Source organism: Streptomyces parvus (assembly GCF_014648875.1).
GTDB classification, from domain to species: domain Bacteria; phylum Actinomycetota; class Actinomycetes; order Streptomycetales; family Streptomycetaceae; genus Streptomyces; species Streptomyces parvus.
Map to the genome: position 1 here is coordinate 1 of NZ_BMRY01000013.1, position 115,343 is coordinate 115,343.

The 115,343-nt window shown below is 72.1% G+C and carries 83 protein-coding genes and 5 pseudogenes (1 of these 88 running past the window's edge); 49 read left to right on the forward strand and 39 right to left on the reverse strand.

All coding sequences use genetic code 11. The annotated features are described in order from the left end of the window. Positions 1–2,050, reverse strand: a 2,050-nt coding sequence (locus IE140_RS30595) for a condensation domain-containing protein (RefSeq protein ID WP_308438427.1), incomplete at its 3' end; no start/stop codon positions are given. 314 nt (positions 2,051–2,364) lie between these two features. Between IE140_RS30595 and IE140_RS30600 the strand changes: the two genes are divergently transcribed. The 8 genes and pseudogenes from IE140_RS30600 (at position 2,365) to IE140_RS30630 (ending at position 7,827) form a co-directional block, all read left to right on the forward strand. Then, a complete protein-coding gene (locus tag IE140_RS30600) occupies positions 2,365–3,768 on the forward strand; it encodes a class I adenylate-forming enzyme family protein (RefSeq protein WP_150198179.1) in 1,404 nt (467 codons plus the stop codon). Then, a complete protein-coding gene (locus IE140_RS30605) occupies positions 3,765–4,001 on the forward strand; it encodes a hypothetical protein (RefSeq protein WP_093443310.1) in 237 nt (78 codons plus the stop codon). Before IE140_RS30600 ends, IE140_RS30605 begins: the two co-directional genes overlap by 4 nt. Before the next feature lie 63 nt (positions 4,002–4,064). Further along, on the forward strand, positions 4,065–4,265 hold the full coding sequence (locus IE140_RS30610; protein ID WP_150198177.1) for an MbtH family protein: 201 nt from the start codon (positions 4,065–4,067) through the stop codon (positions 4,263–4,265). Between the two features lie 9 nt (positions 4,266–4,274). Next, positions 4,275–4,838, forward strand: coding sequence for a hypothetical protein (locus IE140_RS30615; protein ID WP_150198175.1), 564 nt, complete (start codon positions 4,275–4,277; stop codon positions 4,836–4,838). Then, positions 4,835–5,467: a DUF6875 domain-containing protein gene (locus IE140_RS30620; RefSeq protein WP_093443316.1), complete on the forward strand. Its 633-nt coding sequence runs from the start codon at positions 4,835–4,837 to the stop codon at positions 5,465–5,467. The genes IE140_RS30615 and IE140_RS30620 overlap by 4 nt, the downstream gene beginning before the upstream one ends. 690 nt (positions 5,468–6,157) lie before the next feature. Then, a pseudogene (locus IE140_RS36280) lies at positions 6,158–6,370 on the forward strand (hypothetical protein); the annotation flags it as partial. Between the two features lie 431 nt (positions 6,371–6,801). Next, positions 6,802–7,101: a hypothetical protein gene (locus IE140_RS30625; protein ID WP_225681414.1), complete on the forward strand. Its 300-nt coding sequence runs from the start codon at positions 6,802–6,804 to the stop codon at positions 7,099–7,101. Positions 7,102–7,173: 72 nt separating this feature from the next. Then, entirely contained in the window at positions 7,174–7,827 is a 654-nt protein-coding gene (locus IE140_RS30630; RefSeq protein ID WP_150198711.1) for an HAD family hydrolase, read from the forward strand. A 467-nt stretch (positions 7,828–8,294) separates the two neighbouring features. Here IE140_RS30630 and IE140_RS30635 read toward each other — a convergent pair whose 3' ends face one another. Beyond that, positions 8,295–9,335 carry a mannose-binding protein gene (locus IE140_RS30635; protein WP_189460889.1) on the reverse strand — a complete coding sequence of 347 codons (1,041 nt, stop codon included), beginning with the start codon at positions 9,333–9,335 and terminating at the stop codon, positions 8,295–8,297. Positions 9,336–9,562: 227 nt separating this feature from the next. Here IE140_RS30635 and IE140_RS30640 point away from each other — a divergent pair, with 227 nt between their 5' ends. The 4 genes from IE140_RS30640 (at position 9,563) to IE140_RS30655 (ending at position 16,075) form a co-directional block, all read left to right on the forward strand. Further along, positions 9,563–10,210 carry a type VII secretion system-associated protein gene (locus IE140_RS30640; protein ID WP_373296206.1) on the forward strand — a complete coding sequence of 216 codons (648 nt, stop codon included), beginning with the start codon at positions 9,563–9,565 and terminating at the stop codon, positions 10,208–10,210. Beyond that, a complete protein-coding gene (locus IE140_RS30645; protein ID WP_150195121.1) occupies positions 10,207–11,391 on the forward strand; it encodes a ricin-type beta-trefoil lectin domain protein in 1,185 nt (394 codons plus the stop codon). The genes IE140_RS30640 and IE140_RS30645 overlap by 4 nt, the downstream gene beginning before the upstream one ends. Positions 11,392–11,498: 107 nt before the next feature. Continuing rightward, on the forward strand, positions 11,499–14,810 hold the full coding sequence (locus IE140_RS30650) for a right-handed parallel beta-helix repeat-containing protein (RefSeq protein ID WP_150195119.1): 3,312 nt from the start codon (positions 11,499–11,501) through the stop codon (positions 14,808–14,810). Next, entirely contained in the window at positions 14,807–16,075 is a 1,269-nt protein-coding gene (locus tag IE140_RS30655) for a S8 family serine peptidase (protein WP_150195117.1), read from the forward strand. Before IE140_RS30650 ends, IE140_RS30655 begins: the two co-directional genes overlap by 4 nt. A 43-nt stretch (positions 16,076–16,118) precedes the next feature. On the opposite strand, the gene eccCa is transcribed toward IE140_RS30655, so the two are convergent. Further along, the gene (gene eccCa / locus IE140_RS30660; RefSeq protein ID WP_195826270.1) at positions 16,119–20,126 is read right to left on the reverse strand and encodes a type VII secretion protein EccCa; all 4,008 of its coding nucleotides are present in this window, start codon (positions 20,124–20,126) and stop codon (positions 16,119–16,121) included. A 406-nt stretch (positions 20,127–20,532) separates the two neighbouring features. On the opposite strand from eccCa, the gene eccD reads away from it, so the two are divergent. From eccD to IE140_RS30715, 10 genes are all read left to right on the forward strand, one after another. Further along, complete coding sequence (gene eccD / locus IE140_RS30665) at positions 20,533–21,936, forward strand: type VII secretion integral membrane protein EccD (protein ID WP_150195114.1); 1,404 nt, start codon at positions 20,533–20,535, stop codon at positions 21,934–21,936. Between the two features lie 45 nt (positions 21,937–21,981). Then, positions 21,982–23,526 (forward strand): type VII secretion protein EccB, encoded by a 1,545-nt coding sequence (eccB, locus tag IE140_RS30670; RefSeq protein ID WP_150195112.1) that lies wholly within the window; start codon positions 21,982–21,984, stop codon positions 23,524–23,526. A gap of 443 nt (positions 23,527–23,969) precedes the next feature. Then, complete coding sequence (locus IE140_RS30675; RefSeq protein ID WP_010069962.1) at positions 23,970–24,305, forward strand: hypothetical protein; 336 nt, start codon at positions 23,970–23,972, stop codon at positions 24,303–24,305. Between the two features lie 91 nt (positions 24,306–24,396). After that, the gene (locus IE140_RS30680; protein WP_006122784.1) at positions 24,397–24,705 is read left to right on the forward strand and encodes a WXG100 family type VII secretion target; all 309 of its coding nucleotides are present in this window, start codon (positions 24,397–24,399) and stop codon (positions 24,703–24,705) included. Between the two features lie 111 nt (positions 24,706–24,816). After that, the gene (locus tag IE140_RS30685; protein ID WP_032769060.1) at positions 24,817–25,290 is read left to right on the forward strand and encodes a type VII secretion system-associated protein; all 474 of its coding nucleotides are present in this window, start codon (positions 24,817–24,819) and stop codon (positions 25,288–25,290) included. Between the two features lie 48 nt (positions 25,291–25,338). Next, complete coding sequence (locus IE140_RS36475) at positions 25,339–28,872, forward strand: AAWKG family protein (protein WP_150195110.1); 3,534 nt, start codon at positions 25,339–25,341, stop codon at positions 28,870–28,872. A gap of 112 nt (positions 28,873–28,984) precedes the next feature. Beyond that, positions 28,985–29,440 carry a YbaB/EbfC family nucleoid-associated protein gene (locus IE140_RS30695; protein ID WP_150195108.1) on the forward strand — a complete coding sequence of 152 codons (456 nt, stop codon included), beginning with the start codon at positions 28,985–28,987 and terminating at the stop codon, positions 29,438–29,440. A 4-nt stretch (positions 29,441–29,444) separates the two neighbouring features. Further along, positions 29,445–29,813 carry a hypothetical protein gene (locus tag IE140_RS30700; RefSeq protein ID WP_006122780.1) on the forward strand — a complete coding sequence of 123 codons (369 nt, stop codon included), beginning with the start codon at positions 29,445–29,447 and terminating at the stop codon, positions 29,811–29,813. Between the two features lie 114 nt (positions 29,814–29,927). Further along, positions 29,928–48,716: a DUF8616 domain-containing protein gene (locus tag IE140_RS30710; RefSeq protein ID WP_229826965.1), complete on the forward strand. Its 18,789-nt coding sequence runs from the start codon at positions 29,928–29,930 to the stop codon at positions 48,714–48,716. 76 nt (positions 48,717–48,792) lie between these two features. After that, the gene (locus tag IE140_RS30715; protein ID WP_093443676.1) at positions 48,793–49,212 is read left to right on the forward strand and encodes an FKBP-type peptidyl-prolyl cis-trans isomerase; all 420 of its coding nucleotides are present in this window, start codon (positions 48,793–48,795) and stop codon (positions 49,210–49,212) included. Here IE140_RS30715 and IE140_RS30720 read toward each other — a convergent pair. Then, positions 49,197–49,760 (reverse strand): annotated as a pseudogene (locus IE140_RS30720) (TetR/AcrR family transcriptional regulator). The gene IE140_RS30715 and the pseudogene IE140_RS30720 overlap by 16 nt on opposite strands. Positions 49,761–50,099: 339 nt before the next feature. Here IE140_RS30720 and IE140_RS30725 point away from each other — a divergent pair. Continuing rightward, positions 50,100–51,074 (forward strand): alpha/beta hydrolase, encoded by a 975-nt coding sequence (locus tag IE140_RS30725; RefSeq protein WP_032769053.1) that lies wholly within the window; start codon positions 50,100–50,102, stop codon positions 51,072–51,074. 47 nt (positions 51,075–51,121) lie between these two features. Here IE140_RS30725 and IE140_RS30730 read toward each other — a convergent pair whose 3' ends face one another. Next, positions 51,122–52,015 carry a bile acid:sodium symporter family protein gene (locus tag IE140_RS30730; RefSeq protein ID WP_093443674.1) on the reverse strand — a complete coding sequence of 298 codons (894 nt, stop codon included), beginning with the start codon at positions 52,013–52,015 and terminating at the stop codon, positions 51,122–51,124. Positions 52,016–52,345: 330 nt separating this feature from the next. Here IE140_RS30730 and IE140_RS30735 point away from each other — a divergent pair, with 330 nt between their 5' ends. Beyond that, complete coding sequence (locus IE140_RS30735; protein ID WP_150198328.1) at positions 52,346–53,179, forward strand: PIG-L family deacetylase; 834 nt, start codon at positions 52,346–52,348, stop codon at positions 53,177–53,179. A 45-nt stretch (positions 53,180–53,224) separates the two neighbouring features. On the opposite strand, the gene IE140_RS30740 is transcribed toward IE140_RS30735, so the two are convergent. The 4 genes from IE140_RS30740 to katG all read right to left on the reverse strand — a co-directional run bounded on the left by IE140_RS30740 (position 53,225) and on the right by katG (position 58,653). Beyond that, positions 53,225–54,121 carry an oxygenase MpaB family protein gene (locus tag IE140_RS30740; protein WP_189460890.1) on the reverse strand — a complete coding sequence of 299 codons (897 nt, stop codon included), beginning with the start codon at positions 54,119–54,121 and terminating at the stop codon, positions 53,225–53,227. Between the two features lie 62 nt (positions 54,122–54,183). Further along, the gene (locus IE140_RS30745; protein WP_150196796.1) at positions 54,184–54,687 is read right to left on the reverse strand and encodes a hypothetical protein; all 504 of its coding nucleotides are present in this window, start codon (positions 54,685–54,687) and stop codon (positions 54,184–54,186) included. A gap of 22 nt (positions 54,688–54,709) precedes the next feature. Continuing rightward, the gene (locus IE140_RS30750) at positions 54,710–56,221 is read right to left on the reverse strand and encodes a DUF4246 domain-containing protein (RefSeq protein WP_150196797.1); all 1,512 of its coding nucleotides are present in this window, start codon (positions 56,219–56,221) and stop codon (positions 54,710–54,712) included. 176 nt (positions 56,222–56,397) lie between these two features. Further along, the gene (gene katG, locus IE140_RS30755) at positions 56,398–58,653 is read right to left on the reverse strand and encodes a catalase/peroxidase HPI (RefSeq protein WP_150196798.1); all 2,256 of its coding nucleotides are present in this window, start codon (positions 58,651–58,653) and stop codon (positions 56,398–56,400) included. 389 nt (positions 58,654–59,042) lie between these two features. Between katG and IE140_RS30760 the strand changes: the two genes are divergently transcribed. After that, complete coding sequence (locus IE140_RS30760) at positions 59,043–59,453, forward strand: Fur family transcriptional regulator (protein ID WP_093443666.1); 411 nt, start codon at positions 59,043–59,045, stop codon at positions 59,451–59,453. A 25-nt stretch (positions 59,454–59,478) separates the two neighbouring features. Here the strand turns inward: IE140_RS30760 and IE140_RS30765 are convergent, their stop codons facing one another. From IE140_RS30765 to IE140_RS30815, 11 genes are all read right to left on the reverse strand, one after another. Then, complete coding sequence (locus IE140_RS30765) at positions 59,479–60,375, reverse strand: ferredoxin family protein (protein ID WP_150196799.1); 897 nt, start codon at positions 60,373–60,375, stop codon at positions 59,479–59,481. Further along, on the reverse strand, positions 60,372–61,634 hold the full coding sequence (locus IE140_RS30770) for a cupin domain-containing protein (protein ID WP_150196800.1): 1,263 nt from the start codon (positions 61,632–61,634) through the stop codon (positions 60,372–60,374). Before IE140_RS30770 ends, IE140_RS30765 begins: the two co-directional genes overlap by 4 nt. After that, entirely contained in the window at positions 61,631–61,960 is a 330-nt protein-coding gene (locus IE140_RS30775; protein WP_150196801.1) for a hypothetical protein, read from the reverse strand. Before IE140_RS30775 ends, IE140_RS30770 begins: the two co-directional genes overlap by 4 nt. Before the next feature lie 159 nt (positions 61,961–62,119). Further along, positions 62,120–63,058: an SAM-dependent methyltransferase gene (locus IE140_RS30780; protein ID WP_150196802.1), complete on the reverse strand. Its 939-nt coding sequence runs from the start codon at positions 63,056–63,058 to the stop codon at positions 62,120–62,122. A gap of 27 nt (positions 63,059–63,085) precedes the next feature. Beyond that, positions 63,086–64,174: an NAD(P)-dependent alcohol dehydrogenase gene (locus IE140_RS30785; RefSeq protein WP_150196803.1), complete on the reverse strand. Its 1,089-nt coding sequence runs from the start codon at positions 64,172–64,174 to the stop codon at positions 63,086–63,088. After that, a complete protein-coding gene (locus tag IE140_RS30790; RefSeq protein WP_189460892.1) occupies positions 64,171–65,580 on the reverse strand; it encodes an aldehyde dehydrogenase family protein in 1,410 nt (469 codons plus the stop codon). Before IE140_RS30790 ends, IE140_RS30785 begins: the two co-directional genes overlap by 4 nt. An 8-nt stretch (positions 65,581–65,588) precedes the next feature. Next, positions 65,589–66,341, reverse strand: a complete 753-nt coding sequence (locus tag IE140_RS30795; protein ID WP_032779919.1) for a (5-formylfuran-3-yl)methyl phosphate synthase — start codon at positions 66,339–66,341, stop codon at positions 65,589–65,591. A 177-nt stretch (positions 66,342–66,518) separates the two neighbouring features. Beyond that, positions 66,519–67,232 (reverse strand): L-ribulose-5-phosphate 4-epimerase AraD, encoded by a 714-nt coding sequence (gene araD, locus IE140_RS30800; RefSeq protein ID WP_150196804.1) that lies wholly within the window; start codon positions 67,230–67,232, stop codon positions 66,519–66,521. Between the two features lie 50 nt (positions 67,233–67,282). Beyond that, positions 67,283–68,797: an L-arabinose isomerase gene (araA, locus tag IE140_RS30805; protein WP_150196805.1), complete on the reverse strand. Its 1,515-nt coding sequence runs from the start codon at positions 68,795–68,797 to the stop codon at positions 67,283–67,285. A gap of 189 nt (positions 68,798–68,986) precedes the next feature. Beyond that, the gene (araB, locus tag IE140_RS30810; RefSeq protein ID WP_150196806.1) at positions 68,987–70,711 is read right to left on the reverse strand and encodes a ribulokinase; all 1,725 of its coding nucleotides are present in this window, start codon (positions 70,709–70,711) and stop codon (positions 68,987–68,989) included. A 227-nt stretch (positions 70,712–70,938) separates the two neighbouring features. After that, the gene (locus tag IE140_RS30815; RefSeq protein ID WP_150196807.1) at positions 70,939–71,985 is read right to left on the reverse strand and encodes a LacI family DNA-binding transcriptional regulator; all 1,047 of its coding nucleotides are present in this window, start codon (positions 71,983–71,985) and stop codon (positions 70,939–70,941) included. 275 nt (positions 71,986–72,260) lie between these two features. Here IE140_RS30815 and chvE point away from each other — a divergent pair, with 275 nt between their 5' ends. The 5 genes and pseudogenes from chvE to IE140_RS30835 all read left to right on the forward strand — a co-directional run. Beyond that, positions 72,261–73,370, forward strand: a complete 1,110-nt coding sequence (gene chvE / locus IE140_RS30820; RefSeq protein WP_032779930.1) for a multiple monosaccharide ABC transporter substrate-binding protein — start codon at positions 72,261–72,263, stop codon at positions 73,368–73,370. After that, positions 73,367–74,989 (forward strand): annotated as a pseudogene (mmsA, locus tag IE140_RS30825) (multiple monosaccharide ABC transporter ATP-binding protein); the annotation flags it as partial. The gene chvE and the pseudogene mmsA, both read left to right, overlap by 4 nt. Before the next feature lie 75 nt (positions 74,990–75,064). After that, positions 75,065–76,234 carry a multiple monosaccharide ABC transporter permease gene (mmsB, locus tag IE140_RS30830; RefSeq protein ID WP_150196247.1) on the forward strand — a complete coding sequence of 390 codons (1,170 nt, stop codon included), beginning with the start codon at positions 75,065–75,067 and terminating at the stop codon, positions 76,232–76,234. 69 nt (positions 76,235–76,303) lie between these two features. Continuing rightward, positions 76,304–76,672, forward strand: a pseudogene (locus IE140_RS36705) (acyl-CoA dehydrogenase family protein); the annotation flags it as partial. A 129-nt stretch (positions 76,673–76,801) separates the two neighbouring features. Then, a pseudogene (locus IE140_RS30835) lies at positions 76,802–78,271 on the forward strand (acyl-CoA dehydrogenase family protein); the annotation flags it as partial. Between the two features lie 57 nt (positions 78,272–78,328). On the opposite strand, the gene IE140_RS30840 reads toward IE140_RS30835, so the two are convergent. From IE140_RS30840 to IE140_RS30850, 3 genes are all read right to left on the reverse strand, one after another. After that, positions 78,329–78,481 carry an MFS transporter small subunit gene (locus IE140_RS30840; RefSeq protein ID WP_006122745.1) on the reverse strand — a complete coding sequence of 51 codons (153 nt, stop codon included), beginning with the start codon at positions 78,479–78,481 and terminating at the stop codon, positions 78,329–78,331. Further along, on the reverse strand, positions 78,450–79,799 hold the full coding sequence (locus IE140_RS30845; protein WP_150196249.1) for an OFA family MFS transporter: 1,350 nt from the start codon (positions 79,797–79,799) through the stop codon (positions 78,450–78,452). The genes IE140_RS30840 and IE140_RS30845 overlap by 32 nt, the downstream gene beginning before the upstream one ends. A gap of 112 nt (positions 79,800–79,911) precedes the next feature. Further along, positions 79,912–80,526 (reverse strand): TetR/AcrR family transcriptional regulator, encoded by a 615-nt coding sequence (locus IE140_RS30850; protein ID WP_093438802.1) that lies wholly within the window; start codon positions 80,524–80,526, stop codon positions 79,912–79,914. A 143-nt stretch (positions 80,527–80,669) separates the two neighbouring features. Between IE140_RS30850 and IE140_RS30855 the strand changes: the two genes are divergently transcribed. Further along, positions 80,670–81,641, forward strand: coding sequence for an oxygenase MpaB family protein (locus IE140_RS30855; RefSeq protein ID WP_109174539.1), 972 nt, complete (start codon positions 80,670–80,672; stop codon positions 81,639–81,641). A 171-nt stretch (positions 81,642–81,812) separates the two neighbouring features. Then, the gene (locus IE140_RS30860; protein ID WP_150196250.1) at positions 81,813–84,077 is read left to right on the forward strand and encodes a protein kinase domain-containing protein; all 2,265 of its coding nucleotides are present in this window, start codon (positions 81,813–81,815) and stop codon (positions 84,075–84,077) included. A 45-nt stretch (positions 84,078–84,122) separates the two neighbouring features. On the opposite strand, the gene IE140_RS30865 is transcribed toward IE140_RS30860, so the two are convergent. Then, positions 84,123–85,895 carry a siderophore-interacting protein gene (locus IE140_RS30865; protein WP_150196251.1) on the reverse strand — a complete coding sequence of 591 codons (1,773 nt, stop codon included), beginning with the start codon at positions 85,893–85,895 and terminating at the stop codon, positions 84,123–84,125. Then, the gene (locus IE140_RS30870) at positions 85,895–86,881 is read right to left on the reverse strand and encodes an ABC transporter substrate-binding protein (protein ID WP_150196252.1); all 987 of its coding nucleotides are present in this window, start codon (positions 86,879–86,881) and stop codon (positions 85,895–85,897) included. The genes IE140_RS30865 and IE140_RS30870 overlap by 1 nt, the downstream gene beginning before the upstream one ends. A gap of 137 nt (positions 86,882–87,018) precedes the next feature. Here IE140_RS30870 and IE140_RS30875 point away from each other — a divergent pair, with 137 nt between their 5' ends. The 3 genes from IE140_RS30875 to IE140_RS30885 all read left to right on the forward strand — a co-directional run bounded on the left by IE140_RS30875 (position 87,019) and on the right by IE140_RS30885 (position 89,951). Next, a complete protein-coding gene (locus IE140_RS30875; RefSeq protein ID WP_150196253.1) occupies positions 87,019–87,762 on the forward strand; it encodes a helix-turn-helix domain-containing protein in 744 nt (247 codons plus the stop codon). A gap of 99 nt (positions 87,763–87,861) precedes the next feature. Next, positions 87,862–88,920: an iron chelate uptake ABC transporter family permease subunit gene (locus IE140_RS30880; RefSeq protein ID WP_150196254.1), complete on the forward strand. Its 1,059-nt coding sequence runs from the start codon at positions 87,862–87,864 to the stop codon at positions 88,918–88,920. Further along, positions 88,917–89,951 carry a FecCD family ABC transporter permease gene (locus IE140_RS30885; protein WP_032779950.1) on the forward strand — a complete coding sequence of 345 codons (1,035 nt, stop codon included), beginning with the start codon at positions 88,917–88,919 and terminating at the stop codon, positions 89,949–89,951. Before IE140_RS30880 ends, IE140_RS30885 begins: the two co-directional genes overlap by 4 nt. A 41-nt stretch (positions 89,952–89,992) precedes the next feature. On the opposite strand, the gene IE140_RS30890 is transcribed toward IE140_RS30885, so the two are convergent. The 3 genes from IE140_RS30890 to IE140_RS30900 all read right to left on the reverse strand — a co-directional run bounded on the left by IE140_RS30890 (position 89,993) and on the right by IE140_RS30900 (position 93,026). Next, a complete protein-coding gene (locus IE140_RS30890) occupies positions 89,993–90,520 on the reverse strand; it encodes a GNAT family N-acetyltransferase (protein WP_032769020.1) in 528 nt (175 codons plus the stop codon). A gap of 114 nt (positions 90,521–90,634) precedes the next feature. Further along, entirely contained in the window at positions 90,635–92,152 is a 1,518-nt protein-coding gene (gene glpK, locus IE140_RS30895; protein ID WP_093438826.1) for a glycerol kinase GlpK, read from the reverse strand. Between the two features lie 28 nt (positions 92,153–92,180). Further along, entirely contained in the window at positions 92,181–93,026 is an 846-nt protein-coding gene (locus IE140_RS30900; protein ID WP_093438829.1) for an MIP/aquaporin family protein, read from the reverse strand. 600 nt (positions 93,027–93,626) lie between these two features. On the opposite strand from IE140_RS30900, the gene IE140_RS30905 reads away from it, so the two are divergent. Continuing rightward, positions 93,627–94,178: an SUKH-4 family immunity protein gene (locus IE140_RS30905; protein ID WP_229826959.1), complete on the forward strand. Its 552-nt coding sequence runs from the start codon at positions 93,627–93,629 to the stop codon at positions 94,176–94,178. Positions 94,179–94,495: 317 nt separating this feature from the next. Beyond that, the gene (locus tag IE140_RS30910; RefSeq protein WP_093438919.1) at positions 94,496–94,843 is read left to right on the forward strand and encodes a hypothetical protein; all 348 of its coding nucleotides are present in this window, start codon (positions 94,496–94,498) and stop codon (positions 94,841–94,843) included. Between the two features lie 628 nt (positions 94,844–95,471). Here IE140_RS30910 and IE140_RS30915 read toward each other — a convergent pair. The 4 genes from IE140_RS30915 to IE140_RS30930 all read right to left on the reverse strand — a co-directional run bounded on the left by IE140_RS30915 (position 95,472) and on the right by IE140_RS30930 (position 99,735). Then, a complete protein-coding gene (locus IE140_RS30915) occupies positions 95,472–95,828 on the reverse strand; it encodes a DoxX family protein (protein WP_100560993.1) in 357 nt (118 codons plus the stop codon). A gap of 123 nt (positions 95,829–95,951) precedes the next feature. Beyond that, complete coding sequence (locus tag IE140_RS30920; RefSeq protein WP_150196255.1) at positions 95,952–97,802, reverse strand: cytochrome c biogenesis protein DipZ; 1,851 nt, start codon at positions 97,800–97,802, stop codon at positions 95,952–95,954. A gap of 143 nt (positions 97,803–97,945) precedes the next feature. Beyond that, positions 97,946–99,046 (reverse strand): hypothetical protein, encoded by a 1,101-nt coding sequence (locus tag IE140_RS30925; protein ID WP_150196256.1) that lies wholly within the window; start codon positions 99,044–99,046, stop codon positions 97,946–97,948. A gap of 104 nt (positions 99,047–99,150) precedes the next feature. Next, the gene (locus IE140_RS30930) at positions 99,151–99,735 is read right to left on the reverse strand and encodes a TetR/AcrR family transcriptional regulator (protein WP_444545636.1); all 585 of its coding nucleotides are present in this window, start codon (positions 99,733–99,735) and stop codon (positions 99,151–99,153) included. 197 nt (positions 99,736–99,932) lie between these two features. Between IE140_RS30930 and IE140_RS30935 the strand changes: the two genes are divergently transcribed. From IE140_RS30935 to IE140_RS30950, 4 genes are read left to right on the forward strand one after another with little or no spacing between them, the layout of a single operon-like run. Further along, on the forward strand, positions 99,933–100,553 hold the full coding sequence (locus IE140_RS30935; RefSeq protein WP_032769009.1) for a (2Fe-2S)-binding protein: 621 nt from the start codon (positions 99,933–99,935) through the stop codon (positions 100,551–100,553). After that, positions 100,550–101,542 carry an FAD binding domain-containing protein gene (locus tag IE140_RS30940; protein WP_189460894.1) on the forward strand — a complete coding sequence of 331 codons (993 nt, stop codon included), beginning with the start codon at positions 100,550–100,552 and terminating at the stop codon, positions 101,540–101,542. Before IE140_RS30935 ends, IE140_RS30940 begins: the two co-directional genes overlap by 4 nt. Beyond that, entirely contained in the window at positions 101,539–103,692 is a 2,154-nt protein-coding gene (locus IE140_RS30945) for a xanthine dehydrogenase family protein molybdopterin-binding subunit (protein ID WP_150196275.1), read from the forward strand. The genes IE140_RS30940 and IE140_RS30945 overlap by 4 nt, the downstream gene beginning before the upstream one ends. Next, the gene (locus tag IE140_RS30950) at positions 103,685–104,830 is read left to right on the forward strand and encodes an XdhC family protein (RefSeq protein WP_150196276.1); all 1,146 of its coding nucleotides are present in this window, start codon (positions 103,685–103,687) and stop codon (positions 104,828–104,830) included. Before IE140_RS30945 ends, IE140_RS30950 begins: the two co-directional genes overlap by 8 nt. On the opposite strand, the gene IE140_RS30955 is transcribed toward IE140_RS30950, so the two are convergent. Beyond that, the gene (locus tag IE140_RS30955) at positions 104,817–105,512 is read right to left on the reverse strand and encodes a TetR/AcrR family transcriptional regulator (protein ID WP_150196277.1); all 696 of its coding nucleotides are present in this window, start codon (positions 105,510–105,512) and stop codon (positions 104,817–104,819) included. The two genes, IE140_RS30950 and IE140_RS30955, sit on opposite strands and share 14 nt — an antisense overlap. A 199-nt stretch (positions 105,513–105,711) precedes the next feature. On the opposite strand from IE140_RS30955, the gene IE140_RS36710 reads away from it, so the two are divergent. Together IE140_RS36710 and IE140_RS36715 are read left to right on the forward strand one after the other, a co-directional pair. Next, the gene (locus tag IE140_RS36710) at positions 105,712–106,383 is read left to right on the forward strand and encodes an MFS transporter (RefSeq protein ID WP_229826960.1); all 672 of its coding nucleotides are present in this window, start codon (positions 105,712–105,714) and stop codon (positions 106,381–106,383) included. Continuing rightward, a complete protein-coding gene (locus IE140_RS36715) occupies positions 106,383–107,192 on the forward strand; it encodes an MFS transporter (protein WP_229826961.1) in 810 nt (269 codons plus the stop codon). Before IE140_RS36710 ends, IE140_RS36715 begins: the two co-directional genes overlap by 1 nt. An 18-nt stretch (positions 107,193–107,210) precedes the next feature. Here IE140_RS36715 and IE140_RS30965 read toward each other — a convergent pair whose 3' ends face one another. Beyond that, entirely contained in the window at positions 107,211–107,897 is a 687-nt protein-coding gene (locus IE140_RS30965) for a DNA alkylation repair protein (protein WP_150196278.1), read from the reverse strand. A gap of 175 nt (positions 107,898–108,072) precedes the next feature. On the opposite strand from IE140_RS30965, the gene IE140_RS30970 reads away from it, so the two are divergent. From IE140_RS30970 to IE140_RS30985, 4 genes are read left to right on the forward strand one after another with little or no spacing between them, the layout of a single operon-like run. After that, entirely contained in the window at positions 108,073–108,297 is a 225-nt protein-coding gene (locus tag IE140_RS30970) for a hypothetical protein (protein WP_150196279.1), read from the forward strand. Positions 108,298–108,341: 44 nt separating this feature from the next. Further along, the gene (locus tag IE140_RS30975) at positions 108,342–109,061 is read left to right on the forward strand and encodes a HemK2/MTQ2 family protein methyltransferase (RefSeq protein ID WP_229826962.1); all 720 of its coding nucleotides are present in this window, start codon (positions 108,342–108,344) and stop codon (positions 109,059–109,061) included. A 13-nt stretch (positions 109,062–109,074) separates the two neighbouring features. Further along, on the forward strand, positions 109,075–109,332 hold the full coding sequence (locus tag IE140_RS30980; protein WP_093438860.1) for a CDGSH iron-sulfur domain-containing protein: 258 nt from the start codon (positions 109,075–109,077) through the stop codon (positions 109,330–109,332). Continuing rightward, complete coding sequence (locus IE140_RS30985) at positions 109,329–110,429, forward strand: iron-containing redox enzyme family protein (protein WP_229826963.1); 1,101 nt, start codon at positions 109,329–109,331, stop codon at positions 110,427–110,429. The genes IE140_RS30980 and IE140_RS30985 overlap by 4 nt, the downstream gene beginning before the upstream one ends. On the opposite strand, the gene IE140_RS30990 is transcribed toward IE140_RS30985, so the two are convergent. From IE140_RS30990 to IE140_RS31010, 5 genes are all read right to left on the reverse strand, one after another. Continuing rightward, positions 110,377–111,171, reverse strand: coding sequence for a SigB/SigF/SigG family RNA polymerase sigma factor (locus tag IE140_RS30990; protein WP_150196280.1), 795 nt, complete (start codon positions 111,169–111,171; stop codon positions 110,377–110,379). The genes IE140_RS30985 and IE140_RS30990 overlap by 53 nt on opposite strands. Before the next feature lie 169 nt (positions 111,172–111,340). Next, the gene (locus IE140_RS30995; protein WP_150196281.1) at positions 111,341–112,009 is read right to left on the reverse strand and encodes an HAD family hydrolase; all 669 of its coding nucleotides are present in this window, start codon (positions 112,007–112,009) and stop codon (positions 111,341–111,343) included. A gap of 42 nt (positions 112,010–112,051) precedes the next feature. Then, positions 112,052–112,528 (reverse strand): DUF5709 domain-containing protein, encoded by a 477-nt coding sequence (locus tag IE140_RS31000; protein ID WP_150196282.1) that lies wholly within the window; start codon positions 112,526–112,528, stop codon positions 112,052–112,054. Between the two features lie 52 nt (positions 112,529–112,580). Next, positions 112,581–112,907, reverse strand: coding sequence for a plasmid stabilization protein (locus tag IE140_RS31005; protein ID WP_150196283.1), 327 nt, complete (start codon positions 112,905–112,907; stop codon positions 112,581–112,583). A gap of 270 nt (positions 112,908–113,177) precedes the next feature. Next, on the reverse strand, positions 113,178–113,915 hold the full coding sequence (locus IE140_RS31010) for a GAF and ANTAR domain-containing protein (RefSeq protein WP_150196284.1): 738 nt from the start codon (positions 113,913–113,915) through the stop codon (positions 113,178–113,180). Between the two features lie 197 nt (positions 113,916–114,112). Between IE140_RS31010 and IE140_RS31015 the strand changes: the two genes are divergently transcribed. After that, positions 114,113–114,589 carry an STAS domain-containing protein gene (locus tag IE140_RS31015; protein WP_150196285.1) on the forward strand — a complete coding sequence of 159 codons (477 nt, stop codon included), beginning with the start codon at positions 114,113–114,115 and terminating at the stop codon, positions 114,587–114,589. Positions 114,590–115,139: 550 nt separating this feature from the next. Continuing rightward, a protein-coding gene (locus tag IE140_RS31020) for a GAF and ANTAR domain-containing protein (protein ID WP_373296203.1) crosses the window boundary here: on the forward strand, positions 115,140–115,343 show its 5' end (the start). It continues 525 nt past the right edge of the window; only the first 204 of its 729 coding nucleotides appear in the window; it begins with the start codon at positions 115,140–115,142; its stop codon lies off the right edge, out of view.

Sequence of the window (115,343 nt, forward strand, 5' to 3'; positions counted from 1 at the left end):
TGACGACGCCTTTGGGGTGTCCGGTGGATCCGGAGGTGTGGATGAGGTAGGCGGGGTGGTGGGGGGTGAGGGGGGTGGTGCGGTGGTGGTTGGTGGGGTTGTGGGTGGGTTGTTGGTTGAGGTGGTGGTGGGTGGTGGGGTGGTCGATGTGGAGGGTGGTGGTGTGGTGGGGGAGGTGGGTGTCGGTGGTGGTGAGGGTGAGGGTGGGTTGGGCGGTGGTGAGGGTGTGGGTGAGGCGGTGGGTGGGGTGTTGGGGGTCGAGGGGGAGGTAGGCGGCTCCGGTTTTGAGGGTGGCGATGATGGCGGTGATGAGGTCGGGGGTGCGGGGGAGGGCGATGGCGATCGTGTCTTCGGGGCCGATGTGGTGGGTGGTGATGAGGTGGTGGGCGAGTTGGTTGGCCTGGGTGTTGAGTTGGGCGTAGGTGAGGGTGGTGTTGTTGTGGGTGATGGCGGGGGCGTTGGGGGTGCGGGCTGCTTGTGCTTCGAAGAGCTCGGGCAGGGTGCTGCTGGTGGTGTCGGGCGTGGTGTGGGTGGTGGCGTGGTTGAGGAGGGTGGTGCGTTCCTCGTCGGTGAGGAGGTCGATCCGCCCCACCGACCGCCCCGCATCAGACCTGGCGACGGCCCGCACCGTGGAGAGCAGCCGCCGGTGCTGGGCGGCGAGCACCTCGTCCGGGCAGATTTCCGGATGCGCGTTGAGGTCGACCGTCAGTCCGGTGCCGTCACGCCGGTCCCACACCGCGATGGTGAAGTCCCCGACCAGACCGGAGGAGAGGTTGTGCGCGGTGGTGGGCAGTCCGGCGAATTCCAGCGCGTAGTCGAAGGACATGATGTTGATGACCGGGGCGTACCACGTGCCCAGGTTGCCCGGCAGACCGAGGTCCCGTTGCAGATCTTCGGCCCGGTACCGCTGGTGCCGGCCCAGTTCGATCACCCGCTCGGCGATCTGCCGGAGGAGTTCCCCGAGCGTCAGATCCGGCCGCAGGGACAGGCGTAACGGGAGGACGTTGGAGGCCATGCCCGGTGTCCGGCGCAGTCGCTGGTCCAAGCGCGCGGTCACGGGCAGGCCGACCACCACGCACGATGCGCCGGTCGTGCGGTGGAGGTGGACAGCCGTCGCCGCGATGACCAGGTGCGACCAGGGGGCGCGGACCCGGCGCCCGGTATCGCGCAGCTCGGCCAGCTCGGCCGGCCCGAGCCGGGCGGTCCGCCGGAGGTAGTGGCCGGGCACGGTCGTCGGCCGTTCCACGATCCCGGTCGGCTCCGGACGGTCGGCCAGGTGGGCCGTCCAGTAGGCGCGGTCCCGGGCGAAGTCTTCCGAGGCGCGGTAGGTCCGGTCGGATCGCACCAGGTCGTCCAGGGCTCCGAACGGGCTGGGCCCGGCCTGGCCGCCCTCGGACAAGGACGTGTAGACCTCGGCCACCCGACGGGTGATCAGCATGGCCCCGAAGGCGTCCATCACGATGTGGTGATAGCCCTGGTACCAGAAGAAGCGGTCGTCCCCCAGGCGCAGCAGGGCGTACTCGAAGAGCCGGTCCCCGGTGATGTCCATGGGGCGTGCCACCGCGGCGTCCAGCCATGCGCGGGCCCCATCCTCGGGATCCGCTCCGGTGCCGAAGTCGATCACGTCGAGGGGCCAGTCGGAGGGATCCGTGAGGGTCTGCTCGACCTCTCCGCCTTCCTCGGCGAATCGGACGTGCAGTGCTTCGGCCTCGGTCACGACCTGCCGCAGAGCCCGCTCGAACAGAACGGGGTCCAGGGCTCCATGGATCTCCAGATATTCCCCTACCCGGAATACACGCCCGCATTCCGGCAAGCGCTGCTCGGCGATCCATATTTCGTGCTGCGCGGCCGTGAGGGGAAATGCGACACCAGCTCTGAACGACAAGTCCCTACCTCCGGTGATTTCCCTCCGAATAGCCGGGTCGAAGAGGGAGAGGAAAGTGAAAGTGAAGTTTCGGAAGACTTCATGGAAGCTTCCGGGGGTCGGGGATCGGGCGACCGCCCGGCCATGGGGAAAGTGGGTCGCCCAGTCTGCCGATGTTCGGGGCAACTGCCCCAGTCAAAACCTTCGGCAACTTAACGCGGGTGCTCCCGGCGGTCAAGAAGTGCTTTCCTTCCTGTCCCGCCGCGGCGGTGCCCGTGTCCCGCCGCGCGGGACACGGGCCACTATCTACGCAGGTCGAAGCGTTGCTCTTCGTAACTCTTGCCTGCGCGGGAGATCTTTTTGCGCCCTCGCCCACGGCTTTTGGTCCGCGACGGGTACGCCTGTCCCGCCGTGCTTGCCCGCTCCTTCCCGGCGATGTTAGGTTCGCGGCCATCAAATGCCCGAGCTCTATGGGGCGGTTTTCTCATGAGGAAGTGGACATGGCAGAGAATTGGTGGGGAGAGCATCTGCTGGCGCGTGGATCGGACAGTGATACGTGGGCGATCTCCACGGAGCCGGTGAGCCGGGGAGAGCTCCGTAAGACAGTCGCCGACCTGAGTGAACTATTCGGTGATCACGGAATTTCCGATGGAAACTCGGTACTCTTACAGATGAAGCCGAGTTTCACGTATCTCCAGGTTCTGCTCGCCCTGTGGTCCCGGGGCGCCCAAGTGATTCTGGTCGACTTCCGACTGAAACCGGCCGAATACGACCCGCTGATCGCAAGGGTGCGTCCCCAGTACGCAGTTGTCGCGGAGGGTGCCGAGGGGCCGATGGCCGGATTCCGCCAGGAGTCCGGCTTCGCGGTGCGGCGCATGCCGGACGGACGACCGGCGGAGGGCGATATCCGTCTGGTGCAGTTCAGCTCGGGCTCGACGGGGCGACCCAAGGTGATCGGCCGGCCGGCCGGTTCCGTGCTGGCGGAGCTGGAGCGGCATGCCGCGCTTCCCGCAATTCCGGGGGAGGGGGACCGAGTCCTCCTGCTGAACTCGGTCATGCACAACATGGGCCTGGTCAGCGGCGTACTGCACGCGTTGGCCGCCGGGGCGACACTGGTCGTCCCCCCGACTCTCCGCCCGGCCGAAGTGGTGCGACTCATGGCCCGCACGCGGGCCACCGCCGTGTACGGGACGCCCGCCCATTACGCGCTTCTGGCCCGTGTCCGGGACGCGCCGCCGCTGCCCGACCTACGGCTCGCCGTCTCCGGAGGAGAACGGATGCCGCAGGAGACCTTCGACGACTTCCGGGTGGGCTTCGGCCTTCCGATCTGTCCGGTGTACGGCGTTACCGAGATCGGACTGATCGCCGGAGATCTTTCGGGCGCCTCCGTACCCCCTCAGGTCGGTCCGCCGGTTCCAGGCATCGACGTGGAGGTCACGGCCGGCGAACTGTACATACGGATGGACCGCTCACCGTATCTGTACGGCGACCAGGGCGACCGCTACGAGAGCGGGCGGCTGCGGACCTTCGACAGGTTCGACCAGGATCCCGCGACCGGAGTCCTGACCATGCGCGGCCGCGCCGACTCCCTCGTTGTCGTCGGCGGGCTGAAGGTCGACCTGGCCGAGGTGGAGGCCATGCTGCTGGACCACCCCCGGGTCACCGAAGCCGTGGTGGTCCACGCAGAGGCCATCGAGGCGTTCGTGGGCGCCGAAGGGGAACTCGCCGCCGACGAACTCACCGCGTGGTGCCGCACGCGGCTGAGCGCGGTCAAGATCCCCCGGCGCTTCACCGTCACCGACCGGCTGCCCCGCAGCTCCATGGGAAAGCTGGTCCGCGACCATGCCGTGCTGAGCGGACGGGGCACACCGGAAGCTCCGTCACGCAGACAGGGAGACACATGATCTCGAAGGACGACATCAGGGCGATCCTGGCCGCGAGCACGGGGATCGGTTCCGTCGAGGAGTTCCCAGACGACGCCGAACTGGTGGTCGACTCTTTCACCCTGCTCGTGCTCCAGCACGGACTGGAGGACAAGCACGGCGTGATCCTGGACCCGCAGTTCGAGGACATGGGTCTCCTCACCTCGATCGACGGCATCCATGCCTACGTGCTCGGGGTCCTCTCGTCCTCCTGACGACCCGCTTCGTCTACGCGCGTCCCTTCCCCATCCACTCCTTCCGATCCGCAGGGAGCCACCATGACCAATCCCTTCGAGGACCCCGACAGCAGTTACCTCGTACTCGTCAACGACGAGGGGCAGCACTCGCTGTGGCCCGCGTTCGCCGATGTGCCGGCCGGCTGGACGGTCGCGCTCGCCGAGACCGACCGCGCGACATGCCTCGCGTACATCGAGGAGAACTGGACCGACATCCGCCCGCTCAGTCTCGTACGCCGATAGGAGAACACGATGCGCGACCAGGCTTTCGAGCTGCTGCTGCTGAGAGAGGAGGACCTGGATGAGTCGTTCTTCGGCGAGGAACCGAGTGCCGCCTACGACCCCGCCTACGTCTCCGGTGATCCGTCGGGGCGGGTCATCGTCGATCTCACCAACATGCTGACGCACGGGACCCACCCCGAGACCCTCCGGCACGGCTCCGCGCTCTTCACCAACGTCGTGGGCTCGGTGGTCTTCCACCACGTGGCGCAGTTCGGGAGCGACGCCGCCCACAAGATCTACGAGGAACTCCACACCGCCGTACAGGACTGCGCGTCCTACCGGATGGAACTGAACGACGGGGTCCAGATCGACATCACGCGGGTCGCGTTGGAGACGGCGGAGATCGGCGACGACGGATTCCTGGTGCGCTGGCTCTCCACGGTCGATCATTTCCGCGTCGACACCTCCTGGGTGGTGGCCCGGAAGAGCGATGTCCTCACCTTCGTCAACACGCGTGTCCCCGATCAGGAGGAGGCGCTCAAGCTCGCCCGTGTGAGCGTCGCCCGTCTCGAGAATCCGGACGGCACTCCATGAGTTCGGCGCCGCCGGATCCCGGGATCGAGGCGTCTCTCGCGTCGGTCGACGCCTGGCTGACCGACTACATCGCCATGAACCATCCGGAGATCGGGAGAGTCGGCCCCATCTGCCCGTTCGTCACCCCGTCCCGCAAGAACGACTCCATGGAGATCCGGATCCGGCTGCTCGGGTTCTCACCCACCGCCGAACTCGTCGAGGAGGTGGCGCGGAGCGGTCTGCGCGAGTACGAGCTGACCACGTGGCAGGGGAGGAACCCCATGCTCCGTGCGATGGTGATCGTCCTTCCCGACCTGCGCAGCGAGGACACACCGCTGCTGGACCGGGCGCAGGAACAGGTCAAGGACGCCTTCGTCTCGCGAGGGCTCATGATCGGGCAGTTCCACCGGAACTGCGACGTCACGGCGGCGAGGAATCCGCGCTTCGTCGTGAGCAGGGCTCCGGTGCCCGTCCTCGCGATTCGTTCCATCGCGCTGCACGACATCTTCTTCCTGGCCGAACGGCGGCACTGGTTCGAGAAGTATCGTGAGAGGTTCGGCATGTACTTCGGGGCGCAGGTTGCGGCCATGGATCCGCTCCTCGTGGACTGCTACCGCAGCGCGGAGAAGGAGTTCGGCCACGCGTCGTAGGGCGGTGGACGTCTCGCCCGCTCACATTGCCTCCCCCGCGCCGCGAGAGGTCGGAGGTGCGCGACGTCCCCCCGGCATCAATTGCCTATGGAATGTGCCTGCATTCGCCTGCGGAATGCCGACTGACGGCAACGAGCCGGGCCGATCCATTTCGACCTCGGCAAAGGAGGCCACTTCGAGAAGTCGACCGACTGGTGGGTGTAGGACGGCAAACGATGCGCCGACCCACGGCGACGGCACTGCGCGGACGGTGCACGTGGTTGGCGCGGTGAGGGCACCTACCCGGTCGATTGGAAGCAGGTCCGCGACGACGGCCCCGGCGGCTACGACACCTCAGGGCCCGAGCGGGACCGGGATGCGCACATGGACCAGATCGCCTCAGCGGCATCGGCGCTATCCGGGATCTCGCCGGCCTGCTGCGTGGGCGGCTGGGCGAGCTCCTCGACGACGCTCCGCTTGCCGTGGTGAAGGCGGTCGGGGAGCTGGGAGCCATTGTCGCTCGCGCCGGCCCCGTTGCTGCATCGCTCGTCCGGAAGGCCGAGACACCGGTCGCGGATCGCTGAGCTGCGCGGCAGGAGGTCGAGAGCGCGAGCTGTGGGACTACGCGCTACTGGTAAATCCTCGACCGCTTCCCGGTCCCGGCCCCGCATCGGCCGCCTCTCGCGGCTATGGCGGGGACTTTGAGCGCCGCACTGGAAGACCGGACGGCTGGTGAACCACGCAGGCGGCCGTCCCTTCGCCCGGGTGGACGACGAGCAGGGCGAACTGGGTCAGAACCACGTGACCGCTCAGCACCGAGGACCCGGGCTCCTCCACCACGTCAACCCGCGGATGGGCCTGCGCGAGAACGACTTCCACACGCTCGCCGACTTCGCCCAGTCCCTGGACGCCTCGCGCACCACCGGCCGAGCACCTCGCCGGCTCGGCAGGCAGCGCCGCACTCGAAACCGAGATCTTTGCGGGACAGCCCTTGGCGTTGGGCTATTTCCTCGATCGTGTTCCGCGCTTGCTGAAAGGCGGTGCGCGCTCCGCCAAGGGCTTCCATCGTCGAAGTCGATAGGCGGGGGCTGTCCTCGGGTTGTCTTGGCGGAGTTTGGTGGACACGAACCGGGACAACCCCGACCGCCAGATGTGGTTGAGTTTTCCGGGACAGTTGATCCACACACCGTCCGCTGCGGGACACCGTCCCGCCGCTCAGTCCCGTTCGGACCATGAGCCTCACCGAAGGACCCCACCTGCACATGAGCACCCCCGACACTCGTCCCCCGCGTTGGCCTTTACCTCCCGCCCCGCCCTCCCATGACCCCGTCCTCTTCGCGCGGGCGATGCGGGACATGCGTCTGACGTGGCGTGCCCGCGGGATCCTGGCCGAACTCTCCGTCGGCTACGACCCCGGGCAGGACCCCACGATCAGCGAGCTGGTCGCGCTCAACCGCGACGAGCGTCTGGCTGCCGAGGGCCGCGAGGCCTTCCGTACAGCGGTCCGTGAGCTGCGCGGCCTCGGCTACCTCACTCCGGACGCCACCACGGCCTCCGGTGTCGGGGAGCGTCTGATCGTCGATCTCGCCCCGGCCGCGGAAGCCTGGCTGATCCCGCAGCACCCCGGTTTCGGGCTCTACGTGGACGGGAGCTGACCGTCCGGCTCTCTGCCGGGCCGGCCCGACGCCGTCCTCGTGTGACGGGGACGGCCCGCCTATCCTGCGGGTATGGCCCAGCCCGTTGAACTCGTCATATTCGACTGCGACGGCGTACTCGTCGACAGCGAACGCATCGCGGTGCGCGTGGACGCACTCGTCCTGGCCGAGCTGGGGTGGAATCTCACCGAAGCCGAGATCGTCGACCGGTTCATGGGCCTGTCGAGCCGGTCGATGACGCGGCAGATCGAGGACCACCTCGGGCGCCGTCTGCCGGCCGACTGGGAGGAAGAGTTCAAGCCCCTCTACGACGATGCGCTCGCCGCCGAACTCACGCCCGTCGAAGGCATCGTCGACGCCCTCGACGCGCTCGCGCATCTCCCCACCTGTGTGGCATCCAGCGGGAGCCACGACAAGATGCGTCTCACGCTGGGGATGACCGGTCTCCGCCCACGCTTCGAAGGCCGCATCTTCAGCGCCACCGAGGTCGAGCACGGCAAGCCGGCCCCGGATCTGTTCCTCCACGCCGCGCGGAAGATGGGGGTCGCGCCCGAGGCGTGCGCCGTGGTCGAGGACAGTCAGTACGGTCTTCAGGCAGCCCGGGCCGCGGGCATGCGGGCCTTCGCCTACGCCGGCGGACTGACTCCCGCGGACCGACTCGAAGGCCCCGGCACCGTCGTCTTCGACGACATGCGCAGCCTGCCCGGCCTCCTCGCGCATCACTGACCGCCGCCTGACCACTCCACGCCATCAGCCACTGCCGCCGCAGAGCCACGAAGGAGAGGCGGTCGGCCCATCGGGGGCCGACCGCCTCTCCCGTTCCCCCCGGGTCAGGTCAGCACGCGCCCGCCGGGCGGTCCCGCTTCACGACGTTCGTGCAGCCGGTCGTGCCGTCCAGCCACACGACGCGCTTGCCCTCGTCGGCGGAGGCGTAGACCTGGTCGCCGCGGTTGCACCGTCGTCGGTGAAGGCCGTCTGGCCGATGCCCTGCGCACCCTCGGCTCCGGCCGGCATCATCCGAGTGGTGCCGGTGGTGGTGTCCAGGACCCCGACGCCCAGTTGGTAGTCGCCGCCGGCGGCCCACATTGTGGCGTAGGCGATCTTCCGTCACGGATCGAGGGCATGGCTGTGACCCCGAGCGAGGCGATGGTCCCTCGCTCCACTGGGGCCTGCCTCAGGCGATCACGCCGAGCTCACGTCGACCAGACCACCTTGCCCTGGTGCACGATGACCACCTTGGCGTCGGGCCTCAGGACCATCTGGGCGCCGCCGAAGTCATGGGTCTTGGAAGCCCAGATGGGCCGGTCGTCGCCGTTGTGGATGACCAGGTTGCCGTCGGGCTGGAAGATCGCCCGATGGTTCGCGCCGAACGTCATGGCGGCCCAGATGGGCTTGTTCCGCTCGTTGTAGACGACGAGGTTGCCGTCCTGCTGCATCGTCATGCGGATGCGGTTGGTGGCCCAGGACTGGCCGACCCCGATGGAACTGGTCGCGGAGACCGTCTGGGTGCCCCAGTCCGGCTTCGGGGCCGCCTTGGGCTTCGGCTTCGGTGAGGCCTTCGGCTTCTCGGCGGGGGCGCTCGTCCGGGGCGCGGGCGAAGGGGCCACGGGCGCGGGAGCGGCCTTCGGCGGGGTGGTCTTCTTCTGTTCCGTCGGGGACGGCGTGGGCTTCACCGCCACGTAGTCGTCCAGGGCCGCCGGGGCCGACTCGGGGTTCAGGACCGTGTCGGCGCTCCCGGCCACCGGTGCCGTACCGCTGTTACGGGGCTCCTCGTCGTTCGCGCTGCCCATCAGCAGCACGGGTATCGCGACCAGGGCGGCGCCGACGAACGCCGCCCCCGCCAGGACCGGTGCGCGGGGGCGGCCCCGGTCGGCAGCGGTGAGGGTCTTGGTGTCCGGCTTCGTGGCGACGGCCGCTGCCAGGGCGATGGCCTCCGTGCTGCCTTCGGGCGCTTCTGTGGCTGTGGCCGGCACCTGGGTCTTTTCGGCACCGGTCGTTGCGGCGGGCTCGGTCGGGGGCTCCCCGGTACCGGCCGTCGCGGCGGCCTCGCTCCGGGGCTTCTGCGGCTCGGCCGGGGCGGCGGGCGGCGGGGAGGCGGGGCCGGACTCCTCCGTGGCGCGCGGTGGGGAAGCGGGGCCGGACTCCTCCGTGGCGCGCGGCGGGGAAGCGGTGCCGGACTTCTCCGTGGCTGCCGCCGCGGACTCGGTGCCGGGGGCGGGGGGCTCGGGGGGCATGCGCTGACTCCTCCTCGGGGGCGAGCCCAACGTAGCCCGTCGGACGAGCGGGAGAAGCCACTCGCCTCGATACGCCTCTGTCGCTTTGTCATCCCCCGCCGCGCATGTCCCGGAAAGTTCCTCACTCGGGCAGAGAACGGGCAGGTAAACGGCCTATACGGGCCCGCGGCCGGACCCCGTGAACGGGGCTCGTGTGACATCCTGTTGAGGCCGTTCGGCACTCACATATTCGTACGGAGCCAAGAGTTCAGGTGGATGCCTCCCTCGTGCCGGAAGCCGTGAAGGACGCCGCACGCCGTGCGCCCGGCCACTGGGTCGGCATCGTCGATCCTCAGTGGACGCAGGCGCGGACGCCCCCGGAGTGGGCCGTGCTGGGGGAGTGGCAGTCGGACGAGAGCGGGAGCGTGGGCGAGTACCGCGCCAACCCCGACTACCGTCCCTCCGCCCGGGTCCTCGGCTGGCCGGAGCCCACCGATCCGGTGGACGCGGCCGCCCAGCGGGCCGCCACGGGATACGGCACGGTTGACGAGGCGCTGGCCGCACTCGCGGAGGCGGACGTCACCGTCGTACGCGGGCCCGACGGCGGGCCACTCCTGGCCGCGGGGCGGGACGGGGCGCCGGTGGCGCTGCTGTTCACCTCGCCCACCCACGCGTTCATGTCCGCGGCACTTCACCATGACACCGTGGCCGCCCGGGAGCTGGCCGGGTCGCTGGCGGAGACCGGCGTCCTGTTGTCGGTCAACCCCGGTGCCGCGGCTCCGCTGCTCGTTCCCGCCGACAGCCTTGCCGGTGCCGTGAGTTCCGGCCCGGAGACCGCGGCCGACGGCCCCGCGCCGACCCAACCCTGGCCCCACACCACAGGGAGAACCCCGTGACGCGTTCGTCGTCCCAGCAGACCTCCGCTCCCGCTCCCGCACAGGCGAAGACCGAAGCCGCGCCGGCCGAGGCCGCCGAGGCGGAGAAGACCAAGGAGGCCGAGAAGGAGGAGAAGGCCGAGCGGGGCGAGCGCTCCGAGGCCCAGTCCTCCGAGCGCCAGTCCTCCCAGGCCGAGGCCCACGCCCCCGGCGCCCGGGCCGGAACGCCCGAGGCCGCCACCGCCTCCGACTCCGAGACCGATCCGGACCCCGGCGCCCCCGCCGCCCAGAGCCGGCTCCCCGCCCTCGTACGGACCATGACCGCCACCGCCATCGGGAAGCCGCAGCAGGAGGCGGGACCCGTGGGGCGGCCGGGCAAGGCCGCGCTCGCGGGGGCTGCGGTCGTGGGCGCGCTGCTCGTGTCGGTGCCCTTCCTCGTGCTCGCCGGGAACAACGACGACGGGCCCGAGCGGACGAAGGCCGCCGGTGCCGGGACCGTCCTCGACGGAAGCGGACCGGAGGCGCCGGGCGAGTTCGCCGTCACCGCCCCCGAGACCGGCGCGGCCGCCGAGGACGGGGAGAAGGAGGGGAAGGACGAGGCGAAGCCGGAGAAGGGCGGCAATCCCGTTCCCGCCATTCCTCCGGGGGGCGGCGGCAAAGCGGGGACGAAGGAGGACAACGCCCCGAACGACACGCCGAAGAAGGCCGATTCGTCCAAGGAGAAGTCCAAGGAGCAGTCCAAGGAGAAGCCCGAGACCGGCAGCGGCGGCGGCAGGAACCAGCCGGCCAAGGCCCAGCCCGCCGTCACGTTCAGCGGGCCCGTCTCCTTCCGCAGCCACCTCTCCGGCCGCTGCCTCGACGTCCCCGGTCACAACTTCAACGACGGCCAGCCGCTGTTCATGTGGGACTGCAACGGCGCCGACGCCCAGAAGTGGCGCTTCGGCTCGGACGGCACCATCCGGGCCAGGGACAAGTGCCTGGACGTGGCCAACGCGAACTTCGCCAACGGCTCCCGCATCCAGCTCGCCTGGTGCAACGGCTCCGCCGCCCAGAAGTTCACCCTGAACGGCGCCCACGACCTGGTCAACACCGTCGTCGGCAAGTGCGTCGACATCCCGAACCACAGCAAGGGCCGGGGCCCGGAGACCTACCTGATCCTGTGGGAGTGCACGGGACTCGACAACCAGAAGTGGAGCACCTGACCCGGGCGCGGGCAGCGAGACATGATGAGATCGCCGGAGCGCCGAACCCTGTCCCCGGCGAAGAGGGGCGTCCGGTCAGGACGCCGCCGTAGCAAGGAGGTTGGTGCGTGTCGCGCCAGGTACTGACGGTCGGCCCCGCGGACCGCTTTTCCACGATCGGTGAGGCGCTCGCCGCGGCCCGCACCGGTGCGCTCATCAGCGTCCGGCCCGGGACGTACGCGGAGAACCTGGTGATCCACACCCGGGTGACCCTCACCGCAGCCGAGGGGCGGGGCACGGTGGAGATCCGGCCGCGCTCGGGCAGCGTCGTCGCGCTGCGCGCCGACGCCGTCATGATCTCCGAACTCACCCTGCGCGGCGGGGACTCCGAGCTGCCCGCCGTTGACGTACGGCGCGGGCAGGCCGCGCTCGACGGGTGCGAGATCGTCGGCGCCGCCTGGACCGCGATGCTGGCCGGCGGCACCGGCTCCCTCGCGCTGCGGGACTGCCGGGTGAGCAACCCGCAGGGCGCGGGCATCGTGGTCACCTCCACCGCCCCCACCACCGTCGAGTCCTGCACGCTCGAACACCTCGGCACCAGCGGCATCGTCCTCGCCGAGCAGGGCGAGGCGCGGGTCCGCGACTGCACGGTGCGGGGCGCCCGGGGCAACGGGCTGCTCGCCAACGGCGAGACCCGGGGCACCGTCGAGGACTGCGACATCTCCTCCACCGACAAGCCCTCCATCGCCCTGGAAGGGGACTCCGCCGTCTCCGTCGTCCGGACCGTGGTGCACGACACCAGCACCGGCGTGCATCTGAGCAGCGCGGGCCGCACCACCCTGGAGGACGTCCGCGTCACCGGCGCGTCCGGGAACGGGATCGTCCTCGCCGTGGGCACCGACCCCGTCCTGCGCCGCTGCCGTGTCTCGCGCGCACGGGGGCACGGCCTGTTCGTCACCGACCGGGCGCGCGGCACCTTCGAGGACTGCTGGGTGGACGCGGCGCAGGGCGCCGCACTGCGGGTCGCCGGGGCCTCCTCGCCGGCGCTGACCGGACTGACCGTCCGCGACTGCGAAGGGGCCGGGCTGCTCCTGGAGGAGGACGCGGCGCCCGAGCTGGACCGCCTGGAGGTCATCGGCTCCTCGCCCGCAGTCGCCCTTCAGGGCGGCGCCAACCCGCTGCTGCGCCGGGCCCGGCTGGTCGAGCCCGCCGGTGACGGCATCGCGGCCACCAAGGACGCCCGGGGCCGCGTCGAGGACTGCGAGATCGTCCGCCCGAAGGGCGCCGGTGTCCGGGTGGCCTCCGGCTCCACCCTCTACCTGGCCGGTGGCGGGGTCTCCGACACCGCCACCAACGGCCTGGTCGTGGAGGACGGCGGCAACGTCACCGTCCGCGACTTCCGCGTCGAGGTATCGGGTGAGGAGGGTGTGGTCGTCGCCGCCGGTGGTGAACTGACCGCCAACCGCACCACCGTCCACGCCCCCAAGGGACACGGCTTCCTCCTCCGCGAGGGCGCTCTTGCTTCGCTCAGCGGCTGTGAGGCGGGCGGGGGCGCCCAGGACGGCTTCCGGGTCGAGTCCACCGCCCCCGTCTCGCTCGTCAACTGCACCGCCCGCGAGAACGAGGGCGGCGGCCTGGTGCAGACCGCGCCCGGCGAACGGCTCGCCGTGGACGGCCTGAACAGCGTCGGCAACGGCAAGCGCGACGCCTGGGGCAGCGGCAGTGCCGAGAACACCGACCCGGCCGGCTCCGGCGCCGCCGACGCGCCCCCGCCGGACCGCGCGGACGGCCCGCTCGGCGCCCTCAACGCGCTGATCGGCCTGGAGAACGTCAAGCAGCAGGTCCGTACCCTGGTCAACCTCACCCAGCTCGCCCAGCGCCGCGAGCAACTCGGCATGCCCGCACCGCCGATGAGCCGACACCTGATCTTCGCCGGACCGCCCGGCACCGGCAAGACCACCGTCGCCCGCCTCTACGGGGCGATCTTGGCCGAGCTGGGCTCGCTGCGCAGCGGACACCTCGTCGAGGTCTCCCGCGCCGACCTGGTCGCCCAAGTCGTCGGCGGCACGGCCATCAAGACCTCCGAGACCTTCCAACGAGCGCTGGGAGGGGTCCTGTTCATCGACGAGGCGTACACCCTCACCGCCGACAGCGGCAACGGCGGCGCCGACTTCGGCCGCGAGGCCGTGGACACCCTGCTCAAGCTCATGGAGGACCACCGCGACGACGTGGTCGTGGTCGCCGCCGGCTACTCCCGCGAGATGGAGTCCTTCCTCAGCTCCAACCCGGGCCTGGCGTCCCGCTTCTCGCGGACCGTCGAGTTCGAGAACTACTCCGTGGACGACCTGGTCGCGATCATGGAGAGCATGTGCACCCAGCACCAGTACGAGCTGGGGGAGGGTACGGCCCAGGCGCTCGGCGCCCACTTCGGGGCCATGGACCGGGACGCCGGATTCGGCAACGGCCGTGCCGCGCGCGGGGTGTTCGAGGAGATGGTGGACCGGCAGGCGATCCGGCTCTCCGCCCAGGCCCAGGTCAGCGAGAACGATCTGCGGCTCCTGCTCCCCGAGGACGTCTCCGCCACCGCCGCCGCCTCGGCCGCCGAGACCGCCGCACCGGCCGACGACCCGCTCACCCGCCTCGGCGACATGATCGGACTGGCCGAGGTGAAGCGCGAGGTCGCCGATCTGGTCAATCTCATCACCACCGCCCGCCACCGCGCCGCCGCCGGGCTGCCCGTCCCCACCCTCAGCAACCACCTGGTCTTCACCGGCCCGCCCGGCACCGGCAAGACCACCGTCGCCCGGCTCTACGGCGAGGTGCTCACCCAGCTCGGCGTGCTGGAGCGCGGCCAGCTGATCGAGGCCGCCCGCGCCGACCTCGTCGGCCGCTACATAGGCCACACCGCCCAGTTGACCCGCGAGGTCTTCGAAAAGGCCCGCGGCGGCGTGCTGTTCATCGACGAGGCCTACACCCTCACCCCGCGCGGCGGCGGCGCCGACTTCGGGCAGGAGGCGGTGGACACCCTGCTGAAACTGATGGAGGATCACCGCGACGAGGTCGTCGTCATCGTCGCCGGATACACCGACGAGATGGAACGCTTCCTCGCCTCCAACCCCGGCCTCTCCTCCCGTTTCCCGCGCCGGATCGCCTTCGCCGACTACTCCTCCGAGGAACTGGTCACCATCGTGCGCGCCCAGGCCGCCGCCATGGGGTACGAATGCGGCCCCGGCACCGGACCGCTGCTCAAGGAGCACTTCGACGCGGTACCCCGCGACCGGTCCTTCGGCAACGCCCGGCTGGCCCGCCAGGTCGTCGAGTCGATGGTCACCCGCCAGGCGGGCCGCATCAGTTCGCTGGCCGCACCCACCCTGGACGACCTGCGCATCCTCCTCCCGGCGGACGTCACGGCCGCGGCCCCGAAGGCGGTGCAGCAGTGAGGACGCCCGCGCGACGGGCCACCGGAAGGCCCCGAGCAGGCCGGCTGCTGTACGGGGTCTCGCTCGCCGCCGCTCTGGTGGTGCCCGTGGCCGTACCCGCCCAGGCGGCACCTGTCACCGTTGCACCGGCCGCCGACGGCGCCAAGGGCCAGGAGCTGCCCGGGATGCCCACCGCGCTCGATCCCCGGGCCGAGGCCGTCGCCTGCACCCCCGCATCCAAGGAGCAGGCGAAGAAGCAGGACTGGTCGCGCCAGCGCCTCGACCTGGACCGGCTGCACCGGCACACCACCGGGTCGGGGGTGACTGTCGCGCTGATCTCCACCGGCGTCGACCCCGGGGCCGAAGGGCTCGACGGCCGCGTCACCGCCCAGGGGCAGGCCGCCGACGACTGCGTCGGACAGGGGACGTTCCTGGCCGGGCTGATCGCCGGGACCGGCGGCCCCACCCCGCGCCTCGCCGGGGCTGCCCCGGGCGCGAAGGTCCTCGCCCTGCGCGGCACCGACCGGCGCGGGCAGCCGGACCCCGCACTCGTCACGGCGGCGGTACGGGCCGCCACCACGGCCGAGGCCGACGTCATCGCGGTCGCGGTGGCCCTTCCCCGTAAGGACACCGCGCTCACCCGGGCCGTCGCCGAGGCCCGCAAGGCGGGGGCGGTGGTGGTCGCGTCGGCCACCCCGGAGCCGCCGTCGCGCGGCTCGGCCGACGAGATCCCCTCGCGTACCTACTGGCCCGCCGGTGAGGCCGGCGTCCTCGCGGTCGCCGACATGCTGCCCGCCGGGGCCCGGCCGGACGCCGCCCTCCCCACCGAGGGCATCGATCTGGCCGCCCCGGGCGCCGGAGTGGTCTCCGGCGGGCCGCGCGGCAAGGGGCACTACCTCGGCGGCGGGGTCGCGGTGGCCACCGCGTACGCGGCCGGGGCCGCAGCCGCTGTCCGCGCCACCCACCCCGAGGCGTCGGCCGACGCGGTGACCCGTCGGCTGACCGCCACCGCGTACCCGGCCGACATTCCCCAGCTGGACGCCTACGCCGCCGTCACGACGGTCCTCGGCGACGCGGGCGCGCCGGTCGGCGGTGCGGAGCGGGCCGCCGAACCCGTGGTCGTACGCGACACCTCCGACACCGACCGCGCCACCGGCCGGGCCGTCCTCTTCGTCCTCCTCGGCTCGGCGGGCGTCCTCTCCCTCCTCTGGGCCGGTTTCGCCCTCACCCGGGCCCGCGCCCGGGGCTGGCGACCGGCGGGGGCGGGCACCCCGGACCGGGGCTGAACGCGAAAGGGCCTCCTCCGCGCGGAGGAGGCCCTTTCGCGTTCTATTCCACCAGGGCCGTCTGCACCAGCCGCGGCTTGCGGCGCTGGATGTGCAGGGCCCGGCCCGGCGGCAGGTTCAGCGGCTTCGCGTTGCCGAACAGGCGGCCCTCCGTGGGCGGGCAGGAGAGCAGGACCGCCGGGTTGTTGGCCTCGTCCAGGCGGCGGATCAGGCCGTCGCTCAGACCGCGCCCCGCGCCCATCGCGCTGCGGGCGACGACCAGATGCAGGCCCATCTCGTAGCCGAGGGTCAGATGCTCGAAGAGCGGCTCGAAGGGGCTCTGGAAGGAGTTGCTCGACACCATGTCGTAGTCGTCGACCAGGACGAACAGGCGCGGGCCCGTCCACCAGTCGCACCGGCGCATCCGGGCGGGCGAGATGTCGGCTCCGGGCACCCGGGTCTTCATCGCGCGGGCCGCGCCCTCGATGGTCTCGTTGAGGTTGTCGAGGGAGATGACATGCCCGATGCGGTACTCCTCGGGGATGGCGTCGACCAGGGTGCGGCGGTAGTCCACCGCGATGATCTTCGCCTCCTCGGGGGCGTACCGGGCGGTGATGCCCTGCGTGATCAGGCGCAGCAGGTTGGTCTTGCCGCTCTCGGTGTCGCCGACCGCGATCAGGTGCGGCGTCCGGCTGAAGTCGTGCCAGACCGGCTCCAGCGCGTCCTGGTCGAGACCGAGCGCGAGGCGCATGCCGCCACCCTCCGTGGCCTCGGGGGAGGGGAGTTCGGAGACCGGCAGCCGGTGCGGGAGCATGCGTACCTGCGGGGCGGCGGGACCGGACCAGTGCCGGGAGATCTCGCCGACCAGATGGGCCACGCCCTCGCCCAGGTCCTCCAGGGAGCCGCTGCCGTCCAGCCGGGGCAGGCCCGCGAGGAAGTGCATCTTGCTGTCGGCGGTGATGCCCCGGCCGCCGGTGCGCGGCACCGAACGGGCCTTGCGGGTGTCGATCTCGGAGTCCATCGGATCACCCATCCGCAGTTCGAGGCGGGTGGCGGCCTGGTCGCGGACCTGCGCGGACAGTTCCACCCAGCGGGTGGTGGTGATGAGCAGATGGATGCCGTAGTTGAGGCCCCGGGCGGCGAGTTCGTTGAACTTCGGGATCAGGTCGTCGTAGTCCTGGCGGACCGTGGACCAGCCGTCGACCACCATGAAGACATCGCCGAACGGCTCGTCGGGGAACTCCCCGGCGGCGCGGCGCCGCCGGTAGGACTGCATGGAGTCCAGGGTGTGGTCCACGAAGAACTGCTCACGGCGGGCCAGGAGCGTCATCACCTCGGCCACCGTCCGGTGCACCCGCTCCGGGTTGAGCCGCGCGGCGACCCCGCCGACGTGCGGGAGCGCGGCGAGCTGGGAGAGACCACCGCCGCCGAAGTCCAGGCAGTAGAACTGCACTTCGGCCGGGGTGTGGGTGAGCGCGAGGGCGGCGATGAGGGTCCGGGCGACCGTGGACTTGCCGCTCTGCGAACCGCCCGCGACGGCGACATGGCCGCCCGCCCCGGCCAGGTCCACGACCAGCGGGTCGCGCCGCTGCTCGAACGGCTTGTCCACCAGGCCGACCGGCACCCGCAGCTTCGCGGTGCCCGGCCAGCGCGAGGCGGTCAGGCCCCGCTCCTCGTCCGGCGCGATCCCCGGCAGCAGCGCGTCCAGCGGGGACGGCTCGTCCAGCGGCGGCAGCCACACCTGGTGGGCATCCGGCCCGGAGCCGCGCAGCCGGTCCAGCGCCACATCGAGCAGCGCCTCCTCGTCCTCGGCCTCCTCCGTCTCCGGCTCCGGATCGGGCGGGGTCTCCAGGGTGCGCGGCACCACCCACCCGCTCGTCCACGGGACCACCTGGCTCGCCACCCGGGCCTGCACCACCGCACCGGTCCTGCGCCGGTACGTCCCCGAGGAGTACGCGGCACGGAACCGGGTCAGGGCCTCCACCCCGGACTTCAGATAGCCGCTGCCGGGCGCCGCGGGCAGCTCGTAGGCGTCCGGTACGCCGAGCACCCCGCGGCTCTCCATCGCGGAGAAGGTCCGCAGCCCGATGCGGTACGAGAGATGGCTCTCCAGCTGGTGCATACGCCCCTCGTCCAGGCGCTGCGAGGCGAGCAGCAGATGGACGCCGAGCGACCGGCCGAGGCGGCCGATCATCACGAACAGCTCCATGAACTCCCGATGGGTGGACAGCAGTTCGCTGAACTCGTCGACCACCACGAAGAGGCTGGGAAGCGGCGCCAGGTCGGCGCCGGCGGCGCGGGCCCGCTCGTACTCCAGCGCCGAGGTGTAGTTGCCCGCCGCGCGCAGCAGCTCCTGGCGGCGGATGAGTTCACCGTGCAGCGCGTCCTGCATGCGTTCCACCAGGGCGACTTCGTCGGCCAGGTTGGTGATCACGGCGGAGGTGTGCGGGAGTTCCTCCAGGCCGAGGAAGGTGGCGCCGCCCTTGAAGTCGACCAGGACGAAGTTGAGGGTCTCGGAGGAGTTGGTCAGGGCGAGACCGAGGACGAGGGTGCGCAGCAGCTCGCTCTTGCCGGAGCCGGTGGCCCCGATCAGCATGCCGTGCGGGCCCATGCCGCCCTGCGCGGACTCCTTGATGTCGAGCTCGACCGGGCGGCCGTCCACGCCGACCGCGATCGGCACCCGCAGCCGGCCGGAGCCGGAGTGCCGGGCGAACAGGGTCTGCGGGTCGTGCCGGTGGAGATCGGGGATGCCGAGCAGGGTGGTCAGCTCGACGTCGGTGTCCAGCGGCTGCGCGATGTCGGTGCCGAGGCTCATCCGGCGCGGGGTGAGCAGCCGGGCCAGCGCCTCCGCGCCGAGCGGGCCGAGCCGGTCGGGGCGGCCGAGCGGCACCGTGCGCTCCTTGCGGCTGCGGTCGGTGCGCACCAGGTTCACCTGGCCGGGCCCCACGGTGAGGCGCAGCGTGTTGCGGCCGGGCCGCCAGCGCAGCGCCTCGGACACATCCAGGATCAGGGCGTTGCGGTAGCCGTGGCCCTCCCAGCGGTGGCCCTCCGGGACGCTGACGCCGTCCAGCACGACGACGGTGTACGGCTCGTCGCGGCCGGGCCGGGCGTCCGGGTCGAACCCGGGGCGCTCGGCGAACTCGGCGCCGAGCAGATCGTCCAGCTCGGTGAGGTCGGCGGTGATCCGGCGGGCCTGCCCCGCCCCGTCCTCCTCGTGCGGATCCAGCACGTGCGGCAGCCACTTGACCCACTCCCAGTCGGCCCGCCGCTCGTCGCTGACGCAGAACGCGATCCACAGCTCCTCGGGTGCGTGGAACACCGCCAGCTGCCCGAGCATCGCCCGCACCAGCGCCCGTACGTCATCGCTGCCGTCCGCACCGGCCGCCGCGCCCTCCTCGCCGGGCGTCTCCTCCGGGCGCAGCAGGATCCGGGCCGAGGAGCGCAGATAGAGTCCCAGCGGCTGCTCCGGGATGGTGGAGTAGGCCCGGATGAAGCGGCGCAGGGCGTGCGCGCAGAGGGGTTCGAGATCCTCGACCGGACGGGTGGAGACCGGGTTCAGCGTGAGCGCGAGCTGCTGTTCGCCCACCGCGAGACGGACCTCGCCGAAGTCCTCGTCGGCCGGGCGGCGTTCCCACAACCTGGAGGTGCGGGCCAGCGAGCGGAGCGAGGCCGGCTCCGGGTGACGCCAGGCGAGCGCCCGCTGCTGCTCCGCGATGGTGGTCCGCACCCGCTTGCGGGTCTGGGCCAAGTAGCGCAGATAGTCGCGCCGTTCACCCTTCAGTCGTTGCTTGCGCTCGCTGGAGCGCCGCATCAGCTGCCCCAGCAGCATCGCGCCGGCGGAGAGCGCCATGACGCCCATCGCCAGATACATGAAGACGCCGTTCCCGCCGCCGGGGCGCAGGAACATCAGCATCATCGACACCGACATCAACGCCATCGGCAGGTACGTCCACACCGCCGAGGTGTCGGGCACCGTCTCGGCGAGGACGGGCGGCTCCTGGAGGGTCAACTGCCCCTCGGGCATCTCCGGCCCGCGCCGGCGGGCCGGACGGCGAAACAGCACGACACTCAAGGAACAGAACCTCCGGTTCACTGGCTTTGCCGCCCGCCGAATACCGGTGCACCCGGCAGCGGGAAAGACCGCACCAGGCTGATTCATTCGGTCGCGGCACATGCTCCGATGAACGCCGGGTGAATGTATCGAGCGGATTGCGCGGAGCGGCCGACTTCCCGGAAGGCGCAACCGCATACCGGATTCGAAGCCCGGCCCGCAGCACGGCCGGTGGCCGCAGGCAGTAGTCTGCATTCACGGAACGCGCCCTGTCCACGCGGGAGGGGCCCGCACCCGGTGCGCGGGCACAATTTCCCTGCCGGGCCCCCGGCTTCACGGCCGCGCGGACTTTCCGTACTGTTCGCACATTCCCTCTCGCCGGGGAAGTCCTCTGTCAAAGCCTGCACGGAAGACGAGAGTTCTGCTGATGACCGACAGTGCGGTGGCCGAAACGTGCCGCCTGACCGTACGTGCGCCGAGCGTCACCATCGATCTGGCCGTGCCCGCCGACGTACCGGTCGCCGATCTGCTCCCCACCCTCCTGCGGTACGTCGGTGAGGAGGCCGAGGAGGCCGGGCTCGACCACGCCGGCTGGGTGCTCCAGCGGCTCGGCGACGCCCCGCTCGACGAGGAGACCACCCTGGCCCGGGCCGGTCTCGCCGACGGCGCGGTGCTCCACCTGCGCCCGCACACCGAGGCGCTGCCCGAGGCCCGGCTCGACGACCTGGTCGACGGGATGGCCGAGACGGTCGGCCGCCGGCTGCACACCTGGCACGCCGGAGCGGCCCGAGGACTGCTGGTCGGCGCCGCCGTGGCGACCGTGGCGACCGCTCTGGTGATGGTGTTCCAGCCCGGCGTGGCCGACTCCGCCACCCGGGCGGCCTGCGCGGCCGTGGCCGGAGTGCTGCTCCTCGCGGGCGCCGGCTCCGCCAGCCGCGCGGTCGGCGACCGCCTCTCCGCGACCGCTCTCGGCCTGCTGGTCGCCCCGTGCTTCGCCCTGGTCGGCTGGGTGCTGCCCGGCGGCGACCTGACCGGCCCCGACGCGGCGCGGGTCGTCGGCGCGCGGCTGCTGGCGGCCGGCGCCGCCGCGGCGGGCGGCGCGGTCCTCGCGCTCGCCGCGACCGCCGTCGGCGCCCCCGCCCTGCTGGCCACCGCCGTGGTCGCCGTGGCCGCCGCGGTCGCCGGGGCCCTGATGGGCTACACGAGCCTGGACGCGGCGGCCTCGGTCGCCCTGGTGGCGACGGTCGTCGTGCTCGCCGCCGGAGCCGTGGCGCCCTTCGCTTTCAAGTTGGCCGGAATGCGTATGCCCGCCCTGCCGTCCTCCGCCGGACAGCTCCAGGAGGGCATCGACCCGTACGCGGGCGACGAGGTCGCCGAACGCACCGAACTCGCCGGACGCTGGGTCACCGCGCTCTTCGCGGCCACCGGCACCACCACCGCCGCCGCACTCGCCGTCCTGGCCCACCACCCGGACCTCCCCGAGACGCTCACCGCGCTCGCTCTGGCACTGCTGCTGCTCCTGCACTCCCGGGGCCTGGTCCACATCGGCCAGCGGCTCACCCTCGCCGTGCCCGGGATCCTGGGGCTGCTGCTCCTCGCCCGCGCCTGGGCGGTGGACAGCGACGCCGACGGCCGCGTGATCGTCTTCGCGGTGCTGCTCGCCTCCGCCGCCGCCCTGGTGACCGCGTCCTGGATCGTGCCCGGCCGCCGGGTGCTGCCGTACTGGGGGCGGGCGGCGGAGCTGGCCCACACCGGCTTCGCGGTCGCGTTGCTGCCGTTCGCCCTGTGGGTGGCGGGCCTCTTCGGCTGGCTGCGCGGCCTGTTCGGCTGAGCACCCGCGTACGCCGGACGACCAGAAACGAGTTGAGGAGAGGCTGTGCAGTCCAAGCGCGACCAGGTCCAGGCCCACGGATTCATGATGGGCAGGCTCAGCTCGGGCCTGCTGATGGCCGACCCGGATGCCCCCGAGAGCCCGCTGGGCCGTACCACGCGCGGCGTCGTCTTCGGCCTGCTGGTGACCGTCCTGATCGGCGCGGGCGCCACCGTCTACGGGCTGCTGCGCCCCGGCGGCAACGACACCTGGCGCAAGGGCGAGCACCTGGTGGTCAACCGCGACACCGGCGCACGCTACCTGTGGACCGGAACCGACGGCGTCCTGCACCCGGTGCGCAACTACGCCTCGGCCCGGCTGATCGGCGGGTCCGACCTCAAGTCCGTGGACGTCTCCACCGCCTCGCTGCGGGACGTCCCCGTGGGAACCCCGGCGGGCATACCCGGCGCCCCGGACACCCTGCCCGACCCGGGACGGCTGGACGCGGGCGCCTGGCACATGTGCGTCACCGGGCCGGACGGCCCCCTGCCCAGCACCTCGGGCGGCGTCGCGGACGCCGGAGTGGACCGGCCGGGGGCCACCACCGTCGTCGCCGGGGCCCCGCTGGACTCCCAGGACGTCGGCGGCGACCGCGGGGTGCTCGTACGCGGCCCGGACCGCACCGAGTACCTGGTGTGGCGGGGCAGCCGGCTCGCGCTGGACCGCGTGTCCGACGCCCGCAACGCCCTCGGCTACGGCTCCGAACAGGCCATGCCGGTCTCTGCCGCCTTCCTCGACGCCCTCGCCCCCGGCCCCGTCCTGAAGCCGCCGGCGGTCCCGGGACGCGGGGGGAAGGGCCCGGTCATCGGCGGTGAACCGAGCACGGTCGGCCAGCTCTTCGAGGTGAGTGTGCCCGGCGGCGGCAGCTCCTACCACCTGCTGCTCAAGGACGGGCTCGTACCGCTCTCCGGTCTGCAGGCCGCCCTCGTGCTGGGCGACCCGGCCACCCAGAAGGACGCCTACCAGGGGCGCTCGCCCGAGGCCCGCGCGGTCGGCGCCGACGCGCTCCGGACCCACCGGGCCGAGGAGGCGGCCGCCGCCGGCTCCGCGGGCGCTGAGCTGCCCCGTACGCCGCCGGCCCCGCATTCCGCACCGCGCGGCACCGCGCTCTGTGCCCAGGTGGACGGCGGCGACGGCGGCGCGCGGATCCGGTCGGTGCTGGTCCCGCTGACCGCTCTCGCCCCCGTCGCGGTGTCGCAGGGAACCGCCCAGCCGCTGGCCGCGGCCTGCGTACGGACCGACGCCACCGTCGTACGCCCCGGGCGTGGCGCGCTGGTCCGGGCCCTGCACGCGAGCGGCGCCGCACACGCCGGAACCACGTATCTGGTCGCGGACAACGGCGTGAAGTACCGGTTCCCGGCCAAGGGCGCCCTGACGGCGCTCGGGTACGGCGAAGGGGACATCGGCTCGGTCCCCGCACCCCTGCTCGCCGCTCTGCCGACCGGAGCGGACCTCGACCCGGCCGCCGCCACCGGCGCCGCGGAACCCCGGGTCACCGCACCGAAGTGCGGGGCTTCCGCCAAGGACGGGGCAGGCGACTCCCGGCCATGATCCAGGAGAAATCCCCCATAGGGTGCCGAAGAAAGAGAAATGGGTGGGGAAGCGGGCCTTCACCCATGACTCGGCATCGACCGCGGCCTATTGGGGCTGGACCGCGTCCGAAGGGAAACCTCAGAAAAAGCTCAGAAATTGAGCGCCAGGCACTCTGCGGAAACCCGCGAAAGAGACGCACCGCACCGGAAACGGGCCGCCTCGATGACCGTTCGGATTCTCCGGCTGCCCGTTTCCCGTCCGGATGGACCGGTACGCCCGGACGGCGGCCGGTCCGCGTTCATTTCGTGGAAACCTTCGGACAACTCCGTTGGCATGCAAGGAATCCGACCCGAAGAACTATGCTCAAATCTTCCCTGCATGCGTTGCGGCGGACGGCGATTTCTCTTTAGCCTCGGCGGGCAACGGTGCGACGAGAAGTCACTCAACGAAGGGAGCGCGACATGGCGGACAGCGGCCAGAGGCGGGCGGACTATGCCAAGGGCCTGGGAGGTGTCTCCTCGCTGGAGTCGGCCCGGGCGGCGGTCGAGAAGATCCAGAACAACGTCGGTGAGATCGCGGCGCGTTCGGGTGTCGGCGGCGACGAGGGCCAGGCCCTGCTGAAGCTGTTCCGCAGCTGGAACGGCGAGGCGCAGAAGGTCGTCGTGCAGATCAGCAAGATGATCGACGCGCTCCAGGAGAACGTCACGTCGGCCGACCGGCTGGCGAAGGAGAACCAGGACCTCACCGAGGTGCTCAACAGCAAGACCAGCCAGGGCGTCTTCGAGGCGCTGCGCTGACCCGTCCCCGGCGGCGCCGGCCCCCTGTGCGGCGGCCGGAACCTGTGAGCATCCCCGGGCCCGCGGGCCCGGCCACCCGAGAGGAGATGTCATGGCCGACGGCATCATCGATGTGCAGTACTCCACGGTCCGCAACGCGATCGAGGAGCTGAAGCAGCAGACCCAGCAGATCATCACCACCCTCAACAACCTGGAGGACGAGCTCAAGCCGCTCGTCACCTCCTGGGAGGGTGACGACCAGGCGATGTACCGCGGCGTCCAGGCCGAGTGGGACCAGGCGACCAAGAACATGGCTCTGCTCCTCGGTGACAGCGGCGAGCTGGTCCAGAGCATCCACGACAACCACTCCCGCGACGAGCGCCGCAGCGCCGACAACTGGGGGAACGTGCGGGCCCGTTAGCCGCCCGGCCGGAGGTCGCCTTCCCGCCCGTACGCGGTGGAGGCGGCCCCCGGCCTCCCGCACTTCCGTCTCCGCGACCCCCGTCAGGACCCGACCGCAGGAGGACGTCCCATGGCCGGTGAGCAGGCCGACGTCAAGCATTTCGACCTCAAGCAGATGGAGAACTTCCGCGACAACGAGGTGCACCCGGTCTACACCAAAGCCAAGAAGCACAAGGAGGACGGCGAGGGTGAGGGCGACGGCCGCATCCGCCCCCTCGGCGAGCTGATCGGCGGCTACACCACGCCCGACAACCTCGACCAGCAGAAGCAGCTCCTGCGCCTCGGCCTGATGAACACGGAAGCGCTGGTCTCCGGTCCGAAGCTGGTCGAGAGCGTGACGACCGTCGCGACCTCCCTCGACAAGCTGCTCGGGGACCAGATGGAGCTCTTCAAGGAGCTCAAGGAAGCCCTCACCGACACCATCGAAGAGGCCAACAAGACCAAGAACAAGAACCTGGACGCGATCGACGCACAGACGCTGCTCCAGACCTTCGAAGAGGTCGACACGCTCACCAGCGGATCCTCGGACACGGAAGAGAACTAGCCGCCCCCGCGCACGGAGTGGACGGCGAGAGACGAGAAAGGGCGCGCGGTGGCTGACCGGTACGACGAATCATCCGTGGAGAACGTCGACAAGTACGAGGACACGGAAGCGGCCTCAGCCGACAACTGGGCCGACCTCGTCAAGCACATCACCGGGTACCCCGTGCCCGAGCGCGGCAAGGTCTTCGACACGCTCCGCTCCGACCATGGCGGCAAGCTCTTCCGGATGGACATCAAGGAGCGCAGCCTCAGCCTCCTCGTCAAGGACTCCGGCTTCCTGCAGAACAAGGGCCAGGACTACGACATCTGGTTCTTCGACAGCGGAAAGAAGCGCTCCATCATGCAGGCCCGGATCGTCTTCGAGGGCCGCGTGAAGTCCGGTGACGAGATCATCTTCGCCGGCACCGACTCCACCGACGTCAACAACGTGTCCGTCCGCGAGGGCAACGAGTTCACGGACTACAACAAGGACAAGTTCAGCACCATCCCGTTGGCCCAGTACATGAACGGGCCCCGCGCGGCGCTCATCGCCCTGCTGAACGGGAACAGCGGCGACGGCCGGTTCAGCGGTCTGGTCGCCAAGGAGTCCGACACCGTCGACCTGGACTCCTTCAACAACGCGGGTCACTCCTTCGACTACGCGGCCAAGTTCTTCAAGGACCACGCACCTCTCCTCAAGGACTGGGAGGACCGTTTCGGCCGCGACGACGCGAGCTGGAAGGGAGAGGCCGCAGAGGTCTTCCGCAGCCTCATCACGAAGATCCGCGAGAACTACGACAGCTACGTCGAGACCTTCAACAGCACGGCCGGCACCGGGGACCAGACCGGCACCGGCAACACCGTCTACTCCCGTGCCCTCTCCCTGGGCCGCCAGCATCTGGAACAGGCCGCCAGGGACCTGCTGGCCGCCTGGCTGAAGTGGGCCCAGTCCGACTACTACGACCCGCACCGGGTGCTGCGCTACGTCCTGGACGACCTGGCCCAGTGGGTCGACGCCAACAACGTGGCCAAGACGGAGATCACGTCCACGACCACCCGCTACACCACGACGGTCCGCCACAGCCCGCACGGCGACTTCTCGCAGACGCATCCGGAATACCTCGACCTCACCGACATCGCCAACTGGGCGAAGGTCGGCGACAAGGCGGTCGAGATCTGGAGCCGGGGCGTGGACGACTACCTCGTCAAGCCCGCCCGCGAGGTGCAGTCCCGCCTGAACAACCAGTTCCTCTCGCTCTCCGAGGACTTCTCCGAGAACGTACCCGAGCCGAAGTCGACCGGTACGGCCTCGGAGGCGTACGAGGAGAAGAAGGCGGAGGAGGAGCGGGAGAGGATCGAGAAGGAGAACGAGGAGAACCGCCGCTACCAGGACGAGCTGCGGGAGGAGCAGCGCCTCCAGCGCGAGGAGGACAAGCGGCTCCAGGAGGAGCTCCGCAAGGAGCAGGAGGAGCAGCGCGAGGAGGACCGGAAGTACCAGGACGAGCTGCGGGAGGAGCAGCGCCTCCAGCGCGAGGAGGACAAGAAGCTCCAGGACGAGCTGCGCGAGGAGCAGAACCAGCAGCGCGAAGAGGACAAGAGGTACCAGGAGGAGCTGCGCGAGGAGCAGCGGCGAGAGCAGGAGGAGGCCAAGCGGGAGGCCGAGGAACAGGCCAAGCAGATGGAGGAGAGCCTCGGCAACATCAACGGGCCGGGCGGCGGAGGCGAGAACCTCAACAACCTCGACGATCTGCTCAACCTCAAGCAGGACGTCCCGGTGACGGAGAGCCTCGGCGACCTCGGTGGCATCAACAACCCCGGTGGCCAGGGTGGTTCGAACAATCCGAGCCTCGACGACGTGAACAACGCGGTCTCCGAGAACCTCGGCAACCTCGGCGACGTGAACAACCCCGCCGGCGGCCCGGTGCCCGTGACCTCCAACCTCGGCAATCTCGGAGGGATCAACGGCGGCCCCGGATCCACGCGGAACACCGACGCCGCGGCCAACCAGGCGATCACCGAGAACCTGGGCAGCCTGGACGACCTCAACAACGGTACGGGCGGCTCCCTCGACACCCCGACCGGCGCCCGGACCCAGCTCGACGGCAACCAGCTCACCACCGCCTTCCCGGACGGCAGCGGCACCTCCTTCGACCCGGACAGCGGAGTGCTCACCACCACCCACCCGGACGGCAGCGTCACCACGCAGAACCTGGGCGACGGCGCCCGGGTCACCAACCCGGACGGCTCCGTCACCTCCCTCGGCGACGACGGCAAGCTGACGACGACGTTCCCGGACGGTACGAAGCAGGAGATCGATCCCGCGACCGGTCAGGCCGTCTCCACCGCCCCCGACGGCACCGTCACCACGGAGAACCTCGGCAACCTCGGGGGTCTGAACGGCCGGAACGACATCGGGGACCTCCGCGATCCGAACAACATCAACGCCGACCTGCCGACGGAGTCCCCCGGTGACCTCGGTGACCGGGAAACCATCAACGACCTGGGCGGCCTGGGGAACCTCAACACCGACGACGCGAGCCTGAAGTCCTCGACCGGCAGCCTCACCGGGCTGGAGAACGGCGACTTCGCCACCACGTTCCCGGACGGCGGCAAGACCGTCTTCGACCCCGACACGGGGCAGCTCACCAGCATCGCCCCGGACGGCTCCGAGGTCACCACCGACCTCACCCACGGGGCCGAGGTCACCAACCCGGACGGTTCCGTCTCCTCGCTGGACAACGGCCGGTTCCTCAACTCCTTCCCGGACGGTTCGAGCCACTCCATCGACCCGGACACCGGGATCGCCACCGTCACCGACCCGCAGGGCAGGACGGAGACGGTCACCCTCGACGAGCTCAACGCGCGCGGGAGCAACGACAGGCCGGACTTCCTCGACGACTTGAGGGACCTCGACCGGAACCGTGACCTCGGCAACCTCGGTGACCTCAACGGCAACCGGGACCTCGACGGCCTGAACGAGAACCGGGATCTCGATCTCGACGAGCTCAAGGACCTCGCCAACGGCAGCAGCGGCAGCGGAAGCGGCGGTGGTGGGGGAGGCGACGGGACCACCACCCGGGACGTCCCCCTCTCCGAACTGGGGCTGAGCGCCCAGGTGGGAGCGGGCGGTTCCGGCGGAGGCCTTCCCGACGCGAACCTCCCGTCGTCGGAGATCCCCGGCCAGGTCTCCCCGCTCTCCGACAGCGCCACGAACAACGCGACGACCCCCGGCACCGGGGGCGGCCCGGGAGCCCCCGGTGCCCCTGGCACGCCCGGCACCCCCGGCATGCCGATGGGCGGCGGCATGGGCGGCATGGGCGCGGGCGGGGAGAAGGGCAACGGCGAGCGCGTGCGCGCCGTCCTGGTCGACGCGGCGGAGGAGAGCGAACGCCGGAACCGCCGCAGGCGCAGCCCGTGGAACCGTCAGGAGGACAGCGACACCTTCCTCACCCCGGCCTCCCGGGTGGCCACCACCGGCGGCGAGTCCCCGGAGGAGGAACAGGAGCAGGGGCGCAGGCCCATGACGTCCGCCGACTACCTGGAGGAGGACGCGGACGTCTGGGGCACCGAGGAAGGTGGCACCCCGGCCGTGATCGGCAGGTGACGGACGGTCAGGTCAGGGGAGCGGGGCCGGATGTACCGGCCCGGCGAGGTGAACGTACGGTCGTGCGTACGGACAGCGGAACGAGCACCAGGACGGAACGAGGGGCACGCGCGTGACGGAACCACTGGAGAAGCGCCTGGAGAAGGCCATGGCCGAACTGCAGGCCGCCCAGGAGGCGGTGGCGCGAACAGAGCGTGAACTGCGGTCGGCTTCCTTCTCCGTGCTCTCCTCCGACCGGGCGGTTCGCGCCACCGCAGGCCCGCAGGGCGAGCTGACCGGGATCGAGTTCCTGGAGAACAAGTACCGCGACATGTCCCCTCAGGAGCTGGCCGCCAGCGTCCTGGAAGCGGCGAGCGCGGCCCGGCTGAAAATGAACCGGCATGTGATGAAGGCGATGGCCCCCTTCACCGAACCCAGCAGCAACGTGCCGGAGTTGAAGGGGTTCGAGCTCGACTGGGAGCGCGTCTTCGGCCCCGAGGTCCTGCGGGACGACGACGGGACCACCTCGCGCGGCGGCCCGGCTGCCCCCGCCTGGCGGGACGCGCTCGGCGACGAGGGAGAGGACTGACGGGATGGGACAGCGGTACTACGTCGACCCGGAGCGCATCGAGGCACTGGCACGCCAGTTGGAGGAGATCGGGACGCTCACCCGGACCATGACCGAGGAGTTCCTCGACGAGCTGGCGCCCACGGTCAGCTGGCCCGGCACCAACAGCGAGTTCTCGGAGAAGGCCAGGCCGCAGGAGCAGAAGGAGCGGCAGACCACCAAGGACACCATGCTCTCCATCAGGGACGCCCTGGTGGGCATCACCGACGCCACGATCGGCAACGTCCGGATGATGAAGGACACCCGCGACCGCAACATCGACGAGATCGAGCACGGCAACAGCCGCCTCGAAACCGATGGATTCGACGGCCCGGGCGGGCATGGCCGGCGCTGACCTCCGCACCGCAGGCCGCTCCCGTACGCGACCGGGATCGGCCGCTCCGTCCTGCCCGCACGGCCCCCGGGGCGGCCGTCGGTGAGCATCCAGGTATCGCCCGAGGTCAACGCCATGATCTTCATCCTCACCGGGGAGAAGCTCATGGACGCCGACGAGGACCTCGCCTTCGAGAGCCGTCGGCCCTACTCCGGCCTCGGGCGCAAACTGGACCGGCTGTCCTCCCTGATCGACAAGTCGATCCACGACATCGGCGAGTCCATGCCGGACGACCTCGCCTCGTCGTACGCCAAGGCGATGGGCATGCTCATCGACGACGACGGCAAGAACTACCTGCGCGAATTCTCCGACCAGCTCGACAAGATCGCCGAGGGGCGCCGCAAGACCTCCATGGACATCATGGAGTCCAAGTGGCAGGTCATCGCCGAGATCATCCGGCTGCTCATCGAGATCGCCATCTACCTGGCGATGTCCTTCTTCACCGGTGGCGCCTCCGCCAGCCAGATCATGATGGCCAAGCTGCGCAGCCGCTTCTTCATCCTCACCACGCTCAGCCACCTCCTCCAGCGGCTGCACCTGGCGCCCTCGCTCACCGAGGCGTTCGCCGAGGCGTTCACCACCTTCGCCGTCCGGCTCGCGATGATGAACTTCGCCCCGGACGGCCGCCGCCCCGACGGCATCGACTGGAGCGACATCGGCAAGGCCGCCGCGTTCGGTGCGGCGGCCGGGTTCTTCACCAGCGTCTTCGAGAAGTTCGCCAAGGACATCGTCCGCAGTTTCGACGGAAACTTCCTCAAGGGCGGCCCGGATCTCGACTTCAAGAACCCCAACTGGCGGGACACGCCGAACGTCGACATCAAGACCAACGGCCCAACCCCCCATCCCAACCCCAAGCCGGGCCCTGACCTTCCCGACCCTCCGAAGGACCGCCCCGACCCGGACCCGTACGGCAACGGTCCCAGCCCCACACCCACGCCCGGCCCGGTCCCCGTCACCTTCCGGGACGGCCCGCTCTCCTTCAGGAACAACCCCGAACTGTGGCGCAACAGCCAGATCCTGCGCCTCAACCTCGACCGGCCGGGCGCGCTGGCCGCACACTACGGCCTGAAGGGGACGGCGGACTTCATCGCCGCAGGTGCGGGCGAGGTCGTCGCGGAGATCCTGATCAAGGGGGCCTTCGAGGGCGACTGGTCCTCCAGCTGGACCACCTTCTTCGGCGCGGGCATCAGCAGCCGGGTCGAGTCCTCGCTGATGGGCGCCGCACTGAACAGCGGAGCCGAACTCCGCCACGCCATCGACAAGTTGCGCAACCAACCGCCGCCGACCGTCTCCGGCGGCCATGGCACGGGGACGGACGGCCCGGACCGCACTGAAGGCTACTCCCGCACGGACAGCACCGGCAGCGACGGCCCCGGGCCCGGCCTCTCCTCGCCGCCGCCGCCGGTCGTCCAGCAGACGACGGGTCAGAGCGATTTCACCGGCAGCCAGTCCCCGCCGCCGTACGTGTCGCAGGACGCGCCACCGCCCTACCTCTCGGCCGACCCGCCGCCGTACACGCCGGGGCCCCTGCCGGTGACGGCCGCCGAGAACGTGCTGTGGCAGCAGGTCCACCAGGGCCCGGCCGAGGTCCGGGAGCAGGCGCTGCGCGACCTCGCAGCCCTCCGGGGCTCCCAGCCGCCGGGCCCTGCCGAGATCGGCGTACGCGACGGGGTGCACGAGAGGCTGTCGCAGGCGCCCGAGGTACGGGTGGTGCCCGGCGGGAACAGCCCGGCCGGCCAGGTGGACACCGACGAGGTGCGCCGGGCCCTGGAGGGCTTCGGCACGCCGGTGACGGTGGATGCGCCGATCGTAGGGGAGGGGCCGGGCGTGTCGCCGGTGGACGGTGCGCCCGGCGGGGCGGAGAACCCGGTGCGGCAGCCCGGGGCGGTTACGTCCGGCGAGGCGGGCGCTGTGGACTCGCGGGGTACGGAGACCTCCGCCGACCCCGAGGCGCGCGACGTGCGGGGCGACTCGCCGGACCCCGAGGCGCGCGATGTGCGGGGCGATGCCCCGGTCACCGTCGACGGCCCCGGCACCGGTACGCCGCCGCTCACCGTCGTCGTGTCCGAAGGCCCCCCGCCGCTCGCCGCATCGCCGGAGGCGGCCGAGCTGCTGGACGGCGCCGGGGTGGACCGGGCCGTGGTGCTCGGTCCGCCGACCGGGTCCGACGCGACGGGGCAGCCGGTGCGCGAGGCGGTCGAGCTCACCCGGGAGGGCCCCGGTGCGCCGGTGGAGGTCCGTCCGCTCAGCGGTCCCGAGTTCGCCGGGACGCCCGACGGCGGCGTGAACACGGCGTTCCCGGGCGCGAACGTGCTGCTGCCGCTCGCCGACGCCCTCGGGGTGCCGCCCGTGATGGCGGCGGTTCCGCCGCCCGCCGCATCGACCGTCCCGCCCGCCGCATCGGCCGGCCCTCCCAGCTCCTCGACGGTCTCGCCTCCGCGTTCCCTCGCGCCCGACGGCCCCGGCACAGCCGAGACCCCGCCGGGCGAGCAGACGCAGCAGACGACGGGCACACAGGAGTCGCCGGAGCCCTCCGCCGTCACCGAGTCCGGTCAGGCCGACCCCGTTGCCGCGCCTTCCCGCACCGAGTCCGAACACCTCGACATCGACCCGTCCTCGGTGAAGGTGGTGTCCGGCGAGCCGGCGCCCACCACCGGTGAAGAGGCCAAGCCGCCGGCGATCACCACCACCAGCTCCACGCCCGGCCCGGACGTCAAGGCTCCGCTCACCGGCACCGGCACCGGCACCGACACCGACGCCGCCACCGAGACCGCGCCTGACCTCAAGCCGACGGTCATCCCGACCTCCTCGGCCCCCACGACCACGCCCACCGACCCACCCGCCGCCTCCAAGCTCGCCGCCGACGCCCGCCCCTGGACCGAGACAGCCACCGATCTGCACCTGGAGTCGGGCCGTGGCGACGCGGACACCACCCCCATCCCCATCCCCCCGCCCGGGCAGATCACCGTCCGCCCCGCGGACCCGGCACAGGACCAACCACCGCAGACGCTCCGGGACTTCCTGCCGGAGGACCGGTGGTGGACCTTCTACATCGACCCCAAGAACCACCAGGCCGCCCTCGAAGCCTTCCCGGACGACCCCGGCTCCTACTACGACCACGACCGCTCACCGGGCTTCCAACAAGGCATGGTGTCGGCGTACACGCAGTTCCTCGGCGACCCCGCCACCGTCGCCACGCCCATGGACTCGACCTCGTACCGGACGATGCACGGGCTGGCCACCGGCCACCTCGGCCGGACGATCGGCTGGTCCGGCGGCGGCGCCACGCAGTTCCCGCTGCGGGGCGAGACGCTCGCCGACGACATCTTCGACGAGCGCATCGGCGAACAGTTGCTGGTCTACGACACGACCAGCCGCGACTGGTCCACGCCCCTGCCCAAGCCCCGGCCGGTCACCATCCTGACCCGGTTCATGCACAACAACCCCTCTCTGGCGACCAATTACGGCAAGAACGCCGCCCCCGGCCTCGTCGACACGCTGTTCCAGCAGCACTACGCCCGGGTGTCCGACCCCGACGCCGACGACACGGCCAAGCTCGCCTCCATCGTCCGCACCGTCCGGGCACTGCACGTCGTCCACCCGTTCCAGGACGGCAACCTCCGGTCCAACGTGCAGATCCTGCTGCCGAAACTCCTCCTGGAACAGGGCCTGCGCCCGGTCGTGCCGGACACCATGTACAGCCTGTTCCAGGGCGGCCACTCCGTACCGCAGATGGTCGACTCCCTGATCCGCAACGGTGCGCTGGACACCGGAAGGCCGCGCCCGCCGCAGGGCGAGCCCGCCGCCGACGTGAACCTGGAGTCACGGCTGGACGGCGCCACGGACACGGGCGACGCCCCGGCCACGCCGATCGCCACCAGCAGCTCGGGCGGCGACACCAGCATGCCGCCGCCCCCCACCGCCGGGCCCTCCGTCACCACGCTCGACCGGAAGACGGTGCCCTTCAGCGAGCTCCGGCGCTTCGTGCCGCAGACCACGACCGCTCCGCAACCCGGCGTGGCCGTGCGGACGGTGACCATCTCGCAGAGCCCGGCCGAGGACGGCACGGCACGCAGCGCGGGCCGTGAGGCGCTGCTCGGCCAGGACGACTTCCGCGGAGTGCGCACCACCTCGGCCGACCCCCCGCCGCCCGGGACCTCCGAGGCGCCGCCCGCACCCCGCACCGTTTTCACCGGCCCGCCGACCGCCCTCCCCGGCTCCGGGACCGAGCGCGGCGCCGACTACTTCGTCGGCCACGGCACACCCCGTACGGTCACCCTCGGCACGGACAACGCCGCGCACCCCACCGTCAAGGTCAGCGGTGTCCAGCTCGGCGAGGTCCTCAAGTCCTGGGCACAGGACGGGGACCAGGACCGGCCGCTGGTGTTGTTCTCCTGCGAGACCGGGCAGCAGCCGAAGATCGCGGGGCTGCCGGTCGCCCAGCACGTCGCCAACCGGACCGGACGCCCCGTGTACGCGCCGACCACCGAGGCGGGCACCGCGAAGGACCGGGACGGCAACGTCCGCGCGGTCCTCGGCGAAGGCCCCGAGGGGCCCGGCCGGTGGCGGCTGTTCACCCCGGAGCCCGCCGGGACCGCGCTGGACGACCTGGCTCGCGCCGCCGGACTGCACACGGGCCCGGACCCGGCCGACGCCTTCGCCCGCGCCCGTACCCTCCAGCAGATCCGCACCCTGCGCGAAGTCCTCGGCCCGGACGCCGAACAGCAGCCCGGAAACAGCGAGTTGCTGGCGTCCCTCGCCTACGTGGATGGCCTGCGCTGGCGTGACCCGGGCACCGCTGCCCGGTACGGCGACGGCCGGATGACCCCGGAGCTGCTCGACCGGATGGTCACCGACTGGCACACCGCCGACAACGGCACCACCGTCGACCCGGCCACCGGCCCCACCCCGGAGCAGTACACCGCGTTCCTGGAGGCCGCCGCCGGACTGCGGGCCGGCGCGACTCCCGAGACCACGCTCGACGCGCTGCTGCCGCCCCCGCCGCCCGAACTGCCCCCGGACACCCTGGTCTCGCAGCCGGACGTGCTCGGCCTCTCCTACGCACGTTCCGCGCAGATCACCTGGTCCCTGTCGAACGCCCCGCTGCCGTTGTCCGAACTGGGCCTCGGCCCCGCCGACACCGCCGAACTGGCCCGTCGCCTGCACCACCCGGAGCTCACGGCCGCGACCGCCCCGACCGCCCCGACCGGTCCGACCGGCCCGCAGGACACGTCGGGGCCCGAAGGAAGCCCGCCTCCGCCGACGCTTCCGGTCAACGCCCTCACCGTCAACGCCTACACCGCCCGGCACACGTACGGCATTCCGGAGAAGAACTTCGACAAGTTCCGCGACCTGGCGCGGGACCGGAACGTCGTGGTGGACGTGCGGCCGACGAATCCGTCGGCGCCGAAGTGGCTGGACGCGGGGGCGATGCCGAAGCCGCAGGACATCAAGGCGAAGACGGTCAACGAGGTCGACGTCCTGCTCGGCGCCGATGCGGACACGATCGGTCTGGTCGGCTACTTCCAACCGGTGCTGCCGGACCAGGGCTCCGTTCCGCACGGTGCCTGGGACCGGGTGGTCTCACGGTTCAACCAGCGGTCCACGGAGTTCCGCGAACTGGCCGGGAAGATGGCCCAGTACGAGGCCGAAGGCCGCTTCGTCGTCCAGAACGGCGTCGTCCTCGGCGTCGACGAAGCCGGTGACCGGCGCCCGATCACGGGTGACCACGATGTGTTCGACGTGTCGTCCCCCGACGGCTCACGGCTCTCGCATCCCGACCACGACGCGCTGATCGACGAGATGCGGGCCAAGGACATGGCCGTAGTGCACGGCGCGCACATGTTCTGGAATCCGCCGACCGCGTTCGACAAGTCGGTCTTCGACAAGATCGTCGGATCCCATCAGGGCCCCTCCGGCGAACCGCTGCTCCGCTTCACCCCCAACAGTGACCACGCCGTCCTCACCTGGACGCAGAAGCTCAAGCCCGGACAGGTCGACTCCTACACGGCCCGGCACTCGTACGGCATTCCGGAGAAGAACTTCACCAAGTTCCGTGATGTGGCGCGGGACCGGAACGTGGTCGTGGACGTGCGGCCGACGAATCCGTCGGCGCCGAAGTGGCTGGACGCGGGGGCGATGCCGAAGCCGCAGGACATCAAGGCGAAGACGGTCAACGAGGTCGACGTCCTGTTGGGGGCGGACCCCGGAACCATCGGACTGGTCGGCTACTTCCGGCCGGTGCTGCCGGATCGGGGCTCGGTTCCCGCGGACGCGTGGGACCGGGTGGTCTCACGGTTCAACCAGCGGTCCACGGAATTCCACGAACTGGCCGGGAAGATGGCCCAGTACGAGGCCGACGGCAAGTTCACCGTGCACCAGGGGATCGTGTTCGGTTTCGACGACGCGGGCGGCCGCCGTCCGATCACCGGCGACCACGACCTGTTCGACGTGTCCTCGCCGGACGGTTCCCGGATCTCGCCCGTGGCCCACGACGCGCTGATCGACGAGATGCGGGCCAAGGACATGGCGGTGGCGCACGGCGCGCACATGTTCTGGAATCCGCCGACGGCCTTCGACAAGTCGGTCTTCGACAAGATCGTCAGCTCCCACGAGGGCGCGTCCGGCGAACCGCTGCTCCGCTTCAGCCCCGGTAACGACCACGCCGTCCTCGTCCACCCCGAACCCCGCCCGGCCTCGCCGCCGCCCGCCCGCCCGGAGAGCATCGCCGAGGACATGCAGCTCTCCGGCAAGGGCACCGGGACGCCCGGCTTCACGGACACCGTCCACGCGGACGGCCGGGCCTTCCGCAGGATGCCCGCCCGGGGCGACGGGGACTGCCTCTTCCGGTCGCTCCTCGACACCGCGCGCAGCCACGCCGTCCCGCCCCCGTGGGCCGCCCGGAACGTCGCCGGACTCCGCGGCCTGCTCCGCGACCGGCTCACCGGATCCGAACTGCTCGCCCCGGATGTCGAGGCCACTCCCGACCCGGTGCTCGCCGTCGTCGACGACCTACGGATGACCGCCCTGGCCGGGGTGCGGGACGCGGAGGCGCGGGAGCGGATCGGGCAGCGCTGGGACCGGATCGAGCAGGCCGTCGTCACGAACGGCGACGGACGCCGCTGGCGGCAGATCCTGAAGGACAGCGGCTACCCGCACCTCGCCGATGTGGCGCCCACCCCCGCCGACGCACGGCGGCTCGGCACCGACGGGCTGATCCTCGCGGCGGCCGAACTCCCGGCTCTGTGGTCCTCACCCTTCGCCGACGCCCTGCCGCTCGCGCTGGCGCACACCCTCGACATCGAACTGCGGCTGGTCCGCCCCGACGCGTCGGGGCCGACGGGCACTTCCGTCACCCCGCTCAACCCGGGCGGCCGGAGCGGGACCCTGCACGTGGCCTACAACGGCGCCGACCACTACGACGCCCTGGTCCCGGCAACCGCCCTGCCCGCACCGACTACCGCTCCCGCCCCTGCCCCGGCCACCGAAACCCCGGCCGTCCCCGACGTCTTCGGGGAGTGGCTGCGGAGCATGGGCGGGGTCACGGATCTCAGCAGTCCCACCGAGGAGAGCCCGGACCGCGGCGACCCCGTACCGCTGGAGACCCAGCTGGAGCGGCACCGCCCGGCACGGCTGCTGACCGGCGAGGACGCCCGGCCGCCGGACCCCGCCCCACGCACGGTCACCTTCGACGACGGCAGCCGTCTGCCCACCGTCCTCATCAGCCCGGACGCCGATCCCGACGACGGCTCCACCGGCCCGGGCGCCCGGACCGCCGCCGGGCCGCCGCGGACGGGGCTCCTCAACGGCCCGGGCGTCCTCACCCTGCGCTCGCCCGAGCAGGTCGCGAAGGAGGTCTTCGACCAGCTGCCGAAGAAGCTCCGCGCCCAGTTCGACGAGGCGGAGCTGCTGCGGCTGCTGAAGGACCAGCCCGGCGCGTTCACCGCCCCGCGCGGCGCCCGCTTCGTGGGCCGGGAGAAGTCCGGGGTCGGCCACGAGATGATCGTCGAGGCCGTCCCGTACCACCGCTGGGAGCGTTTCGGCGAGGTCGGCGGCGCGACCGTACGGCTGGACACCATGCGGCGCGGCCAGGCCGGTACGGGAGGCGGGCGCAGCGTCGGCGTCGGCCGCCGGGTCGCCGCCGCCCTGGGCATGGGCCCGCCGCTCAACTGGATGCTCAAGATCGGTGTCTCGCTGGGCTGGACCCGGAAGACCGACTACACGCAGGGAACCCAGGCGTACCACCAGAGCGAGTACCGGGCCTGGGAGGGGTCCCACCTGCATCTGGACGACGTCCACTACCGGGTGCGCGTCGAGCGGATCACCGAGGCGCCGAAGCCCCCCGCGCCGACGGCCCACGGGCCGGGCGCCGCGCCTGCCGTCGCCCCCCGTTGGCAGCGCAGCCAGGTGCACTCCGCCGCCTTCGCCATGCGGGACGGGCTGAGCTGGCGGCTGCCGGACGACCTCACCGTGCCCTTCAAGGGGCCGAAGCGCGCTCCGGAGACGCTCACCTTCCCGGACGGGGCCGAACCGCGGATCGCCGACACGACCGCCCTCCACCTCACGGACCCGCCGGAGGACGTGGCGCTCGCCATCTCCGGTGCGCGCCCCGGAAGTTCCGCCCACCGCACGCTGATCTCGTACGTGCGTCCCGGGCGGCTCCTCGGCCTCTTCGGGCGGTTCACCGGACCGGTGAGCGGACCCGAACTGACCCGGGGCAGCGGGCAGCACCCGCTGGGCCATCTGATCGTCGAGCGGTCGATCCCGCACCGGGCCACCCTGGTCACGGAGTCGGTCAAGGCGGAGGTCCGCGACCTCACCCAGACCACGTACCAGAACCAGCGCGCCCACGTCCGCGACACCCGCCTCGGCGTCCAGGTCACCGCCGGGCCCAACTACACCCTCATCGGGCCCGAGACCGATGTACGCCTCCAGGGCGGCCCCCTCGTCCGCACCGATCTCAGCGCGGGCCGGGGCCACTACCTCGGCTCGGACGCCGCCCGCAAGGTGACCGGCCGCGTCCGCAACCACCCCATGGCGCTCTACCGGGTGGAGCGCACCCTGATGGTGCGCAAGGCCGGACAGCCGGCCTCCGCCGCCCGGCCGGTCCGGGTGGTCAGCCTCGACTGGTACTCCACCCAGGACGCGCGCCGCCTCGCGGGCTGGGACAGCCGTACGCCCGGAGCGACCGGCCCGAACCCGGACGCCGAGCCGCCGGTGCCCTGGTACCTCACCCGCCAGGACCCGGTGCACCTGGGCGGCCAGGTCCGCGCCGAGGGCTTCGTACCCGACCAGCGGCCCCCGGACCCGGCGACCGCCCCGGCCACCACGACGACGGCTCCCGCTCCGGTGGCGACCACGTCCGCCCCGGCGACCACGACCACGCCTGCCCCGGCTTCCGCCCCCACCCCTCCTGACCCCCTGAAGGCCTTCACCGACACCGTCCTGGACACGCTGCACCGCGCGTACCCCTCGCTTTTCGTACCGCCGCTGATGCTGCGCCACCCCCATCTGGCCAAGCTCTGGTACGGGGACGGGCGCATGCGGACCGCGCTGCACAACGAGCGCCAGGTGCGCGAGGCGCTGAACCGGCCCAGCCTCGCACAGAGCCTCGACGACCTCACGACCACCGGGGTGCCGGTCACGCTCACCGAGGACGGCAAGGTCCGCCGTGGCCACCACACGCTCATCCTGCGTGCCCGACTCACCGACCGGCGGTTCGAGACCACGCTGAGCGAACGCTCCCTGCGCAACGCCGTCATCGGCACCGAGATCTCCGGCCAGGGGCAGCAGGAGTCCACCACCCTCTCCGCCGGGGTCGAACTGGGCATCTCCCCGCGCGACCACGACAAGGACCCCGGCACCGGGCTGCCCCGCCAGGCGGGCAACGTCGCCCTCGGCGCCCGCTACGCGCAGACGCGCACCCGCGCCACCAAGAACACCGTCGCCGTCGCCCACGACCAGCTGACCTTCCAGAACGGCGCCGATCTCTACAGCTACCAGGTGGAGTTGGGCGCCACCTTCGAGGGCCATCGCCGCCCGCGCGGCTGGACCCGGCTCGTGTCGATGGGGCTGCTGGGCGCGGGCGTCTTCGTCAGCAAGGTCGGGGAGCGCCCGCTGTTCGCCCGGGGGACCGAGACCGTGGGCCGGGTGGAACTGGCCGTCCCCGCCGCCCACGGTTCCGACCGCCACGCCCCCGCCGACCCTCCTGCCACCGGCCCCGTGCCGGCGGCCCCGCCCACCCCCGCACCGCGCCCCCTCTCCTCCACCGAGGCGGACCAACTCCTCGACGGCACACGCCCCTTGCCCCGTACGTCCTCGTCCGACCGGCGGCTCGTCAGCAAGCTGCTCAGCGCCCCGCACGTGGTCCTCAGCACCGAGGGCGGAGAGCAGCGCCAGCAGCTCGTCCAGGACACCGCCGACCGCGCCACCGGCGCCTCCTGGCACGTCAGCGCCCCCGGCACCCCGATCCGCACCGCTCTGCGCCGGGCCATGGCCAACCTCGGCGTCGCCGGGCAACTCGGCCAGTACCTCGGCCCGTTCGGCTCCCGCATCACCGGGCTCACGGGCGCGGGACCGTTCTCGACGCACTACCTCAAGGGGGCGGTGCGGGGCGAGCTGGAGAACGTACGCGTCAAGAGCGACCCGAAGCCCGGCAGCCTCGAAGCCACGATCGGCAACGAGCACCGCGTCGCCGGAACCTCCGGCAGCGGCTCCCGGACCACCCTCGGACTCCAGGGTGCCGTGACACCGGTGCAGCAGGTCCCGGACCGACAAGCGCTGGTGGGGGCGTACTCGACCGCGCTCCAGTACGCCTGGGGCAAGGGCCGCAGCGTCTCCCGGACTCTCACCCGGGGCCGCAACACCACCCTCAGCTACGCCGGCCGGATGTACCTGGTCGTCGCCGACGCCGCCGAGACCGTGGCCGTACGCGACCGCTGGACGGCCGCGATGGGGGCGGTCGGCACCCGGGCCGGGGGCCGGGTCGGCTCCGCCGCCGGGCGGATCTCCGAACGGCTGGGGCGTGGCCTCTCGCCGCGCCGGGCCGCCGCCGCGCTCCAGCGCGTACGCGACGCGGTGATGTTCCACCTGCCGATGCAGGACGCGATCGAGGCCGGACTCGCGCCGGACGGCCTCGGAACCAGCACACCGGCCAACCTCGGCGGCGGCTACAAGCTGCCCCCCTTCCTCCGCCGCCGCCACTTCCCCTCCCACCCCAGCGGACAGCTCGACGCGAGCCGCGTGGCTCAGCAGCTGATGGGACAGCTGAAGAGGCTGGGCGTGCCCTCGCACGACCGGGAGCAGGTGCTCCAGCGCCTCTCGCCGGACTTCCTCCGCTCCCATGTGCACGAGCTGACCACCGACGGGATGGCTCTCCCGGTCCACTACCGCACCTGGTCCAGCCCGCACCACCTGCCGGTCGGCGGCAGCCCCGGGCAGCTGAAACTGACCCTGACACCGGTCACCACGACGGTGGAACGACTGCGTACCGGTTACGAGTTGGAGGACTACCGCACCACCGCCCGCGACGACGTCGAGGGCCGGTCCCAGGACCGTGGCGCCGATGTGACGCTCAGCGCGAGCGAACGCGCGGCGGGCAGCGGAGTGCTGGTCGCCAACCCGGCGCTCCAGGGCACTGCGGCCAAGCAGCGGTCGAGCAACGTGGCCGAGGCGGCCGGCAGTACCGCGATGCCCAACATCGCCACCACCCAGGCGCACGCCGAGATCGTCACCACGTACACCCTGACGGCCACCCTGGTCGACGCGTCCGGCAAGCCGCTCGGCCCCACCGCCACCGCCCCCGTCGGCAGCCTCAACGAGATCCTCCCGGCGAGCCTGCTCACCCCGACCGGTGACGGCACCGACGGCGCGCTCACCGAACAGGACCTGCCGGAACCCTCACGTGCGGTCCGCGTCCTCACTGCCGATGAGGCATTGCCGGAGTCCATCGCCCAGTGGCGGACAACGGACCGGGAGACCGGCGAGAGCGACCCGGACATCCTGCCCTTCGACGATGTGATCGGCTCCGGCATCCTCGCCGTGGACATCCTCGGCTCGGCCAACGTGCAGGACGCCCTGATCCTCGCCACCGCCCGCGCCGACGGATTCCCCGGCGACGCGGACCTCGGCGAGCGGCACACGGGCACGTCACTCACCGAACGCGTACGGATGGCCCGCCACACCCCGCTCACCGGGCTCGGCACCGCCCCGGCCCAGGCCCAGCAGGAGGCCACCTCCCAGGTCGGTCTGACCGCGGGCTTCCGCGAAGCGCTCGGGGCCGAAGGCTCACCGCTGCCCACCCAGTCCTCCGCACGCCTCCTCGGCCAGTCCCACACCGCCGACTCACGGCTTTACGCCAAGATGCACCGCAGCGGCGCCCGGCTGCTGGCCGTGGAGAACAAGCCGCGTATGGAGGCCATGCAGCGGCGCAAGACCGGCGACGCGCTGGACGCGGGCATCACCGACAACGTCGAGGGCGCGGTCAGTACGTCACCGCTGGCGGGCAACAGCAACGCGGGCGTGACCAACCCCGGCGCCACCGTCCCGATCGGCGGTACCAACGACGCGACCGCGCTCAGGAGCGCCACCGACACCACCCTCGGCACCCACGTCAAGGTCGTCACCGACCGCAGCATGCTCTTCGCGGTCCCCGTCAGCTGGCTCTCGGTGGCCGAGGTGGACCACCGGGTCACCGACAGCCGCCCGGTGCAGGCCCTCGGCAAGCCCAAGCGCGGTCCCCGGGCCGTCGAGGCCGAGACCACCGCCCTGGTCTGGCTCCGCGAGGACATCGCCCGCGACTACGGCCTCCTGGACGACACCACGTTCCCCGACGAGGCCCGCACCGCCTGGGACGACCAGGCCAGGGCGGCGGCCGACCTCGCCACCGCCGAGAAGAACTACTACGACGCCCGCGCGAAGACCCGGGATACCTGGCTCGACCTGAGCCCCGAGGAACAGGCCGCGCTCGGGGACGACACCGGGACCGCGACACCGCCCCCGGAGCTCGCCGCGTCCCCGGCCGTCACCGCCTGGCAGGCCGCCCGCGACGACGTACACCGTCGGCAACGGCACCTGGACGCCGCCGCGAAGGACCACCACCGCCTCCACCTCGCCGCCGCCCGCCTCACCGCCCACCACCAGGGTTCGGGCTCGGTGCCGGTGAAGGACGTACCGCAGGAGTACACCGCGCCGGACTGGCGGTCCGATGCGCCGGAGCCGTACACGGTCACCGACGCCACCGACTCCGCGCCGCGCACCCTCACCTCGCCCGACGGGCGCACGGTGCACCAGGTCCACGAAGTGCCGCACGACGGGGCCTCGTTCTTCCACGCACTGCTCGCGACGGCCCAGGACCGGGGCAGGCTGCCCTTCCTGCTCGACGGGGACCTCGCCGACCGGTTCGCGGCCACCCCCGGAGATCCGGCGGTCACCAGGGAGGCCGTCGACGCCGCGCGCAACCGGCTCGCGTGGGCGCTGGGCGACGAGAGTAACCAGGACCTCCTGGACGGCCTGGCCATGGATGCGGCGGACACCTTCACCCAGGCCGAACTGGACTACGCAGAAATAGATCTGACGGATGCCCAGCAGGCCGAGTTCGACGCCTTCGGCCGGCTCCCGCAGACCGTCTGGCCGAGCCCGGAGCAGCGGGTGGCGCTGGGCATGGCGGCCCTGTCGCGCCCGTTCACGGCCGAGCCCACGCCGGCGGACCCGCACGACGGAGACCCGCACCCGCCCGAGCGCCGGGCGGGCGACCACGGCGGCGCCGACGTACTGCCCGCCCTCGCGGCCCGGGTCCTGGGCACCCCGGTGACCGTCGTGACGGGGGAGGGACGGCAGCAGACGTTCCTGCCGCACGGCGCCGACCCGGCGACGGCCGACGCGGCCTCCGGCCCGATGCTCTTCGCCGCCGACGGCTTCTTCTCCGCCGCGCTCACCCCTGGCACCACGCCGCCGATGACCACCGCGCTGCCGACCTCTCCGACCACGGTTGCGCCCTCGGGCCGTACGGGAACCACCCTTGAGTCGCCTGCCCACCGCAGCCACGTCACCCCGCCCTGGCTGCCGCCCGCCGACGCCGACGGCCCGCGCTACCGGCTGGACCGGGACGGCCTCCTCACCGCGCCCGACGGCGCCACCTACACCCAGGGCGCTCCGGCGGGCCGGGGCAACGGCTTCTTCGCCGCACTCTCCACGGCCCTGCGCCACGCCGCCGAGCAGCCCGGCCGCGACGCGCGGGCGGCGGCCCGGCTCCGGACCCGCGCCGGGGCGTCGCCCGCCCAGCTGATGCGTCTGAACGGGCTTCCCGGCGAACGGGCGGAGCGCGACACACTGTTCTCGCCCCCGCCACCCATGAACCAGAAGGGCGTTCCCGCGCCGAGTCAGGACGCCCTCGACGGCCGGCTGCGCCGCCACCTGGCCAACGCCCCGTGGGGCCCGGAGGCCGACCGCGCGGTGGCCGAGTGGGCGGCGAAGGCGACCGGCGCCACGGTCACCCTGATCGAGGAGAACGGCACCGCCCACACCTACACGGGCCCCTCCGCCGACGCGCCGGTCCTCCGGCTCCGCCGCCGGGGCGGGGACTTCGTACCGCTGCTGCTCCGGACTCCGGCCCCGGCCCCGGCCCCGGCTCCGGCTCCGGCTCCGGCCCCGGTACCGAAGCCGGAGACGCCCACGGACGCCGGCGTCCCGGGGCTGCCCGGGGAGGAAGAGGCATACGAGCTCAGCACGCTGTCCGGCACGGAGCCCCAGCCCCACCCCCAACCGCAGCCCCAGCCCCAGCCCCACGGCGGCACCGACTCCGAAGCGGATTCCGACTCCGACGGCGAGGAGGACACCCCCATCTGGGCCGACCCCGAGTGGCTGACGGCAGTGTTCGGACCGCAGTGGAACAGGGCCCCGCGCGCCCGGCTCCAGGAGACCTCTGAGGCCCTCTACGCGCTTGTCGAAGAGGTGGCGGGCGGCCGTTCGACCCGCGCTGGACTGGCCGATCTCATCCGGCAGGTCCTGCACCTGCCCGACCGGGCCGGGGTGACCAACCAGGACGTCCTGGACCTGGGAGCGCTGGCTCTGGAGGCGTCGTCGGACGACCTGGCGACCGCCGAGGACCTCGCCGTGTACTTCGTGGACCGGCAGATCGAGACCCGGCGGGACGCCCTCGCCGAGGAGACCCTGCTCCGTACGGCGGAACAGACGTCGGCGGAACGAACCCCGGCGGGACTGACGTCGCCGGAACGGACTCCGGCGGGACGGGACTTCACCGGGGCGGACCGAGGTCTGCCGGCCCCGGACTCCTACCTCGCCGAGCGTTCCGGCCGGGTGGCCGGGCAGAGCGCGCCGTGGCGGAACCCGTACCTGTTCGTGGCCCGGGCGGCGGAGGGCGGCGGCGTTGAGATCGTCACGCCGTGGCGCACCTTCGTGGTCCGCGACGCCGAGGAGATGGCCCGGATCATCTCGTACGACTCCCGGCGGCCGGGCGGCGCGGACATCGTCCTCGCCCTTCCCCCGGCGTTCGCCGCGCAGGTGGCCGACCTGGTCGCCGGTACGACGGCCCGCCCGGTCTGGTACCCGCTGGGGCTGGCCGAAGTGGCCACCCACCCGACCACCGGGGCCGCCCACCTCGTGGTGCACCGCCGGGCCGGGGAGACCGGGCCGGACTGGAGCACGCCCCCGCCGCCGCGGGAGCCCGGCCTGCCCGGCGCCCGCGACCTCAGCAGCGACAGCGACAGCGACGACGGCCGGGGCGGCGACACCGACAGCGACAGCGGCTCCACCAGCGACGGCGACGCGGAGTTCGACCGGCTGGCCGACCAGCTCCAATGGGAACGTCATACCGACGCGTTGCGCGCCCGCCCCCTGATCACCCGCGACTACGAGGTCGTCGACGAGAGCGGCACCGGAGTGCTGTTCACCGAGCCCGGCCCCCGCACGGTCGGCGACGTCCGTGCGGCGGGGACGGAGGAAGGGCCCGCGCTGGTCCTGCCCCACCAGATTCCCGCAACCGTCCCCGCCGCCGACCGGCCGCCGCTGCACATCTCCGAGGACCGGACGGTCGCGCTGCTCTCGGCCGGGGACGACACCACCGGACGCGGTCGGCAGGTGTACGCCACCCGGGCGGCCATCGAGAGCTCATCGGCCCGCCTGGCCGCCGCCGGAGCCGGGGTGCGGCCGGCAGCCGATCCCTCGGTACGGGTGGTGCTCGCCCGGGAGGACGGCACGCCCGGCGAACCGCTGTTCCGGGTGGAGCCCCGGTTCCTCACCGCCTCCGGAGCATCCGAGTACGCCTTCACCCGCGACTTCGCCCGGATGGTCGCCGGAACGGATGCCCCACCGCTCTCCCACCTCGCCTTCCGCACCCCCGACGGTACGGTCGCCACGGCCCCGGTCAACGGACTGCACGGCCGGGAGGTCACCGGCACCCACCACCTGGCCCAGGGGCTGACCGAGGTGGCCGACGGCACCCGTAACGGCACCGACGTCACCCCGGACTGGGCGGCCCGGCAGGCCGGCCGGGACCCGCGCTTCACCGGCGGAGTGGTGGGCGCCCCCACCCCGGGCGAGGCGTACGGCCAGGCCCTCCGCCACACCCAGGACAACGCGCTGCGCGGGCCGTTGACCCGGGCCGCCGCCCGTGCCGGGGTCAACGAGTACGCCTGGGCGGAGGTCGGCGAGGGCTATCTGATCCAGTCGGTCAGCACAACCAACGACGGCGGCGCCCAGCTCTTCACCCACAACCACGCCAAGCCGGGCGACCCGGTCGGCCCGCACGCCCCGAACCACTTCGCGCAGGTGGTGCTGGCCAGCGAGGACGGCAGCCACCAGATCACCCTGGAGAACGAGACCCACTCCCGTACACCGATACCGGTGGAACAGCTCGACGCCGTCCTCGACGAGAACCTCGACCGCTACGACGAGGACCAACTGAACGCACTGGCGCAGGAGTCGGAAGGCCGCGCCGCCACCGCCCGGCGCGATGGCGCAGCCCCGGCGGAGATCGCCCGCCTCGAAGGCTTCGCCCGTGCGGCCCGGGCCCTGGCCGCCGTCCACGAGGCCGAGCACGTCCGCTGGTACTTCACCGAGGACCGCCCCGAACGCGCCCTGGCCCAGCGCGAAGTGGACCGGGCCCGCGCTCGCGCCCGGGACGCCGTACGGGCCGCGGCACCGGTCCTTGACGACAAGGACCAGTGGTTCTTCCGGGCCTACAGCAAGCGCCCCGGTGAGTCCGCCCACGCGGTCAACGCGGCCCTGCTGTCGGACCGTTCACCCGCCGTCTCCAATCCGCTGACCACGGTCGCCCTGCACGGCCACGCGCTCCGCCCGGACCGGCGGACCGTACGCTTCGCCGAGCAGCAGCACACCCCGTCGGCGGACGCGGACGAGAACCTGGACGCCCTGGCCCTGTCCCTGGCCCGCACCGGCCTCTGGAACCACGCCAACGGCCTGCCCCTGCCCACGGTCACCGTCACCGGACACGGCAACCGGTCCCGGGCCAGCGGCCGGAAGCGGGCCGAGGCGGTCGGCAAGGCACTGGGTGAGCGACTGGCCCGGCTGCTGAGGACCTTCCAGGACGGGGTCCCCGGCACGCACGTCCGGCTCTCCGACTTCACGCTCACCCTGGACGCGCAGCGGGTCCGTAGCGCCACCGACCCGGACCGGGGGCGGACGGTGACCGTGGACATCGACGACCACCGGCACGCCTCGCCGGCCGTCCCCGCCCGCCCCGCGCCCGGGCATCCCGCCCCCGCCGGTGAGCCGCCCCGCCCCGAACCGCTCGCGCGGCCCCGCCCGACCGCCGAGCCCGCCCCGGTGTCCACCACCCCGTCCACCCACCGCGACCCGTCCCGCCCGGGCCGCCGGTCCGCGACGCCCAGCCCCGACCGGGGCGCACCGGTGCCCGCCTGGGTCCAGGCCCGTATCCGGTACGCCGAGGAGTCCGTCGCCTTCGAGCGGCGGCTGGCGGAACACCTCGCCGAGAACGAGGCGGTGACGGAGGAGTTCCGCACGATGGCGCGCGCCGCGTGGGACCGGGCACGGCAGCAGTACCCGGGTGCCCTCGCCACCTTCGGCAGCGAGAACCCGAGCATGCCCGGCACGGTCGGAACCAGCAGGCCCGCCCTTCAGCAGGTGCTGCGCACCGGCCATCTGAGGGAGTTGGTGACCTTCCTGTTCCAGGGCATCTCCAGCGACCTGGTGCCCGAGATGCTGGGGGGCAGGGAGGACCCCGACCCGGAGATCGAGCAGGAACGACCCAGCCGCCGCCAGGCCGAGGGCCGCGCCGAACTGGAGCGGCTGGCGGCACAGTTGAACCTGGATGACACCCTCTCCGTAACGGAGAAGCAGGCGGCGCTCGCCCGTGCCACCCGCCTGCACACGGTCCAGCGGGACCCCGACGACGTACGCCCACCCCTGAGCCGGGCCGAGCGCCCCTTCGCCGTGAACGACCTCGGCCTCACCTGGATGCCCGCGTCCTCCGTCTACGACCTCGCCATGAGCACCGGCCTCCAGGAGGTGTCCGAGGACACGGGAGGCCTGGTCCTGACCGGCACCGCGGGGTCGACGTACCGCTTCCTCGTGCACGCCGCCCGGATGCGGGACCAGTGGGGGATCGACCTGGACCTCGGGCTGATCCGGGCCGGGATGATCGCCATGTCGCTGTCGGCGGGCCACCACTCGTTCCACGAGGTCATGCGCGGGGCCCAGTTGGCGCTGGACTCCGTTCCCGGCCACGATCCGGCGCTCGACTACCAGGACAACTGGGGCCGGTACTGGAACGTCTACCCGCTCACCGAACAGGAGCTGCGCGACCGCGTCGCCCGGGACGGCCTCTTCCCCGACGAGCACGCCCGGGCCCTGCTCGACGTAACGTGATCTTCTGCCGCATGGAAGGTCCATGTGCCCGGTCGGCCCCGTACGAGGGGTTCCGGGGGCGAGCGAGGAGACCGTGATGAGCGAACCGACGAAGCCGGTGGTCGAGGTTCCGGAGGGGGACGCGCCCGCCGAGCTGACGATCCGGGACCTTGTCGTGGGGGACGGGCCGGAGGCGCTGCCGGGCCGGGTCGTCCGGCTGCACTACGTCGGGGTGACGTTCGCGTCCGGGCGGGAGTTCGACTCGTCCTGGGAGGAGGGCCGGCCGTTCAAGTTCGCCGTGGGCGGCGGCCGGGTCATCAAGGGCTGGGACCGCGGGGTCAGGGGAATGAAGGCCGGCGGCCGGCGCGAGATCATCGTTCCCCCGCGCCTCGGCTACGGCAAGCAGTCACCCTCCGCACTGATCCCGCCGGGCTCGACACTGATCTTCGTGGTGGACCTGCTCACGGTGGTGGCTCCCGGCGGCGCCGGCGGAGACCGCGCTCAGACCGCCGGCTGAGCGGCCGCTGCCTCACCGGACATCGCCGGGGCGGCGTTGAACAGCGCGTGGACGGCGGAGGTGACCCGGGCGGTGACGATCTCCGGGGTGGAGAGTCGAGCTTGCCGTCGAGGTGCAGGAACGCGAGGCCGTGGACGAGGGCCCACACCGTGGTCGACAGGGCGTCCGCGTCCACACCGGGGAAGGTCGCGCCGACGACGGTGCGGACGTACTCCGAGATGGCCGCGGTCGCGGCGACTCGCTCGTCGCTGGTGGGGTCGCAGGGCTCCGCGGACATCGCCCGGAACAGGGCCGGGTGCTCCAGCGCGAACCGTACGCAGGCGACGGCGACCGCGGCGAGTTCACCGGGTGTCGAGGGTGCGGGGTGGGCTTGCGCCAGGTGGGTGACGAGCTCGCGGTACCCCTCGGCGGCCACCGCGGAGACCAGCGCCTCGCGGCCGGCGTAGTGGCGGTAGGGGGCCGTCGCCGACACCCCGGCCCGCCGGGCGACCTCGCGCAGCGAGAGCCCGGCGCTGCCGTCCTCCTCCAGGCTCGCGAGCGGCACGCATGCAGGCGGCGTGCTCCTCGTCGCCTCGGGCGGCGGCAGAACCCACTGTTCGTCGCGGCGGCGGCAGGTCGCCCGGCCGTCATCGGTCTCCGGAATGGCCTGGAGGGCTCGCTCGACCTCGCCCGACGGGCTCCCGCGCCGGTTGCGGGGGACGAACCGGGCGCGAAGGATGGAATCGCTCATTGCCGTCAGGGGTGTGCACAGCCCCGACGGCCGGTGCTTCAGCGCCGACGCGGCCGACGGAGCCGCGTGTACAGGGCGCATCCGTGTGCCGTGACCAGGCGGCCGTACGGATGTGCCGCCGACCGGGCGCACGGTGTGCCCGCGACAGGGAGTCGACATGACCGATCTGCCTCCTCCGATCACCCCCTACCTGGAACCCGCGGCGAAAGAGCTGTGCGAGGCCACGGATCCGCATCCGCGGATCTACGAGGTCCCCCCGGAGAAGGGCCGCGACATCCTGCTCGGCCTGCAGAGCGACGCGAGCGTGCCCCGCCCGGACGTCGACGAGGAGTGGGTCGACGTGGACGCGGGCCAGTGGGGCACGGTCCGCACCCGGATCATCCGGCCCAAGGGGGCCACCGGACCGCTGCCGGTGGTCTTCTACATCCACGGCGCCGGCTGGGTCTTCGGCGACGACAAGACCCACGACCGCCTCTTCCGCGAACTCGCCGTGGGGGCCGGCGCGGCCGGGGTCTTCCCCGTCTACGACCGGGCGCCCGAGGCGAAATACCCCACCCAGGTCGAGCAGAACTACGCCGTGGGCCAGTGGGTCCTGGAGCACGGGGCGGAGCACGGACTGGACACCTCGCGGATCGCGGTCACCGGCGAGTCCGTGGGCGGCTGCATGTCGGCGGTGTTCGCGCTGATGAACAAGGAGCGCGGAGGCATCGACCTCAAGGCCCAGGTCCTGCTGTACCCGGTCACCGACGCCGACTTCAACACCCCCTCCTACCTCCAGTTCGACGAGGGCTACTACCTCACCCGCGACGCCATGAAGTGGTTCTGGGACGCCTACATCGGCAACCCCGCCCACCGCACCGAGGTGTACGCCGCACCCCTCCACGCCTCCCTGGACCAGCTCCGGGGCCTGCCCACCACGCTGGTCATCACCGACGAGGCCGACGTCCTGCGCGACGAGGGCGAGAAGTACGCCAACCGGCTGCGCGAGGCCGGGGTGGACGTGACCTCCGTCCGCGTGGCGGGCATGGTCCACGACTTCCTCCTGCTGGACAGCCTGCGTGACACCCGCGCCGCGAACGTCGCCCGCACCCTCGCCGTCGACGCCCTCAAGAAGGCCCTGCACGACGGCTGAGACATCCTGTCGTCGGGACCGGGCCACCACTCGCCGTCGCTGCGGGGTCAGGCCGCCCGCACGGATTCCTCCGCGGGGAGCCGGGTGCCGACACGGGTCATCAACAGCCCGGCGAGCGCCGCGACCGGGTAGGCGAGTACGCCGTACACGGCCGCAGGCACGGCCAGGCTGACGCTGCCGAGCACGCTGATCGCCAGCGTCATGGCGACCGTGCTGTTGTGCACGCCGATCTCCATCGAGCAGGCGATCGCCTGCCGTTTGCCGACGCGTGCCATACGGGGCACGAAGTACCCCGTGGCCAGGCTCAGCACACAGAAGAGCAGCGCCACGGGTCCGGCGTCCGCGAGATAGCCGGCGATGTTGCTCCGCTCGGCCAGTACGGCGCCGACGATCACCGCGACGAGGACGACGACCGACAGGAGACGCACCGGGCGGTCCATACGGAGCGCGAACGCCTCCGAGCGCCGGCGCACGGCCAGGCCGATCACCACCGGTACGAGCACCAGGGCGAAGACCTGGAGCACCTTGTCGAACTGCAGCCCGAGGCCGTCCTGACCGATCCCCGGCTCGAAGTGGAGCAGCGCGAAGTTGGTGATGACCGGCAGGGTCGCGATGGCCACGACCGCGTTGATCGCCGTGAGCGTCACGTTCAACGCAACGTCACCGCCGAACAGATGGCTGAAGAGGTTGGCCGTCGTCCCGCCCGGAGAAGCGGCCAGCAGCATCATGCCGACGGCGAGTTCGGGGGAGAGGCCGAAGGCGATGACCAGGCCCAGACACGCCGCGGGCAGCAGCAGCGCCTGACAGGTCAGCGCCACGACGACCGCACGCGGATGCCGGCGTACCCGGCGGAAGTCGTCCGCGGTCAGGGACAGTCCCAGCCCCAGCATGATGACGGCGAGGGCGAGCGGCAGCATGACGGTGGCGATGGGAGAGTCCATGTGCGGCTTCGTCTCCTGAGCGAGGGAAGGGACGGCGGGGCTGCCGCATGAACGTAACGTCGCGATGTGTACGCCATCAACACTCCTGCGGACGGATTCCGGCCGCCGGTCGGGCCGGGCGGCGTGCCATCGTCGGCGGCGAAGCCGAAGGAGGCGAAGCCGATGGGAGGAGGCGAAGCCGAAGTAGTGGTCGAGCCCGGGAACAGCGGGCCCGGCGGGCACGGTTGCATGGACCGGGGGGCCGAGCCTCCGACGTGCGGTATGCCCGCCGCGGACTCGGACTCGGACTCGGACCCCGTCCCCGACCTGACCCTGTGGAAGGACTTCTTCATGACCGACCGGCCCCTGACCCTCATGGCCGTGCACGCCCACCCCGACGACGAGGCCACGGGAACCGGAGGAGTGCTCGCCCGGTATGCGGCGGAAGGCATCCGCACGGTCCTCGTGACCTGTACCGACGGCGGTTGCGGAGACGGACCGGGAGGCGTCAAGCCCGGCGACCCCGGGCACGATCCGGCGGCCGTCGCCGCGTTGCGCGGCCAGGAACTCAAGGCGAGCTGTGACGTTCTGCGGGTGAGCGATCTGGAGACGCTGGACTACGCGGACTCCGGGATGATCGGCTGGCCGAGCAACGACGCTCCCGGATCCTTCTGGCGGACCCCCGTGGAGGAGGGTGCCGCCCGGCTCGCGGAACTCATGCGGCACTACCGGCCCGATGTGGTCGTGACCTACGACGAGAACGGCTTCTACGGTCACCCCGACCACATCCAGGCCCACCGCATCACGATGGCGGCGCTGGAGATGACCGAGCTGACGCCGAAGGTCTACTGGACGACGATGCCGCACTCGGCGATGCGCCGGTTCGAGGAGATGATGCGCGAGTCCCAGGGGGACATGCCGGAGCCGGACCCGGCCGAGGTCGCCGAGATGGAGAAGATCGGTCTCCCCGACGAGGAGATCACCACGTGGGTGGACACCACCGCGTACAGCGGCCAGAAGTTCGACGCGCTGGCCGCCCACGCCAGTCAGGGCGAGAACATCTTCTTCCTCACGATGGGCAAGGAGAAGTTCGGCGAGCTGATGGGCATGGAGACCTTCGTCCGGGTCAAGGACGCCACCGGTGCGGCCGTCCCCGAGAAGGATCTCTTCGCCGGACTCCGCTGACCCGCCGCCCGCCGGGGCCCGCACGGCAAGGGGCGTGCGGGCTCGTCACCCCTGCCGGGCCCCCGCCAGCCGCCCCCGTGCCGCCGCCTGGATCTGCGAGGGGCCCAGCCCCCACTCCAGGGTGCGTCCGACGGCCGTCGCAAGGGGCCGGTCCCAGCAGACGCGCGCGGGGGCCGGGCGGCGGATGGAGAGTTCGGCGCGGGCCCAGTCGGGGAGGAGCCCGGTCGAGGCGTTGGTGAGCAGGCGGACGGCCAGCCGCTCCTGCGGCGTGCGCCCGAAGGCGCGGAGGAACCGCACCGAGTCCAGCGCGGCCGGGGTGGCACGGAGTCCGGGGCGCATACGGGTCAGATAGCCCTCCACATCGGACGCGGTACGCGGCACCTGCCGTGCCCCCAACTCCTCCGCCACCGGGGCGGCCTGGCGGTAGTAGGTGTCGCACTCGGCGCGGGTGAGCCGCTGCCCCCGGGGCGCGTACGCCTGGTGGCCGGCGAGGAAGCTGCGGACCTCGGCGGTGTGCACCCAGGTGAGCAGGTCGGGATCGTCCGCGCGGTACGGCCTTCCGTCGGGGGCCGTACCGCGCACCCGGGTGTGGATGCGCCGGACGAGACCGATCACCTCGCGGGCGGCGGGGGAGGAGCCGAAGGTGGTCGTGGTGATGAACCGTACGGTTCCGTTCAGCCGCCCGACGGGATCGGCGCGGAAGTCCGAGTGCTGGTCGACTCCGGCCATGGCCAGCGGATGCAGCGACTGGAGCATGAGGGCGGCGAACCCGCCGGTGAGCATCCCGGTGGCCTGCCCGTGCACCCGCCACAGCGGCTCCGCCGGGGTGATCCCGAACAGCCCCGGATCGCCGGGCGGAGCCGCGTACCGCTCCAGCTTCAGGTCCCCGCCGTGCAGCGCCGCGGTGAGCTCCGCCGCGATCCGCTCCCGCAGTCCCACCAACGCCTCCCGGCTCGCGACTCCGGCTCCGGCTCCGGTGTCCTTCGGCCGAGGGTACCGAGCCGCTACAGCTGCGGGCCCGGCTGTTCCAGCGCCACCACGACCATGACCGGAAGATCGGTGTCCTGCTGGATCACCCCGGCCGTCAGGATCCGGCCGTCGATGGTCCACTTCGCCACCTCGATGAACTCGTCCTCGTCGGCCGCCGTCCGCTCGGCCGTGACGAGGTTACCGGCGAGCGCTGACCCCTCGATCTCGGGCAGGAAGCCGGCCAACACCCGCTCTCCCTGCTCGTAGACGGCGTCCAGGTCGTCGAAGTAGCCCGACGCGTCGACGTCGCGGATCCAGACGGCGAACGACACGTGGACCGTCCCGTCGCCGAACGTCTGGATCCAGGCCGAGACGCCGTCCTTGTTCCACGACGTCTCCGCGCCGTTACGGGGTTTCCCCCCGGGCGCCCACCCGTGAGCCGAGAACCGCGCCGCCGCACCCCCGGCGGTCAGCGGGACGAGGTCCCCGAACCCCTCCAGCAGGGCGATCACCGCAGCCAGGGAACGAGCTCCGATCATCGGTTCACCGGTCGAGCCGGGTTCAGTGCTCACAGAGGGAGAACTCGCGTTCGTAGAGCTGCTCGTTGTGTTCGTCGACGAAGAACTTGCGTTCCCGCATGAGCTCTTCGCGATAGCCCTCGGCCTGCTCGCGCGTCATGGTCGAAGTGGCGAACCCCGGCTGCTGCGGCGGTACGTCGGAGGTCGAGACGATCTTCTTGCCCGGGTCGACCAGGAAGAACGCGAGAATCTTCCGATGCCCCGGACGGGTGGGGTCGGCCAGACGGAACGAGCCGACGCGGTGCTGAAGGACGTTCGGGAACGCCAGGCAGCGGCCCGCCGGGGTGGCCGCCGAACCCAGTGCCTGGTTCAGCGCCTCCTCGTCCTCCAGGCCGTAGACCTCCCGCAGGCCGTTGTCGTCGTTCTGCTCGTAGCGCGGGTAGTCGAGCGCCGTACGGAAGCTCAGCCGGCTCTCGGTGATGTTCTCGCTGTCCCAGTAATAGATACCGGTCGAGACGATCCGCTCGTTCAGCATGCCCTCGACATGCCAGGAACCGCCGGCGTACTCGGGCTTGTCGGGGGTCAGATGAATCGTGGCGAGCTTGACGATGACCTGGAGGCGGCGGCCGCGCAGGTCCACCCGGGCCGACGCGTCGGGCGCCGGGGGCGGGGTGAAGTCCGGGGCGTCCGGGATCACCGGGCGGCGGTTCTCCCACCATGCGTCGTGGTCCACCTCCCAGGCGCACAAGGCCTCCTCATAGGCCTCGTCATCGTCGTACGACGCCTCGTCCGGGTGCTCCGGCTCCGAGTCGTACCACCCGAAGGGATCGGCCTCGATCCGCAGGGGCCGCGGATGACGCAGATCCGTGAGCACGTTCTCCAGCAGAGGCCGCATGCGCGTGAACACGTCCGGCAGGACAGCGGCCAGTTCGCGATGGGTCTCGGGGTGGACGTTGTTGACGTACGAACGGAAGACCGTGTCACCGCCGGCGGTGACCTCGACGTCCGTGGGCAGCCACTGGAACTTCTCCGAGAACTCGTAGGCCGCCCAGCGGTTGTCACTCTCGTTCTTCCAGGCCCGCTCCGGTGCGTCGCTCACCCCTCTCACCAGGCAGAACAGCGAGGGATGCACCAGGTCCAGGACCTGCCCGCCGGATCCGGGGTGCCAGTCCCGCTCCGCCGCCGGGACCTCTTCCAGAACCCGCACCGCCTCGCGCAGCCGGGATCTGAGCGCGTCGTCGACCAGGGTGTCCGACTGCCACACACCGTCGACGGCGGACACCTCGATCCCGGTCCCGGCGTCCCGCAGCGCGGCGTAGTGCGTGAGCTCGGCGAGCACGTATCGGACCTGCGCCTCGGTGAGTCCCTGGGCGACCGCTTCCCGTGTCCACCTGGCGACGATGGCGGCATCGTTCATCTTGTCGGACCAGCCGGGCTTCGCCCTGATGTGCGCGCTGCACTGGATCATCTGGAGTTCCCGCAGCGTCCGGATCGGCGCGAGCGCTATGGAGCGGGAGGTGTGAAAGGGCAACGGGAAAGCAGACAGGCCGGACAACGCTCGTGATCCTCCGCGTCGGTGAGTGGTGGCCGGAAGACTACGTCAGCGCACTGACATCGCCTTGGTCGCTCCTGCCATCGCCTTCCGGAACCGGCGGTGGGGCCGGTGCGCGAACGCACCGGCCCCACCGATGGAGCTTTCCGGCCACGCCCGGAGCAGGCGTGGCCGGGCTGTCAGACCAGGTCGTAGCGGTCGAGGTCCATGACCTTGGCCCAGGCGGCGACGAAGTCCGTCACGAACTTCTGCCGCGCGTCGTCGCTCGCGTAGACCTCGGCGAGGGCACGGAGCTCGGAGTTGGAGCCGAAGACCAGGTCGGCGCGGGTGCCGGTCCACTTGACCTTGCCCGATGCGTCGCGGGCCTCGAACTCGTCCTGCGTCGACGACGTCGACTTCCAGGTGATGCCCAGGTCGAGCAGGTTCACGAAGAAGTCGTTGGTCAGCGTGCCCGGGCGGTCGGTGAGAACGCCGTGCTTCGAGCCGCCGGTGTTGGCGCCCAGCACCCGCAGACCGCCGACCAGGACGGTCGTCTCCGGGGCGCTCAGCGTCAGCAGGTTCGCCCGGTCCAGGAGCAGGTACTCGGCGGGCAGCCGGGCCGCCTTGCCGGTGTAGTTGCGGAAGCCGTCGTACGCGGGCTCCAGCGCGGCGAAGGACTCGACGTCCGTCTGCTCCTGCGTGGCGTCGACGCGGCCCGGGGTGAACGGCACCTCGACCTCGACACCGGCGTCCTTGGCCGCCTGCTCGACCGCCGCGCCGCCCGCGAGGACGATCAGGTCGGCCAGGGAGACCTGCTTGCCGCCCTTGGCGTTGAAGGACTCCTGGATGCCTTCGAGGGCGCGCAGGACCTGGGCCAGCTCGTCCGGGTTGTTCACTTCCCAGCCGCGCTGCGGCTCCAGACGGACCCGGGCGCCGTTGGCGCCGCCCCGCTTGTCGCTGCCGCGGAAGGATGCGGCCGAGGCCCAGGCGGCCGAGACCAGCTGCGCCACCGTCAGGTCCGTGCCCAGCACCTGCTCCTTGAGCGCGGCGATGTCCGCGGCGTCCAGCTTCTCACCGGTGCGCGCGGGCAGCGGGTCCTGCCACAGCAGCACCTCGGAGGGCACCTCGGAGCCCAGGTAGCGCTGGATCGGGCCCATGTCGCGGTGCGTCAGCTTGTACCAGGCGCGGGCGAAGGCGTCGGCGAACTCCTCCGGGTTCTCGTGGAAGCGCCGCGAGATCTGCTCGTACGCCGGGTCGAAGCGCAGCGACAGGTCGGTGGTGAGCATCTGCGGCTTGTGCTTCTTCGACGCGTCGTGCGCGTCCGGGATCGTCGCCTCCGCGTCCTTGGCGACCCACTGGTGGGCGCCGGCCGGGGACTTGGTCAGCTCGTACTCGTAGGCGAAGAGGTTGTGGAAGAACTCGTTGCCCCACTTCGTCGGCGTGCTGGTCCAGGTCACCTCCAGACCGCTGGTGATGGCGTCCCCGCCCTTGCCCGACTTGTACGAGCTGCGCCAGCCGAGGCCCTGCTCCTCCAGCGGGGCGCCCTCGGGGTCCGCGCCGACGCTCTCGGCCGGGCCCGCGCCGTGCGTCTTGCCGAAGGTGTGGCCACCGGCGATGAGGGCGACGGTCTCCTCGTCGTTCATCGCCATCCGGCGAAAGGTCTCGCGGATGTCGCGGGCGGCGGCGATCGGGTCCGGGTTGCCGTTGGGGCCCTCGGGGTTGACGTAGATCAGACCCATCTGGACCGCGCCGAGCGGGTTCTCCAGCTCACGGTCGCCGGTGTAGCGCTCGTCGTCGAGCCAGGTGGTCTCCGGGCCCCAGTAGACGTCCTCCTCCGATTCCCAGACGTCCTCGCGGCCGCCGGCGAAGCCGAAGGTCTTGAAGCCCATGGTCTCCAGGGCGACGTTGCCGGTGAGGATCAGCAGGTCGGCCCAGGACAGCGCCTGGCCGTACTTCTTCTTCACCGGCCACAGCAGCCGGCGGGCCTTGTCCAGGTTGCCGTTGTCCGGCCAGCTGTTCAGCGGGGCGAACCGCTGCTGCCCGGCGCCCGCGCCGCCGCGGCCGTCGCTGATGCGGTACGTGCCGGCGCTGTGCCAGGCCATCCGGATCATCAGCGGCCCGTAGTTGCCGAAGTCAGCCGGCCACCAGTCCTGCGAGGTGGTGAGCACCTCGGCGATGTCCCGTTTCACCGCGGGCAGGTCCAGCGACTCGAACACGGCCGCGTAGTCGAACTCCTCACCCAGCGGGTTCGCCACGGCGGGGTTCTTGGCCAGGATCTTCAGGTTGAGGCGGTCCGGCCACCACTGGCGGTTCCCGCCGCCCTGCGTGGGGTGCGGCGCGCGGCCGTGCGCCACGGGGCAGCCGCCGGCCTGCGCCTCGGGCTTCTCGGGTACGGCCGTCTCGGGCGAGTCCGGGACGACGGGGTCAAAGACGTGCGACTCGTTGTTCTCGGTCATGGGTGATCCTTCCGGACCCGGCGGGTCGTGGGGCGCTGAACGGGGGGAGGAGGATTCGGGCCGTACAGAAGGGGCACGCTGATGCCGGGGCCCGTCGCGGGTCGCCCGAGTGCCTCGCGGGCCACCGCACCCGGCGGTCCCGGGCGGTGCGACGACGACGGCGCTGGGCCGACGGGCGGCATTGCGCGGTCGACCTGTGGTGTCCCGTCGCGTGTCTCTGCTGCCGTACCGGAGTCTTCCTGTCTCTTGGATGTCGCCGGGATCGATCCTACGATGGACTTCGTCCAAGTCAAGAAGTGGGCTAAAAACATAATGACGGGGGCGTGGCGTCGGCGCATTCCTTGCGCGGGCCGCCCACCCCCTCCGGCGAGCAGAGCAGGTGAAACGAGATGAGCGACCTCCTTCGACGGCTGCGGGGCCGTGGCTGGCGCATGACCTCCCAGCGGCGTGTCGTCGCGGAGGTCCTCGACGGCGACCACGTCCACCTGACGGCCGACGAGGTGCACCAGCGGGCCGCGGCCCGCCTGCCCGAGATCTCCCGTGCGACCGTCTACAACACGCTGGGCGAGCTGGTCGCGCTCGGCGAGGTGCTGGAGGTCTCCACCGTCGGCCGCGCCAAGCGCTACGACCCCAACGCCCGCACCCTCCACCAGCATCTGGTCTGCTCCGGCTGCGGCATGGTCCGCGACGTCCATCCGGTCGGCGACGCCATCGGCGATCTGCCGGAGGAGGAGCGGTTCGGGTTCACGGTCGGCTCGGTGGAGATCACCTACCGGGGGGTGTGCCCGGGCTGCGCCTGACGTCGGCGACCGTGCCGCTGCCCGCTCAGCCATCGCGGACCGACGTCACGTCATAGACGACCGCGGAGCTGTTCGCCGGTCCGCGGCAGGTCAGCCGGCAGGCAGGCGTGCGCCGGGCCCGTACCTCGACGTCGAGCGGCCCCGCGTGCGGAGCCCGGCCGCTGACGCGGACGCGCCAGCCGTCGTCGTCGGCGACCGTCTCCGTGACCGCGTAGTCGTGCCTGCCCGCCGGGCCCAAGCGCCGGAGCACCGCGGCCACCGCCGCCTGCTGCGGCGGGCGGAGGGTGGTGTAACCCCGCAGGTGGTCGGCGCGGATGCGGTCGGCGAGGTGGTCCTCGATCACGGTGACCGCCGAGCGCGGGTCCAGATTGCCGTAGTAGACGCCGTCGGGTACGACGACGACGTTGGCGGCGAAGCGGTCACCGCCCACGTGCGTGCACTCCCACACCAGATCGGGCCAGCGGGCGCTGAGGGCCTCGCCCACGGGACGGCCGCGCACCGCGCAACAGGCGTCGTGCAGGCCGTGCGCGCAGACGAGGACGACGGGGGCGAGGCCCGGCTCCCCCGGGGAGTCCAGGGCGGCCACGATCTGCGCCAGGTCCCGGTCGCGGTGCCAGCTGCCCCACCGCTGGCGCAGCGCGCCGGAGCTGTCGTGGTGCAGCACCGCCCACCGGTCGCTCCCCTCGGTGCGGCGACGCCCGTGCCGCCTGACGAGGAGGATCCGGGCCCGGTTCGCCCGGGCCGCGGCGAACACGAGGGTCTTGGTCTCCGGGTCGAGGTCGAGGCCGTCGAAACCGTTGGCGGGCCAGGCGCGCCGGTACTCGATGAGGACCCAGACGGAGCCGAAGGGGGCCGTGCCGACGAACGCGTCGTCACGGCCCCTGGCCGCGTCGGCGCAGAAGAACCGGTCCGGCGGGGTCACCGGTCCGCGGGCACCAGCACGCCCGCCCGCAGCAGCCGCCCGGCGAGCGCGAGGCCGAGGTCGCCGGCGGTGCGCACCCGGCCGTCGAGCAGTCGGGCCACGGGTACGAGGTCGGATGCCGGGAAGTCCAGGTGCCCGACGCGGGTGTGCAGGCGTGTTCCCTCCAGCCGGGGCTCCAGTGCTTTCCGCAGCCGTACGGGTGACGTCGTCGTGAGGCCGCTCAACGCGGCGAGCTGGGCCACCGGCCCCAGCGGCGCCGGGCGGGCCTGGGAGCGGCGGGCGCGGTGGAAGAGCGGGGCGGGGTCGGCCTCGGCCACGGCGGCCAGCAGGCGCTCACGGACCAGGTCCAGGATGCCGTCCGTGCCGTCCGCGCCGTTCGGGCCGTTCGAACCACCTGGTTCGTTCGGGCCGTTCGTCGCCCGTTCCGCCAGGGGCAGTGACCGGCGCATGGCCGGATCGTCGCCCAGTGCCGCGAGGGCGGCCCGGGTCAGTTGCTCGGCCAGGGCGTAGCGGGTCCAGGCGTGGACGCCCAGCGTCAGATGGATCGAGACCTGCCCCTGGGCCTGCGCCGAGTGCAGCCAGCCGCGCGGCAGGTACAGCACGTCGCCGGGACGGAGCATCGTGTCCAGGTGGGGCGTGCCGTGCGCGGCCCGGTCGGCGACGGCCGCACGGTGATCGGTCCACGGCTGATCGCGCAGCGGATCCGGCAGTACGGGCTCGTGGATCACCCATCGCTTCGCCCCCTCGATCTGGAGGACGAACACGTCGTGCACGTCGTAGTGCGCGTCGAATCCGCGGTTCTGCGGCGGAGTGACGTAGGCGTTCGCCTGTACGGGGTGCCCCAGCTCCGCGCTCAGTCCGGAGACCAGGTCCGCCACCGGCTCCCAGGTGCGGTGCAGCGCCTGAAGGACGAGCGTGGCGCCGTCGGCGAACGCGCGCCACAGGGCCGTGTCGTCGAGCTGGTCGGCGACGGTCGCCCCCACTCCGGCGGGTGCGGTGAAGGACGACGACGGAAGCGTGGTGCCGTCCTTGGCGACCCGGAGGAACGGCGTACGAAGCCCCCGGCGGGAGATCAGCTCGTCCACGGCGGACGGGGAGAAGACGTCCGCGAAACCGCTCGCCCCGCGCGTCAGCGACGCTGTCCGGCCCCAGACGTCGCGGGCGAATTCCTCCCGGCCGAGCCCGGTCAGCCGGGACTCCAGGATTCCGGCGCCTTCACGCGCGCCGGAATCCTGGACCTCGGTGCTGGGCAGGCTCAAGAGCCGCTGTCGGCGCCACCGTCGGCTCCGCCGTCGTGGACGCCGGGCGTGCCGGCCGCGCCGCCGTCCGCAGGGCCTTCCGCGCCCCCGTCCGCGCCACCGTCGGCCCCGCCGTCGTGGACGCCGGGCGTACCGGCTGCACCGCCGTCGGCGGGTCCTTCGGCCCCGCCATCGGCTCCGCCGTCGTGGACGCCGGGGGTGCCGGCCGCGCCGCCGTCCGCAGGGCCTTCCGCGCCCCCGTCGGCCCCGCCGTCGTGGACGCCGGGCGTGCCCGCCGCTCCGCCGTCCGCAGGTCCCTCGGCTCCGCTCGCGTCGTGCTCGGTCATCATTCCTCCTGGGATCACACCATGGGGACGATGGTTTTCCGCTGTCCGGAAATCCGGTCGCCGGGACGTTGATCTGCGCCGAAATGGCCAGTAATCACCGTATCCCTGCGGCTGGAAAACATCGATTCGAGCGGTACGAAGTCGTCCGAATGCCGGAACTCACGCCCCGCGTGCGCCACCGGCGGAGCCAGGCTTCTCCGCGAACACCCACCGGTTGCCCGCCAGCGCGTCGTTCGGCTCGGGCAGGGGGCCGCGTCCGTGCAGGCGGGTGAAGTCGAAGGGGGTGTGGACCGAGGTGGACCAGCCCCGGTCCGTCAGACGGCCCGCCGAGTCGGGGCGGGGAGCCAGGTCGAACAGGTCCAGCAGGTCGATGCCGATCTGCTCCCTGGTGGCCGTGTACAGCGGGCTGTCGCGGTACTCCAGCAGGTCCTTCTCCAGCTTCACCTCGAAGGCCAGCGCGCTGCCCCCGGCGCTCAGCCCCTCCACCGTGTCGATGAGGTAGGTCTCGGCGGCCGGCGGCAGGTAGAACAGCAGCCCCTCGACCAGCCAGACGCTCGGCGCTGCCGGGTCGAAGCCGACGCGGGGAAGGGCGTCGGCCCAGTCGGCGCGGAGATCCATCGGAACCGGTACGCGCGCCGCCCTCGGGGTGGCCGAAAGACCGCCGAGCACCCGGTGCTTGAAGTCCAGCACCTCCTTCCGGTCGATCTCGAAGACCACGCAGCCGGGAGGCCAGTCGAGCCGGAACGCGCGTGCGTCCAACCCCGCCCCGACCAGGACCACTTGGCGGGCGCCCCCGACGCGTACCGACCGGAGGAGGAAGTCGTCGAGGACCCGCGTCCGCAGCCCGAAGTACCGCGCGAACCGTCCCCACAGCGGGTTCGTGTCCCCGTCCGGGACCTGACGCGGGTGGACCGGCCAGTCGGCGGAGGCCTCGGCCGCGCGCACGAAGTGCTCCGCGTACACGTCCCGGGCCAGGCTGTCGGAGCGGTGGGATTCGAGAGCCCGCGCCGCCGCGACCAGGAGAGCGGTCACACCGACCCCGCCCGCCACGCCCTCCACACCGGTGCCGTCGGTGTTCCGATGTGCTGTGTCGACCATGTGTACTCCCTCGGGAATTCGCGGGCTTTACGGAATCAGCACCGGCTTCACCACGCGCCCCGCCTCGCAGTCGGCCTCGGCCTCGTTGACGTCGGTGAGCGGGTACGTACGGATCAGCTGGTCGAAAGGGAACCGCCCGGCCTGCCACAGCCCGGTCAGCCGGGGGATCATCAGGGCCGGGACCGCGTCCCCCTCGCAGATGTGGGAGATCCTCCGGCCCTGGTCCAAGGTCCCCGTCTCCAGCGGGAGTTCGGCGTGCAGCCGGGCCACCAGGCCGAGGTGCCCCCTCGGGCGCAGCGACCGGAGCGCGTCGTTGATCAGCGGGGCGGAGCCCGTGGTGTCGAGGGCGTACCGCGCGGCGCCGTCGGTCAGCCGGCGGATGCGGCCGGGAAGGTCGCCCGATGCGGCGTGCAGCGCGGTCGCGCCGAACTTCTCGGCGAGGGCCAGCCGTTCGGGGTGCCGGTCGACCGCCACGGCGACGGCCCCCGCGGCGGTGGCCGCCATGACCGCCGCCAGGCCCACCGCTCCGGCGCCGAAGACCGCGACGGTGTCACCCGGGCCCGCGCCGAAGGAGTTGAGGACCGCCCCGGCGCCGGTGAGGAAGCCGCAGCCGAGCGGCCCGAGCAGTTCGAGCGGGAGCGAAGGATCGACCCGTACGGCGTTGCGGGCCGGGACCATCGCGTACGCGGCGAAGGAGGACTGGCCGAACCACCGGGGCGCAAGCCCGCCCCCGGCCGCGTCGGTGAACCGGGCCGCGTTCTCGGAGCGGCCGCCGAAGAGGTTGAGCGCCGCGAACTTGTCGCAGTAGGCGGGGGCCGCGCCGAGGCAGTTCCGGCAGTGTCCGCAGGAGTCGAAGCTCAGCACGACGTGGTCGCCGGGGATCGGCCCGGTGCCGGAGCCGCCCGCCTCGACCACCACACCGGCCCCCTCGTGGCCGAGCACCGCGGGCAGCGGGGAGCGGCCCGCCGAGCGCCGGACGGCGAGATCGGTCCGGCACATGCCGCACCCCGCGATGCGGACCAGCACCTCGCCGTCCCCCGGACCCGCGTTCAGCATCACCTCCTCGACGGCGAACGGGTCCTCGTACGAGCGCAGTACCGCGGCGTCGAACCTCATTGCCGGCCCTCCTGGGGGCGGTGTACGACAAAGGGGCTGAGGTTGCCGTACAGCCCCCACGGCCCGCCCGCGACGCCGACGCCGCTCTCCTTGACCCCGGCGAAGGGCTGGGCGAGGGAGAGTTCGGCGTGGTGGTTGATCCACGCCGTCCCGCACTCCAGCCGGCCGGCCACCGCCTCGGCCCGGTCCAGGTCGGTGCCCCACACCGAGCCGCCCAGCCCGAAGAGGGTGGCGTTGGCCGCCTCGACGGCCTCGTCCACGGTTCCGTACGGCAGCACCGGCAGGACCGGACCGAACTGCTCCTCCGTCACCACCGGGCTGTCGGGCGGGACATCGGTCAGGACGGTCGGGGCGTGGAAGTAGCCCGGCCGGTCCAGCCGATGACCCCCGGCCGCCGCCCCGGCCCCGTCCGCCAGGGCCCTCGCCGTGTACCGCTCCACCCGGGCCAGCTGGGCGGCGTTGTTGAGCGGCCCCAGCTCCGTACCCTCGTCGAGGCCCGCCCCGACGACCACTGCCTTCGCCCGTTCCGCCAGGGCCTCGACCACCCGGCCGTGGAGCCGGGCCGGGGCGTAGACCCGTTTGACCGCCATGCAGACCTGCCCGCAGTTCCGGAACGCCGCCCAGAACAGCCGGTCCGCGATCCGCTCCACGTCCACGTCGTCCAGCAGGATCGCGGCGTCGTTGCCGCCCAGCTCCAGCGTGACCCGGGCCAGGCCGGACGCCGCGCCCGCCGCGACGGACCGCCCGGTGGGGACCGACCCCGTGAACGTCACATGCCGGATTCCCGGGTGGGACGCGAGGAGCGCGCCGAGGGGCTCGCGACCGGTGATCACCGTCAGCACGCCCTCGGGCAGGGTGGCGGACAGGACGGACCCCAGCAGCCGGGTGGCCAGCGGCGTGAAGGGGGAGGGCTTGAGAACCACCGTGTTGCCCGCGGCGAGCGCGGGCGCGAACTTCGCCGAGGCGAGCTGGAGCGGGAAGTTCCACGGGACGACGGCGGCGACGGGCCCGAGCGACCGCCAGCGGATCTCGCTGTGCACCGCCCGGCCGTCCGCGATGGTCCGGGTCTCGGGGGCCGACGCGGCGAACCACCGCAGGCGCGCCGCCGTGCGGGCGATCTCCGCGTACGACTCGGTCAGGGGTTTGCCCTGCTCCCGGGTGAGCAGGGGCGCGAGCTCAGGCCCGGCCGCCTCCACGGCGTCGGCCGAAGCGAGCAGGGCGGCGGCGCGGGCGGCGGGGTCGGTCCGCCAGCTCCGCCAGGCCTCGTGCGCCCGGTGGACCACCGCGTCCAGCTCCTGGGCCCGCTGGTCGGGAGCCTCGTCGAAGGCTTCGCCCGTCGCCGGGTCGAGCACGGTGAGGCGCTCACCGGGGGACGCCGGGTCCGGGGCGAGCTGATACGGCGCCACGCCGGCGGTCAGCTCGCGGCCGGGGTCGCCGCGTGTTCCCGGGCGTGCCGGTCCATCTCCGCCCGGAACTCGGCCACCAGCCGCGGCTGGATCCGCCCGGAATTGCGGTCGCCGCCCTCGCAGACCGCCCCGCGTACGCCGACGATGTCCGTCCCGATCCGGGTCAGCACGGCGAGATCCTCCCGCTTCACGCTGCCCGCGAGCGCGGCGAGCAGCCCGGCGTCGTGGGCCAGCCGGACGAACTCCCCGCAGGCTTCCGGCGGCACATGGTCGAACAGTCGGGTCCCGTCCTTGATCGCGGTGTCGAGCATTGCCGCGTCGGAGCCGGAGCGGCGGGCGATGTCGGGCAGCGCGAGCGGGCTCACACAGCCGATCCGGTGCGCGTCGGCATAGCCCGAGGCGACGACGAACGCGTCAGGCCGGAAGTCCTTGACGGCCCGGACCACTCCGCGCATCACCTCGATGGCCTGGTCGGGCGTCGTGCACCCGTAGAGGCCGACCTTGATGTAGGTGGCTCCGGAGACCGCCGCGCCGAGCGCCGCCTGCGCCACCGTGCCCGGCTTGTACGGGACGTCCCCGACCGTCGCCGACACCGGCTTGTCCGCCGGGACCGCCCCGCGGATCTCCCGGATGACCCAGGGGAAGTTCGCGCCGAGCGAGCCCTCGTCGGGCTTCTTCACATCGACGATGTCGAGATGGTCCGCCGCCTTCGCGCACGCGAGGGCTTCCTCGACACCGTCCGGGGAGATGAGCAGCAGCAACGTGGATTCCTTCCACCGCGGACACCCCCTGGAGGGTGTCTTGCCGATCAGGTCCGGCTCATCCTCGCCGCGCCGCTCAACCCCCCGGCAGGGCGCGAGGGATGGCGAACGGAGCACTGCTCCGACGCACTCACGCCCCCCGCGACGCGCCGTTCACCTCGGCCCACGCCCGCCGGGTCACACGGCCCCGGGGTTGCCGTAATAGGCTCCCGCCCCGTGTTTACGGGTGAAATGGCGGTCCAGCAGATGCTGAGGCGGCCGGGCCGCCCCCAGGGAGAGCGTGTGCAGCGCCATCTCCGCGACCGCCTCGCAGATCACCGCGTGCTCCAGCGAAGCGTCGGCGTCCGCACCCCAGGTGAAGGGACCGTGGTGCGCGACGAGGGCGGCGGGCACCGTCCGGGCCCGTTCGTCGTCGCCTCCGAGCAGCTCCACGATGACCTGCCCGGTGTTGAACTCGTAGTCCGTCGCGCACTGTTCGGCGCTGAGCGGCTCGGTGACCGGCACCGGGCCGTCGAAGGTGTCCGCGTGCGTGGTGCCGAGCACCGGGATCGGGCGGCGGGCCTGGGCGAAGGCCACGGCGTGCGGGGAGTGGGTGTGCGTGACCCCGCCGATCGACGGGAAGGCCCGGTAGAGGCTCCGGTGCGTCTCGGTGTCCGTCGAGGGCCGCAGCTCGCCCTCGACCACCCGGCCGTCGTCCAGGGCGACGACGACGAGATGCTCCGCGTGCAGCCGGTCGTACGGCACCCCCGACGGCTTGATGACGAACACCCCGGCCTCCCGGTCGACGCCGCTCACGTTGCCCCAGGTCAGCGTGGCCAGCCCCGCTGCGGGAATGCGCAGATTGGAGGCGAGGACCTCGTCGCGCAGCGACGCGAAGGCGGAGCGGGACATGGCGTGGCCTCCTGGCGGGGGTGGGGGAGCCGTCGCGCGGGCGGTGCCGCTCACAGGGCGTCGGCCAGTCGGTGGTAGGCCTGGTTCCAGCGGAGTTCCTGGGCGAACCGGCGTACGGTCGTGTCGGCGTCGATGAACGCGAGTTCCACGGCCAGCATGTCGGCCAGATCCTCGAACTCCTCGCGTCCCAGAGCCGTGGTGAGCACCGTGTGATGCGGGGCCCCGGCGGTCAGCCACGCCTCCGTCGAGGTGCGAAGGTCGGGCTCCGGGCGCCAGACCGCGCGGGCCACGGGCAGCAGGGGCAGCGGTTCGGGCGGCCCGACGACGTCGATCCGGTTGGCGACCAGCCGGAACCGGGAGCCCATGTCGGCCAGCCCCACGACGACTCCGGGGGCGGGGGCCGCGTCGAACACCAGGCGGACCGGGTCCTCACGCCCGCCGATGCTCAGCGGGTGGATCTCGCAGGAGGGCGTGGTGGCGGCGAGGGACGGGCACACCTCCAGCATGTGCGCCCCGAGGACGAGCCCGCTGTCCGGAGCGAGGTCGTAGGTGTAGTCCTCCATGAAGGACGTGCCGCCCGGCAGCCCGTACGCCATGGCCTTCGTGGCCCGCAGCAGCGCCGAGGTCTTCCAGTCGCCCTCGCCCCCGAAGCCGTAACCGTCGGCCATCAGCCGCTGCACCGCGAGACCGGGCAACTGCCGCAAGCCGCCCAGATCTTCGAAGTTGGTGGTGAAGGCGTTGAAGCCGCCGCCGGTGAGGAAGCCGCGCAGTCCGGCCTCGATCCGGGCCGCGTACCGCAGGGAGGCGTGGCGCTCCTTGCCGGGGAGCAGCTCCGGAGCCAGCGTGTAACGGTCGGCGTACTCCTCGGTGAGGGCCAGGACGGCGCTGTCGTCCACGGCGTCCACGGCCGCCACCAACTCGTTGACGCCGTAGGTGTTGACGGACGTGCCGAACCTGAACTGGGCCTCGACCTTGTCCCCTTCGGTGACCGCGACATCACGCATGTTGTCCCCGAAGCGGGCGAGGCGCAGGCGTGCGAACTCGGCCCGGCCGACGGCGGCACGGGTCCAGGCCGCGATGCGGTGGGCCACGTCGGGGGAGGAGACGTGCCCCGTCACGGTCTTGCGGGCGACGCCGATGCGGGACTGGATATGGCCGAACTCGCGGTCCCCGTGCGCCGCTTGGTTCAGATTCATGAAGTCCATGTCGATCGTGGACCAGGGGAGACGGCGGTTAGCCTGGGTGTGGAGGTGAAGGAGGGGCTTGCGCAGGGAAGCGAGGCCGGTGATCCACATCTTGGCGGGGGAGAAGGTGTGCATCCAGGCGATGAGGCCGATGCAGCGGTCGTCCGCCTCGGCGTCCAGACACAGTCGGCGGATCGCGTCCGCCTCCGTCAGAACGGGCTTCCACACGATGCGCACGGTCGGCCCGGCTCCGGCACCGGCGGCGATCGTCTCGCATATCTGCCGTGACTGGGAGGCCACTTGGGCGAGGGTGTCCTCGCCGTAGAGCGACTGACTGCCGGTCAGGAACCAGACTTCGCTGTCGGCGGGGGCGAGGGGCATGGCGATACTCCCTGGTCGGATTGGGCGGAGGGGGTCGATAGGCGGGTGCGGGGTGCTGCGGGTCGCGGGCGTGGATGCTCAGGGGCTCAGGGGCTCAGGGGCTCAGGGGCTCAGGGGCTCAGGGGCTCAGGGGCTCTGCGGCTCCGGGGCTCTGTGGCTGTGCGGTGCGCTCGGGGCGCGCGACGGGTGTCAGGACCCGGCCCGGCGGGCCCTGGCACGGTTGCGGAGCCTGCGCAGCCGGTGCAGCAGAAGGTCGCCGCCGGCGCCGAAGTGGTCGTGCAGCGCGCGGTATTCGGCGAAGAGTTCGTCGTAGACGTCGGCGTTGTCCGGGTCGGGGAGATACGCGTTCCGCTCGACGCCGCCCATATGGGCGGCGGCCGCCCGAACGCCCGGGTAGGCCCCGGCCGCCACCGCCGCGTGGATCGCCGAACCGAGCGCGGGGCCCTGGTCGGACGTGGCGAGCGACACGGGGCGGCGCAGGACGTCGGCGTAGATCCGCATGAGCAGCGGGTTCTTCTTGAGGCCGCCCGCCACGATGAACTCCGTGACAGGCACCCCGTGTTCCTCCAGGGTCTCGATGATGACGCGGGTGCCGAAGGCGGTCGCCTCCAGCAGGGCGCGGTAGACGTCCTCGGGGCGGGTGTCGAGCGTGAGGCCGACCAGGACTCCGGAGAGGTGGTGGTCGACGAGGGTGGAGCGGTTGCCGTTCATCCAGTCGAGCGCGACCAGGCCGTGCGCCCCGACCGGCTGCCGTCCGCCGATCCGGGACAGATGCTCGTGCAGATCCTCACCGGCGGCCTCCGCCGCGGCGCGGTAGTCGTCGGGCACGCCCTGCCGCAGCCACCAGGCGAAGATGTCGCCCACCCCGCTCTGCCCGGCCTCGTAGCCGTACGCGCCCGCCACGATGCCCCCGTCGACCACCCCGCAGACACCGGGTACGTCGGCCAACTCGTCGCTGTTGACGACATGGCAGGTGGAGGTGCCCATGATGGCGAGCAGGTGCCCGTTCTCCACCGCCCCGGCCGCCGGCGCCGTGACGTGGGCGTCCACGTTCCCCACCGCGACCGGGGTCCCCGGCCTGAGCCCGGTCAGGGCCGCCGCTTCGGCGGTCACGGTTCCGGCGCACGAGCCGAGCGGGAGCAGCGGGTGTTCCAGGCGGGTGGCGGGGAAGTCGGCGAAGTCCGGGTGGAGTCCGGCGAGATACGCGGGGGAGGGGTAGGAGCCGTCCTGGTGGATGCCCTTGTAGCCCGCGGTGCAGGAGTTGCGCGACTCGGCGCCGGTCAGCTGCCAGACGATCCAGTCGGCCGCCTCGATCCAGCGGGCGCAGGCGGCGTACACCGGCGGATCCTCTTCGAGCACCTGGAGCGCCTTCGCGTACTGCCATTCGGCGGAGATCCGGCCGCCGTACCGCCGGATCCAGGGCTCGCCCCGCTGGTGCGCCAGGGCGTTGATGCGGTCGGCCTGGTCCTGGGCGGCGTGGTGCTTCCAGAGTTTCGGCCAGGCGTGCGGTCGGTCCTCCCAGGCGGGCTGCTCGGCCAGCGGAACGCCGTCGGACGTGGTCGGCAGCACCGTGCAGGAGGTGAAGTCGGTGCCGATCCCGATGATGTGGGAGGGGTCGACGCCCGCCGCCGCGAGCGCTTCGGGTACGGCGGTACGGAGAGCCTCCCGCCAGTCGCGCGGGTCCTGGAGGGCCCAGTCCGGGGGCAGGGGGGTGTCCGAGCCCGGGAGGCTCCGGTCGATGACGCCGTTGCGGTAGGTGTGCACGGCGGAGCCGAGTTCCGCACCGTCGCGGACGCGGACCACGACGGCACGCGCCGAGAGCGTGCCGAAGTCGACGCCGACCGTGCAGGCGTCGGGCCGGCCGTCGAGAGGGCCGCCGGGAGGGATGCCGGGGGAATCGGGCTGAGGGGTCACGAGCGAGACTCTCTGCTGCGGGAGTGGGTGCGGGGAGCGTCACCGCCCCCTGATTGTTAGCGCTAACAATCACTGGAGGCAAGAGGCCCGGGCTTTCGGAGTGGCGTGAGCCGGGACTTCCGGGGGCATACCGTACGGATTCCGGGGTGGCGTGCGGACGGACTCCCGGGTTCGCGAGTCGTGCGGATCGATGCGCGAGTCGTACGGATCGAGGGGCGGCGCCCTGCTCAGGCGCCGTCCTGCGACCGGGTGCTCGCCCGGACGATGAGCTGCGGCTCCACCACGATGTGCTCCACGCCGGACGCGGTGCCCTCGATGTGCTCCAACAGCAGCTGGATGCTCCGGCGGCCGATGGCCGTGAAGTCCTGGCGCACGGTCGTCAGCGGGGGAGGGAAGAACCCCGCCTCCGGGATGTCGTCGAAACCCGCGACCGCCACCTGCCGCGGGGTACGGATCCCCGCCTCCCGCAGCGCGCGCAGAACCCCCAGCGCCATCTGGTCGTTGGCGACGAAGGCCGCCGTCACCGGGGCCGCGCCCCGCCCCGCCAGGGCCAGCCCCGCCAGCTCCTGCCCCGCGTGGTAGCCGGACAGCGGGCTCCAGTCGCCCCGCAGCACGCGCGGCGGTCGGATCCCGTGCTCCTCCAGCACGGCGCGCCAGCCCTCGGTGCGCGCGGCGCTCTCCAGCCAGTCCTCGGGCCCCGCCACGTGCCAGACCGTCTCGTGGCCGGTGGCCAGGAGGTGTTCGGTGACGAGACGGGCGCCGAGCTCCTGGTCCAGGGAGACGCCGGGGATGTCGAGCCCGTGGCTGCCCTCCACCGTGACGACGGGGAAGGGCGGGGCCAGCCGGGCCAGCGCCTGCACGCTGGAGCGCTGGGGGGTGATGGCGACAGCGCCCTCGACACCCCAGGCCGCCAGATGGTCGAGCGCGTCCTCCAGCGCGTGGCCGCCGCCGCTGCGCAGGGTCACGGTCGAGACCAGGTACCCCTCGTCGCGCGCTGCTTCCTGCAGGCCGGCCAGGGTGCTCGCGGGGCCGTAGAGCGTCGGGTCGACCGCGATGACGCCGATCGTCCGCGAACGCCGGGTGACCAGCGCCCGGGCCGCGGAGTTGCGGCGGTATCCGAGCCGTTCGATCGCGGCCGTCACCTGCTCGCGGGTGGTGGCCCGGACGTTGGGGTGGCCGCTGAGCACCCGGGAAACGGTCTGGTGGGAGACGCCCGCCTCCCGGGCGACGTCGGCCATCGTCGGTGGGCGGAGGGCCTCCGTGGGGCGGATCATGCCTTGCTTCCTCCGGACGACGGCCGCGGCCCGGCCCGGTCGCGGGGCGCCCCGCGAGGGCGACGGGCCCACCTCGAATTCGAGAAACAGCTTAACGCCTCTTGCCCCCACCGTGTGTGAGCGCTAACAATCCAGTGGCCGGTGGGCGGTTCCCCTGTCGGCGGGTGCCCGTAGCCCGCGACGACGGGGCCCGCCGGCTTCTCGACCCTGCCCGGAGCCGCCCCGACGGCCTGCCCCCAGAGCCGCCCCAACGACGGGAATGCCAGGTAACGACCATGACGAACCGACGAGCCGCCCTTCCGCTCCTCGCCACCGCGACCGCGTGCGCCCTGCTGCTGACCGCCTGCGGCCAGAACAGCGAGGGCGGAAGCCGCGAGAAGTCCGGCGACGACGCCCGGACCATCGGCATCGCGATGCCGACCAAGTCGTCCGAACGCTGGATAGCCGACGGCAGGAACATGACGGCCAGCCTGAAGAAGGCGGGCTTCCGGACCACCCTCCAGTACGGCGAGGACGACCCCGACCAGCAGGTCTCCCAGATCGAGAACATGATCACCCAGGGGGTGGACGCCCTGGTCATCGCCGCGATCAACGGCGAGGCCCTCTCCAACGTCCTCCAGCAGGCCGCCGACGCCGACATCCCCGTCATCTCCTACGACCGGCTGATCCTCGGCTCCGACCACGTCGACTACTACGCCTCCTTCGACAACGAGAAGGTCGGGGAGCTCCAGGCCGGCTACATCGTCGACAAGCTCGAACTGAAGGACCGGCCGGACGAGGGCCCCTTCAACATCGAGCTGTTCGCGGGGTCGAACGACGACAACAACACCAAGTACTTCTTCAACGGCGCCATGAAGGTGCTGAAGCCCTACATCGACGACAAGCGCCTCGTCGTCCGCTCCGGCCAGACCCGCCTCAACCAGGTCACCACCCTGCGCTGGGACGGCGGCACCGCCCAGAAGCGGATGGACGACCTGCTCACCTCCACGTACTCCAGCGCCCGGGTCGACGCCGTCCTCTCCCCGTACGACGGCATCTCCATCGGCATCCTCTCGGCTCTCAAGTCCGACGACTACGGCAGCTCCGCCAAGCCCCTGCCGGTCGTCACCGGCCAGGACGCGGAGGCCGCCTCCGTGAAGTCGATCATCGCGGGCGAGCAGACCCAGACCGTCTACAAGGACACCCGAGCCCTCGCCCAGGTGGCCTCCGACATGGTCGGAGCGGTCCTGGACGGCGAGAAGCCGGAGACCAACGACACCACGACGTACGACAACGGGAAGAAGGTCGTCCCCGCGCACCTGCTGCCGCCGGTCAGCGTGGACAAGTCCAACTACCGGTCCGTGCTCGTCGACTCGGGCTACCTGAAGGCCGAGGACCTGCGGTGACACCCAAGGCCCCGACCACCGGCCCGGGCCCGGAGCGGGACGCGGCCGGCGGCCTCGTGCTCGACATGCGGTCCATCAGCAAGACGTTCCCCGGCGTGAAGGCGCTGAGCGAGGTGAACCTGCGCGTGCGCCGAGGCGAGGTCCACGCGCTGTGCGGCGAGAACGGCGCGGGCAAGTCCACGCTGATGAAGGTCCTCTCCGGCGTCCACCCGCACGGCAGTTACGAGGGAGAGATCCGCTACGAGGGGGAGGAGTGCCGGTTCCGCGACATCCGCGCCAGCGAACGGTCCGGCATCGTGATCATCCATCAGGAGCTGGCCCTCGTCCCCCAGCTCTCGATCGCCGAGAACATCTTCCTCGGCCACGAGCCCGCCCGCCGCGGCGTCATCGCCTGGCCGGCGACCCTGCGCCGGGCCGCCGAACTCCTGCGCCGCGTGGGTCTCGACGAGCATCCGCAGACCCGGGTCGCCGACATCGGGGTGAGCAAACAGCAACTGGTCGAGATCGCCAAGGCGCTGGCCAAGGACGTCGGACTGCTGATCCTCGACGAGCCGACCGCCGCGCTGAACGACGAGGACAGCGCCCAACTGCTCCGGCTCATCGGCGAACTGAAGAACCAGGGCATCACCTCCATCATCATCTCGCACAAGCTGGGCGAGATCGCCCAGGTCGCCGACTCCGTCACCGTCCTCCGCGACGGCCGCACGGTGGAGACCCTCGACCTGAAGGACCCGGGGACCACGGAGGAGCGCATCATCCGCTCCATGGTGGGCCGGAGCCTCGACAGCCGCTTCCCCGACCGCACCCCCTGCGCCGCGCCGCCCGCCCCCGCCCCGGCCCTGGAGATCCGCGACTGGACCGTGGGCCACCCCGTCGACCATCAGCGCAAGGTCGTCGACGGGGTGTCGCTGCGGGTGGAGCGCGGCGAGATCGTCGGCATCGCCGGGCTGATGGGCGCCGGCCGCACCGAACTCGCCATGAGCGTATTCGGCCGCTCCTACGGGCGGTACCTCTCCGGGACGGTGCTCAGGGACGGGGCCGAGGCCCGGACCCGTACCGTGCCGGAGGCCGTGGACGCGGGCATCGCCTATGTGACGGAGGACCGCAAGCACTACGGACTCGACCTCCAGGACTCCGTCAGCCGGAACATCTCCCTCGCCTCGCTGTCCCGGCTGGCCCGGCGCGGGGTGGTCGACGCCCACCAGGAGCGCGTCGTCGCCGAGGAGTTCCGCCGCACCATGAACATCCGGGCCCGCACGGTCTTCGAGCAGGTGGGCCGGCTCTCCGGCGGCAACCAGCAGAAGGTCGTCCTCAGCAAGTGGATCCTCGCCGGGCCCGAGGTCCTCATCCTGGACGAACCGACCCGGGGCGTCGACGTCGGCGCCAAGTACGAGATCTACACGGTGATCGACCGGCTCGCCGCCGAGGGCAAGGCCGTCCTGATGATCTCGTCCGAGCTGCCCGAACTCCTCGGCATGTGCGACCGCGTCTACACGATGGCGGCCGGCCGGATCACCGGCGAGAGCTCCCGCGCCGAGGCCGACCAGGAGCTGCTGATGCGGTACATGACGCACGACCCCGCCGTCCCCGCGCCCCGGCACCCCACACCCCACGAAGGACTCACCGATGAGCCTGACCTCAGCCCCACCCCTCCGGCCGCCGCGGACCCGGGATCACGCGGGGCCGCCCCGGCAGTGGCGCGCCTGCTGGTGGAGAACGTCCGGCGCAACACCCGGCAGTACGGGATGCTGTTCGCGCTGGGACTCATCGTGCTGCTCTTCCAGGTCTGGACGGGCGGCGACCTGCTCCTGCCGCGCAACGTCTCCAACCTCGTCCTGCAGAACAGCTACATCCTGATCCTCGCCATCGGCATGATGATCGTCATCATCTCCGGCCACATCGACCTCTCCGTGGGCTCGCTGACGGCCCTGGTGGGCGCGGTCGCGGCGGTGCTGATGGTGGAGCACCGGCTCGCCTGGCCCGTCGCCGTGGTGGTGACCCTCCTCATCGGCGCGGCGGCGGGGGCGGTCCAGGGCTTCTTCATCGCGTACGTCGGCATCCCCTCGTTCATCGTCACGCTGGCCGGCATGCTGCTGTTTCGGGGGCTGACGGAGATCTTCCTCCAGGGACAGACCCTGGGCCCCTTCCCCGAGGGGCTGCAGAAGGTGGCGAACGGCTTCCTGCCGGAGGTCGGCCCCGTCACCAACTACCACAACCTGACCCTGCTGCTCGGGCTCGGAGTGATCGCCCTGGTGGTCGGCCAGGAGATCCGCAACCGCGCCCGGCAGACGGAGTTCGACCTGGCGCCCCTGCCGAAGAACCTGTTCGTCCTGAAGCTCGTCGCCCTGGTCGCCGCCATCACGGTGGCCACGCTCCTGCTCGCCAGCTACAAGGGCGCGCCGGTCGTCCTGATCGTCCTCGCGGTCCTGCTGGTCTGCTTCGGGTACGTGATGCGCAACGTGGTCGTCGGACGGCACGTGTACGCCATCGGCGGCAACCTGCCCGCGGCCAAGCTGTCGGGCGTCAAGGACCGCAAGGTGACCTTCGCGGTCTTCCTGAACATGGGGATGCTGGCGGCCCTGGCCGGGCTGGTGTTCGCGGCGCGGTTCAACGCGGCCTCGCCGAAGGCGGGCATCAACTTCGAGCTGGAGGCCATCGCCGCGGCCTTCATCGGAGGGGCCTCGATGAGCGGCGGTGTGGGCACCGTGCTGGGCGCCGTCATCGGCGGGCTGGTCCTCGGGGTCCTCAACAACGGGATGAACCTGGTGGGCATCGGCACCGACTGGCAGCAGGTGATCAAGGGCCTGGCGCTGCTGGCCGCGGTCGGCTTCGACGTCTGGAACAAGCGCCGGGCGGGCTCCTGACCAGGGCCGGGCAGGGCCGACCGGGGCAGTCGACTGCTTGATCGTGTCCGCGCGGGGTAGCGAATCGGTATGACCACTGACAGAACATCGCCCGCGACCGGCGGGTACGTACAGCCGGAGATCGACGTCCGGGTGCTGACCGAGGTGCTCGACGGCGAGTACGCCGAGGTCCGTGACCTGGTCCGGGCCAATCTGGTGACGCACGCCTCGGTGCTGGTCGAGGCCGACGAGCTCGGCATCGACGCGTTCCGCGAGCGGGTGCGCGACCTCGTGGTCGAGATGGCGGCGACGGGCCAGACCGGCATGGGCTTCCCGAAGCGGTACGGCGGTGGCGGCGACGTCGGGGCCTCGATCGCCGCGTTCGAGACGCTCGCCTTCGGCGATCTGTCGGTGCTGGTCAAGGTCGGTGTGCAGTTCGGGCTCTTCGGCGGCGCGATCCTGCATCTGGGCACCGAGCGCCACCACGACACCTATCTCCCCGCCCTGGTCACCGGGGAGCTGATGGGCTGCTTCGCGATGACGGAGACCGGGCACGGCTCCAACGTCCAGGCGCTCGGCACCGTCGCGCGCTACGACGCCGGCGCCCAGCAGTTCGTCATCACCACCGAGGGCGACCAGGCGCGCAAGGACTACATCGGCAACGCGGCCCGCCACGGCGAACTGGCGGTCGTCTTCGCACAGTTGGAGGTGGGTGGCGAGTCCCGTGGGGTGCACGCGTTCGTCGTGCCGATCCGGGCCGGCGGCGAGGCGGCACCCGGGGTCCACATCGAGGACGACGGCCGCAAGATGGGCCTCAACGGCGTCGACAACGGGCGCATCCGGTTCGACGGTGTGCGGGTGGACCGCGAGGCGCTGCTCAACCGCTTCGCCGACGTCACCCCCGAAGGCGTCTACGAGAGCACGATCGACAACCCCCACCGCCGCTTCTTCACCATGCTCGGCACCCTGGTGCAGGGCCGGGTCAGCGTCGGCGGCGCCGGGGTCAACGCCGCCAAGGTCGCCCTCACGATCGCCACGAAGTACGCCTTGCGGCGACGGCAGTTCGCGGCCGGCCCCGAGGGGGAGGAGCAGTTGCTCCTCGACTACGGGCTGCACCAGCGGCGTCTGCTGCCGCTCATCGCCCGTACGTACGCACTGCACTTCGCCCAGGACGTCGTCCGCACCCAGCTGCACGACGTCTTCTCCGATCTGGAGGACGACGCGCAGGCACGACGCCTGCTGGAGGCCAGGGCCGCCGGAACCAAGGCGCTCGCCACCTGGCACGCCACCCAGGCGATCCAGGAGTGCCGCGAGGCGTGCGGCGGCGCGGGCTATCTCGCCGTCAACCGGTTCGCCGCGCTCAAGGCCGACAGCGACATCTTCACCACCTTCGAGGGCGACAACCACGTCCTGCTCCAGCTCGTCGCCAAGGGCCTGCTCACCGACTACGCGAGCGAGTTCGAGGACCTGGACCAACTGGGCATGGTCCGCTACGTCACCAACCTCGCCGTCGAGACGGTCATCGAGAAGACATCGGCCCACAAGCTGCTCGAACGGGTCCGCGATCTGCTGCCGGGCGGCGACGAGTGGGACCAGGAAGCCGGTCTGCTCGACTCGGAGTACCAGCTCGCCATGGTCCGCTACCGGGAGGAGCACATGCTCGCCGGGGTGGCCCGCAGGCTCAAGAGCGGCATCGACCGCAAGCGCGATCCGGGGGCGGTCTTCTCCGAGGTGCAGGACCATGTCATCGCCGTCGCCCGCGCCCATATGGAGCGGCTGGTGCTGGAGGCGTTCGTCGAGAAGACGCGTACGCTGCCCGACGGCGGCAACAAGGTCGCCCTCGGCCTGCTGTGCGACCTGTACGCCCTGTCGACGATCGAGGCGGACCGCGCCTGGTTCATGGAGCACGGCCGGCTGACCGTCCAGCGCTCCAAGGCGATCACCCGCGAGGTGAACGACCTCTGCCGCAAGATCCGGCCCCTGGCCGGCGAACTCGTCGACGCCTGGGGGATTCCGGACGCCATGCTGCGCGCCCCGGACCTGGTGGGCGGGGCCTGAACCCCGGCGGTGGCCGCGACCCCGGGCCCGTCTGGTCCGGGGTCGGCCGGTAGTCCGTCAGCCGGTGAACAACTGGGTGGCCTTGCGGATCAGTTCGTACAGCCCGTAGGCGAGCGGGGCGCCCACCCACACCCAGGTGAAGGCGATCAGCGGCCGCCGGTCCTTCCCCGCGGAGACGTCAGGCGGACTCTGACTGCTGCTGTCGGACATCGGGCGCTCCCTTCTGCGCGGTGACGGCGGCGAGGTGGTGGGACGGGTGGACCGGGCGGACCAGTTCGTTGGCCACGAAGCCGACGACGAGCAGGGCCATCATGATGAGCAGGGACGTCCCGTACAGATCCGCGCCGTCCTTCCCGGCCTCCTCCTGCCGGTCGGCGATCCAGTTCACGATGAGCGGCCCGAGGACCCCGGCCGTGGACCAGGCGGTGAGCAGACGGCCGTGGATCGCGCCCACCTGGTACGTACCGAACAGGTCCTTCAGATAGGCGGGGATCGTCGCGAAGCCACCGCCGTAGAAGGAGAGGATGACCAGCGCGCACAGCACGAACAGCGGCTTGGACGAGTCCCCCACCAGGGCGATGAGCGCGTACATGAGTGTGCCCGCACCGAGATAGACACGGTAGATGTTCTTGCGCCCGATCAGGTCGGAGGTCGAGGACCAGCCGATCCGGCCGGCCATGTTGGCCGCGGACAGCAGGGCGACGAACCCGGCGGCCGCCGTCACCGACACGGGCGTCGAGGTGTCCGCGAAGAAGTCCGTGATCATCGGCGCGGCCTTCTCCAGGATGCCGATGCCGGCCGTCACGTTCATGCAGAGCACGACCCACAGCAGCCAGAACTGCGGAGTACGCAGCGCCTGACGCGCCGACACCTGCGGCCCGACGGCTGTGGCGGGGCCGCCGTCGGCCCGCTGCTCCTCCGTACGCGGGCGCGGCACCCGTACCAGCAGGACACCGAGCAGCATGAAGACGGAGTAGGACAGTCCGTGCACCAGGAAGGCCAGGGCGATGCCCTTGCTGTCGCTGCCGAAGGACTCCAGCATCTGCGCCGACCAGGGCGAGGCGATCAGCGCACCGCCGCCGAACCCCATGATGGCGATGCCCGTGGCCATGCCCGGGCGGTCGGGGAACCACTTGATGAGCGTCGACACGGGAGAGATGTAGCCGATGCCGAGACCGATGCCCCCGACGAAGCCGTACCCCAGGACGATCAGCCAGAACTGCTGGGTCGCCGCGCCGAGCGCGGAGATCAGGAAGCCGGAGGAGAAGCAGACGAGGGCGACGGTCATGGCCCATCGGGGCCCGCGCCGCTCGACGAGTGTGCCGCCGAAAGCGGCGGAGAGGCCGAGCATGACGATGCCGAGCTGGAAGGGCAGGGCGCTCTGCGTGCCGCTGAGGCCGAGCGCGTCCTCCAGCGGTGGCTTGAACACGGACCAGGCGTAGGCCTGGCCGATGGAGAGGTGGATCGAGAGGGCGGCGGGCGGTGCCAGCCAGCGACTCCAGCCCACGGGGGCGATGGGGGGACTCATGGGTCCCTCACCGTAGTGACGGGTGATCCTGTTGAGAAGACTGTTGGTTAAACTTTCACCTTGTTCGATTCGCGTGATGGCGGCGCGTGCCGGTGAAGCCTGGCGAGGGTGGCTACTTACCGGGCGCGGGCGCGGACGTCGTCGCCGTGAGCACCAGCTCCACGCAGTGCGCCTCCAGTCGCTCGCGCGGTACGTCGAGCGTGCCGTGCAGCCACCCCGCGAAGAGGTTCGCCAGGCCGCCGACGAGGGCGTGCGCGGCCAGACGGCGGTCGATGCCGTCCCCCGTACCGGCGAGCTGGCCGCCGACGAGGTCGGTGAACGCCGGCATGAGCAGGTGGCTGCGGGCCCCGAGCACCGGGTCGGCGAAGGGCTCCAGGAGTAGCAGGCGGCCCTTGTGCGGCGCGTCCAGGACCAGGGCGACGAAGGCGGAGACGGCGGCGCGGGCCCGGACCTCGCGCTGCGGGCCGCCGGTCGCCACCGCTCCCTCCAGCGCGCTCCGCGCCTCGTCGGCGACCCGCTCGAAGGCGGCGAGGAGCAGGTCGTCGCGGCCGGTGAAGCTCTCGTAGAAATAGCGGTCCGTCAGGCGCGCCTCACGGCAGACGGACCGGACCGTGACGGCCGCGCACCCCTCCTCGCCGGCCAGGCGCTCGGCGACGTCCAGCAGGGTCTGCCGGCGAGTGGCGCGACGATCGGCGAGCTTGGTGCCGCCCCAGCTCCGTTCCGTCAACTCCGGTTCCCCCGTGTTCTGTTCGCGTAGTCGAGTGCTGTCCGCGCAATTGACGACAGGTGTCCGCACATTTTAACCTGAGGACAGGTGTCATCAGATTGCTCTCCACGACCTCGCAACGGAGAACCCCAGCGGAGGTACACGTGACAGCGTCACCGCACGGACCGCACGGATCCCACCCGACCGGCCCGGGAACCCCCGAACCGCTCGGACCCGACTCCCTCACCTGGCGCTGGTTCGGCGACTGGAGGGGCCTCCTCCTCGCCCCCTGGGCCGGATCGATGCAGAACATGCACCCCGAGCTGGGCGCGGGCGTCGCCGAGCACTCGCGCTTCTTCGAGGAGCGCTGGGAGCGCCTGTTCCGCTCGCTCTACCCGATCGGGGGCGTGGTCTACGACGGCCCGCTCGCCGCCCGTACGGCCCGCGAGGTGCGCGGCTACCACGCCGCGATCAGCGGGACCGACGCGCACGGCCGCCCCTACCACGCGCTCAACCCGGGCACGTTCTACTGGGCGCACGCCACGTTCTTCATGCTGACCGTGCACGTCGCCGAGCGTTTCGGTGGCGGCCTCACCGAGGCGCAGCGGCACACGCTCTTCGACGAGCACGTCCGCTGGTACGCGCTGTACGGCCTCTCGATGAAACCGGTCCCCGGCAGCTGGGAGGAGTTCCAGCGGTACTGGGACCACATGTGCGCCGACGTCCTGGAGGACAACCGGCCGACCCGGGACGTCCTGAACATGCGCCGTATCGCCCGGCCGCCCCTCCTGCGGTGGCTGCCGTCGCCGCTGTGGGCCCTCGCCCGCGTCCCGCTCGTCCGGCTGACCCTGTGGATCACGGTCGGCCTGTATCCGCAGGCTGTCCGGGACCGCCTGGGGCTGCGCTGGACGCCCCACGACGAACGTCTGCTGTGTCTGCTGGGCCGGTCGGTGCACCACGCCTGGCGGTATGTCCCCGAGCGGCATCGCTACCACCCGCGCGCCCGGGCGGGCTGGGACCGCGAGCGCGGCAGGTCCGCGCCGTTCCCGGTGGAGACACCGGCCCGGAACCTGCCGCCAGGGGAACGGCGCGGGCTCCCGCAGCACTACGTGCCGAGGACCGGCCCCCGCGACTGACAGCACCGCGTGCCGAGCGCCGGCCCCCCGCGACTCACAGCACCGCGTCCCGCTCCCGTCGGTCACCCGCTTTGCTCCGCCCTACCGCCCTGCGGCTAGTTTGTGTGCAGCACAGATGAGCAGGCCCGTGGTGGTGGAGACGGACGCACGGGGGACGGGAGGTCGGGGAGAGTGTCGCTGCGCGGAGGTGATCCAGCCGAGATCGGCGGTTATCCGCTGGAGGAACGGCTCGGTTCGGGTGGCATGGGCACGGTCTTCCTGGCCCGGACGAGCTCCGGCCGGCCCGTCGCGATCAAGCTGATCCACCAGCAGTTCGCGGGTGACGACGAATTCCGTATCCGGTTCCGGCAGGAGGTGGCCGCCGCACGGCGGGTGAGCGGAGCGTTCACCGCCGCCGTGGTCGACGCCGCCCCCGAGGCCGACCAGCCCTGGATGGCGACGACCTACATCGAGGGGCCCACGCTCGCCCAGCGCATCACCGACGAGGGCCCCCTGAACGGGGCGGAGCTGCGGAGGCTCGCCATCGGCCTCGCGGAGGCGCTGCGCGACATCCACCGGGTGGGAGTCGTCCACCGCGATCTGAAGCCCTCGAACGTCGTCCTCTCGGCCGAGGGCCCCCGCGTCATCGACTTCGGCATCTCGCGCGCCGTGGACCAGCAGACGCTGACGATGACCGGGCGGGTCATCGGCACGCCGCCCTTCATGTCGCCCGAGCAGTTGCAGGCGCCGCGCGGCGTGGGGCCGCGCTCCGACGTCTTCTCGCTGGGGACGCTCCTGGTGTACGCGGCGACGGGCCACGGGCCCTTCGACGCGGACAGCCCCTACATCACGGCCTACCAAGTGGTGCACGAGGAGCCGTCGTTGGGCGCCGTGCCGGACGCCCTGCGGGCGGTCGTCGAGCCGTGCCTGGACAAGGATCCCGAGCGGCGTCCCTCGGTGGACGAACTCCTCGTGCTGCTGCGCGATCTGCCATCCGACCTGGGCGGCACCGCCACCGGCGGGCCGGGCGCGGGCCGGACCCGCGACATGCTCACCCAGCACCACCTCATGACACCGGACACCCCGCCGCCGACCACGCCCCCACCGGCTGCCCCTGCCCGCTCCGACTCGGGGAGCACCGGCACCGCGATCGGCGGCCGTCTGCGGCGCCGGTGGCGGCCCGTCCTCGCCGCGGCGGTCGCGGTGGCGGCGATCGGCGGGGGAGTCGCCGCGCTGACGACGAACGGCGCCGACGGGAACGGCGGCGGCACCGACGGCCGGGGCACGGACGCGGGCCGGAGCGCCGCCGCACCGGGCGGCACCCTCCCGGACGGCTTCGGGGCGTGGCGGACGACCGTGCCCGGCGGCCGCGAGGACATCCCCGACGAACTGCGCTGCGTCGCACGCGACGACGCGCTGTTCTGCGGGGGCGGCGGCGTCATCGCGACCCGGGTGAACCCCGCGGACGGATCGCGGGTGTGGACCGCGAAGAGCCCCGGCATCCCGGTCCAGGGCATGCACCTGGTGGGCGCCACCGACGACACCGTGATCGGCTACCGCATCGCCGACCAGGACGCCCCGCAGGGCCCTCCCCAGGAGGTCGTGGCCCTCGACGCGGACAGCGGCGAGGAACTGTGGTCCACGCCGTCCGGCGCCCAGTCGACGGCCGTCACCGGCCGGACCCGGGATGCCGTGGTGACCGGCTCCACCGTGGTGACCGTCGACGCCTCCAACTCCCGCTTCGAGGCCCGGGACGCCCACAGCGGCAAGCTCGCCTGGACGGCGCCGTTCCCCGCCGGCACCCAGTGCGCGCCCGTACCGGAGGGCCCGAGGCTCCTCGCGATGTGCGCGACCGACGCGGAGGTCGACGCCCTCGAACAGCGCAACCCCACCCTGCGGACGCTCGCCCTCGACTCCGGGGAGCTGGGCAGGCCCATCGGGGTCGAAGGACCCGCCGTGCCGGTCGGCGACGCCGACGGCTCCCTCGTACTCCTCTCCCCGTCCTACGAGGGCACCGCGCGCGCCGGGTACGACGGGGTGGCCCGCGTCGACCCCGCCTCGGGGAAGGTGACGTACTCCCGGTTCGACAAGGTGTACGACGGCACGCCCGGCATGGCGGACGGCACCGTGCACCTGAGCGGGCAGACCGGTCTCGTCACGGCGTTCGACCCCGCCACCGGCCGGAAGAAGTGGGAGCGGCAGACCGGTGTGGAAGGCGCGTCGGGGCCCGCCGCTGGTGACGGCGCGGTGTACTTCAGCTCGGCCAGCGGCCGGGTCGTCGCGCTGTCGCCGAACGACGGAAGGACATTGTGGTCGACGGACCCGCAGGCCGACGGGCTGACGGGGGAGCAGAACGCGAGCCCCCGCGTGACCGTCGCGGGCCGCGCACTGTTCGTGGCCGCCGACGACAACACCCTCTTCGCCTTCGACGCACGGAAGCCGCCGAGGTCGGGCTGACCCCGGCGGCTCCCCCCGCCCGCCCCACCCCCGTGGGAGCGGCTGTCAGTCCCGGCGCAGGACCGTGGCCTCCGCGCCCCAGCCGAGTGCGACGGTCCGCTCGACCCGCCAGCCCGACCGCTCCGCGAGAGCGGCGATGGCGGCGGAGTCGCGCAGCGGGCTGCCGGTCGCGGTGAACGCGTGCAGCGCTGCCTCGGCCGCGTGCGGGCTCAGCCCGTCCGGGCGCGAGGCCTCCACCAGGACCGCCGTGCCCGTCCATCCGGCCAGCCGCATGAGGAGCCGTACGGCCTCCTCGTCGGTGCGGTACGCCAGCGCCTTCGCGGCGACCGCGACGTCCGCGGGGCCGCCCGTCCAGTCGATCCGGTCCGGCGCCGGAACGTGTCCGCGCAGCACCTCGGCCGGTACGCCCTCCTCCGCGATCCGCAGCCGCGGCCGCCGTCCGGCGTCGTCGAGGGCGGCGGCCATCGAGGCGCTCCCCGGACCGGTCAGGAGGCAGGTCCCGACGCCCTCCCAGAGGGGATCGGCCGTCAGCCCGGTCAGCAGGAACACCAACTGCTCGCACTCCTCGACCAGTTCGCCGTAACGCTCCGCGTCATGGGCCACCGTGTCGTGCAGGGTGGCGCCCGAGGCGACCCGCCACGGTGACGTACCGCCCCGGAGCGCCGGAGCCAGGTGTGCGAGGGCGAGCAGCACGTCGGCCTCGTGGCCGGTGTACTCCTCGCGCTCGTGGTCGTCGAGAAGCTCCTCGCCCGCCGCGCCGAGACGCAGCTCGCTCCCGTCGGCGCCGACGACCACGTCGTACGCGGCGAGCAGCGGCAGCAGGACGGCGATCCCCGGACCGGGCACGCCCAGCCGGTGCGCGAGGGCGTCGGCGGAGATCCCCGGGGTGTCGGCCACCGCGTCCACCACGCCTAGCTGCAACGCGGCCCGGGCGGCCAGCCACGGCAGCGGCGACGGGATCCCGGCAGGGGCCGCCGGAGCAGCACTCGCCTCGGCCGAGGCCTCCGCCACCGGTGCGGCGGGCTCCTCGCGGTGCCAGTAACCCGTGATGTTCACCCGGTCCTTGGGGAGCTTCCGCTCCCGCTGGAGATACCGGCGTACCGGCAGCAGCGCCCGGCTCTCCGCCGCCGCCCAGACGTACCCCTCGCCCGGCGGCACCGGCAGCGCGCGGACGGCCGACTCCAGCGCCGCCGCGTCACCCGGCTCCGCGAGGACCCAGGTGACCGTGTCGCCGTCGCGCACGGCCAGGTCCTGGCGTGCCGCGTCGTCCGAGACCGTCACCAGGACGTGCGCCGGGACGTCGAGGGGGCGTTCGTCGAGGAAGCGGCCGATCGCGGGCAGCGCCGTCTCGTCGCCGACGAGCTGGATCCAGTCCAGCCGTTCGGGCAGCCGGAGCGACGACTTGGGGCCGACGAACCACAACTCGTCGCCCTCCCGGGCCGCGGCGGACCAGGACTCGGCGGGCCCGTCGCCGTGCACCACGAAGTCGAGGTGGAGCTCTCCCGCGTCGAGGTCCACCCGCCGGGGCGTGTAGTCGCGGGTCAGCCGGTGTTCGGCCGGGGTCCACTCGATACCGTGCGGCAACTGGGCGGGGAGCGCCGCCCGGACGTCCCCGTCGGCCGCCAGGATCAGCTTGACGTGGTCGTCGAACCCGGGTGCGGCGAAGCCCGGATGGCCGATCCCGTCGCGGGTGAACGCCGCGAGGTCCTCGCCGCCGAGGACGACGCGCCGCATCCGCGGGGTCACCTCCTCGACGCGGCGCACGGTGACCCGGCGCAGGACGAGGGGGTGCGTCGTGTACGCGCGCTGGGCGGCCATCAGGAGAACTGCTTCTCGATGATGTCGAGCAGGGCCATCGACTCGTCGTAGTCACCGCGCAGCACCCAGTGCGGCAGGTCGTAGGCGCGGTTCGCCTTGAAGGCGGGCAGCGCCTTGTAGACGGGGTTCTTCTTCAGCGTGGCGACGTCGGTCGTGTCGGCGTTGAAGCCCATCACGAACACGGACGGCTGGGTGATCGTCTGGCCGACCTTCTCGGTCGACAGCTCGAACATGTCACCGCCCTGCCCGTACACCTTGAAACCTCCGTCGGCGAAGACCGGGGCCGGCTCGATGCCGACCTTCTTCAGCTCGGTGGGCAGGCCCACGCTCTCCACCAGACCGTAGGCGGTGCCGTCACCGGTGATGGCGAGGAAGGAGACCGGACCGGCCGGCGGCTCGATGGCCTGCTTCACCTCGTCGATCCGCTTGTCGTAGGCGGCCACGTGCTCCTTGTAGACACCGGGCTTGCCGAACACGTCGTCGGCGAGGAAGGAGAACTGGGCCCGCCAGTCGCCGAGCTTCTTGCCGACGAGGACGGTGGGGGCGATGTCGGAGAGGTCGTCGTACACCTTCTCCGCCTGGAACAGCGGGAAGCCGATGCCGCCGCCGACGATGAGGTCGGGGTCGAGGGCGAGGATCGCCTCCAGGTCGAAGCCGTCGACGCTCCACGGCAGGAACGTCGTGCCGTCCTCCTCCGCCTCCTTCGCCCAGTTGGGGGAGAACTCGCCCTTGCCCTCCGCGTCCTCGGGAATCGTGGCCGTGACCGGCACGTCGAGGTCGTACAGGTATCCGGCCAGAGCGTGGTTCAGCACGACCACCCGCTTCGGCTCGGTCGGCACCTTCACCTTGCCGTAGTCGGTCGTGACGGTTCGGGTCTTCGCGGCGGACGTCTTGTCCCCGTCGCCCGACGGGTCGGAGGCCGAGCAGCCGGTGAGGGCCAGCGCGGCGACGGCCGCGACGGCGAGAAGACGGGCAGGAGCAAACATGGGACCTCATGAGACTGGGCAGGCTCGACCGTTCGAGCTGTTGGTAAGGTGAGGCTAACCTCGCTGGTTCCGCTGCGTCGATCCGAGTACGACATGGTCGGTGACGGACACGACGCATCGCACAACGGGAGGCACGCTTGCCGACGACATCCCTCGGCACGGTGGTCGCCGAGAACGCCATCCGCTTTCTGGGGCACGACACGCACCAGCACGACGAGCCCCATCTCGTCTACGTGGTGACGGGCCATGCCCGTCTGACCGCCGACGGCGAGGAGTGGCGGCTCGGGCGCCACGAGGCGCTCTGGCTGGCCCCGCGCGTGCCGCACGCCCTGCGGATCGAGCCGGGCGGCATGGCGCTCGGACCCCTCCTCGACCCCGCTGACCAGCCACGATGCCGGGTTCAGGTGCTCGGGGCGGTGCCCGCGCTCACCGAGGTCATGACGACCGCGCTCGGGGCCGCGCCGTCCACACCGGAGCAGGTCGAGCCGTTCCGGCAGGCGCTGGGGCGGGTGCTGAGAGGCATCTCCCGGCAGTACTTCCCGGTCGTCCTGCCCGTCCATCCCGCTGTCCGCGCCCTCGCCCGCGAGGCCCTGCGCACCCCCTCGGCGACGTTGGAGAGCCTCGCCGAACGGCACCGGATGAGCGCCCGTCAGGTGCAGCGCGTCTTCCTCGACGAGACGGGACTGCCCTTCACACGGTGGCGGAACCGGGCCAGGATGAACGCCGCCGTCGAACACCTCCGCGGCGGGGGCGAGCTGACGGCGGCGGCCAGGGCGGCCGGTTACGCCACCCGGGCCGGACTCCTGCGGGGGCTGAGCCGCGAGTCCGGAGTACCGGTGAGCGAGCTCACCTCGGACGCGGTGGGGGCCCTCGACGGCTGAACCGGGGGAGCGGGGCTGCTGCGGCCCCAGCAGGACATGTACGTCGATCACGCACGGCACTCCGGCCTGTCCGGGTGGCGGGTTGCTCAGGGAGAACAGATGGCACAGGCGCTCGCGACGAAGGACGCGCCACCACCGGCCGCACCGTCGAGGCCGTCGCGCCGCAGGACGCGCCGGCTCGTCGGCCTGGGCGTCGCCGTCGGCGCCCTGCTCGTGGCGGTGCTGCTCAGCGTCGCGATCGGCTCGGCACTGCTCCCGCTCGACGTGGTGTGGCAGGCGCTGACCGCTCCCGACGGCTCCGCCTCGCACGCCACGGTCAGCGGTGCCCGCGTGGACCGCACCCTGCTCGGCATCGTCGTCGGCATGTCCCTGGGCGTGGCGGGAGCGCTGATGCAGGCCCTCACCCGCAATCCGCTCGCCGACCCGGGCGTCCTCGGCGTCAACGCCGGGGCGGGCTTCGCCGTCACTCTGGGCGTGGCCGTCCTCGGCGTCACCCGCATCGAGCAGTACCTGCCCCTCGCCCTCGTCGGCGCCGTCGCCGGATCGGCGTTCGTCTACCTCGCCGCGAGCGGCGGACGGGGCGGGCCGACCCCGGTGCGCCTCACGCTCGTCGGGGTCGCCTTCACGGCGGTCCTGGTCGGCATCTCCCAGACCCTCGCCCTGATCGACACGGAGACCTTCGACCGGATGCGGTTCTGGGGGGCGGGCACCATCACCGACCGCCCGACGGGCATCGCCGGTGACATCCTCCCCTTCGTCCTGGCCGGTCTGCTGGTCGCCGCCCTCTGCGCCCGCCCGCTCAACGCGATCGCCCTCGGCGACGACGCGGGGCGGGCCGTCGGGCTGCGGGTCGGCGCGGTGCGGGCCGGTGTGGTGGTCGCCGTGGCCCTGCTGTGCGGTGCGGCGACGGCCGCGGCGGGCCCGCTGATGTTCGTCGGCCTCATGGTGCCGCACGCCGTGCGGTGGCTCACCGGCCCCGACTGGCGGTGGATCCTCGCCTTCTCCGCCGTCCTCGCCCCGGTGATCGTGCTGATCGCCGACGTCCTGGGCCGGCTGATCGTGATCCCCTCCGAACTGCAGGTCGGTGTCATGATGCCGTTCATCGGCGCTCCCGTCCTGATCCTCCTGGTGCGCGGAAGCCGGGTGAAGGAGCTGTGAGCGGGGCGTTCGTCATCAGAGCGGGTTCCCTGAGCCTGCGTGCGTCACGCCGTTCGGCGGTGGTCTGCGGACTGCTGGCGGCCGCGCTGATCGCCCTGGCGCTGTGGGCGTTCACCCTGGGCAGCTACACGCTGAGCCCCGGCGACCTGATGTCGGTCATGACCGGCACCGCCCGCGACAGCGTCCGCACCGTCGTCCTGGAGTGGCGGGCCCCGCGCATCGTCGCCGCCGTGGTGTTCGGGGCCGCCCTGGCGGTGGGCGGCGCGGTCTTCCAGTCCCTGACCCGCAACCCGCTCGGCAGCCCCGACGTCATCGGCTTCACCACCGGCTCCTACACCGGTGTCGTCCTCATGCTGCTGGCGGGCGCGAGCAGCTACTCGGCCCTCGCGGCGGGCGCGCTCGCCGGTGGGCTCATCACCGCGTTCGCCGTGTATCTGCTGGCGTTCCGGCGCGGTGTGCGGGGCTTCCGGCTCATCATCGTGGGGATCGCGGTCGGGGCGCTGCTGTCCTCGGTCAACACCTGGTTCTCGGTGAAGGCCGATGTGGACACCGCGCTGCGCGCCGCCGTCTGGGGCGCCGGTTCGCTGAGTGCCATCGGCTGGCCCGCCGTGCTGATGTCATCGGCCCTGGTGGCGGCGGTCGCACTGGTGGCCCCGGCGGCCCAACGCCGGATGCGCTGGCTCGAACTGGGCGACGACACGGCGGCGATGCTGGGCGTATCCGTCGAGCGTACGAAGCTGCTGCTGGTGGTCCTCGGCGTGGCCGCGACCGCCGCGGTGACCGCGGCGGCGGGCCCCATCGTCTTCGTGGCCCTGGCCGCGCCGCAGATCGCCCGCCGGCTCACCGGGCGCGGCTCCACCGTCGACCTCGCCGGTTCGGCGCTCGTCGGCGCGCTCCTGCTGCTCGGCGCGGACATCGCGGCGCAGCACGCGATCCCCGGCGTGGTGCTGCCGACCGGCGCGGTTACGGTCTGCGTCGGCGGGGCGTATCTGCTGGTGCTGCTGGTACGGGAGTCGCGCCGGGGATTCTAGGTCTGCCCGCCGGCTGCCCGGTCGCCCCGCCCGGGGCCCGCTCAGTCGCCGAGGATCCGCTCCCACAGCAGCCCGTCCCGCCAGCCCCCGTCGAGGAAGATCGCGGCGTGCGCGACGCCGTACGGGGTGAACCCGTTGCGGCGCAGCACGCGTTGGGAGGGCAGGTTCTCCAGGTTGGTGGACGCCTCGGCGCGGTGCAGGCCGAGTTCCTCCCGCATCACCCGGAGCGCGAGCCCGACGGCGTTCCCGGCGTGGCCCCGGTTCTGGGCGACGGAGGCGATCCAGTAGCCGACGGAGCCGCGGCGCAGATGAGGCTGCGGCAGGATGCCCCCGACGGTGATCTGCCCGATCACCTCGTCGCCGGCGAGCACCGCACCCGGCCAGACCGTACCGGCCCGGTATCCCGCCAACAGGCCCTCGATCCGCTCCGCCTGGCCCTCCGGAGTGAAGAAGTCGTCCGGCTGGGCCGGTTCCCACGGCCGGAACGCCTCGGCGTCCCGCACCCGGTGGGCGGCGATCGGGGCGGCGTCGGCGGGCTCTATGAGACGGATACGGGTGCTGCTGGGCATGGGCCGGTCCTCGTCAGAATGGCGGAAGGGACCGGCCCAACCTATGCGGGCGCGTCAGGACCTGTGCGAGCGCGTCAGGGCCCGTGCGGGCGCGTCAGGACCCGTGCGGGCGAGTCAGGGCACCTTCACCCAGTCGAGCGTGCGCTCCACCGCCCGCTTCCAGCCCGCGTAGCCCTCCGCGCGCTGCTCCTCGGACCACTGGGGCGACCAGCGCTTCGACTCGTGCCACTGGGCGCGCAGCTCGTCGGTGTTCTGCCAGAAGCCGGTCGCGAGCCCCGCCGCGTAGGCGGCGCCGAGAGCGGTCGTCTCGGCGACCACGGGACGGCTGACCTCGACGCCGAGGACGTCCGACTGGATCTGCATGCAGAGGTCGTTGGCGGTGACGCCGCCGTCGACCTTGAGCACGTCGAGATGGACCCCGGAGTCCTGCTCCATCGCCTCGACCACGTCGCGGCTCTGGTAGCAGATGGCCTCCAGCGTGGCCCGCGCCAGGTGGGCGTTGTCGTTGTACCGGGCCAGGCCGACGATCGCGCCCCGCGCGTCGGAACGCCAGTACGGCGCGAACAGGCCGGAGAACGCGGGCACGAAGTACATCCCGCCGTTGTCCTGGACGCTGCGGGCCAGTTCCTCGCTCTCCGGCGCCGACTTGATGATCTTCATCTGGTCGCGCAGCCACTGCACCGCGGATCCGGTGACGGCGATGGACCCCTCCAGGGCGTAGACCGCCGGTTCGTCGCCGAACTGGTACGCCACCGTCGTGAGCAGACCGTTCTCCGAACGGACCAGCTCGGCACCGGTGTTGAGCACCAGGAAGTTACCGGTCCCGTAGGTGTTCTTGGCCTCACCGGGGGAGAAGCAGACCTGGCCGACGGTGGCCGCCTGCTGGTCGCCGAGTACGCCGCCGATGGGGATGGCGGCGCTCAGCGGCCGGGAGGTGCGCGTGGAGCCGTAGGCCTCCGGGTGCGAGGAGGGGTTGATCTTCGGAAGCATCGACCGGGGGATGCCGAAGAAGCCCAGAAGCTCCTCGTCCCAGTCGAGGGTCTCCAGGTTCATCAGCATCGTGCGGCTCGCGTTGGTCACGTCGGTGGCGTGGATACCGCCGTTCGGGCCGCCGGTCAGATTCCACAGGACCCAGGCGTCCGTGTTGCCGAAGATCGCGTGACCGGCCTCGGCAGCCTCCCGTACGCCGTCGACGTTCTCCAGGATCCACTGGATCTTGCCGCCGGAGAAGTACGTCGCCGGCGGCAGCCCGGCCTTGCGGCGGATGACCTCGCCCTTCCCCGTACGCTCCAGGTTCGCGGCGATGGCGTCGGTACGGGTGTCCTGCCACACGATGGCGTTGTAGTACGGCCGCCCGTTGCGCGGGTCCCAGACCACCGTGGTCTCCCGCTGATTGGTGATCCCGATCGACACCAGGTCGGTCGGTGACAGTCCGCCGTGCCGCAGGGCGTTCTGGATCACCGAGTTGGTGCGCTCCCAGATCTCCACGGGATCGTGTTCCACCCAGCCGGAGCGGGGCAGGATCTGCTCGTGCTCCAGCTGGTGCTTGGCGACCTCGTTGCCGCCGTGATCGAAGATCATGAATCGGGTGCTGGTGGTCCCCTGGTCCACCGCGCCGATGAAGTCCGCCATGATGTGCTGCCTCTCCGGACGCTGTGGTTCAGTCCTGGGACGCCGGGACACGGCCCGGCGGTTCGGGTTCGGCGGAGGGCAGGAAGCGTCCGACGAGGAACTTGTAGAGCCCCGCGCCCAACAGACCGCCGAGCAGCGGGCCGATGATGGGCACCCAGAAGTAGAGATTCCCGTACTGGTCCCGCCACGCCCCGCCGTAACCGGTGAGGAAGCTCGCCAGCCGGGGGCCGAAGTCACGGGCCGGGTTGATCGCGTACCCGGCGTTCGTTCCCCAGGCCATACCGATCGCGACCACGACCAGGCCGATGATGAACGGGCCCATGTTCGAACCGGGCGGGGTGTTCAGCATGTCGGTGATGGCCAGGATCAGCAGCAGCAGGATGGCGGTGCCGATGATCTGGTCGCGGAACGCGCCCCATTCGTACACCGGCAGCGCCGGGTTGCCGTTGGCGGGCAGGGTGGAGAACACCCCCTGCGTCTTGATGGTGTGCCCGGGGTCGGCCTTCGCCAGCGCCTCGCTGTAGTTCCAGCGGACGATCAGCGCGGCCACGAACGCCCCGGCCGTCTGCGCCACCGCGTAGGGGGCCACCTTCTTCCACGGGAACCCCTTGAACGCGGCCAGCGCCAGGGTCACCGCGGGGTTGAGATGGGCCCCGCTCAGCCGCGCCGCGACATAGACGCCGAGCGTGACGCCCAGCCCCCACGCCCAGGCGATGCTGTCGTGGTCCCCGAGTCCGCCGGCCGGATCCGTCAGGGCTCCGCCCGCCACCACTTGGGCCACGACACCGCAGCCGAAGAGGATGAGGATCATCGTGCCCGCGAACTCGGCCGACAACTCGCCGACCAGTCCGGACTTCTTGCGTAGCTCAGCCATGGAAGCTCGCCCTCCGCCGACCGTGCCGGCTGTCGACTATCCGAGCAGTGTCAGCAGGCTAAGGCGAATCGCCAAAAGGGGCATTTCGGGGTGATGTCGGCGTGAGGGTCAAGCCTTCGCCGGCGAAGGTGGCTCGGCCGATCGGGTGAGGCGGGGGTGGTGCCGCCGGATGATGTGATGGGGCTCCATCAGGGGAGTACGCGTGCACGACCCGACCGGGAACAGCGACGATCTGCCCTTCGACTTCGGGCTCACCGGCCTGGGCGGCTCGTTCCGCGGTGACGGGTGCTCTTCGCGGCCGACCAGGGGTACCACATCGCCCAGTGGTACGGGCCGGCCGATACCGACGACCCTCTCGACACGGAGGACAGACCCGGCTCAACGGCGCCCTACTGAACAACGGCAAGGTGTGGATTACCCGCACCCCGAACGAGAAGGGTGAACTTCACGCCGGCTCAACGAATCCGGGCAGGACTCCCTCGCGGAAGCCCGGATTCGGCAGCAAGGGTGATTTGGTCCGGTCGACGCGGGCCGCCAGGGTCGCACGGGGCTGCATGCCGGAGTGAGAACAACGAATACCTAGCGCACCAAAGGATCTGCGTGAACTTCTCTGTCACCCCGAAGGAATTGGTACAGGCCTACGGCTTGGGCAACATTGTCTATTTCCCGCAAAGCGATACTGCCGGGTTCGATGCGCGTTCCGCGAGCTTCCTGAGCTTCGTGGGTCTTCCGCACTCCGAGGTTTTCACCCCCAGGGAGGACGTCGAGGACCCTTACCCGGCCGGCCTTGATGCGATCTCGCTCGGCAGCCGCTTCGACCACTACGGCATGCCGTGCCCGGCGGAGAGCCGGTCCTGGTGGATGCTCGGCTACCTCTTCACCTCACTCATCGCCCTCGACCCGGCCTCGGGAGAGGTCTACGCGTTCCCCGAGGGATCCTCCGGCTACGTTCTGCTCCACCGCGACGTCGAGTCTCTGGTGTACGCGCTCGTCGAGTTCCGGAAGCTTGAGGTCGACCACGACAACGACGTGGACCCGGAAGAGCTCTCTGCCCGCTTCAAGGAGACTGTCGGCGCCTTCGACTCCACTCCCTTCGCACATGAATCGCAGTGGAACCTCTCGCTGGAAGAGCTGGAGCACGGCATCTGGTAACACCGAAGCCCGGTAGAAGGCTGTGCGGAAACACGCTGAGCACAAGCCCCATCTCAAAATGATCACTTGATGAGTCGCAACCTCTTCCGTACCACGACCGGCGTCGTGCTCCGCACCGGGCTGCTCGCGACGGTGGCCCCCGGCACGTCACCGCGGCGAACGGCGTCGGACGGCCTCCTCCGGGTGCAACGGCACCCGCCATTCGAGGTAGCAGGCACGTTTCGTCACTGCCCGTAAGAGTGAAGCGAGGATGCGCTCCGAACTCGTCGGGAAGGAACAGCCACGGCAACGTTCCCCCCCAGCAGAAGGATCTCTCGATGCGTCTTCGTTCCGCCCTGGCCGCCGCGTTCGGCGCCGGCGTTCTCCTCATCACCACCCCCGTCTCGGCATCGGCCGCGACCGGGCAGTTCCGCTACGACTACGTGACCGTCGAGGGATACGAGGCCTCGGGCTTCCTCAACAGCCCGCCCAGCGGCCAGTGCGTCAACCTCCCGGGTGTCGGGGAGGACAACCCTCAGCCCGGCCACTCGCCGAAGAACCGCACGGACGCCTGGGCGACGGTCTTCACCGGAACGGATTGTGAAGGCGATTCCTTCCCCCTGCGACCTCACACAGGTGGTGCCTCGGAGCGGCTCAAGGTGCGGTCCGTCGTCTTCTTCAACTGACGTACCAATACACCCCCAGCTGCAAGTCTGGCGGCAGGGCCCGCACCGGCCGGGCTCTCGGGCGTCGGGCTCATGCCGCGTCCGTACGCCGCTCCCCGGCGGTCGGCCAAGCAGAAGGCGTCCGGGTCGTCACCGCCGGGCTGGCAGTCCTCAGCGTCGCCGGACCTCTCTCCGCCGCGCTCTTCGTCGGACTGCAACGCCTGCGCTCCCGGCACCGCGGACAACCGACAAGTCCGCGTCCACCGGCGATCCCCGGAGACGCCGGTGGACGCGGACTACGCCTGCGGCAAGGTTTGCGGTGCCCTGGACATCCCGTGGCGTTCGGACCCCATTTTGACGCCGCCGTCCGTGCAGGACCCCGTCCCCGATGACTGCCAGTCACCTGTCCAGATGCTAGTCCGGACACCGCGAGAGTACCGACCACGCCGGCCGGTCCCGGCCGGCGGCACCTCGCCGGTGTGCGGCGCGGGTCGGACCGGGCACAGCGATCCCCTCAGCCGAACACAGTCGGCTCCGCGGTCCAGCTGGGCGGAACCTCGGCAGTGTATGCGGCAGCACGTCCTCCGCGACGAGCCCGGAGTCCGCTCGGCGGTCTCGGCTCAACCGGTGGAACGATGGTGCAGGCGGGTCACCCGAGGCCGTGGTATGCCAGGTTCGCGGCCAGAGCGGCCGCGGGCAGACAGAAGAACACGGACCAGGGGCCCAGCGCATGGTCGCCGACTCGCAGATGAGCCCAGAGGGCGCCGATGAAGTACAGCACGAGGCCGGCAGCGGCGAGCGCCCCCAGTACCGGAACGACAAGCCCGGCCAGCAGCCCCAGTGCGCCGGCCCCCAGCAATGTCCCGAGCGGCCGCATCCAGGAGTGGGGCACGCCCATCTTGTCCGCCTGGCTCTTCGGGTAGTCATGTCCGATGAGGTTCGCGACGGCGGCCGCGCCGTTGACGGCAGAGGTGAGGAGGGTGACGACGAGGTAGGCGGCGAACACGTGATCTCCTTCATTCCGTGTGAGAAACGACAGCTGGGTGTTCACCACATGGACGAAACGGGCTCTCGGGAACGTGACATGCCAGTACCTCTGCGGGCTCGAACGCCGACTCCTCCCGCAGGCTCACCCGAAGGTGAAGGCGTAGGCCTGGAGGCCCTCGTCCACGCGCAGTTCGAGGCGTGCGGTACGGGCGTCCTCGTCGTCGGTGAGGCGGTACAGCGTCGGCGACCCGGTCACGTTGATGGTCCTGGTCACCTCGCCGTTCACGAGGACGGTGACCTTCCCGGTGCCCGCGAGAACGAGGTTGGCGTTCTTGGCGCGGTAGGTGAAGGCCAGCCGGGCATCCTTCCCCGCCGTGAACTGCTCGTACCCGGCCGTCCATGTCCCGTCCAGCGAGAACCTGTTGAGCGGGAGAGCGCCCTCGGGGAAGCGGTAGACGGCCGGCCGGTCGTCCACCAGGGGCGTGCCGACGTACCCGCGGACGCGCAGGTTGCTCAGATAGGTCTCGGGCGTCCGGTCGGAGGCCAGGTCGCCCATGGGAGGGTCCGTGGGTTCAGGGAGGGTGACCGTGGGGTCGGCCTGCCGGAGCAGTTCGCGGATCATCTTCTCGGTCTTGTCGTACTCGCCCTCGCCGAACTTGAAGTACCGGACGGTGCCCTCGGCGTCGATCAGATACTTGGCAGGCCAGAAGCGGTTGCGGTAGTTGTCCCAGGTGGTGAGTTCGTTGTCGAGGGCGACGGGCCAGGTGACGCCGAGCTTCTCGGCGCCGGAGACCACGTTGCTCCGCTTCTTCTCGAAGGCGAACTCGGGGGAGTGCACCCCGATGATGCGCAGTCCGGCGTCCCGGTAGGCGCGCTCCCAGTCCTGCAGATGCGGCACCGCACGCTGGCAGTTGATGCAGGAGTAGGTCCAGAAGTCGACCAGGGTGACCTTGCCGCGCAGGCTCTTCAGGTCCACGGGCCGGTCGCCGGGGGTGTTGAACCAGGAGTCGATGCCCTCCAGTGCCGGGGCCTGCCCGCAGGAGCGGAGTTCGTCGGCGCCGTCCTCGCAGCGGGAGAGCTCCTTGTTGGAGTTGTCGTACAGGCCGGACAACTGCTGCCGGGCGGCGTCGCTGTCCTCGATCTTCTTCTGGACGCCGGAGGTGTAGTCGGGCAGGGACCGCTGGATCGCCGCCGTGACGTCCAGTGCCAGGCCCACCGCGAGGACGATCATCAGGCAGCCCGCGGCGATCCGCAGCCCACGGGCGCGGCGGCGGAAAGCGGCGACCCGTTCGGCGACCCTGCGCCCGGCCAGGGCGAACAGGAGCAGCGGTACGGCGGTGCCCACGGCGAACGACAGGGTCAGCACCACGATGTCGGTGCTGATCTCGCCACGGGCGCCCGCGATGGTGATCGCCGCCAGGACGGGCCCGGCGCACGGCACGTACAGCAGACCGAGGCCGAGCCCGAGAGCGAAGGCGCCGCCCTCCTTGTTGACCTGGCGCTGCGGGAGACGGGCGAAGGGCTTCTCCAGCAGGCGTTCGACGGGCGGGAAGATCAGGCCCAGGCCGATGAGGACGAGCAGCCCCAGGCCCACGTAACGCAGGATGTCCTGCGGCAGGCCGAGGGCGGAGATGATCGTCACCCCGAGCAGGGTGAAGAACGCGAAGCTGACGACGAGCCCGGCGACGACGGCGTACGGACGCCGATTGCGCGGCGCGCGTGCGGGCGCGTCCGGGGGAGCGGTCGCCACGGCGCCGCCCGCTCCGTCCGCCGATCCGCCGCTCCCGCGGTCGTCCGCCGCCCCGCCGCTGCCGTCTGCCGCCCCACCCTCACCGTCGGCTCCGGCTGTGCGGGGTGACCGGGCCGGCTGTCCCGCGTCCTCGCCTCTCCCGGTGCCGCCCGCCAGGAACACCACCGGAAGGACGGGCAGGATGCAGGGTGAGACGGCGGTGATCAGTCCGCCCAGCAGACCGATCAGTATCAGGGTGACCATGGCGCACCGCCTCTCGCGGGAGAGAGCGGCAGTGTCCGCGGCCCTCACCACCTATTCGGCGCCGGGCGATCGCCGGATTGGTGGCGGGGCGGCCTGCGGACCGGCCAGGAGGCCGCGCAGGGCACTTCCTCAGGGACGGGCGCTCACGACCTCGTGGCGATGCCGCAGCCCTCGCCGTCGCCCTCCCGCATCCGCTCCTCGATCGGTGTGCTGCGGTCGTACGGGTCGACCGCCTGGCCGTCGCCGTCGGCACCGGTGGTGCGGTCGGCGAGGAAAGCGGGGATCAGATAGCCGGTGTACGTGTCGCAACCGCCGTTGGTCGTGTCCACCTTGTAGGAGACGAGGGAGAACGTCCCCGGTTCGATCACGATCTTCTCCGGGTCGTCCCAGCTCATCACCACCTCGCGGCGCACGATGGTGCGCGCGACCTCGTCGTCGCCCGAGGCGCGCACGACCGGGTAGACGTAGGTGACGTCGGTGGAGACCTCCACCGCGCCCTTCTCGCCTTCCCGGAACGTGACCCGGCCGCGCGTCTTGACCACGTCCCCGACCGGCCGCACATCGGCGGACCGGAAGCGGCTGAACAGCAGGAGGGGGTCGTTCTCGCGGTCGGGCGCGCGGAACGCCTTCTTCAAGTAGTCCTGCACGTCCGCCTGGTGGGGGTTGATGAGCGCCATGGCCTTCGTGGGCCGCTCGCCGCGCAGGACGGCGGGGTCGAGGCTGGAGGCGGTCAGGAAGTCCCGGGTGCGGTCCAGCGCCGTGCCGACCTCCGCCCTGCTCATCCAGCCGGTCGCCCGCGGCGCGGGCAGATGGATGCCCGCAGCGCCGTCGGCCCACCGTGCCGCCGGGGATCCGGCGAACGGCTCGTCCGGGGTGGGAAGCGGGCCGTCCGCCTCCTGGGCGGGCGGGCCGTCCGGGCGCGCCGACTCCCCGGCCAGGGGCAGGGTGTCCACCGCGTCCCCGCCGTCGAACCAGCCGACGATCCGGCCGGGGGCGACGGCCACGGCGACCAGCAGGACCACGACGACCACGAGGCCGACCGCGTACCAGCCCTTGCCGCGCCGGGGCCGGGGCGGCTGATGCGTCCGCCACCCCCGCGGCGGTTCGGGCTCCTCCTGGAGCCGCCGGGTCACCATCCGGGCCCGCGCCGACGGTTCCTCGGGCGCGCCCGGGCTGCCGGCCTCGGACTCCCTCAGGAACCGCTCCCACTCCTCGTCCGGTACGGACGCCCCACCCTTGCTCAACTCACCGCTCCCGTCCCTGTGTACGCGCCCGGGCCCTCCCCAGGTCCGGGCGCTGCACGGGGCATCATCACACGGACCGCCGACATCGGCGGCGGGCGGCCCGGTCACCCGCCGGGCGCCCCCACGCGCAGCCCGTCCATGACGAAATCGAGGAGCCGGCCGGCCCTCGGCTCCCAGTCCTCGTGCGGATCGATCTGCCAGAGACCGGCGATCGCGAGGAAGAAGTCGTCCGGCGTCACCCCGGGCCGGATGGCACCGGCGTCCTCGCAGGCGCGGAGCAGGGTTCCGGCCGCCTCCATGACCGGCGTGGGACCGGGCCTGGCGGGTCCGCCCGGTGCGCTGGTCACCAGCCGGATCGCGTCCGCGAGACCCGCCTTCGTCATCGCGAAGCGGGCGAGCCGGTCCATCCACTCGCGCAGGGCCCTCTCCGGCGGCCGGGTCTCCAGCAGCTCGCACGCCGCGTCGGCCACCTGCTGCATCTCGTAGCGGTAGACCTCCAGGACCAGCGCCTCCCGGTGGGGGAAGTTGCGGTAGAAGGTGCCCTGCCCGACCCCCGCCTTCTTGGCGATCGAGCTCAGCGGGGCGTCCGCGCACAGCGTCAGTTCGACCGTGGCCACCCGCAGGATGCGCTCGCGGTTGCGCTGAGCGTCCGAACGCAGGGCGGTGTCCTTCTTCGGCTGCTGGGACACGGATCCTCCTCGGGGGGTGTGGCCGGACTCGGGGTGCATGGCCGAAACCCGTCCTTGTTAACCGGACAGGTGTCCGTTACGTTTTCCGGGTAAGCGGACAGTGGTCCGGTTAGGGCTACCTTACTCCCGGCCGGGGCCCGCGGTCGCCGACCGAGGCCCGGGTTCTCCTCATCATCCGACATCAGAGAAGGCTGAACATGGCCCCAGCGCCCTCGTCGACGTCCAGTGCGATCACCCTGAACATCAACGGCGAGAAGCACCACCTGCCCATCGACCACCGCACCACTCTCCTCGACGCCCTGCGCGAGCGCCTCGACCTCACCGGTACCAAGAAGGGCTGCGACCAGGGGCAGTGCGGCGCCTGTACCGTCCTGGTCGACCAGCGGCGCGTCGTGTCCTGCCTCAGCCTCGCGGTCGCGGCCGAGGGCCGCGAGATCACCACCATCGAAGGCGTGGCCGAGGGCGACGAACTCCACCCCGTCCAGCAGGCCTTCCTCGACCTCGACGGCTACCAGTGCGGCTACTGCACGCCCGGCCAGATCTGCTCGGCCATCGCCGTCATCGAGGAACACGCGGCCGGCTGGCCGAGCGCCGTCACCGACGACCCGGGCCCCGACGCGGGGCCGCCACCGCTGACGCCCGAGGAGATCCGCGAGCGGATGAGCGGCAACCTGTGCCGCTGCGGCGCGTACGTGTCGATCGTCCAGGCAGTCGCCCGCGCGGCCGAGGAACGCTCCGCGGAGGAACGCCCCGCCGGGGAAGACGCCGCAGAGGGACACGCGGCCGGTAAACACACCGCCGAGGAGGCCGCCGCATGAGGGAATTCGGCTATCAGCGCGCCCACGACATCAACGGCGCGGTCTCCCTCCTCGCCGCCGACCCGGACGCGCGCTACCTCGGCGGCGGCACCAACCTCGTCGACCTGATGAAGACCGGCGTGGAACGCCCCGCCCTCCTCGTCGACGTCCGCGAACTCCCCCTGGACCGCGTCGAACCCACCGCGGACGGCGGCCTGCGCATCGGGGCCACCGTCACCAACAGCGACCTCGCCGTCCACCCCGAAGTCCGCCGCAACTACCCGGCGTTGACCCAGGCCCTGCTGGCCGGAGCCTCCGGGCAACTGCGCAACATGGCCACCGTCGGCGGCAACCTCCTCCAGCGCACCCGCTGCGGCTACTTCACCGACCTCTCCCAGCCCTGCAACAAGCGTGCCCCGGGCACCGGTTGCCCCGCCGTCACGGGCGAGCACCACAACCACGCGGTCCTCGGCGCCTCCGACCACTGCGTGGCCGTGCACCCCTCCGACATGGGGGTGGCCCTCACCGCCTTCGACGCCGTCGTCTCCTACGAGAGCGCCGAAGGACCCGGCGAAGTCCCGCTCAGCGACTTCTACCTCCCCGTCGGCGACACCCCGCACCGGGAGACCGCCCTGCCGGCCGGCGCGCTGATCACCCATGTGACCCTGCCCGCCGCCCCCGTCGCCGCCCGCTCCCGCTACCGCAAAGTGCGCGAGCGCGCCTCGTACGCCTTCGCCATCGGCTCCGTCGCCGCCGCGCTCACCGTCGAGGACGGCCGCGTACGCGAAGCGCGCCTCGCCCTCGGGGCCGTCGCCTCCCGCCCCTGGCGCGCCCGCGCGGCCGAAGCCGTCCTCGTCGGCGCACCGGCCGACGGCGCGACCTTCGCCGCCGCCGCGGACGCCGAGCTGGCCGCGGCACGGCCGCTGCCCCACAACGGATACAAGGTGACCCTCATGCGCAACCTCGTGGTCTCCGTCCTGACCGAACTCGCCGGGGAGGACGCCCGATGACGACCACCACCCCGGGCCCCTCGGCGCTCCGCGGAGCCGTCGGCACCGCCCGTACCCGTATCGAGGGCCGCGAGAAGGTCACCGGCGCGGCACGTTACGCGGGCGAGATCCCCTTCGCGGACCTGGCACACGGCTGGCTCGTGCTTTCCACCGTCACCCGAGGCCGGATCCTCGACGTGGAGACCGCCCCGGTCCTCGCCATGCCGGGCGTGCTCACGGTGCTCCACCACGGCAACGCCCCCCGCCTCAAGACCGATTACGTCGGCATGCTCGGCACCCCGCCGGACCCGACCTGCGCCGTCTTCCAGAACGACCGGGTGCCGTTCGCCGGCTGGCCGGTCGCCCTGGTCGTCGCCGAGACCCCGGAGGAGGCCAGGGAAGCGGCCGAGGCGCTCGTGGTGACGTACGACAGCGAACCGCACGACACCGCGCTCCACCCGGACCACCCCGGCGCCTACCCCGCCGCCGGCCATATGCCCGCCGAGACGGAGAAGGGCGACCTGGAGGCTCAACTGGCCGCCTCCGCCTTCGTGGTGGACGCGGAGTACACCACGCCCGAAGAGCAGCACAGCATGATGGAACCGCACGCGGCGACCGCCCGGTGGGAGGGCGGCCGGCTGGAGGTCGTCGACTCCAACCAGGGCGCCGGCTGGGTCCAGGGCGAACTGGCCACGATGTTCTCGCTCGACGCCTCCTCGGTGCGGGTGCGCTCCGAGCACATCGGCGGCGGCTTCGGCAGCAAGGGCCTGCGCGCCCACCAGGTGTCCGCCGTGATGGCCGCCACCGCCCTGCAGCGCCCGGTCCGGGTGGTGCTGACCCGGCGTCAGACATTTTCGCTGGGCGGCTACCGCAGCCCCACCACCCAGCGGGTCAGGCTCGGCGCGGCCCCCGACGGCCGGCTGCTGGCCCTGGAACACCGCTCGCTGAACCAGACGTCCACGGTGTACGAGTTCGTCGAGCCCAGCGCGGGCGTCGCCCGGGTGCTGTACGACGCCGACGCCCACCGCACCGCCAACCACGTCGTCCGGCTCGACGTGCCGTCCCCGACCTGGATGCGCGCACCGGGGGAGGCCCCGGGATCCTTCGCGATCGAGGCGGCCCTCGACGAACTCGCCGAACGCGGCGGCATCGACCCGATCGAACTGCGCCTGCGCAACGAGCCGGAGGTCGGCCCCGTCTCGGGACTCCCGTTCGCCGGCAACAACCTCGCCGCCTGCTTCCGCGAAGGAGCCCGCAGGTTCGGCTGGGCGGACCGCGACCCACGCCCCGGTATCCGCCGCGAGGGGCGCTGGCTGCTGGGCACCGGCACGGCGGCGGCCTCCTTCGGTGCGGGGGCCGCCCCCTCGACGGCCCTGGTCACGGCGGAGGCTGACGGCTCCTTCACCGTACGCATCACCGCCGCCGACATCGGCACGGGAGCCCGCACCGCGCTCACCCTGATCGCCGCCGACGCGCTGGAGACCGCACCCGAACAGGTCCGGGTCCGCATCGGCGACAGCGACTTCGGCCCCGCGATGATCGCCGGCGGATCCATGGGCACCCGCTCCTGGGCCTGGGCGGTCACGGCGGCCGCCGCCGAACTGCGCGAGCGCCTCGCGATGACCACCTCGATCCCGCCGGAAGGGATCACCGTACGGTCCGACACCACCGAGGCCCTCGGGGCGCTCGCACGGAAGGAACGCCACTCGTTCGGCGCGCAGTTCGCCGAGGTCGCCGTGGACACCGCCACCGGCGAGATCCGGGTGCGCCGCATGCTGGGCGTCTTCGCGGCGGGCCGGATCGTCAACCCGCTCACCGCCCGCAACCAGCTCGTCGGCGGAATGACCTGGGGTATCTCGATGGCCCTGCACGAGGAGGCGGTCCGCGACCGCAACACCGGCGGCCACTACGCCCCCGACCTCGCGGGCTACCACGTCGCCACACACGCCGACACCCCGGCCATCGAGGTGGACTGGGTGGACGACCACGACCCGGAGGACCCGGTCGGCATCAAGGGCGTCGGGGAGATCGGCATCGTGGGCGCGGCGGCGGCCGTCGCCAACGCGGTCTGGCACGCCACCGGCGTACGCCACCGGGATCTGCCGATCCGCCCCGACCGGGTCCTGGCCGCGACCGGGCCGGAGCCCGCCGGGGGAGCGGTGGATGCTTGACATCGCCGGTGAGCTGCGCCGATGGATGACGGAGGGCCGGGAGTTCGCGGTCGCCACCGTCGTGTCCGTCGGCGGCAGCGCGCCGCGCGGGCCGGGGGCCGCCCTCGCCGTCGACAGCGAGGGAACCGCGATCGGCTCGGTCTCCGGCGGCTGCGTGGAGGGCGCGGTCTACGAACTGTGCGCGCAGGCCCTCGCCACCGGCGAGAGTATGCGTGAGAGCTTCGGCTACAGCGACGAGGACGCCTTCGCCGTCGGTCTGACCTGCGGCGGCGTCCTGGACATCATGGTCACGCCGGTACGGTCCGACGCGCCGGAGCGTGAGGTGCTGCGGGCCGCGCTGACCGCCGCGGTGTCCGGTGGGGCGGCGGCCCTCGCCCGGGTGGTGGACGGCCCGGACGGATTCCTGGGGCGGGCGCTGCTCGTCCGCGCCGACGGCTCCCACGAGGGCGGGCTCGGCGGCCACCCGGAGCTGGACCGTACGGCGGCGGCCGAGGCCTCGGCCCTGCTCGACACCGGCCGCACCGGCACCGTCGCCCTCTCCGAGGACGGCTCGCACTGCCCCGGCGGCCTCACCCTGCTCGTCGAGACCAGCGTCCCGCCGTCCCGCATGATCGTCTTCGGCGCGGTCGACTTCGCCGCCGCGCTGGTCCGGGCCGGCAAGTTCCTGGGCCACCACGTGACGGTGTGCGACGCCCGGCCCGTCTTCGCCACGCCCGCCCGGTTCCCCGAGGCCGACGAGGTGGTCGTCGACTGGCCCCACCGCTATCTGCGACGCACCCGCACCGACGCCCGTACCGTCCTGTGCGTGCTCACGCACGAGGCCCGGTTCGACGTGCCGCTGCTCACGGAGGCGCTGCGGATGCCCGTCGCGTTCGTCGGCGCGATGGGGTCGCGCCGCACCCATGAGGACCGGACCCGGCGGCTGCGCGAGGCCGGCCTCGGCGACCGGGAGCTGGACCGCCTGCGGTCGCCCATCGGCCTGGACCTCGGTGCCCGTACGCCGGAGGAGACGGCGCTGTCCATCGCGGCGGAGATCGTCGCGGCCCGGCGCGGCGGCACGGGCCTGCCCCTGACCGGGGGAGCGGAGCCCATCCACCGGGAGCCCGGCCCGGAACGGCGGGTCGTCAGCCGGCTCTGAGGCCGCCCCGGATCCGGTCGACGACGGCCGAGACGAGCTCGTCGAACTGCTCGTCCGGGGTGGGCGGCGGCAGCGCGGCGGCTTCTCGGAGGGTGGGGATGTCCAGGTCGGCGTGGCCGGCCGGCCAGGCGTCGGGAACGAGCCCGGCCCGGCCCGGACTGTCGCCCGCGCGGTCCGCCGGTCCGTCGATCACGAGGACGAAGGACAGGACCAGCAGGGAGAGTTGGCGGTGCGCCGCGAGCGCCGCGGGCATGTCCAGGCCCACGTCCCGCAGCAGCCGCAGAAAGCGGTCCAGGTTGAGCAGGCGGTTGGGGTGGACCGAGGCCGGGGGCGTGTCCTCCTCCAGGGAGACCAGCAGGGCGCGGGGCCAGCGGCGGTACAGCGCCCGCAGGGAACCGGCGTAGTCCGCGACGGAGGTCTCCCAGGTCGAGGCGTGCAGCGGGGGCGGGTTCCACGAGGTCAGCAGGGTGTCGACGGCCAGGTGGACGACGTCCTGGCGATCCTCCACGTAGTTGTACAACGCCCTTACGGTCACGCCGAGTTCGGTGGCGAGGGCGCGCATCGTGAGGGAGGCGAATCCCTGGGCTCCGGCCATCTCCAGCGCCTTGGCGGCGATGCTCTCGCGGGTGAGGACCGGGCGGCCCTTGCGCGTGGCGGGGCGGCGGCGGGACGTGGCAGGCATGGCGCCAGGGTACGGCCCGCTTGAACTTCACACCTGTTGACTTTAGTGGCGGGTCCCTCCAGGCTGGCCACGTCACGGGTCGCCCGGTATCTCGTCCGGACCACCCGGGCCTGTCCGTGCTGCGCACACGTCGCTGCCCACACGTCCGCGAAGCCTGCGAACGCCTGTGCCCACTCCTGCCCCGGAGGACGGTTCCCGTATGTCCACCCGTCGGAAGTCCCGCCGTCTGCCGCCCCTGAGCGGGGTCCTGATGCTCGTGATGGCCTCCACGGGGCTGGTGGTGATCGACCTGACGATCGTGGCCATCGGACTGCCGCTGATCAGCGCCGACATCGGGGACGGAGCCTCCGCCGAGTCCGTGGTGGTGACGTACACGGTCGCCATGGGCGCCCTCACCCAGGTCGTCGGCAGCCTGTCGGACCGGTGGGGCCGGCGGCCCCTGTTCCTCGCCGGGATCGCCGTGTTCACCCTGTCCTCGCTGGCCGCGACCGTGGCGCCGGACCTGCTGTGGCTCGACGTCGCCCGCGTGGTCCAGGGCGCGGGAGCCGCCGCGATCATGGTGAACGGCATCCCGCTGCTCTCCGACCGCTACTCCGGTGAGGAGCGCGACCTCGCCATCGGCGCGTGGGGCTCGTTCGCGACCGCGGCGGGCCTGCTCGCCCCGGTCTTCGGCGGCGTCCTCGCCGAGACCTTCGGCTGGCGGGCGGTGTTCGCGGTCAACCTGCCGCTCGGCGTGGCCGCCTGGGTGCTGGCCGTACGGGTGCTGCCCCGCTCCCCGGGGGCGGCGGGCACGACGGAGGCGTCCGGTACCCCGGAGGCTCAGGCCCCCGGGCCGCAGCACGGACGGACTGGCTCGGCAGCCTGCTGCTGATGCTCGGTCTCGGCACGGCGACGCTGCTGATGCTCGGCTCCGGCGACACCCCCTGGTCCGGGCGGGACACCGCCGTGCTGCTCACCGCCTGCGCGGTGCTGACCGCCTTCCTGGCCGTCCAGCTCAAGGTGCCCACGCCGACGCTGGAGCTGCGGATGTTCGGCAGTCCCGCGTTCTCCGGCGCGATGCTGGCCGTGCTCCTCTCCCGCGTCCTGACCATCGGCGGCTCGGTCTACCTGGTGCTGTACTTCTCCGACGGCCTCGGCATGAGCCCCACGGGGGCGGGCCTGCTGATGACCCCGATCTTCCTGGCCCAGGTCGTCATGGGCATGGTCGGCTCCAAGCTCATCGGAGACCGGCCCCCCGGCCTGGTGATCGGCTCCGGTTACGCGCTCAAGGGCGTCGGCCTGGCCGCCCTGGCCCTGTTGATTACCCCCGACACCCCCTGGTGGGCACTTGTCGTGCCGCTGCTCGCCTGGGGTGCGGGCGGCGGGATCGCCGGCGCACCCGTCATGGCGGTCGCCGTGCGGGTCACGTCCCCCGAACGCGTCGGCATGGTCGCGGGAACGGTTTCCACGCTCGCCTCGCTCGGCGCCGGTGTCGGCACCGCGGCGCTCGGTTCCGTCTTCGCCCTTTCGGGAGGGGACGGCGCCGAGGCGGTCACCGACGGCGCCCGCACCGTACTGGCCGTGTCCGCGGCGCTCGCGGTCGTCGCCGTGATCACCACCGTCACGCTCGTCGGACCCCGCCGCGTCCCTGCCCGCGTTCCCGCACAGGAGGACGGTGATCCCGCCCCCGCCGGGACGTGAGGGCCACTGCGGCGCGTCCTAGCCGGCGTCCTGGCGGCGCACCATCTCGGCGATCCAGTCGGGTGCGTACGGGGAGGTGCACCCCGGAGAGGTCGGATAGTCCTTGAGCACCTCCAGCCGCTCTCCGATGCCGACGGCACGGGCCCGGAGACCCGGGTTGTCGATGCCGATCTGGGCCAGGCAGTGGTTCATCGCCCACTGCAGACGGTCCGGGGCGTCCTTCATCTCCGCCTCGATGACGTCCAGCAGCCCCGGGAGGTCGAGGCCCTCGGGCTTCTTCCCGACGCGCTCGGTGGTGAGCGCCCAGCCGGCGCTCGCGACCACGGGATCCGGATCGGCGGACCAGGCGACGCGCAGCTCCTCGGCGTGCGGGCTCTTCTTCGCCACGTAGTTCACGAGCCAGTCGTGCACCTTGGGTGCCCGGGCCTCGCGCAGCATGCGGTCCAGGTCGTCACGCCCGAAGGCCTTCGGGCGACAGATCAGGAGCGCCAGCAGCCTCGCCGCGGTGTCGGCCGTCTCCCACAGCCGGACCGCGAGCTCCTGCTGCGTCCTGAGCCGCTTCGCGACGGCCCGCAGCTTGCCGAGGTTCACGCCGTGGTCGTCGCCGTGCTTCTCGTTCACCGCGCGGGCCCGCGGGTCCTCCAGGGCGGCCAGCTCGGCCATGACGTCCGCCACCGTCGTGTCGACCGGGTTCTCCGCGGCCACCTCGGTCTCCTGTCAGTCGGTCGGAACGGGGGATTCAGCGTACGACGGTTCCACGAACGGCGGATCGCGGGTTTGGCGGCGCCGTACGGGGTCACTCCGGTACAGCGGAGCGAGCCACCGACTGCCGGACCGTCCGGTGACGGCCTCCCGGGCTTCGCCCCGCTGGCGAGGAGACATGAACCGCTCGACGGTGGAATTACTGCTGACCGCACAGGAGGACACGATGCGTGACGTACGCAGGATCTTGCGCGCCAAGGTCCTGAAGGCCCGCGGACTGGCCAAGGAGTCGGACGGCAAGGCGCTCGACGACCAGGGCCGCAGGAACGAGGGACGGCGTCGGCAGGCCGACGCGGACCGGCTGGGGCGGCGGGACCGGCCGGACGGGACGTCCGGCCGTTGAACGGCGGCCGAGGGGTTCGGCTTTCCGAGGGCGAGGACGACCCGGTGACGCCGGACGCCCTGCCGGGCGCTCCCGTCACGGCCCCGGCGGCGGGCGCGGCGGCCGCGCGTCCGGGCCGGGTCGTGCGCCTTCCGGGGGTGTACCGCCCGCAGACCGACACGCTGCTGCTGGCCCTCGCCATGCGCCGCGAGGGGATCGGCCCGGGTACGGATCTGCTGGACCTGTGCACCGGGAGCGGCGCGCTGGCCCTGCACGCCGCCCGGCTCGGCGCCCGCGTCACCGCGGTGGACATCAGCCGCCGGGCCGTTGCGTCCGCACGGTTGAACACCGCGCTCGCCCGCCTGCCCGTCACCGTACGGAGGGGGGACCTGCTCCGGGCCCTGCCGGGCCGCACGTTCGACGCCGTCGTCAGCAACCCCCCGTACGTCCCGGCCCCCGGCCTGACCCTGCCGCGCTACGGACCGGGACGCTCCTGGGACGCGGGCCCCGACGGCAGGGTGGTCCTCGACCGCATCTGCGACGACGCCTCCGCCGCCCTGCGCCCCGGCGGCCTGCTCCTGCTGGTCCAGTCGGGGCTGAGCCGCCCGGAAGAGACGGTCGGCCGGCTGTCCGCGGCCGGTCTCGACGTCCGTGTGACCGACCGGGTGACGATCCCGTTCGGACCGGTGACGCGCCGCCGGGCCGCCTGGCTGCGCGATCAGGGCCTGCTGCGGGACCGGCTGGGGCGGGAGGAACTGGTGGTGATCCGTGGCCGGAAGGAATGAGACACCACGCCGCGTGGTGGTGAACCGGGAAGGCCCGATCCTGGTGGAAGGGCCGGTCGAGGTCGTCGGCGACGACGGCACGACGACCCGGTCCGACCGGTTCGTCGTCGCGATCTGCACCTGCCGCCGCAGCCGCGCCTACCCCTGGTGCGACACCAGCCACCGCCGCCGCAAGCCCGCAGGGCCCGCGAAATGCCGCCCGGACGGCGGACAGCCCGAGGAAGCGGACGACCGACAGCCCGAGGACGGCGAGGAGGAGACCCGACCGTGACGACCCGGGCCACCACACCCCGCGACAGCCCTGCCGCGCCCCCCGCGCTGCCCTCGGCACGCGGCCCCCTGAGCGAGAGCGTCCTCGCCGTGTTGGCGGGCGGCGGCACCCGCCTGCCCGCCGCCGACGCGGTCCGCCGCTCCGACCCGTACGGGGACGACCTCCAGCTCCTCCTGTACGTCCTCTACGAGCTCCACTACCGGGGGTTCGCCGGGGTGGACGAGCGCCTGGAATGGGACCCCGACCTGCTCGGCGTGCGCGCGGCGGCCGAGGACGTCTTCCTGGACGCGCTGCGCCGCAACGCCGGCCCGGGCGGGCGGGACGTGGCCCGGGCGGTGGACGGGCTCCAGCTGGAACCCGTCGGGGACGACGGCCACAGCGTCAGCCACCACCTCCGGCGGGAGGGCGAGCTGTGGCAGCTGCGCGAGTACGCCGCCGTGCGCTCTCTGTACCACCTCAAGGAGGCCGATCCGCATCTGTGGGTGGTGCCCAGGCTCCGGGGCCGGGCGAAGGCGGGCATGGTGGCCGTTGAGTTCGACGAATTCGGGGCGGGACGGGCGGAGAACGTCCACGCCCAGCTCTTCGCCGACCTGATGACCGACCTCGGCCTCGACGCCCGGTACGGCCGTTATCTCGACGTCGCGCCCGCCCAGGCCCTGGCCGTCGTCAACATGATGTCCCTCTTCGGCCTGCACCGGCGGCTGCGCGGCGCCCTGGTCGGGCACTTCGCGACCGTGGAGATCACCTCGTCCCCCGGATCGAGGCGACTGGCCGAGGCTCTGCGCCGGGCCGGTGCGGGCCCCGCCGCCCAGCGGTTCTACGACGAGCACGTGGAGGCCGACGCGGTCCACGAACAGGTGGTGCGCCACGAGGTGATCGGCGGCCTGCTGGAAGACGAGCCCGGCCTGGCGGCCGACGTCGTGCTGGGCATCGAGGCGACCGGCCACGTGGAGGGCCTCCTCGGGGACCATCTGCTGGCGGCGTGGCGCGGGGGCCGATCGGCGCTGCGCACACCGCTGACGCCTGAGAGAAGGGCGTGGCCCGTCAGGCGACACCCTGGAGCACACCGTCGCGCACGCGCTCGCAGGACTGGCTGAGCAGGCGCGACACGTGCATCTGCGAGATGCCGAGGCGTTCGGCGATCCGCACCTGGGTCATGTCCTGGAAGTAGCGGAGGTACAGGATCGTCCGCTCCCGCTGCGGAAGCTCCCGCAGCCCCGGCTTGGCGGCCTCACGGTCGACGGCGGTGTCCAGGGCCGTGTCGCAGGACCCCAGCCGGTCGAGCAGGGGCGAACCGTCCTCCACGCCCGCGGGTTCGGCATCCAGAGAGAGGGCGCTGTAGCTCTCCAGGGCCTCCAGGCCCAGCAGCACGTCCTCCTCGCCGAGCCCGGTGGCCGAGGCGATCTCGGCACAGGTCGGGGACCCGCCCCCGCTGCTCTGCGCCAGCTCGTGGCGCGCCACCCGCACTCGGTTGCGGAGGTCCTGGACGCGGCGCGGCACATGGACGTCCCAGGTGTGGTCGCGGAAGTGCCGCTTCAGTTCCCCGGTGACGGTGGGTACGGCGTAGGTCTCGAAAGCCTTGCCCCGCTCCGGGTCGTAGCGGTCGACCGCCTTGACGAGCCCCATGGCGGCCACCTGCCGCAGATCGTCCATGGCTTCGCCGCGGTTGCGGAACCGGGTCGCGATCCGGTGGGCCATCGGGAGCCACGAGCAGATCGTCTCCTCGCGCAGCACGTCCCGCTCCGGCCCGGGAGGAAGCGCCCGCAGCCGCCGGAACGCCCGGTCGGGCGATGGGGTGTCGGTAGGGCGGTCGGGCTCGGGGGTGGCTGCTGTGCGCATGGGGTCACTCCTCGTCGACGATGCGTCAGGGGCGCCGCGGGAAGGTGACCGACCGGACAAAGGCCGCCCGGAATCCCACGAGCGCACCTCTTGTCCGAAGCACGAAATACCCCATACCCGGCGTAAGTGGTGCTAAACGTGAATGTCGCGAGGTTGCGGTCCGGGTGAGTCAGCCGGGGCCCGGGCCGAACGGGCTGTCGTCGAGGTGGTCGAGCAGATCCGCGACGTCCCGGTAGACCGCGTCCGCCCCCGCCCGCTCCAGGTCGGCGCGCGGGATACCGCCCGACAGGAGCGCCACCGCGCCCACCCCGGCCCGGGTCGCCGCCTCCATGTCCCACACCGTGTCGCCCACGAACACCGCCTGCTCCGGAGCGACGCCGACCAGCCGGCAGGCCAGCTCCACGGGTTCCGCGGACGGCTTGCCCCGGTCCACGTCGTCCGAACTCGCCGTGTCCCGGATCGCCTCGTCCGCGTCCACCGCACGCCGCAGCGCGGTCAGCTCCGCCCCGCTCGCCGAGGTGGCGAGGACGACCCGCCAGTCACGGCCGGCCAGGGTGCGCAGCAGATCGCCCGCCCGCCGGAAGGCGGGGAGCCGGTCGAAGTACGTTCCGTAGAGGACCGTGTGCGCGGAGCTGATGGCCTCGTCCTGCTCGGGATCCCGGTCGGCACCGAGCAGCCGCTCGATCAGGTCACCGGAGCCGAGCCCGACCGCCCGGTGGATGTCCGGCATCGGCACCGTGTGCCCAGCCTGCCGGAACGCCTCCCACCACGCCACCACGTGCAGGTGGTTGGTGTCCGTGAGTGTGCCGTCCACATCGAAGATCGCCGCGCCTGCCATGGTCAGCCGTCCCTCTCGCCGCTCGCCCGACTTCCCTCGCCGTCAGGTGTCGCGGCCCTGGGGGGTGTCCGCCTCGTCCGTGACATGGACGGCCGCTTCCTCGGCCGACGCGGCGCCGCCGTCGATGCCCACGTCCTCGGCGAAGACGTCGTTCTCCCGCCCGGTCGCGTCGTCCGCGCCACTGAGCCGGCCTGCCCGAGGCTCGACGGTGGACCCTTCCTGGGGTTCCCCCTCGCCCTCGGCCAGGTCGCCGATCCCGTCGCCGGCGGGCGGCTCCACATCGTCGACCTCCTGGGCGAGCCGCTGGTCCAGCGATTCGCCGCGGCGCTCCTCCGCCCCCGTGGTGCCGAACTTGGTCGCGCCCAGGGGGTGTTCGGGAGGGCTGTAGCCCTCTTCCATCTGGTCGTCCAGGTCCCGTTCGTCGAGCGTGTTCTCCAGGTCGAGCTCGTCGTTCGGGGGAATCGAGCCGTCGTCGTCCTGCGGCTGGTACACATCGTCGCCGCGTGCGTCTGCGGGCACCTTCTGCTCCTCCGTCGTGCGGGCTGCTGTCGGACCGGGGCGGTGCCGGCCGTCAGCGTCCGAGGGCCTTGCGGAGCTGTTCCTTGTTCATGGAGGAACGCCCGTCGATGTTCTTCTTCTTCGCCTCGGCGTAGAGCTGGTCCTTCGTGGGGCCCTGCGCGCCTTGGTGGGAGCGTTCGCCGCCGCGCTCGTAGGCGGACTTCCTGTCCTGCGTCGACGTCCTGCTCGCCGTCCTCGACTCGCCGGCCCGGGCGCGCTGCTTGTTGACGGTCCGGGCCGCGATCTCCTTCGCCCGGCTCTTCGACGCGCCCTGTTCCTCCTGGCTCTCCTTGATGTGCTCGTACTGCCGTTCACGCTTCTTGTTCGATCCGGCCGGCATGACGTGCTCCTCACTGGGTCTCGTCCGTCTCGGGGGACGCCCCCCGCGTTTCCCGTACGGATCCCACTAAACAGCGCGCACCGGAACAACGCTCCTGGAGACGTGGACAGGAAGTGACTCCCTGCAGCCGGCGGACGGCGCCGACGGCTGCTTTCCCAACCGGTCGGCGCCTGAGCTCCGCGTACGCCGGATACCTGCTGCAGGAGTACCCCCGCGACGGATGCCAAACATGCCCCGGCCGACGTTCGGCCGAACGTGTCCGCCCTCAGGTCACGGCCGGGGGCGCAGGCCGGGACCGCCGGTGGGAGGTGCGCCGGAGACGCTGCTGACCAACTGCGCACAGAGGTCGCGCAGCTTCACGTTGCGATGCTGCGACGCGGTGCGCAGTGTCCGGAGCGCCTCCTCCGAACTGCAGCGGCGTTGGTTCATCACGATCCCGGCCGCCTGGTCGATCACGGCGCGTGACTGGAGAGCGGCCTCCAGGTCGGCGGTGAAGGTCCGGGCGTCCGCGAGCCGCTGGGCGAGCGCGACGGCCCCCGTCGCCTGGGCGGCGAGGGCACGCAGTCCGCTCAGATCGACGTCGGCGAAGCCGTTCTCCTTGGGCGAGTAGAGATTCAGGGCGCCCGCCGTGTGGGAGTGCGCCGCGATCGGCAGGGACAGCGACGACCGGGTCCCGGAGGCGACCGCGAAGGCGGGATAGCCGTTCCACCGGTCCTCCTCGCGCATATCGCTCACGCTGACTTCGCGCCCCTCGCGCAGCGCCTCCAGACAGGGGCCGTCGTCCTGCCCGTACTGCGCCTCGTCCAGCGGCGGCGCGCTGATGCCGGCGCTGGCCACGGTGAGGGGGCGGTTCTCACGCTCCAGAGTCACCCCGCAGCCATCGGCCGTCGGCGACATGAGCAGGGCGCTCTGGGCCAGCGCCCGGAGGAATTCATCCAGTGTGCCGGTCTCCAGCAGGAGAGAGACGAGATCGGGCGGCCCCGGCGCCAGCACTCCGTCGTCGGTCATGATCGCTCCCTTCCGGGCCTGGACCCTGGGACCAGCATGGCACTGTACGGGCCGTGTCGCGCCACTCCTTCCTGGTGGCGACACCGCCCCGCGCCCGTCACCGCCGGACAGGTGTCGGGCAGTGACGAGTGGGCATACGCGCGATACGCAGGTCAGGAAGCGGCCGCGCACTCAGCCCTGCTTTCCCTGGAGTGCCCATGTTCCTGCTCAGCTATCAGCTCGACGCCGCGCACCTGGTCGTGGAACTCGGCGAGGTGATCGACCTCGACAACGAGTTGGCGATCGAGCGCGAGATCGTCCGCCTGCTGCCGTGCTGCGGACCCCGGGCGGTCATCGTGGACATCCGCACCCCCCTGCTCACCCCCCGGGCCCTGGGAGTCCTCCTGCGGGTCCGGGGCCAGGCCGAGGAGCGCGGCATCGCGATGGCCGTGGTGGCCGGGTCCGACACGGCCCGCGAGGTCCTGAGCGCCGCCGGGCTCCACCGCGTCCTGCGGGTCGCCGCCACCCTCGCGGGCGCGGAGCTGCGCTGCCGGGGGTGCCGGCCGGAGCCGGAGGCGTCCTGGAACACGAAGCCCGGCGGCCGGCGGAGCGCGCCGTCGTCCACCGGGGCCTCGCCGCGGCCGCTCGGCCCGTACGCCGACACGTCCCGGCCCCGCATCCCGGGAGAAGGCTGACGGCCGGAGCCGGTGGCCGAAACTGACGGGGGATCGGCTCCCCGGCGCACACTTCGCGGAGCCGATCCCCGTCGTGCTGCGGCGATTTCGGGCCGGAGGAGACCAGCTCGGCGACTCCGGGCGGACCGCGCCGGACGGGAGGGGGCATAATGAAGCGCTGGAGGTCAGGAAACGGCCCGTAAGAATTCTCCCTGCCTCCGTGGAGTTTCCCGTGAACCCCTCTCCTCGTCGCCCCGCCGCCCTCGTGGCCTCGGTACCGCCTCCGCCTGCCGACGCTTCCGGCTCCGCGCGCCCGCTACGGGTGCCTCGCAGCAGGCCCCCCGCGACGAGAACCCACCACGCAGGCGGCCCGACGATGGCCCTCCTGTCCGCGCCCGCCCCGCTGCGGCTGCCCGGTCTCGACGACTGACCCCCTCACCGCCCCACGCCCGGAGCCCGCTCGGCGCCGGTGCGTCGGTGGCGGCTGCCCTGTCCCAGGCGGCCCGCACCGCGCCGCCCAGCTCTGCCCCGCCCTCTTCGACGGCGGGTCACCGCCCAGAACGAGATGATCATGACTGACAGGCCCGTGGCCGAGGCGCCGGACACGACCGCGCTGCTGCTGGAGACCACGTCGCTGGACGACTTCCTGCGTGCCCTCGCCCGGAGCGCCCTCGCCCTGGTCGAGGAGGCCGACGCCTGCGGCATCACGCTGGAGAGGCTGGGGCGTCCCGTCACGGTCTCCAGCGTGGGGGCCGCCGCCACGAAGCTGGACGAG

Coding starts and splice junctions, on each gene's coding strand:
- IE140_RS30615 (WP_150198175.1), top strand. CDS start 4,275: ATGCGCGACCAGGCTTTCGAGCTGCTGCTGCTGAGAGAGGAGGACCTG.
- IE140_RS30735 (WP_150198328.1), top strand. CDS start 52,346: ATGACCGACCGGCCCCTGACCCTCATGGCCGTGCACGCCCACCCCGAC.
- IE140_RS30600 (WP_150198179.1), top strand. CDS start 2,365: ATGGCAGAGAATTGGTGGGGAGAGCATCTGCTGGCGCGTGGATCGGAC.
- araA (WP_150196805.1), bottom strand. CDS start 68,797: ATGCCCCTCGCCCCCGCCGACAGCGAAGTCTGGTTCCTGACCGGCAGT.
- IE140_RS30865 (WP_150196251.1), bottom strand. CDS start 85,895: ATGGCCGCCCAGCGCGCGTACACGACGCACCCCCTCGTCCTGCGCCGG.
- IE140_RS30880 (WP_150196254.1), top strand. CDS start 87,862: ATGGCACAGGCGCTCGCGACGAAGGACGCGCCACCACCGGCCGCACCG.
- IE140_RS30910 (WP_093438919.1), top strand. CDS start 94,496: ATGCGTCTTCGTTCCGCCCTGGCCGCCGCGTTCGGCGCCGGCGTTCTC.
- IE140_RS30840 (WP_006122745.1), bottom strand. CDS start 78,481: ATGTCCGACAGCAGCAGTCAGAGTCCGCCTGACGTCTCCGCGGGGAAG.
- IE140_RS30775 (WP_150196801.1), bottom strand. CDS start 61,960: ATGACCGAGCACGACGCGAGCGGAGCCGAGGGACCTGCGGACGGCGGA.
- IE140_RS30620 (WP_093443316.1), top strand. CDS start 4,835: ATGAGTTCGGCGCCGCCGGATCCCGGGATCGAGGCGTCTCTCGCGTCG.
- IE140_RS30945 (WP_150196275.1), top strand. CDS start 101,539: ATGACGACCACCACCCCGGGCCCCTCGGCGCTCCGCGGAGCCGTCGGC.
- chvE (WP_032779930.1), top strand. CDS start 72,261: ATGACGAACCGACGAGCCGCCCTTCCGCTCCTCGCCACCGCGACCGCG.
- IE140_RS31010 (WP_150196284.1), bottom strand. CDS start 113,915: ATGACCGACGACGGAGTGCTGGCGCCGGGGCCGCCCGATCTCGTCTCT.
- IE140_RS30940 (WP_189460894.1), top strand. CDS start 100,550: ATGAGGGAATTCGGCTATCAGCGCGCCCACGACATCAACGGCGCGGTC.
- IE140_RS30955 (WP_150196277.1), bottom strand. CDS start 105,512: ATGCCTGCCACGTCCCGCCGCCGCCCCGCCACGCGCAAGGGCCGCCCG.
- IE140_RS30870 (WP_150196252.1), bottom strand. CDS start 86,881: ATGTTTGCTCCTGCCCGTCTTCTCGCCGTCGCGGCCGTCGCCGCGCTG.
- IE140_RS30920 (WP_150196255.1), bottom strand. CDS start 97,802: ATGGTCACCCTGATACTGATCGGTCTGCTGGGCGGACTGATCACCGCC.
- araD (WP_150196804.1), bottom strand. CDS start 67,232: ATGTCCCGCTCCGCCTTCGCGTCGCTGCGCGACGAGGTCCTCGCCTCC.
- IE140_RS30700 (WP_006122780.1), top strand. CDS start 29,445: ATGGGACAGCGGTACTACGTCGACCCGGAGCGCATCGAGGCACTGGCA.
- IE140_RS30950 (WP_150196276.1), top strand. CDS start 103,685: ATGCTTGACATCGCCGGTGAGCTGCGCCGATGGATGACGGAGGGCCGG.
- IE140_RS30605 (WP_093443310.1), top strand. CDS start 3,765: ATGATCTCGAAGGACGACATCAGGGCGATCCTGGCCGCGAGCACGGGG.
- IE140_RS36710 (WP_229826960.1), top strand. CDS start 105,712: ATGTCCACCCGTCGGAAGTCCCGCCGTCTGCCGCCCCTGAGCGGGGTC.
- IE140_RS30610 (WP_150198177.1), top strand. CDS start 4,065: ATGACCAATCCCTTCGAGGACCCCGACAGCAGTTACCTCGTACTCGTC.
- IE140_RS30990 (WP_150196280.1), bottom strand. CDS start 111,171: ATGCGCACAGCAGCCACCCCCGAGCCCGACCGCCCTACCGACACCCCA.
- IE140_RS30995 (WP_150196281.1), bottom strand. CDS start 112,009: ATGGCAGGCGCGGCGATCTTCGATGTGGACGGCACACTCACGGACACC.
- IE140_RS30725 (WP_032769053.1), top strand. CDS start 50,100: ATGACCGATCTGCCTCCTCCGATCACCCCCTACCTGGAACCCGCGGCG.
- katG (WP_150196798.1), bottom strand. CDS start 58,653: ATGACCGAGAACAACGAGTCGCACGTCTTTGACCCCGTCGTCCCGGAC.
- IE140_RS36715 (WP_229826961.1), top strand. CDS start 106,383: ATGCTCGGTCTCGGCACGGCGACGCTGCTGATGCTCGGCTCCGGCGAC.
- IE140_RS30630 (WP_150198711.1), top strand. CDS start 7,174: ATGGCCCAGCCCGTTGAACTCGTCATATTCGACTGCGACGGCGTACTC.
- IE140_RS30685 (WP_032769060.1), top strand. CDS start 24,817: ATGGCCGGTGAGCAGGCCGACGTCAAGCATTTCGACCTCAAGCAGATG.
- glpK (WP_093438826.1), bottom strand. CDS start 92,152: ATGGCGGACTTCATCGGCGCGGTGGACCAGGGGACCACCAGCACCCGA.
- IE140_RS30680 (WP_006122784.1), top strand. CDS start 24,397: ATGGCCGACGGCATCATCGATGTGCAGTACTCCACGGTCCGCAACGCG.
- IE140_RS30970 (WP_150196279.1), top strand. CDS start 108,073: ATGAACCGCTCGACGGTGGAATTACTGCTGACCGCACAGGAGGACACG.
- IE140_RS30625 (WP_225681414.1), top strand. CDS start 6,802: ATGCGTCTGACGTGGCGTGCCCGCGGGATCCTGGCCGAACTCTCCGTC.
- IE140_RS30780 (WP_150196802.1), bottom strand. CDS start 63,058: ATGGTCGACACAGCACATCGGAACACCGACGGCACCGGTGTGGAGGGC.
- IE140_RS30935 (WP_032769009.1), top strand. CDS start 99,933: ATGGCCCCAGCGCCCTCGTCGACGTCCAGTGCGATCACCCTGAACATC.
- IE140_RS31015 (WP_150196285.1), top strand. CDS start 114,113: ATGTTCCTGCTCAGCTATCAGCTCGACGCCGCGCACCTGGTCGTGGAA.
- IE140_RS30760 (WP_093443666.1), top strand. CDS start 59,043: ATGAGCGACCTCCTTCGACGGCTGCGGGGCCGTGGCTGGCGCATGACC.
- IE140_RS30745 (WP_150196796.1), bottom strand. CDS start 54,687: ATGATCGGAGCTCGTTCCCTGGCTGCGGTGATCGCCCTGCTGGAGGGG.
- IE140_RS30635 (WP_189460889.1), bottom strand. CDS start 9,335: ATGCCCCCCGAGCCCCCCGCCCCCGGCACCGAGTCCGCGGCGGCAGCC.
- IE140_RS30710 (WP_229826965.1), top strand. CDS start 29,928: ATGATCTTCATCCTCACCGGGGAGAAGCTCATGGACGCCGACGAGGAC.
- IE140_RS30815 (WP_150196807.1), bottom strand. CDS start 71,985: ATGATCCGCCCCACGGAGGCCCTCCGCCCACCGACGATGGCCGACGTC.
- IE140_RS30715 (WP_093443676.1), top strand. CDS start 48,793: ATGAGCGAACCGACGAAGCCGGTGGTCGAGGTTCCGGAGGGGGACGCG.
- IE140_RS30845 (WP_150196249.1), bottom strand. CDS start 79,799: ATGAGTCCCCCCATCGCCCCCGTGGGCTGGAGTCGCTGGCTGGCACCG.
- IE140_RS31005 (WP_150196283.1), bottom strand. CDS start 112,907: ATGCCGGCCGGATCGAACAAGAAGCGTGAACGGCAGTACGAGCACATC.
- eccD (WP_150195114.1), top strand. CDS start 20,533: ATGACCGACAGTGCGGTGGCCGAAACGTGCCGCCTGACCGTACGTGCG.
- IE140_RS30730 (WP_093443674.1), bottom strand. CDS start 52,015: ATGGACTCTCCCATCGCCACCGTCATGCTGCCGCTCGCCCTCGCCGTC.
- IE140_RS30785 (WP_150196803.1), bottom strand. CDS start 64,174: ATGAGGTTCGACGCCGCGGTACTGCGCTCGTACGAGGACCCGTTCGCC.
- IE140_RS30675 (WP_010069962.1), top strand. CDS start 23,970: ATGGCGGACAGCGGCCAGAGGCGGGCGGACTATGCCAAGGGCCTGGGA.
- IE140_RS30900 (WP_093438829.1), bottom strand. CDS start 93,026: ATGGCTGAGCTACGCAAGAAGTCCGGACTGGTCGGCGAGTTGTCGGCC.
- IE140_RS30890 (WP_032769020.1), bottom strand. CDS start 90,520: ATGCCCAGCAGCACCCGTATCCGTCTCATAGAGCCCGCCGACGCCGCC.